Origin of the sequence: Providencia sp. PROV202 (assembly GCF_028479565.1) — a bacterium.
Taxonomy (GTDB): domain Bacteria; phylum Pseudomonadota; class Gammaproteobacteria; order Enterobacterales; family Enterobacteriaceae; genus Providencia; species Providencia zhijiangensis.
In genome coordinates, this window is sequence record NZ_JAMPNV010000005.1 from 1 (window position 1) to 115,343 (window position 115,343).

The following is a 115,343-nucleotide window of genomic DNA, read 5'->3' on the forward strand; positions in this document are numbered from 1 at the left end:
AAGTATGTGACTGGGGTCCGCGAATGAAGCCAACAACGCTGCGGCACGAAAATATGATGGGAGTGAAGCCAACAACGCTACGGCACGAAGTATGAAGGGAATGTATGAAGAAAAGTACTTACTGGAAAAAAAACCTTTATATTGTCTGGTTCGGCTGCTTTCTAACGGGCGCTGCCTTCAGCTTGATCATGCCTTTCCTTCCTCTGTATATCGAAGAACTTGGTGTTACTGACCATGGCTCTTTGAATTTATGGACGGGTGCCGTTTTCAGTATTACGTTTCTCTTTTCCGCTATTGCCGCCCCTTTTTGGGGACGTCTTTCTGACCGCCACGGTCGTAAATTAATGTTGTTGCGCTCTGCCCTTGGTATGGCGATTGTGATGGTGTTGATTGGCTTTGCGCAGAATATTTGGCAACTTTTAGCTTTGCGCGCCCTTTTAGGCTTACTTGGTGGGTTTGTCCCGAATGCCAATGCGCTAATTGCCACCCAAGTCCCCGTGAATAAAAGCGGATGGGCGATGGGTGTTTTGGCAACCGGTGCGGTTAGCGGTGCATTGATTGGTCCACTGATTGGTGGATTACTTGCCGACCAATATGGCTTGCGTCCAGTATTCTTTATTACCGCTAGCGTGTTGTTTATTTGCTTTTTTGTCACACTTTTCTACGTTCGTGAGCGTTTTACTCCTGTTTCACGCAAAGATGCCCTATCCGGAAAACAAGTTTTTGCCTCTTTACGTAATAAAAATTTAGTGATCAGCCTATTTTTCACCACGATGATCATCCAAGCATCAATTGGTTCGATTAACCCGGTGATCACCTTGTATGTTCGTGAGCTTTCAGACTCGATTGATAATCTTGCTTTTATCAGTGGGATTATTGCATCCATTCCCGGCGTTGCCGCGCTGATTAGTGCCCCTATGCTCGGTAAACTGAGTGACCGAATTGGACCTGACCGTGTTTTATTAGCGGTACTTGGCGCCTCAATTTTTGTTCTGTTCCCGATGGGGCTAGTCAGCAGTTATTGGGAATTAGGCGCCCTGCGCTTCTTACTCGGCGCCCTTAACGCCGCGCTATTACCTGCCGTACAAACCTTAATTATTTATAATATTTCTCACCAAATCACTGGACGCATATTTAGCTACAACCAAGCATTACGGGATGTGGGGAATGTCACGGGTCCTTTAATGGGTTCCTTTGTTGCAGCAACATACGGCTTTAGAGCCGTGTTCTTCTTCACAGCCGTATTAGTGTTGGTCAACCTCATTTACTCTTGGCTTATCATTAGAAAACAATCCGATGGTCTAAGAGCATCTCCCTCTAAAGAGTAATGTTAATGTGTCCCTTTTACGCCAAAACATAACTTTTTATTATCTTTTCCACGAAAAGTTTATAAGCGCAAAAAATATTTTGTAACATACTGTTTTTAATCAACTTAATCGATTCAAAAAACATTCTTTTATTGTCAATAAAAATCCGTTATTCTGTGCCCCCTTATCGTAAGAATGAGAGTTACATCGAATTTTCATCTTAAAACTGACTTTCTTACGATAAATTCATTCTGCTTATTAGCAATTTTATAATAATGTATGCCGAAAATATGTTTGCAACACAGCATTAACATATCAATAAAAAACAGTGATGGCGCTTTTGCTCCACATTCACAATTCGGCACAACCTCTTAAGTCACAACGTATTGGAGTTCACAGATGAGTCATTCTGCGACTAAAACTAAAACTTTTTTCGGGCATCCTTACCCGTTGAGTTCGCTTTTCCTCACCGAAATGTGGGAACGTTTTTCTTTCTATGGTGTTCGTCCTCTTTTAATCCTCTTTATGAGTGCAACTTTGTTGCAAGGTGGCATGGGGCTGCCGATTGAACAAGCTTCTGCTATCGTGGGTATCTTCGCGGGTGGTGTTTATATCACATCATTACCGGGCGGCTGGCTCGCGGATAACTGGTTAGGTCAGCGTCGTGCCGTTTGGTATGGTTCTTTGATCATTGCATTGGGTCACTTGTCGATAGCGCTGTCTGCGTTATTTACCAATACCTTCTTCTTCGTGGGACTGCTATTGATCGTATTAGGTACGGGTTTATTTAAAACCTGTATCACCGTCATGGTTGGAACCCTATATAAGAAAGAAGATACACGTCGTGATGGTGGTTTCTCTCTGTTCTATATGGGTATCAATATGGGTTCATTTATTGCCCCATTAATTATCGGCCCATTACATGAAAAATATGGCTGGCATTTAGGCTTCGGTTTAGGTGGTTTGGGTATGTTAGTTGCCCTGCTTATCTTCCGTTTCTACGCTATTCCACAAATGCGTCGTTATGACAAAGAAGTCGGTTTAGATTCCACATGGAATCACCCTACCGTTCAACGTAAAAACGTCGGTAAATGGGTTGCAGTTGCCATGGCTGCACTGGCTGTACTGGTGGTGTTAATCAATAACGGTACCATCCCATTCAACCCTTCAGTCATCGCAAAAAGCTCGGCTTACATTATCTCAACCTGTGTGGGCATCTACTTTATTTTCATGTTCTTCTGTGCAGGTTTGAACAGCAGTGAACGCTCTCGCTTACTGGCATGTTTAATTCTGTTAATTGCTGCGGCGTTCTTCTGGTCTGCCTTTGAACAAAAGCCAACATCATTTAACATTTTTGCGCGTGACTATACCGATCGCCAATGGGGTAACTTCGAAATCCCAACGATTTGGTTCCAGTCAATCAACGCCTTATTCATCATTCTGTTAGCGCCTATTTTCAGCTGGTTCTGGCCTTCTTTGGCTAAGCGTAATCTGAACCCAAGCAGCATGACGAAGTTCGTTATTGGTATCCTGTTCGCCGCGGGTGGCTTTGCGGTCATGATGGTTGCAGCTAACCACGTTCTGGCAACACAAACTGGCGTTTCACCATTCTGGTTAGTCGGCAGTATTTTATTACTGACATTAGGTGAACTGTGCTTAAGCCCAATTGGCCTGGCAACCATGACATTACTTGCACCACAAAAAATGCGCGGTCAGGTGATGGGATTATGGTTCTGTGCAAGTGCGCTGGGTAACTTAGCTGCAGGTATCATGGGTGGTAATATCCGTAAAGACCAACTGGATTCAATGCCAGACCTGTTCTCCCACGTTTCTATCGCACTGGTTATTTGTGCTGTTGTGCTAGCAGCCCTGATTATTCCAGTCAGAAAAATGCTGCAAAACGCAGATAAAAACGAAGCAAAAGCGAAATAATATTATTCGTTATTAGATAGTCGTTGTTGGCGTAATAATCTCAACAATTATTGCGCCAACCTCTCCTCAATACCGCAAATCTCGTGCTACTCTTCCCTCACTTTTCTAATCATAATGAATTATTTCCATTCAAGGATCTTTTACGATGAGCACACTGTCTGTTCCGGTTTATTATGTCGATGCGTTCACTGATACCCTATTTCATGGCAACCCAGCCGCTATCGTTTTACTTGATGAGTGGCTTCCTGATGACAAGCTTATCGCTATCGCCGCCGAAATTAACTTATCTGAAACGGCCTTTCTGGTCGGTGAACATATCCGCTGGTTTACACCCGTAATGGAAGTTAAATTGTGTGGTCATGCGACCCTAGCCGCTTCGTATATTCTAAACAAGTTTAAGCAGCACCCGGCAAACCCTATTGTATTTCAGTCCTTATCTGGAGAACTGACGGTTCATAAAAATCAAGAAGGCTTCACGTTAGACTTCCCTATTTTAGATTGTGAACCTGCCGATATAAGCCAGTATCCACAATTAAGCGAGATCCTCGGTACCCCTATTTCCGAATTGTATTTAGCCAAAGACCGTTATATCTGCTTTGTTGATTCGCCAGAGCAAGTGCAGAATTGCCATCCAGATATGTTACGCCTTGCACAATTACCTTTGCAGGGATTAACCATTACCGCGAAAAGCGCCGATAACCAAGCTCACGACGAACAGTGTGACTTTGTATCTCGCTATTTTGCACCGGCCAAAGGTGTTAATGAAGATCCCGTCACTGGCACCTCTCACTGCGCGATTGCCCCACTTTGGGCTAAACGATTACAGAAAAACCCCGTATTAGGTCACCAGATTTCGGCTCGAGGTGGAAAAATACACTGCTTAATTGAACAAAATCGCGTCAAGATGACCGGAAAAGCAACACTCTTTTTAGCCGGAACGATTCACTTTTGATTAATCACTGTATTTATTTGTGATCGGGATTACACTTATCGGCAACATTAATGATATGTACATTAATGTTCCGGTAAGTAATTATTTTTACCGGTTCAAGTTTTTAAATAGTGAGAATTCAAAGAAAGTAAGGCTTAAATATGCGTTCCGATGTTGATGATGTAATCAAACAAAAAATTGAACAATCTGTTACCCATGTTTCTAAAGTGGTATTCCCAACCACTACTAACCACCATAGCACCCTATTCGGTGGTACTGCATTAGCATGGATGGACGAAGTTTCCTTCATTACCGCGACCCGTTTTTGCCGCAAAAGATTGGTGACCGTCTCCACAGAAAAAATCAATTTTACCCACCCTATCCCATCAGGCACCATCGTTGAATTAGTTGGGGAAGTGATCCGAGTTGGTCGCACTAGCCTTACCGTTAATGTCTCTATCTTTTTAGAAGATATGTACGCTGAGGGACGAGAAGAAGTGATCCACGGGCAGTTTAATTTCGTGGCTATTGATGAAAATGGCAAACCAACCCCGTTATTTGAACAGTAATCACGGCTCTCTATTTACCACCATTCTCATTGGTAAATAAAAAATGTGCGCCCGATCATTAAGATAGAGCGCACATTATTCATATTCTCGACATCAAGCGAATGCTAGGAATGGAGAGATACACAGTAAAATCCCAGTAAAAATAATCAGATATAAAGAGATACCTTTATATTTATGCAACATTGGGACTTTATAGACTAAATACGCTGGAATCAAACAACCTACCATCCCGAAAATTGGGCTACAGATGGATGTGAAACTCAGCACTGGTGCGTTCAGGATAATCGCCCCCCAAGCTAATAACACAGCGAAAATCATAATGCCGTTCTTCACCCAATTTTCGTTAATACGCTCAACCGGCATCATGCGTTGTAATATGTTCATCACAATACCTTGAGTTGCTTCACGGAAACCTAAGTAAACCCCAAAGAACGCGGTCATGACGGCAAAGATATTTAACATGACACTGACGACAGTCACCCAACCACCCGGGAAGAATTTCGCCGCGATGGCTAATGCAGAAATATTTTGCTCATAGGCTTTCACTGCTTCGTCATGACCCATCGCTAACGTAAATGATACTGCGTAGAAAAAGACGGTACAGAATAAAACAATAAACGCAATATTCATTGCACGCAGGGCTTTATAACGTGCTACTTCGCGGTTCACGTTTTGGCTACGGAATGAAATCACCATTGGGCTTAATGTTTGAATAAACAGAATCGATGTTAATGTGAAAGGTAATGTGATGATTGCCTCTTTAAACAAGCGTCCAACTGGCGGCAATGAACCCACATTATATAAGTGCCACATCCCGACCATGGAAATACCCAATGCAGCAACCACAAATAATTTAGTCAGAACCATAAAGCTTGAAAGTTTAAAGAGCAGTTTTTCACCACGAGAAGAAATGGCGACTAAAATACAAATCAGAACTAGGCCATACCAAGGACTTTCAGATAATAACCCATCCGTTACACCGAAAGTTTGCAAATAAGATGCACTGTCATTCGTGATTGCTGTTGAATAAACAAACATCCAAATCACCAGCATAATAAAATAGAGCGCGCCAAGCAGCATACCCCAGTTTTTACCTAAATATCCGCTGATCACACTTGGATAATCTTTACATTCTGGTGATTCCGCCAGCGTGTTAATAAACAGACGCTGAAACAAATACATTGCAGGATAACCGACAACGGATGAGAGCAAAAATACCCATAAGCCCATCAAGCCAACTTGTACAGGGAGAAAAACAATCCCTGCACCAATCGCCATCCCGATACTCATAATCACCCAACCAACATCTGTGCCATCAAACTTAGTGGCAGCACGCCATTGTTCTTGCGTCATACCTGCGCGAGAAGCAGCCGTAGAAGCTTTTCCATCATCGACATTATCTATTGTAGGGATCGTAGCCATAATTACTCACTTAATATTGTTGAACTCTTAAAAGAGAATTTTTTTTGTTTTAGATGCGACTTAAGTGGTTATTTCTTTCAATAACCTTAATTATTTGCAGGCTATTATAATGATTCCATCATAGAGGATATGTGAGAGAAAAATTATCTCTTTATTAACCTATAAAACCCCCAATAAAGAGAATATTTTTCTCTAAAAAGAGCAATCCGACGTAAATATCTCTATCTATCGACGGAAATAATCCCTATTAATTGTTTTTGACCACAATAATTATAACTCTTTGTTTTTAAAGGTGTTAGCCTTTTAATAACCCATTAGTGATTATTAACAATTTCAACAATTATCCTTTTATTTCGTGCTAAACATCACAAGACACCATGATAACCACTACTATTCTTTGCAATAATTCCGTATTTTGTATTTCTCTTGTTAATTTTCGATATAAATAACTAGTTCGCTATTGAGAGTAATATTTAATTTTTACCCATTTATCGCGTCAAAGAGAATCGCTGCAGGCTTATTAATGAAGAAAAACATTTTGAATATTCACTCCTGAAGAGTAAAAAGCTCGTTTACTCTGTATTTTCGATGGAGCGTTGATATTTATAAATTATAGAAGTAGAGTATTTAATGCGTTGATGGTTATATCCTGTAGTTAATAACTGTTAACACCGTTTCGAGTTTATCTTGAAATAAGGATATTCATAGCCAACTTAAGATACGGAAAGCCTTATGTTACGATTATTGACCTTCATTTCTTTATTTATATTTTCAACGAATTTAACTTTCGCTGCCCCTGTTCCTCCCGAAGTTATTAAGCAAATTGAGCAACAAGCACAAAAAGGGGATGTTAAGGCTCAGGTTATGCTGGGCATTGGTTACTATGTCGGTAACGAAATTAAGCAAGATTATCCGAAGGCCAAGAAATGGCTTACGATGGCTGCCAATAAAGGCAATGCGGATGCTCAACTATTTCTAGGTGATATGTATCTTAATGGTAATGGCGTTCAATCTGATTTTGAAACAGCTTATGGTTGGATTGAGAAATCGGCGAATAAGGGAAATCCTGAAGCCATAAACTATATGGGCCAATTCTATTACCAAGGTGCCGGCGTAAAACAAAATTATCTCGTGGCTTTTGAGTGGTTTCAAAAAGCAGCAGATAAAAAGTTCCCACCCGCTGAATATCAATTAGGAAAAATGCTACAAAATGGTGAAGGAACTGAGTTTAATGAAAAACTCGGTGCTGAATATATTGATAAAGCGTGTAAAGGTGGATTAAAACCTGCTTGCCCAGAAAAAGAAACCACAAAACCTAAAGCGCCTAAAAAATAATATTTTCCTTGAAAAGCGGTGATACCCCCCTCATGTATTGCCGTTTTCTATTGTCATTATTTCTATTATCTATTTTTTATTCCCGTCAATTGCGTACTCCCGCTCACATCATTTTTAATCCAACTCAGTTAATATTAATTTATTAACAATCAATATGAAAAATGATTAAAATGTTCTAAACTTATAATATAAAAGAAAAAAGGAGATATTATGTACAATACAATTTTAGTTCCTATTGATGTTACCGAAGACGACCTCACCAAAATGTTAGTTCCGCATGTTAATGCAATGCAGAAACTAAACAATTCTACTGTTCATTTTTTAGCTGTGACTGCACCCATTTCCAATTACTTACGCTATGGCGGCACTATTTTGCCAGGTGACTTTCCAGATGATCAAAAACAAGCTGATATCATTCTGAAAGAGCTGCAAGAGAAAGTTAAACTGTTCTCTATCCCTGCAGATAAAGTGCAAGTAAAAGCGGTTGTAGGTTCAGTTAAAGATGAAATTTTGGCAACAGCTGAAGATATTAAAGCGGATGTTATTCTACTCGGTTCACGTCGCCCAAGTATGTCTACCTACTTATTAGGCTCGAATGCGGCCTCTGTTGTACGTTATGCGAAAACTAGCGTATTAGTGGTTCGCTAATCCACATAAAGGGTTAACAACCACAGAAAACTCTATTTTAACTCGTCGAATGGTTAGGGTTAAAGTTTGTTACACTAAAGGGCAATTCCATACAATTTACAAGCCCATTCATTCGATATTTAAGGTAAATTAGAGGCTCATAAACATTTTCGTGACTATTTCACACCCTGCTCCTCAGAGCAGGGTTTTTTATGCCTCATTCAAGCATTATTAGCCATTGAATATCACTGTTTCAACGCCGATTTCATCACATTTTCAAAATCTTCCCATGAACAATACCCATTTTTATCAATCGGGCAGTTTTTCAATTCAAGGGTAACGTGTTTTGGCGGAGTTGCTAAAGAGAGGTAAGCATTGTCTCGCAACTGATCTGCGGTTTGATACACATACTCAATCTTCACATAGTCCTTTTTCTCTTTTTTATCTGTCCAGCGTTGGAATACTAATTTACCGCCAATCGGTGTGTGCTCATATTGTTGAGGTAATTGGTATGGTTTGAAATCCATCGCGGATAATACTGAAGCAATATTTGAATCATGTCCCACTAAGAAAATGAATTTAGCAGTTTCGCCTTTATTGACAGAAACAAAACCTTTATCCATATAGCTCAAAATTGGATGTGCCACATTTTTTGCGATAATTTTCGGTGAAAATAACGTTTCTTGATAACCATTTTTTAAGGTATTCAGCTTTTGCCATTTTTCATCGCTATTGACCATTCCCCATGCCACATCTTTCTCAGGGAAACCTTCATAATATTGCAGATCAATTGCATCGACGGCAGAGTTAGCCATCTTCAAAGGCCCACTCACACCCGGCTCTTTATCGGCTTCAATGATAAAGCTATTTTTTGGCGTGGCTAAATTACACAGTTTGTCCGTCGCGCACTTCTTCGAATCTTTTATATTGAGAATATTGCCAAGCTCATCGTAACCTGGCTTCAGGTTTAACCCTTTAAGGTGAGACTCCATCGCATCAATTGCTTGCTTTTTAAACTCAGGAGAACTGTTAGTAATAATTGGATTAAATACAGGGTCCATCGTGCCAATTTCTGGCTTGTGATGGATATTCACTTTACACCCAGGGAATGCTCCCGCAGTAAAGAACTGGGCTGTTGCAATGGTTCTTTGTAGGCTGTTGGTGTAAACATAAACATCATCGCTGCTGGTTGGACATAATTCATTAGCAAAGAGCTTATTGCTGTCGAGCCACTCTCTAAAATAGTGTCCCATATACACTTCGAGCGCCCCGCCCTTTGTCGTTAAATAGCCACTTTCTGCATCCCATGCGGGCCACTTTTTATTCGTTATTTCAGTCAGGATCCCTGTATTAACAATAGGAGTACGTAAATTATGACGACTTAGGACTAAAACTTGGTCTAATTCCATATTTTGTGAATTATCTGTACTTGCAAGTGCGGGGGCTATTGGTGCGAATAACGCCGCCGATAAACACACTGTTAGCATTTTATATTTCATCAGCATACTCCTACCATGGTTTTTAAATTGATTAACATAATCAAGCAATAAACACTGCAATAAAATAAAGTATAGTGCTTATATGAATTTAGGGGACATATCCTCTAATAATGAAGCAGTTATCTTTTTTTTCTGAGAGTAATATCCCAAAAACGCCCCTTAACTAAAATAGCCATCAAATATTGACTTTCAAGCCTGACAATCTAAGATAAATTCTCTATATAAGGATAAAATGCAATGAATATTCAAACAGCTACCGCTAATCATTACGATGAAATCATGCGTGTTTGGGAAGCTTCAGTAAGAGCAACCCATGATTTTCTGCCAGAAAAGAACATTGAAATGCTAAAAACACCCATTAGGGAACAATACTTACCTAATTTGTCTGTTTTTGTCGCTTTAAATCCACAAGGTGAAGTCACTGGATTTTTAGGGGCTGGGGAAAATCGACTCGAAATGCTGTTTATTTCCCCGCAAGCGAGAGGAACTGGCATCGGTAAACAGTTGCTGAATTACGCCATTGAGCAGCTAGGTGTTAATGAAGTCGATGTGAATGAACAAAATCCGCAAGCGGTTGGTTTCTATCAACATATGGGATTTGTTCAATATGCGCGTTCTGAACTTGATGGGGAAGGAAATCCATTTCCTTTACTGCATATGCGATTAGCTAAATAGCGACAGATTTATAGATACTGACTATTCATCACTGTATTCACCAGAAAATGGTTAAATACGTCATACTGACTCTGTGTGAAAGGCGTATTTAAGCTTAAAATTTCCAGCTTATGAGGTGAATACTGGGTGTTATAGCATGGGTGATGATGGACATAGTCATTTCTGACAAAACCATTTTTTTCATAGAAATGAAGGCGTTTTTTCGCAACCTCATCAACTAATGGGTCTATCTCTAACACTATCTGTGGGTACAACTGGCACAGTGCGGTCAACGATTTTTGACCGTAACCTGCCCCACGAATGTGTTGGTCAATAGCAAAATGTTCAATGTAGAAAAAGGCATCAATAGCCCACCCCCCGATAAACCCAACAAACTGATTATTATCAGTAATTTTATATAAATAGTATTGTTCTAGCCGAAGTAATGCCGCTCGCCCTGCATAAGAACGTTGTTCGTGGTCAGGGAAGGAAATATCGTATAGCGCATTAATTAATTCATTATCGTGTTTATCATTTGCAGAAATTCTTACCAGTTCAACCATTTTCCCTCCGAAATCACTCAAGATAATCAATCTAAAACATGACATTCTTTAAACATAAAAAAGCCACTGTCATTGTGTAACCTTTTCGGTAACGTCAACAACAGTGGCTTATATTACTTAATTGACAGCCAAATTACTGGCTTTTTTCAGCTTCCGCTTTGGCTTCTTTCGCTTCAACATCACGATACCAACGTGGGTGATGTTTCTTCGCCCAGCGACGGCTCACTTTACCTTCAATCATGCCGTTGATAGATCCTTTAACCCAGAATGCCATATACATATGGATTAAAATTGCGTGGATCAAAATAATCGCGGCTAATGCATGAACCAAAATACTCCAACGCACCATCCAGATTGGGAATAAATGCGCGAAATAAGGACGCCACATAATAATTCCGGTAATCAAAAGTACAAAAATCATACTCATGATACTCCAGAACATCATTTTTTGACCGGCGTTGTATTTGCCCACATCAGCCACTTTATGTTCATTACCTTTGAGAACTTGAACAATATTCAGTAGCCAAGGAATATCTTTTCTATCTGGAATATTGTGTTTTACAAAGCGCACAAACATAAACATCAGCACGACGAAAATAAGCACACCAAAGAAAGGATGCAAAATTCGTCCCATTTGTGGCGTACCGAAAGTTTCAGTCAACCACTTCAAGGTTGGGAAAAACAGTGCAATACCCGACAAGGCGACTAAGAAGAAGCTGATAACCACTGTCCAGTGGCACGCTCGGTCAATAAATTTAGTCCGAACGATCATTTTGCTCTTTTTACTCATGGTCATCTTTCTCCTCTTCATCATCCACTTCTTTGTTTGGACCAATACCCACATAGTGGAAAATCAGCCCTGCAAATGTGGCGATAAAGCCTGCTACCGATAATGGTTTCAGGATGCTTTGCCATAGATTAATTGGTGTATCAATCTGTGGGTCTTTTGGTAATCCGTGATAAAGCTCAGGTTTATCCGCATGATGTAGCACGTACACCACATGGGTTCCCCCAACCCCTTCCGGATCATAAATGCCAGCTTGGGCATAACCACGTTTTTGCAGTTTTTCAACACGCTCAGCGCCGTATTCCAGCATTTCGTTTTTAGTACCAAAACGAATCGCACCTGTTGGGCAGGTTTTCACGCAAGCGGGTTCTTGTCCCACTGCGACACGGTCAACACATAACGTACATTTGTACACTCGATTATCTTTTGGATTTAATCGAGGAATGTTGAACGGACAACCCGCGATACAGTAACCACAACCAATACAGTGTTCCGATTGGAAATCCACAATACCGTTAGCATATTGAATAATCGCACCCGCAGATGGGCATGACTTCAAGCAGCCAGGATCGGCACAGTGCATACAGCCATCCTTACGGATAAGCCATTCCAATTTACCTTGTTCACTGATTTCGCTAAAACGCATCACCGTCCAAGATTTAGCACTTAAATCGGTTGGGTTATCGTAAACCCCAACGCAGTGCCCGACTTCATCACGGATATCGTTCCATTCCGAACATGCCACCTGACAGGCTTTACAACCGATACAGGATGACACGTCAATGAGCTTACAAACTTCAAATTTATCGTCACGCGCCTGTGGTGGAGGCGTAATGCTATTGGTCGCGGAACGTTTAATAATGTCTTGAGATTGCATGGACATAGTTCCCTCCCTTACACCTTCTCAATGTTAACTAAAAACGCTTTATACTCAGGAGTCTGAGAGTTAGCGTCTCCCACAGATGGCGTTAACGTGTTGGTAATAAAGCCTTTTTGTGTAGCACCTTCAAAGCCCCAGTGAATAGGTAGACCCACTGTTTCAATCGGTTTACCGTCTACCATCAGGGTTTGCAGACGTGGTGTTACCACAGCAATCGCTTTAATAAAGCCACGTTTACTGCTGACTTTAACCTTATCACCCAAAGCGATGCCTTTGGATTTCGCTAAGGTTTCACTGATTTCCACAAACTGCTCCGGCTGAGCAATGGCGTTCAAGCGTGCATGCTTCGTCCAAGTGTGGAAATGCTCCGTTAAGCGATAAGTGGTTCCGACATACGGGAATTCTTTATGATCGCCAAGACGTTTCTTGTCATCTTCAAAAATTCGCGCAGCAGGGTTAGAGACCACATTTGGATGCAGAGGGTTAGTTCCCAATGGCGTTTCAAATGGCTCGTAGTGCTCAGGGAATGGACCTTCTGCCATTTTATCAATCGCAAACAGACGACCTAAACCTTCTGGTTGCATAATAAATGGCCCTGTACCAACTTCTGGAGCTGACGCGTTAAAGTCAGGCACATCGTTTCCGACCCACTTCTTACCGTTCCACTCAATCAGAACCAGATCTTTATTCCATGGCTTACCTTTGGTATCACAAGAGGCGCGGTTATAGATAACACGGCGGTTTAATGGCCATGCCCATGCCCAACCCAATGTATTACCAATACCGGATGGGTCGCTGTTATCGCGATTCGCCATCTGGTTACCTTTCTCAGTCCAGCTACCAGTGTAGATCCAGCAAGAAGACGCCGTTGAACCATCAGCGCGTAGCAGTGCGAATGAATTCAGAAGCTCGCCTTTTTTCGCTTGTAAGTTGCCATCAGCATCATATAAGTCGACCAGTGCAACCCCGTTGTTCTCTTTCGCCACTTCTTCCGATTCCGGATGGAATTGACGTTTATAATCCCAACGCATTTGCAGCAATGGCTCGCGACCTTTACCACCTTCTCGTTCATACATCTCACGGATTTTATGCAAAATACCCGTTAAGATCTGACCATCGTTACGTGCTTCACCCGGGGCATCCGCTGCTTTCCAGTGCCACTGTAACCAGCGACCAGAGTTAGCAATGGAGCCGTCTTCTTCCGCAAAGCAGGTTGAAGGTAGACGGAAAACTTCCGTTTGAATGGAAGCAGGGTCAACATCGTTCATTTCGCCGTGGTTCTGCCAGAAATTCGCTGTTTCGGTGGTTAATGGGTCAACCACGATTAGATATTTCAGCTTACTTAAACAGCTAACCACTTTGTTTTTATCTGGGAACGAGGCTACTGGGTTAAAGCCTTGGCAGATGTAGCCGGTGACTTTATCTTTGCTCATCATGTCGAAATACTTCATGACATCATAAGCTTGATCCCATTTAGGTAGCCAATCAAAGCCCCATTGGTTCTCTGGCTGAGCAGCATCACCGTAAAATGACTTCATCAAGCTGACGAAGAATTTCGGATAGTTGCTCCAGTAGTTAACCTGATTAGGTAATGTGGCTTTTGGCGTATTCGCGGCTAAATAGCTATCAACATCTAACTGTTTTTCTGATGGCAGTGTTAAATAGCCCGGAAGGCTCGTCGATAGCAGACCTAAATCCGTTAAACCTTGAATGTTTGAGTGTCCACGCAGCGCATTCACCCCACCACCACAAATCCCCATGTTGCCTAAAAGCAACTGGATCATCGCCATGGTACGAATGTTTTGTGCGCCCACGGTATGCTGAGTCCAACCTAATGCATACAGGAATGTCCCCGCTTTATCTGCGGCGCTCGTGGTTGCCAGAATTTCACACACTTTTAAGAAATCTGCTTGCGATGTACCACAGATCCGTTCAACCATTTCAGGGGTATAGCGGGAAACGTGTTTTCTTAGCAGATTCCAAACACAGCGCGGATCTTGCAGCGTGTCATCACGTAATGCATGACCATTTTCATCAAACTTATAGTTCCAACTGGTTTTGTCATAACGACCTTTTTCAGCGTCATAACCACTGAATAAGCCATCGTTAAAGTCAAAATCATCTCTGACAATCAAAGATGCGTTGGTATAGTTCTGAACGTATTCCGCATTTATCTTATTATTTTCAATTAGATAAAGTAGAACACCAGAAAGGAAGGTAATATCCGTTCCTGAACGAATTGGCACGTAATGATCGGCCACCGATGCGGTACGCGTGAAACGCGGGTCTACCACAATCAGAGTTGCATCATTATTGTTTTTCGCTTCAATCGCCCAACGGAATCCGACAGGGTGAGCTTCAGCGGCATTACCGCCCATCACCATAATCACATTGGCGTTTTTAATATCAACCCAGTGGTTGGTCATCGCACCGCGACCAAATGTTGGAGCAAGACTTGCTACCGTTGGTCCGTGTCAGACGCGCGCTTGGTTGTCGACCGCTAACATACCGAGCGATCGTGCGAATTTTTGGGTTAACATCCCCGTTTCATTGCTAGCCGCAGAGGCGCAAAGCATCCCTGTCGATAACCAGCGATTGACAGTGGCGCCTTGTTCATTTTTTTCAATAAAGTTGGCATCACGGTCATCTTTCATTAAGCGGGCAATACGCGTAAAGGCATCGTCCCAACTAATGCGTTCCCATTTATTCGAGCCTGGTGCACGATATTCAGGATAACGTAAACGACTGTCACTACGAATGTAATCTAGTAACCCTGCCCCTTTCGGACACAGAGCACCGCGATTCACTGGATGATCGGCATCACCCTCGACGTGGAAGATGGCAGAGCGAGCATTCATTGCCCCATCACCCATACTATAAATCAGCAATCCACAACCCACGGAACAATAGGTACAAGTATTACGCGTTTCTTTCGAACGCAATAATTTATTTTCACGTACATTAGCCATTGCCATTCCTGGCATAAAACCTAACGCAGCTACAGTTGTACCTGCCATCCCGCCGGCGCAGATTTTAAAAAACTTTCTGCGACTGACGTTCATTATTAACCTCTTTTTATTTTTGTATATTCGCGGGAGAGAATATCAGTCACTTGTAATTAGATATTGCCTAAAATCAATGAAAGTGAAAATAAAGGTTAATTAATGTCATTTAGGTAGTTAATTAGCCATTAAAAATACTACTTAATGAGTAATTATTGTTAAATTGATTTGGATCAATTAGATAGATTATTTGAATTAAGTAACAAATTAAGTTAAATAAAGATAATGCAAATGAATTTTAATTAGATTAGAAAATGTTTTTTATATTGTGGTTTATACCTACATTAAAATAAATAACCAATCCATATATTAAGCTAGATATTTAAAATTAACTTAATATATGGGTAGTTATTATTTCCAACCGCTAATAATAATACCTGCGCCAAGTAAAACGACCAGCGCACCAATCCAATCTGTAGCAGCAAGAGAAACACCATCAACGACTTTTAGCCAGATCAATGCCGTGACAATATAAATTCCACCGTAAGTGGCATAAATACGTCCGCTGGCTTCCGGGTGTAACGTTAACAACCAAACAAACAGCATTAAGCTGAGTACTGTGGGTACTAACAGCCAAATACTCCCCTGTTTTTTCATCCATAAATAAGGGAAGTAGCAACCTAAAATTTCTGCTAGCGCAGTTAAAAAAAATAATCCAATAATTTTTAATGACATAAAAATGTTTTCTTCTCAATAAAATCACTATTTATGCCACCTAATAAGAGGCGGCATATTGTTTAAGCTTGCTTAACAAATAGCAGTGATACGCGTCTTGCAATAGGCAAAACAAATAATACGGTTGGGAATGCAATCATCCATGAAATAGCCCATGAACTAATCCAAGGCGCATAAATTTCGGAGGTGAATCCCAGTGCACGAAGAGTACTTATTAGTGAAACAATACCGCTCATCACCAAAGATAAAAAGAAAGGCACCAGAAAAAACAGGGCGCGCATAGGAAGTTTAGGAATACCTAAAATATAGTTACGATCTTGAAAGGACATACAGTCTCCATTAATCAGCGGATACACAACAGCATATAACTGTTGGTGCAACAAAGTTATATGCGTTGATTAACGTAAACGCTTACGAGTCATAGAGACCAATTGAGAATCATTCTAATCTTTAATGATATTTTGTCAATACACCTTTTAACATCTTATTTACTCAATTTTATGCAGATTATCCTGATAAGAAATTAAGCACTTCACTATTGCAAATTCTACCTACCTATTTATTATACATCGTATAATAAATTAGAGAGAGAATGCAGTGGTGACTACTGGACATGTTTTTATTGCAACCAGCCTTGATGGCTTTATAGCCCGTGAAAACGGCGATATCAGCTGGTTACTTGAATTAGATTCAACTGGAGAAGATCACGGTTATGATGCATTTATTGCTAATATTGATGTGATTGTTATGGGTAGAGGCACCTACGAGACAATAAAACATATTCAACCTTGGTTTTATAATCGTCCGGTCATTGTGCTATCAAAAATACTCGCTCAAGAAGCTATCCCTGAAGAATTAATAGAAAAAGTACGCTTCGTTGACCTTTCCCCTAAAGAAGTCATGCAGATGCTAAAAGCAGAGGGATATCATCACGCCTATATTGATGGCGGAAAAGTGGTTCAATCTTTTATTTCTGAAGGATTGATCAGTGACCTGATCATCACTCGAGTCCCCATTTTATTGGGTGCTGGTCGCCCATTGTTTGGTAAAATTTCTAACGATATTCACTTATACCATACACAAACTAAAATCTTTGATTCTGGATTTATCCAATCCCACTATGAAATAAAACAGTCCTCTAATGAAGGCCAATAATAATGGATAACGCATTGATAGCAAAAACAAAAACAGTGAGGTCGGTAGGACGCCCAAATAAGAAACAACCAAAAATATCAGCAGAGGCGATTGGCAGTGCGGCAATAATATTTATTGATTCCCATGGATTTTCAGCACTCAGTATGCGAGCGCTCGCCAAAGAAATGGGCATTAACCCTATGACAATTTATTACTATTTTGAAGACAAAGAGTGTTTAGTCAAAACGATTGCCAACCAGGTTTACGCTGAGGTAATGCCTTGTTTATCGGGAACACCCATCGAACAAATAAAGTACCTATTAACTGAATACCGAGAACGTATTGTGCGTTATCCTGAATTAACGTTATCAATATTTAATCACCCAAATTCTTTTCCTGAAGAGGCGCTGCGAATAACCAATACCCTTATCAAGCTTGCGATGGAATTAAAATACTCTCTAGAGCAAGCCACACTTTGGGTACATATTTTGGTTGATTTTACTCATGGTTCTGCACTAGCAGTAGCAAAAAGGAAAACTAATACAGAAGAAAATAGAGAGGAAAATGAGCTGATCTATTATCATCAAGCTATTGATAATTTATTGGTAAGAATAAAAGAATAAAAGAATAAAAATTAAAAGAGAAAGATAAAGAGAAAGAGAAAGAGAAAGAGAAAGAGCGGTTTCCTCTTTCTCTTCATCTCATTAACTTACTTTTTCGTTGCTAAAATCACACTAGACGCTTTCACGATAGCCGTGACTTTACTGCCTGCCGCCAATTTCATCTCAGCAACACTGTTATTTGTTACCACTGCAGATAATTTAGTGCCTGCCCCAGTCGTCAAATGGACAACTGCATTCACACTGCCCGTTTCAATCGCATCAATACGCCCAGTGAACTGGTTACGAGCCGAAAAGAGATACTCGTGATCATCCGAAACTAAGACAACCCATGGCGCTTTAATAATGGCAACAGCCTGCTTGCCTTTTGCCAAACCTAGCAGCTGGGTGCTATTTTTCGTGATCACTGCAGAAATTGTTTCACCATTACCTAAGCTTAAAACCACTTCATCATTAACTGCACCAGCCAAAACTGATTCGACCGTTCCTGTAAGCTGATTACGTGCTGAAATTGACATAGAAAACCTCATTTAATCGAAGACCAGTGAATATTGAAGCGATAGTAAGCTTTTTAAATATTGTTTACAAACAGTCAAAATTCTTGACCCTTACAAATGAGTGGCGAATCACATTTAGGCTTTGAAGCCATAAACTCTATTGTTCTCATGAAAAAAGACTCAATTGTTAAATATTGAATTCTTATTTTTTAATAAATACACTTAAAAAAGCCCCACTGATATGCATTTATCAATGGGGCTTTTTCGTAAAATTAATTTATAAGTATTATATTAGTCCGCGGAGCAGCCTGTCGTAAACGGTGCCTTTGTGGTTAAAGCCGCTATCGCTTCACGATAACAAAGCTCCAGTTTTGCTCTGCTATCCGCCGTAATATCCAGATCCACCAAATAACCATCATTAATACCGTAGATCCAACCGTGAACCATAATATCCTGCCCTCTTTTCCAAGCAGATTGTAATACGGTGGAGTGGCCCAGATTATAAACTTGCTCAATCACGTTCAATTCACATAAACGATTAATACGTTCTGTTGGTTTAAGCTCGCCTAACATTCGGCTATGTTTAAACCAAATATCTCGAATATGCAGCAGCCAATTATCAATTAAACCTAATTCCTTATTGTTAATCGCAGCCTCAACACCACCGCAGCCATAATGCCCACAGACAATAATATGCTCCACTTTAAGCACATCAATAGCATATTGGATAGCAGATAAACAATTGAGATCAGTGTGAACCACGAGATTCGCTATATTTCGATGAACAAACAGGTCGCCGGGGCCAACTTTAATTAATTTTTCAGAAGGTACTCGGCTATCAGAGCAACCAATCCATAAAAACTTAGGTTGTTGGTCTTTTGATAATTGTCGAAAAAAGCCGGGGTCTTGTTCTTTAATCGACGTTGCCCATTCTCTGTTATTCACAAATAGTTCTTTAATTTTATCCATCGCCATGTGGCACGCTCACTTACAAATCTTGCTATATATGATATTTAAAACTTATTTATAAAAACGCAGTTAATTTAATTAATGTCCCTAAATTTACCAGAAGATTACTCTCAATCGGTAAATATGCAAAAAGTAATCTGTAGATAGATTATTTTCTTAATATAGGTGTTTTTTTGACTTCCATCCAATTAGCTGCACTTTCTCAATCCGTTTTTGCTCTTTTTCTTTGTCAAAAATCGTATTGAGTTTTTCATGGGCATTGTCCGTATCACGGCTTAAATCCGCCACATTTTGCTGCTGATTATCCTTGTCACGAATAACAATTTCACCCTCAGACACCGCCGAGTGCGTGGTGTTATGTCCACTTCCCCTAAAATGAGACAGCTATAATTAAACTTTCTGCCCTAACCATTGCAGAGGTCATGATGAAAAAACCCGTTTTACTGAAACTCAAATCATTAATATCTTAAAACTCGCTGATTCTGGTATGAAAGTGGAAGATATATACCGCCAAAATGGGATTAGCAATGCCACCTATTACAATTGGAAATCAAAGTACGGAGGTATGGAAGCTAATGGTGTTAAACGATTAAAAGAACTCGAAGACGAAAATACTAAGCTCAAAAAAATGTTTGCAGAAGTTAGCCTTGAAAATCATGCGATGAAGAAACTTTTTGCAAAAAAGGGTTGGTAGTGGCTGAGAAAAAGTCCTGCGCTCAATCGTTAAAACATGCCGGTTTATCAGTCATTAAGGCTTGCCAGTTAACATCGTTATCCCGAGCAACATTTTACTGTCAACCCGTTGATTGGCTTAAAAAAGACGGCGTGGTGATTGATGCCATACCAACTGTTTTAGCAAAATCACCTCTCACCAGAGGCCTATCGTAAACAGTTAGAAAACTCTAAGTTGGCGTGTCTCAATTAATGGGGAGTGGACAACACCCAAAATACTTAATCATGCAAAATAATTAGATATCAATTACAAAGTCTAAATAAAATCTAAAGAATACCGTTAATCCTATATCCTCTATTGCACTTAAATTGTACGTTGCTTTATCAGTTCAAAAATGAAAGGTTTGTTATGTTTAAAAAATTACTTTTATCCCTTATTTTAAGCGGTACGGTTGTTTCTGGCGCTATGGCTAACTCAACCTGTTTGCCTATAACTAATCAAAGTTTAACGAAAAGTGGTTTGCCAACCCCTAAAAATAGTACCTCTTTTGCAAATTATACCGAGGTCACTAATAGCGTTTTCAGTGCCATAGCTAAAGATATGACCTCAGAAGAGAGAAATGACGTTGTGTGCACCAAAGATGCCTTTAGTTATTCTATTTATATGTCTAATGAGCAGAAAATTGCGAAGATTTGTGAAACAAAAAGCGGCTGTGACGATTTAAAAACCATTTTCCTTGTTATTGCGAATATTGATATTAATGAAGGAACTGAAGCCAAATTAAAAGCAGCAATGGCAAAAGCAGGGATTACAGAAGCCAACATTAGAGATGCCCCAGCAAAACTAGAGCAATTTATTGGTCAATATGAAACGCAGTTTACTCAGCATTTTGGCGATTTAGAGTAAGGTTGCTTTTCAGTCAAACCTAATATCGTCGAGAAATGATAAAAGAACGGTTGCACTGTTTTGATCTAATTTTAACTTTCTGTCGATACAAAAAAGCCCTCAAAATGAGGGCTTTAGTATTTTTATATCAACATTAATGTCAACAACAAACTGTACTTAGAAACGATATAGGCTAAATGCTTTCGGGTTAATGATTGGCTCTTTACCTAACAGAATATCTGCGGTCATTTCAGAGGAAACTGGGCTTTCAGTCATACCCCAACCAGTTGCTGTGTTGATAACCAGACCTGGATATTCCTTAACTTCAGAAATAATTGGGTTTTCATCTGGTGCGATAGCCATCGCCCCACTCCACTGGTCAATTAATTTAGAGTCTTTAAATGCAGGGAACTCAGTTTTCAGTTTTTCCAGAGATGAATTCAGTTCTGGTAAGTCTGGTAATGCCGTCATATCACGGTTTTTCTCGAATGGAGAAACTTCATCTAATTTCCAGCTGGTTTCTTGAGTAAACGAATTAATCAGCTGTTCGTTTAATGAAATATGAACAGGGAAGTCAGGCAATGCTAACAATGGCAGATATTTATAGCCATAAGTGAAGGATTCTTTAACAACAGGAGCCACGATCACGCGAGGAGAAGTTGCATAGGTTCCATCGGCTTGTTCACGGAAGTAGATATTGCCCGGCAGAGCAACGTTTCCGCCCGGTGCATTTGGTGCCGCGCTAATCAATTGTTGTGATTGATAAGCTGGTAATGTTGGAACATCTACACCCAGGTTTTGCATGAACAGACGAGACCAAACGCCGCCCGCAACAACAACTTGAGAAGTTTTGATTGCGCCTTTCTCTGTCACAACATCAGAGATCACACCCGCTTGAGTTTCTAAGCCACGTGCTGCACAGTTGGTATAGATCTTAATACCAATTTTCTTCGCATACTCTGCCATAACGAATGCGGTAACTTCTGCATCGAAACTACCGGAATCTTCTTCGAAACCTGCAATCTTCCAATCAGACTTCGCACCACGAAGACGCTGATTTAACTCGCTTCCTTCGATCATGCGTGTTTTGAATGGAATATCAGAGCCAACGTTTTTATGACGCTCATCCATCCACTGGCGAACATGAACCAGATCTTCTTCATCCAGAGGAACTTCTACACGGCCTTGAGTACGATAAGTAGTATCAACCCCCACTTTCGCATTCATATCACGCCAGCGGTGTTTGCCTAAATGGTGTAATAAGAAGGTTTCATCGGTCATTTTGTATGTAATTGCCTGACCATAGAATCGAGATGATTGCTCTCCCGCAATGTTCCCTTTTTCTACAATCACGACAGATAAGCCACGTTCAGCAAGGTTAATCGCCGTCATTACACCTAAGATACCAGCCCCAATAACAACAACATCAGATTGCTGTGGCAATGCGCCAGGCGTTCCTTCAACAAAACCAACACGTGGCTTACCCGGAACAAATCGCCCTTCACGAGTCAACATCGGAGTTAAAATACCGGCTCCCGCTGCGACAGCGACTACAGAACCACCAATAATAAATTTTCTTCTGGTTATTGCCATTTCGACACTATTCCTTATACACGATCAATATTACTTACCTAATAATTTCCATTTTATATTATTTGTTAATCATTCGTAAACTATTAGTAAATCATGTTTATTTTGTGTATATTGCCGTTTTTTTATCTAATTACTCAGTTCAAAAGAAATAAAAACTTCATTTGTTAATTTTTAGACACCTTATTATCTCATTGAAAACAATCGATTTAATTGCATTTTTTTGGCGGAACTAATAGCCCTTTGATTTTAAAGATAAATACATAAAAATCCATCATTTTTAGATTATTATTCATTAGCAACTAATGCTTATAGCTATGAAATAATCTCACTTAAAGGCTAACATTATGTGATTACATCTAAATCACTCACTATCTTAGTAAGAAATACAGGCTTTATGAGTAGCGTATGGGTAAGCTATATATTGATATTACAGAATAGATGTTGAATTTCGTGAATTATGACTACGGAACCAAAACGTTAGAGGTCGACTTTTCATACCAAGGTATCAATCAATACTTCGAGCCATTTAGCTATAATGTCAATCGAACCATCATTGCGTTATGAAGTAGCACTCCCTTCACAATAACTTCTCGACGTTCAATAATTTCAAATTGATGATTTTTAAAAAATTCTTCAGCTGACAGGCTCACATGTGACCATAGCTTATTGATGCTTTTGGTATTAGCCACTTCAAGAATTTTATTCATAAGTGCAGAGCCAATTCCATAGCGAGGTTTAGCAACAAAAAAATGGTCAATATACCCGTCATCCTGCAGATCTGCATATCCAACAATCTCTTCATCAATATAGGCAATAAACGGCTTTAATGAATCCATTTTATTTTGCCACTGCTCATGCTCATATGAATCTGGCGCCCAAGCTTCAAGCTGTTTTTCAGTATAATATGCAGCTGCAACCCGATGAACTGAGGTATAAAATATTTCATGCAGTTTTTCTGCATTCTGAGGTTGGTAGGGTTTTATTTTTATTTTCATATAAATCAGACTGTTAGTTTTTATCATAGCAATTAATTATCATATTGAGACCTCAATTAGAGATACCATTACACAGAGTATAATGAGATTTAACTATGTCTTAATTAGGTTTGCTTGTAACTAAAATCCAGCGGGTTGATTCGAATTTCCCTGATAATTTGGTGTTAGTTTACGTATAGAGGACTTAATTAATAGGGAATGGACAATGTCTTTTAGCTTGGCGCACTTAATTGCTTTATTGGTTAGTTCCATAAACCACCAGTATTGCATAGCGAAATCGTAGCGATTTAGAAAAGTATCAGTAAACGTCGGTAGAATGAAATTTTGCTAGAGTGCTTGATAAGTTCGGGGATTTATTTGGAATTGAAAGACTTCAGGAGACTTGATTGGAAGTGAAGATGGCGGAGGAGGAGAGATTCGAACTCTCGGATGGTTTCCCATCGGCGGTTTTCAAGACCGCTGCCTTCAGCCGCTCGGCCACCCCTCCGCAATGACGAGCACTATAATCATCTGCGCTTTCAATGTAAACCCCTAATTTGTTCGTTCGCTTTAAAAATAGACGCACATTGATTCAATGGATGAAATTATCAACATTTTTTCCTATTCCAACAGGGTTTACTTGGGTTATTGCTGGTTTTTTGCTAAATTTGCGGTCTACTTTTGTTTGGATAGAAATTAAGTATGTTGGTTTTTAATAATCAAGAAATTGAAACAGACTCGCAAGGCTACCTACTTGATAGCCAACAATGGAGCGAAGATCTTATTCCGCTACTCGCTGCGCAAGAAGAAATTGAACTCACTGATGAGCATCTCGAAATTATCCGTTTCGTTCGTGCATTCTATTTAGAATTTAATACATCGCCAGCGATCAGAATGTTAGTTAAAGCGGTTTCTCAGCAATTTGGGGAAGAAAAAGGCAACAGCCGTTATTTATATCGACTGTTTCCTCAAGGCCCTGCGAAGCAAGCAACAAAACTTGCAGGTCTTCCTAAACCCGTGAAATGCATTTAAGAACACATTAATAGCGGACGGAAAAATCCGCTATTGGTTCCGTATGCCAACTTTCACTAAAGTAGTGATCGATTTTAGCGCCCGGAGGTCCGCCCGCTTTCAGCCAGTCATCGACAAATTCAATATCCTGCTCGGAACCATAAATAGCCAGTTTCACACTGCCATCATCCCGGTTATAAACAAAACCTTTGATCCCATTTTGATTCGCCCAATGATAGGTTTGGTAACGAAACCCAACACCTTGAACTCCTCCATAAATATAGAAATAGCGACCTGTTGCTGTCATATAAGCCTCCGATGTCATTACTTAATCAATTAAAACCCTCTGGCGCAGTTGTTTTTTATTCATTCAGCAGATAATCTGATTATTGAGGCACTGCTTTTCGTTATTACTTAAAGACAGTGTATTGCGTTATGAGTAATTGTCCACACATTGGCTTGAAAACGCACAGCACTGCCCACATGTAGTTTACAGCACAAGCAAGGCTTTTAAGGAGGTCGCTATGATGATCACCAGTAAATATGGAATCGGGCAACAAGTCAGACACAAACTTCTCGGCTACCTTGGGGTAGTTGTTGATGTTGACCCTGAATACTCGCTCGACCAACCACATGATGATGACATTGCATCCAACAGTACATTACGCGATCTGCCTTGGTATCATGTCGTCATGGAAGATGATAATGGGGAAGCGGTTCATACTTATTTAGCAGAAGCACAGATTACTTATGAGATGACTGATGACCATCCGGAACAACCTTCTATGGATGAGTTAGCAGAGTCGATAAGATCCCAATTACAAGCTCCGCGTCTACGTAACTGATCATGAACGCAATCCAGTAAAGCAGCCCACCAGCTGCTTTATTTTTTTACATTACCGTCGATGAACACGCGATACTTATTTTTCCAAACCTAACGCTGGAATTTCTTGTTTAGGGCATTTATCCATCACGCACTGTAACCCCGCATTCACAGCAATTCTTTGCGCCTCTTCACTAATAACCCCTTTTTGCAGCCATAAGACTTTAGCTTTAATAGCGACGGCCTCATGAGCAACACCGACTGCAGCATCAGCATTTCTAAAAACATCAACCATATCAACAGGGTTAGGGATTTCACTCAGTTGGGCATAAACTCGCTGCCCTAATAATGATTGTCCCGCGAGCTTCGGGCTCACCGGAATAACCTGATACCCTTGGTGTAAGAGGTATTCCATGACTTCATAGCTTGGGCGGTCTGTACGGTCACTCGCACCAACTAATGCAATTGTCTTAACGCTCGTTAGAATTTCAGCAATTTCTTGATCTCTCATCAAAATATCTCCCAAAATCAGTAAACTATTCATATGCATTATGATATATGTTGTACATCTTTGTTCACTCAATTTTTAAGATGCGTGACCGCTATCTATTTGTGATGCCAATCTTGTTTAAGGGAACCTCATGGAATCTACCACCCGAAAAATCGCAGCTTCAAAAAATATTGCCTTAGTTGCCCATGACCACTGTAAATCATCCTTACTCGGTTGGGTAACCAAGAATAAAACGAAATTAAGCTCACACAAACTGTTTGCAACAGGTACCACTGGGAGCTTGGTTAATAAAGAAACTGGTTTACCTGTTACCGGTATGTTAAGCGGCCCAATGGGTGGTGACCAACAAATTGGCGCCATGATTGCAGAGCAGAAAATCGACCTACTCATTTTCTTTTGGGATCCGTTAAATGCCGTTCCTCACGATCCTGATGTCAAGGCGCTTCTGCGATTAGCCACTGTTTGGAATATCCCTGTGGCCACCAACCCTGCTACCGCTGATTTTCTGATTACCTCCCCTTTCTTTGATGGGGAAATTGATATTGTGATCCCTGATTATCAAAGCTATTTAAATAAACGCACTAATTAATAGTACGCCGGAAAATAGCCGTAAATGAATAAAAAACTGCGCCATCGGTATACTCAATGGCGCAGTTTTCATTTTTAATGAATTGAATTTTAATACGCGAGTTTTAAGGCTTTTTCTGCCTAGGTACACCCATTTGCCTTAGCTCTTCAACAAATTCAGACGGATTATCAGGGTTATACAATAACCATGCTTGCTGCTTCGCTCTCGTCAACGCCACATAAAATAGTCGTCGTTCTTCCGCATGTTCAAAATGTTCAGGTTGTGGCAATAAAGCGTCTTCAATAATCGACTCCCGAGCAGGCGCTGGGAATCCCTCTTTGCCACCATTTAAACCACAAATAATGACATGATCCGCCTGTTGGCCTTTCGATGCATGCATGGTCATAAATTGAATTTTCAATTTCGGCCAGCGTGTTTCCGCTTTCTTTAGAATTTCCGGCTTTAAATAGTGGTAACGAGCCAAAATTAAGATATTTTCATCATCTAAAACATAACCGCTCATTTTATCCAGCAAACGCTCTAGCGCATCTTCATACAATAAAACGACTGATTTTTTATTACCTTTTATCAGGCTGTTTAATGGCTTATCTAACTGACTTGGGTTCTGTAATATAAAGCGATTCGCGATATCACCAATGCGTTCATTAAACCGGTATGTTGTATCTAATGCGCATAAATCCCCTTCACCAAAATGCGTTTTAAATGACGTCGTCAAATCCAATTCAGCGCCACTAAAGCGATAAATTGCCTGCCAATCATCACCGACTGCAAATAAACAGGTTTGCTTATTTTGTTGGCGTAATGCATGTAATAATTTGGCTCTTAGTGGTGAAATATCTTGGAATTCATCAACTAAAATATGTTTCCACGGGCTAATAAAACGCCCTTTTTCAATAATGTTGACCGCTTGATGGATGAGGCCGGAGAAATCAATCGCACATTCATCTTTGAGAGCACTCTTCCAAGCTTTCAATAGCGGAGCCATTAAACGAATTCGTTTTTGGAATAGCGCACGAATTTCTTCCCGTGTATTGTCAATCATCTCTTTTTGGCTACCGCCATGAGAGCGGATCAAGCTCAACCAGCGCTCTAGTCGAACGACTACTTTGCGACTGATTTTTTCATCATTCCAAAATTCACCGTCAGGAATATTCCATTGCAATTCTTCTGACAGCCACTCTCGCCAACCTTTCGCTTGGGCTTTTTTACTGGAGCACTGCTCTCGCCATTCATTCAACAAGAGAGATTGGCGCTTTTCGGTATCCGACTCTAACGCACTAATTATTGGTGACTTATTGCTACCTTCGCGGATAATCTGCAATGCAAGTGCGTGAAATGTCTTCGCCTCAATCTCTTTTTGTTGTAAACGAGATTGAATCCGCTCATTCATCTCTTCCGCAGCTTTACGTCCAAATGCCAATAATAAGATTTGCTCAGGTTTAGCTAGCTCTCTTAATAGAAGCCAGCCTGCCCTTGCAACCAGCACCGATGTTTTTCCGCTACCCGCTCCTGCTAAAACTAAAACATTATCTTCGCCATTAATGACGGATAATGATTGAGAATAATTTAATGGAGAGGATTCAATATGTTGGAAAAAATCATCATAGCGCGTTAGAACTGACTGACACCAATTCTGGTTATTTTGTTTGCGACATTGTTCACTATTCGTTAGCCACTGCCTGCAAAATTGGTAATGTGCGGCACAGTTTTCAAATAAAGGCATTCGAACGAGGGGTAAAGGAAGTGATGAAAACTGCTGAGTGATCCTTTCTTTTATTGATTGCAAGCTACGTAAACTTAACCACGCATCTTGCTGAGTTTGTTGTAAAATCGACTGAGTTAAAGACGTCAATACTTGAGCACTGACTTCGCTCATTTCAACGCTCCATTGCTGCCATTTTTCATTCAAAAAATGGTAGAAACGCTGAGTTTGTTTCCACTCTGTACCGTGCAAACGAACGACTTGTTCATCTAAAATTTCAAATTCCAATTCCCCCCAGACGATCCCACGCTTACAGCGAATATCGACTAGCTCATTGAAGGGAATCAGGTATTGATGGTTTTCACCACTAACTTCGATGCCTGCATTAAGTAAGCGAACCCGATTATAGGGATGCTGAGCCAGGCGCTGTCCAATCTGTGTCGATTTCAGTTCCATACGTTCTGCACCTGTGTGAATCATTCGTGAAAATAATCAAAGCATAATTGCTAATAGTTTTTTATTCTACGTAAACACGTTATTCTATATAGATAAGGATTTGTCTTACCACTGAGGTACTTTGTGCTAACGCTGCTAACCAGTTATCGTCGTGTGCTTTATAACAGCCATGTTTTATATTATATCCGAATCTTAATTGCGCTGACAGGCACAACCTTGGTTCCATGGCTTTTAGGCTTAGAGCCTAAAGTTACGATCCCTTTAACTCTAGGCGTTGTCGCTGCCGCACTCACTGACTTAGATGATAGATTGACTGGCAGAATAAAAAATTTAATTATCACTTTATTCTGTTTTTTAATTGCCTCAGTCTCTATTGAATTACTTTTTCCTTACCCTGTTTTATTCTTTTTTGGGTTAGCATTCTCAACCTGTGGTTTTATCTTACTTGGCGCATTAGGGCAACGTTATGCCACTATCGCTTTCGGTGCTCTGCTAATTGCAATATACACCATGCTTGGCGTACCTATTTTTGATACGTGGTACATCCAACCTGCGCTCTTATTAACTGGTGCCATTTGGTACAACATTCTCACTCTCATCGGGCATATCCTTTTCCCTGTTCGCCCACTACAAGATGCCATTACGCAATGTTATCAGCAGCTTTCAGCTTATCTTGATGCAAAGGCAAACTTATTTGATCCTGACCTTGAAGATGACTATCAGCAATCAGTCTATGATTTAGCCTTAGTGAACAGTACGTTAGTCAGTACGATGAATCAGGCAAAAATTTCGCTACTCAGCCGATTGAAAGGCGACAGAGGCCAACGGGGCACGCGTAATACATTACAATATTACTTTGTCGCTCAAGACATTCATGAACGAGCTAGTTCATCACATATTCAGTATCAACAGCTTAGCCGTCGTTTGCGCCATTGTGATATTTTATTTCGCTTTCAACGCTTATTAACCATGCAAGCAAGAGCCTGCCAGCAGGTCGCTCAATCCGTGTTATGGCGCAAACAATATCAACATAATCCGCGCTTTGAACGCACATTTACGTATATTGAAAACTCCTTGCAGCTACTCCAGCAACAATCTCCTGAATTACATGAAATCAAAGCATTACGAAACTTGCTAAAAAATCTCAAAGGGATTGATGTGCAACTCAAAGGCTTGAGCCTCGGTCAAGCCTCTTGGCAGCAGAATAATAAGCAAATTGAACAGCTATCTGATGAATCCGTCTCTGGTATTCGCGATGTATTTGCTCGATTCAAACATCATTTAACCCCAAAATCCTCGCTGTTTCGCCATGCCGTGAGAATGTCAGCCTTACTTTGTACTGGGTATTTGATTATTCAACTGTTTGATTTGGAACGCGGTTATTGGATATTACTCACGAGCTTATTTGTTTGCCAACCCAACTATAATGCGACTAAGCGCCGCCTAGCATTGCGTATTACAGGCACTTTGTTAGGGATCGCCATCGGCTTACCTTTACTCAATATCGTGCCATCCATTGAGGGACAACTCACGCTGATCGTGATCACAGGGCTCCTGTTCTTCATGTTCCGTAGCAGTCAATATGCCCAAGCAACGCTGTTTATTACGTTGCTCGTGCTATTTTGCTTTAATTTACTCGGTGAAGGCTTCGAAGTTGCACTACCTCGAATTATCGACACTCTCATTGGCTGTTTTATTGCATTACTTGCCGTCAGTTTTATTTGGCCTGACTGGAAATTTCGACAATTACCGCAAGTGGTGCAGAAAACGATGGATAGCAACTGCCGTTATTTGGATGCTATTTTACAGCAATATTATCAAGGTAAAGATAATAGCTTGGAGTACCGTGTTGCGAGGCGTGACGCCCACAATAATGATGCAGAATTTGCTTCAATTGTTTCAAATATGGCATCGGATCCTAAGTCATACCAAATTACGCAAGAGCAAGCGTTCCGCTTACTGTGTTTAAACCATACATTACTGAGCTATATTTCAGCCCTCGGCGCCCATAGAGAGCAGATGCAAAACGAAGCTAATCTTGCCTTATTAAATGATGCAATCTGCTATATCGAATCGTCTATTCAAATCACATCTTTAGATCCCGCAATAATTGACGAAAAATCAGAGCGTCTAAGGGTGAGCCTACTGAATCGCATTGACCATGCCTCCAGTGATGACGATGAGAAAACCGTACTGATCATGGAACAGACTAAATTGCTGATTGAATTAATTCCTGAAATAAAATCAATGATTAAACAAATTAGCTTGTCATAAAATAAACTGATGAGCGGGCATTAAAACCTATAAATGGCCATGCCCGCTGATTTGAAAGAATAAAAATTAATTCATACTGTTAAACCAGTTAATGAGCTCCTGTCGAGTTCGAGAAGGTAATACTTCACTATGGCAACCCTCGATAGCCGCAGCCAATCCAATCAACTGTTTTACACTTGGTATCAGCTTCCCATGCTGTTTTAGTTTCAAGAAGCACGCTTTAGCGCCTATCATAATGAGATCTTCTGCATGGAAAATCCCAATCTTCCCAAGTGCCCTCTCCATTGCCATATTCATATTTGGCAAGTCCTTGATGCGTACCGCCGCCGACTCTCTTTGTTGAGTTTCTTCCATGGCTGAACGGTATGCTAATTCAATGATGTGACTCAATATTAATGGGTCACACCAAGCCTCTTCCGGAAGTTGGTAGTAGCGCATCTCTAGCGGGATGCCTCTTTTACTATAAACCAACCGCTCAAACCCGACTGATTCAAAGTAACTACGAGAAAACAAGCATCCACGAACATAAAATTGCCCATCCAGTACCAGTCCCACAAGTGCATTATCAATACACAAACAGTATCCACCAAAGTGGTTTTTCTTTTTCAGTGCACCAAACTGACCCAAAATTTGCTGTAAAAGGGAACTTCTTTCATTTTGTAATGACACTTTTCCATCTCCTTATGAATAAAAAAAATACAATCGTCCTTGAGGTTCAAGCAATAAAAAAACAACTGTTTTTACATATAATTATGCTTAATTGATTTTAAAGTTTCAGTTAAAAATGCCAAGTATAACTCGCATAAAAACCACAAAGTTGCGAAGCGCTTTGTAAAAATAGCCTTGATATTGTATAAATATACAGTTACTGTATGTTCATACAGCACTTATCTCCATGAAACATTGTTCTACATGTAAAATTGTAGCGAGGTGAATTATGAGTATTTCTACTTGGAATAGCGCAACAACACATTCTCTTAATCATTTTACTAATGATAGCTTCACGCATGAGCGTCTTACCCATAGCAATTTAAGCACTGCAACCTCAACAGTGAGTTTTGCAAATAGCTCAATGCAACATGGTATGGTGAGCGAGTTAGTTTATAACGAACAACACCCAATTATGGATTACATCTTGCTACCCATGTTGCGCCAGTTTGGTATTCAATCACGTTGGCTATTATGGCTGAGCCCAGATAAAAAACTGAGTAAACACTGGCTAGAACAAGCTGGTTTACCCGTCAATAAAATCATGCAACTTAACCAAGTTAATTCAATTACGACCATTGATGCCATGGAAAAAGCATTAAGAAGTGGTAATTACAGTGTCGTATTAGGATGGTTGCCAGAAATAAACGAGCAAGATTTTGTTCTTTTACAAAATGCAGCAGAAGCAGGTCATTCGATGGGATTCATTATGAGGCCAGAAAAAGCATATAATACAAGCTCAGCGGATATTAGACATCAAAACCTTTTAAAGATTCACGCCAATAACATTCACTAAACAACAATAAGATTTTTCTTACGAAATTTTACATTCATAAAGATAATTATAAATAAAAAATACTTAAACACTTTAAAATCAATGGGATACTTTTATTAACAACAAAATGAGTAATATATTTATCTCTCTGATTTCAACGGCAAAAAAAGACTTTTTTTAACCTTTATTGCTTACCATACTTGTATCTTTTGGAGTTCGTTGTAGACTTTAGCCTGTTAAGCTTATGACATTATTTTTTTACTTTTCGTAAATTTTTGTGGATAATGTCAGCTGAACCTAGCAATTAAATTGAACCAATGGCAAATAATAAGGCTCACGAAGCCAAGCCAATATTGGATGATAACGAGGCGTAAAAATGAAAAAGACAGCTATCGCGGTAGCAGTAGCAGTAGCAGCGTTTGCAACTGTTGCACAAGCAGCTCCAAAAGATAACACTTGGTACACTGGTGGTAAATTAGGTTGGTCTCACTACGAGCACGCTAAATTTACTGATGAAGATGGTGACACCGTTGGTACTGGCAAAAAAACTCGTGACCAATTAGGTGCGGGTCTGTACGCAGGTTACCAATACAACCAGTACATGGGCTTCGAAATGGGCTACGACTGGTTTGGTAAAATGAAGTACAAAGGTGAAAACCCAGGTAGCGTTTCTTCAATGGGTGTTTCTCTGACTACTAAACTGAGCTATCCAATCATGGAAGACTTAGACGTTTATACTCGTCTGGGTGGTATGGTTTACCGTACAGAAGCTAAAGTTAACGCTCTTGGTAAAGAAACTGACACTGGCGTTTCTCCAGTTTACGCACTGGGTCTTGAGTATGCTATCACTCCAGAATTAGCTACTCGTTTAGACTACCAGTGGGTTAGCCGCATGGGTGACAAAGACAACATCGGCGTTAGCCCAGACAACGGCATGCTGAGCGTTGGTCTTGCATACCGTTTCGGTCAAGAAGCAGCTCCAGTTGTTGCTCCAGCAGTAGTTGCTGAGCCAGCAGCTCCAGTTGTTGAAAACAAACGCTTCACTCTGCGTTCAGACGTTCTGTTTAACTTCAACAAAGCAACTCTGAAACCAGAAGGTCAGCAAGCACTGAACGAACTGTACAACGAACTGAGCAACATCGACCCAACTCAAGGTCGCGTGCTGGTAGTTGGTTTCACAGACCGTATCGGTTCACAAAACTACAACCTGCCACTGTCACAAAAACGTGCTCAGTCAGTAGTAGACTACTTAGTATCTAAAGGCGTTCCAGCAAGCGCAATCGCTGCTGAAGGTCGTGGTAAAGAAGATCCAGTAACTGGTAACAAATGTGACGCAGTTAAAGGCCGTGCAGCTCTGATCGAGTGTTTAGCGCCAGACCGTCGCGTTGAAATCGAAATCCAAGGTACAACTGAAGTTGTAACTCAACCAGGCGCTTAATTTATAGCCCTAGTTTGAATTTCGAACTGAACATAAAAAGCCCCAATTTATTGGGGCTTTTTTTTCATCCTCAGAAAGAAAGATCGTCACAATCTTCTATTTGGTCAACTAAAGATCGTTACTCTTTCTCCGACTTACCTAAGATCGCTTGAAGATCGTGCTTCAATAAGCTCATTTGGCTCTCATACTTATCTTTATGTTCCGCATCTTCAATTAGCTGAATAATTGTCTCTGATAAAGTTTTATTCCGTTTTACTGCCAAATTAGATAGTCGCTGCCAAACCGAATAATTTAAATCGATCGACTTTTTTCGAGTATGTGGATGCTCAGCATTAAAGTGTCGTTTGCGACGCGCACGAATACTCTGTTTCATACGGTTATCCAATTGAGGGGACATATGATCTGCAATCCACTTCAATACATCCACTGGCGTATTTTCCAGCTTTAACAGCTGCTCAATTGCCTCTTGCTCCGCACTTCTTTCTATATATCGGGTAATAGGCTCCCCGCTTCTCGCTTTATTGACTAGATATTCCCATTTCCAGCCACATTCAAGATTTTCAAGTTGCTGATATTTCATATTTTTTCCCGAAGAAAATCGTACCTATCATTATATTAGCAATAATATAGGAAAAATGCTCAAGGTGGATTTCATTTAATCGATTATCTATTGATTAACACAAAGAAAATAACAGTAAATAAAAAAATAGTGTACAATTCGCATCCACACGTTAACAAACCACTAAAATCGCATGTCCACTTTTGAACACATACTTCTTATCTATGGGATTGGAGGAGTATGTTCAGCGTTATTCGCCCTGCTAGTAACCAAAGATCCTAGTTTTTGCATGAGACTATTGAGTGCGCTTCTGATTGGCTTTACATGGCCACTGAGTTTACCCGTTGCCCTCATGTTTTCTTTATTCTAACTCGATATTTCGACAAATATTGCTGCAAGATTAGCGCTCAGAGGCTAATATAACACTCTTAAGCCGAAGATATTTTAAGGTAATAAATTAGCCTGAAATTGTATATAAAACAGATAGTACAGAAATAAACTCAGGCACATGCGCCCTGCTGATTAGCAGGCATTTATTGATAACCATACTAATAGCAGATAATTATAGTGATCAGTCAAGAATTAACATGGCAAGGCCTAACTCCTAACTTATCGTCTTTTCAGACAAAATTTGTCTCTTCAGCGACGTTGACTCCATCAACACTGGCTGATATTCAACCAAGATTATTCGATGGGATGCAGCATTTCATTCGTGAATATGCTCAAACGCGCTTTATGTTCATCAAGTCTGACGAAAGTGAAGAGTATCTCAAACTATTTACTGACACTATCACCCCGCTATTGGATAAAACCCAATCTATCAATGGTGATTATCAATTATCTGAAGATAAGCAACGATATCAGTGGCAAAACGATGTTACCGGTCGTTTTTCCTCACATGAAAAAATTGCTTACCGCCACTGGATTGAACCAGAACAGCTGTTTGGCTATATCACGCCAAATCAAAATTTAGTCCCAGGTTTACTACACCAAATTAACGGTGGAGTCCTCATTATTTCTGCAACTGCGTTGGTCACTCAGCCATTAATGTGGACACGTCTAAAAAATATGGTGACTCGCCGTCAATTAGAGTGGCTGCCACATAGTGAAAATCAAACACTACCAATTGAAATTGAGCCTCAGCCGCTTGAACTTAAAGTGATTGTTGTCGGTGATAGACTCATATTAGAAGAATTTGAATTTGCAGCTCCTGAGCTGTTTGATTGTTCAATATATGCAGAATATGAGCCTCTCATGTTTTTCGAAGACGAAGAACAATTAAGCTTATGGATGAATTTCATTAAATTCATAGTGAACAGTAATCAGCTACCTGAAATTGCAGCTGACGGCTGGCCTGAATTTATTTTGCAAGCGACACGTTGCTGCGAAGATAAATACAATTTACCTCTTGATATTAATTGGTTAACTCGTAAATTAACCAATGCAACTCAATACGCTAACGAAGGTCATTTAACGGCGGAATCATTCTCTCAAGCCGAAGAAAATCGTTTATGGCGCCATTCCTTCCTTGTTGAGCGTAATCAAGACGACATTCTGCAAGAGCAAGTTTTGATTAAAACTGAAGGGGAAGTTGTCGGGCAAATTAACGGGTTATCCGTCTTACAGTATCCTGGTTACCCTGACGCAATTGGTGAACCATCACGGATCACCTGCGTAGCACATCTGGGCGATGGTGAGTTTACTGACGTCGAGCGCAAGGCAGAATTAGGTGGCAATATTCATGCAAAAGGCATGATGATTATGCAAGCATACCTTAACTATGAATTAAAATTAGAGCAGCCGCAGCCCTTCTCTGCCTCTATTGTATTTGAACAGTCTTATGGTGAAGTTGATGGTGATAGCGCATCATTAGCTGAACTGTGTGCCTTAATTAGCGCATTATCATTGCAGCCTATCGACCAACAAATTGCCGTCACTGGCGCTGTTGACCAATTTGGCTATGTTCAACCTATTGGCGGCGTTAACGAAAAAATTGAAGGATTTTTTGATATCTGCGATAAGCGTGAGCTAACAGGTAATCAAGGTGTCATCATCCCAATGTCTAATGTGCGCCATCTATGTTTGAAACAAGAAGTTATCGAGGCAGTCAAGGAAGAGAAATTCCATATTTGGCCTGTCGAGCACGTTGCTCAAGCGATTTCTATCTTAACGAAACAACCTTACTTTGAACAACAAGTAGAAGGTGATAACGTACACTTGTTAGCTTTAATTCAAGAACGCATAAACCAAGCAAATTCACCGGATAAGTCTAGATTACCTTGGTTTTTAAAGTGGATGGGCTAAGTAAAGATTGAGTAAATATTAGCTGATCGGAGTTGTTCAGCGTACAAGTGTAAGCTATTCTGTTGACCTACACATAATAAAGGCTATCTGAAGATCATGGTTGATAAACGCGAATCCTATACGAAAGAAGATTTAGAGGCTTCTGGAAGAGGCGAATTATTTGGGGAAAATGGTCCTCCATTGCCATCAGGTAATATGTTGATGATGGATCGCATCATCAAAATGACCGAAGATGGCGGTACATTTGATAAAGGCTATGTTGAAGCTGAACTGGATATCAATCCAGATTTATGGTTCTTTGGTTGCCACTTCACGAATGACCCTGTTATGCCTGGTTGCTTAGGCCTTGATGCTATGTGGCAACTGGTTGGTTTTTACCTCGGTTGGTTAGGCGGCGAAGGTAAAGGTCGTGCGTTAGGTGTTGGTGAAGTGAAATTCACTGGACAAGTATTACCGACTGCAAAAAAAGTCACTTACCGTATTAATTTTAAGCGCGTGATTAACCGTAAGTTAATTATGGGATTAGCGGATGGTGAAGTACTGGTAGACGGCAAACTGATTTATGCTGCAACAGACCTGAAAGTCGGCTTATTTAAGGATACAAGCGCGTTCTAATCGCGGCTTGCCTTAAATGCAAACCTCCGCAAATGCGGAGGTTTCTAATTTTTTGGGGATTATATTAAATTATGCGTTAAATAATTTCCGCAAGTTAATCTAATTATCCTCGTGAATGACCAATTAAACGGCTACTGCCGCTCTGTCCTCCATCGCTTTTCGCCAACCACCTAGCCAATGCGAACGGGCATCTACAGCCTGATAAGGACATAACTCTTTGGAACGTCCAGTTAAACCTGCTTGATAACCTCTGGATAACGCTCTTTCTAAACGGTCTCGCTTCTGTCTTTTCATGCCTTACTTCCCTCATCATTTAAATGGAAAAGAAAACAGCATCTATTTTTGTTAATAGATACACTATACAAATAGCGCCCGTCCATAAGAAATGCAAGTAAAGAATTTCATATTATTGTCATAATTATGATAAATGTGACCTACCTTTCGAGATAATCACAACCTACTGATATTCAAATGATTAAAAATAAATTCATTATTTATCAATTAATTAAGTTTTTTTAATATCCTCTTTTTGAATTGTAAAATAACAAAAAAATGCACTACGTTTTACGGTAGTGCATTCATTTCACAACAAAATCACTATCAGATTATGGTTTGCTTATCTCTTGGGCAATATCTGCAGCGACTTTTTGCCAACCACTCGCTAATGTTCTGACTAATTCAGGATAACCATCTTCATGCTGTTCTAATTGGATATCAAAGTTGCGGCGTACAACTTTGTCGCCACGCATCAATGTCCAAAATCCCTGCACTAAAACTTTCCCATCATAACGACCATTAAATGCCGTTAGAGTGATATCTAACGTTTCAGGTGAGTTCTGCAAAGGTTGTAAAGAGATAAATCTATCTGGTAACGCAGAAGATAGTTCACGCACCATTGATTGCCCCAATTGCTGCTCTAACGGACTAGCCCATAAATGCGCACTTGCGTTCGAATAAGCCACATCGGACGTTTGGTAAGTGATCCCATTTGATGTCAGCACATCTGCCAGCGTAATACGCTGCAGCCAGATTTGGCCTTTATCCATCACAGCCGCAGATTGAACTTCAGGAGCCTTCATAGGTAACTGATAGTACATCTTATCAGGGCTGCTACTACAAGCTGCCAGTAGAAAAACACCTATCGCTAATAGATATCTCATTATTTTTTCACTCCTTTAGGCACAACGTCCTTGCTTGGCTCAGCTTCAAATACGAGTGCATTGCTCTTATTATTCAGCGTACGCAGTAGTGGTTGTACTTCACGCAGTACCTGATCTAACCTCTGCATATCATCAACCATCTTGTTATACGCTGGTGAGCCCGGTTGGAAGCCTTGCATGGTTTTGTTCATCTCTTTCAGTGATTTTTGCATATCAGTCGGCAAGTTTTGGAACTCTTTGCTCGACAACAACTTATTCAACTGCGTGAACATCACATTCGCTTCTTGAACCAGTTTTTGACCTTCAGCCAATGTTTGAGTTGTTTGCTTTAACATAGGCTCAATTGGCATATTGTTGATTTTATCCAGCACGGCGATCACTTTCTGTTGGATCTGCGCTAAACCACCACTGTGTGTTGGAATAATTTTATAGCCTGCAATCACATAAGGGCCTTTATACTCTGGTACATCTGGAATAAAGTCGAGGTCGATATACAGTGCACCCGTTAATAAATTACCGGATTTTAACGAGGCTCTTAGCCCATTTTTCATCGCCAAATTCAGTTCATTTTTCAAGTTAAAGTCTTTACCGACATCCTTAGAAAAACGCTCTGGTTCGATATGAATAAGAACAGGAATGCGGAAGTTATTATCCAGTGATTGATCCAGGCCCGCTGTATAAAATGGCACTTGTGCCACTGTACCTAAGCGAATGCCGCGGAATTCTACTGGCGCCCCCGGCTGTAAACCGCGCACAGAGTCAGAGAAGAACAACACAAAATCTTGATATGTGGTGTATAACGAATCCTGAATGCTTGATTGAGTATCAAACAGTTCAAACTGTGCATTCTCTTTAACTGTTTCTCCAGGTACCCATCCTTCAGGTACATCAAAACTCACGCCACCAGTTAATAATGTCGCCACCGATCCCATTGAAACGTGTACCCCTTGGGAAGACATATCAAAAGCAATACCGCTGTCTTTCCAGAAACGCACGTTGCTACTAATTAATTTGTCATAAGGGGCATTGATAAACAGCTGATAACGCATATCGCGTTTATCCATATCAAAATTACTGGTTTCAACGGAGCCAACACGATAACCACGGAATAATACAGGGTCGCCAGCATTTAACTGCCCTGCTTTGTCGCTGGTTAAAATAATCCGTTTACCTTTAGCATCAGGGGACGCCAAAGGTGGCGTATCTAATAACGTAAACTCAAAATGTTCTTTTGCCGCTAACCCCGGCTGCAGTTCAATATAAGCCCCGGATAACAGAGTACCTAGCCCTGTTACTCCATCACGACCTATCGTGGGTTTCACTATCCAAAAGGCAGAATCCGAGCGTAGCAAATCTTCCATTTCAGGATTCAAGCGCGCTTTAATAATCACGCGGCTAAAATTAGAATCCAGGGTGACGCTTTCAACCACCCCAATATCCACGCTACGACTTTTAATTTTGGTTTTACCTGCTTCAACCCCTTCCGCACTGTAAGTGATTAGCGTCACTTCTGGACCTTGATGGCTGAAATGGTAAAACATGATCCAAGCACCGATGAGTAGAGTCACAATTGGGATCACCCAAACCGGTGACCAGCTCTTTAACTTACTCACTTTAGCATTGGCCTGTGGTGTTTCTTGATCTGTCACCCTGCGGCTCCTTCTTGTTCAACAGTCTTAACTGCATCTCTCTTTTCACAACGATCCCATGTTAAGCGAGGATCAAATGTCATTGCGGCAAACATCGTTAAAATCACCACGACGCCAAAGAAAATAACCCCCTGTGCGGGCACGATGTTCATTAACTGCCCCATTTGAACCAATGCAGTCAAAATGGTAATCACAAACACGTCGATCATTGACCAGCGACCAACATACTCTACCAGCTCATAAATAAAGTGCATTCGATGAGGGTCACGGTTACCAAATCCTTGAGAATCGAGGCATAACCACGCTATACCAATCATTTTCAAGGAAGGCACCATAATACTGGCAATAAAAATAATCATGGCGACGGGGAATGAACCATCTTCCCAAAGAAGGATCACACCATCCATGATAGTAGAAGGCAGCCCACTGCCTAAGGCGTTTGTCGTCATCACCGGCAGAACGTTTGCAGGAATATAAAGCAAAATAGAGGTTAACAATAATGCTAAAGTCCACTGCAAACTTTGCTTTTTACGTACGCTACCATGGGCATGGCAACGCGGGCATTCATGTTGATCTGCTGGCAAAATCGCCGTACAAACTAAACATAAACGCACATCTTGGCTAATCCCTGTTTGCCCAACAACCAGCGGTTTATTGAGTTTGGGTGCCTCTTCAATTCGATTCCATAACCAATGTCGATCTAGGCACTGAAACGCTCGCACTTGCATCATACAAAATGCGCAATAAGGGAGAAAACTCATCCCAATGCCAATATCACCATAAGCAATTAACTTAACAAAACTAACTAATACCCCCGCCAAAAAAATCTCCGCCATACACCACGATTTCATCTGAAAGAGAATTCGGGTTATAAGCACTTTTATTGATTTGGGAAGGTGAACCCGCAGTCCTAACAAGATGATAGTCACCATGCAAAACGCGGGGATAATCAAAGAAAAGAGGAGAAAAAACAGCGCTAAGCCGCTGTAACGCGTCCCCATAATAATCTCGATGATTTGAAACATGGAGATTTCATTTTCAATGCCTGCTGCACTCATTTTTACAAATGGGAAAAGACAGGCAATTACCAGCATAATCAATGCACTAAATGCATATGCTGCGGGTTGCCTGTAAGGATAACGCCATTTGGATATGAGTGTTGTTTCACAACGCGGACATGTGGCTTTACTACCTTGTTCCAATTCAGGAACAGCAACCATCATGTCGCACTGTGGACAGAGCACATGTTCATGGGGCTCATGAGAACACAAGGTGTTTTCTCTCCTTTTGATTCAAGCCGTCATATCAACCGTTTTTCAACAGCTCTAGCTCCTGCCAACGATCAAACGCCTGTTCTAACTCTTGTTCTTTAACGGCAAGTGCAGTTAACGCTTGCTCAGTCACATCATGTGGCTGATTAAAGAAATCTGCATCGCCAATTTGTGCTTGAAGAGTTTCAATTTCCCCTTCAAGTTGCTCTAATTTCGCCGGTAATTGCTCTAATTCACGCAATAAATTATAGCTAAGTTTATTTGCACGCTTAGGGGCTTCTTTTAGCTTAGCCTCTTTTTCTGGCGCAGCTACTTTACTGGTTTGCTCCGATTTCAGACGTACCGTTTGTGCTCTTTGCTGCTGAGCATCTTTATAGCCACCTACAAAACGGTTAATTTCGCCGTTACCTTCGAAAATCCAGCATTCTGTTACGCTGTTATCCACAAATTCCCTATCATGGCTAACGAGTAAAACGGTACCTTGATACCCATCCACCAGCTCTTCCAGTAACTCCAATGTTTCAACATCGAGGTCGTTGGTTGGTTCATCGAGGATCAGCAAGTTACTTGGCTTTAAGAATAAACGCGCTAATAATAAGCGGTTACGCTCACCACCGGATAACGCTCTTACAGGCGTCATAGCGCGTTTTGGCGGGAACATAAAGTCTTGCAGGTAACCCAGTACATGACGAGGTTTACCATTAACCATGACCTCTTGCTTACCTTCCGCAAGGTTATCCATCACGGTTTTGTCTGGGTCAAGTGCAGCGCGGTGCTGGTCAAAATACGCAACTTCAAGTTTAGTCCCACAGTGCACGCGTCCACTATCTGCTTGCAAATCACCGAGCATTAAACGTAACAGTGTGGTTTTACCACAACCGTTAGGTCCCACCAATGCAATTTTATCGCCACGCATCACTTGCGCAGAGAAATCCTTCACTAAAACTTTATTATCAACTTGATAATTAACGTTTTCTAACTCAAATACAATTTTACCGGAACGCGCGGCTTCGCCCACTTGCATACGAGCAGTACCCATCACTTCACGACGCTCTGAACGTTCTACGCGCAATGCTTTCAGCGCGCGAACACGCCCTTCGTTACGAGTACGGCGCGCCTTGATCCCTTGGCGGATCCAAGCTTCTTCCTGCGCTAATTTGCGATCGAATTCCGCGTTTTGCATCTCTTCAACACGTAGCGCTTCTTCTTTATTGATCAGATAATCATCATAATTACCTGGCCAAGAAGCGAGCTGACCACGGTCTAAATCGATAATACGGGTTGCCATATTACGAATGAAAGAACGGTCATGGGAAATAAAGACGATGCTACCTTGGAAATCTTTCAAAAAGGTTTCTAACCATAAAATGGTTTCAATATCTAAGTGGTTCGTCGGCTCATCTAAGAACAGTACGCGAGGATTGCTGACCAAAGCACGTCCTAATGCCGCTTTACGTAACCAACCACCGGATAATGAAGATAACTCTGCATCTGCCGGTAACCCCAACTTTTTGAGCACATCATTAATACGCGAGTCTAATAACCAGAGATTTAAGTTATCCAGAACCTCTTGTAAATCCGCCAGTTTGTTTAAATTTTTCTCACTTGGGTCAGACTCCACCAGCTTGGCAACATGGTGATAATCTTTCAAATATTGAGCTTGTTCAGCAACACCTTCTGCCACAAAGTCAAAAATAGTGCCTTCCACATTACGCGGCGGATCTTGCTGTAAGCGAGCAACGATCAAATCTTGTTCATAAGTTAATGAACCATCATCCAGTGGCTGCTCTTTCGTCAAGACACGCATCAAGGTCGATTTCCCTGCCCCGTTGCGACCCACTAAACAAACGCGTTCATTATCTTCAATATGAATTTCAGTATTGTCTAACAGAGGCGCATCACTAAACGCGAGGTATGCACCCGATAAATTAATCAAAGCCATTAATTCTGTTCCTTACTCTGCGTGGCTAATTAACCAGCAGTTGTGAATTTGACGGTTACGTGCGAAGTCTTCTGACAGTGTCTTAGCGGTGATTTCTTGTGCTTTTAAACCAAGTTCAGTCAGTGCTTCGAGATCCATTTTGAATCCGCGCTTGTTGTTGGAGAACATCACGGTTCCACCGCGACGCAGCATGCGTTTCAAATGGGTGATTAATTGCACATGGTCACGTTGAACGTCAAAGGTTCCATCCATACGTTTCGAGTTTGAGAACGTCGGCGGATCGATGAAAATCAAGTCAAATTGCTCATCGGTATTGGCTAACCAATTCAAACAATCCGCTTGCATTAGACGGTGCTGGCGACCTGTAAGCTGGTTGGCTTGCAAGTTTTTCTCTGCCCACTCTAAATAGGTACGAGACATATCTACAGAGGTTGTGCTCTTAGCGCCACCTAATCCCGCGTGAACGGTGGCAGTACCGGTGTAGCAAAAGAGGTTTAAGAAGTCCTTACCACGGCTCATTTCACCTAACATACGGCGAGCAATACGGTGGTCGAGGAATAACCCAGTATCCAGATAGTCAGTTAAGTTAACTAACAATTTAGCGTTATATTCATTCACTAAGAAGAAATCATCTTTCTGCGCTAATTTTTCGTACTGTTGTTTACCCTTTTGACGCTGACGGGTTTTCAGTACTAATTGATTTGAGGTCAGTTCAAGGACGTTCATCGTCGCGGTGATCACATCAAATAAGCGTTGACGCGCTTTACGCTCATCAACGGTTTTTGGCGGTGCATATTCTTGAATAACCACTTTGTCGCCATAGATATCGACAGCCACGTTGTATTCAGGTAAATCCGCATCATACAGACGGTAGCAATCAACACCTTGCTGCTTCGCCCATTTCGCCAGTTTCTTCTGATTTTTACGTAAACGGTTAGCAAAATCTGGGGAAATTTCCGCAATAGTTTCTGATGGCGTTTCCGCTAACTGATAGTTTTTCTGTACGCAATCTAATGGACCATTTTTCGCTTTAAATTCACGTTCAGAACGTAATTGTAAACAACTTAATAATTCAGGAGATGCGCTGAAAATCGATAAACGCCAGCCGGGAAAACGTGCTTTAACAATACGACCAAATTGGCTATGCAATGCGATTAATGCCGGTTCACTTTCTAGACGCTCACCGTATGGCGGGTTACTGATAATAGTTCCCTTGATATCGGTTTTGACTGGGTTTTCCAGCGCCGCAGCATCACCGTGATTGAAGGTGATTAAATCTTGCAATCCTGCACGACGAGCATTGGCACGCGCCATATCCAGCACACGCTTATCAATATCAAAACCATAGAAACGGGAAGTAGTATCTTTCAAGCCTTGACGGAAACGTACCTGAGCTTCCGTGACAACTTCACGCCATAATTCAGGGTTATGTTTCAACCATGCATTGAATCCCCAATGCTGGCGATATAATCCCGGCGCTCTATCCGCTGCAATCATTGCCGCTTCAATTAATAGTGTCCCAGAACCACACATTGGGTCGACCAGTGGGGTATTTTTCTGCCAACCTGAACGGCTAATAATTGCTGCCGCTAACGTCTCTTTTAATGGCGCTTGCCCCGCAAGGTCACGATAACCACGAATGTGCAGTGAATCACCACTCAAGTCCAGTGCCACGCTTGCGCGTTCTTTATTTAGGTAAACGTTAATGCGAATATCGGCTTCTTGGCGAGCAACATTCGGGCGTTGGTCTAACTTACGCACAAAGCTGTCCACGATGGCATCTTTCACTTTTAATGCACCGTATTGGCTATTACGGATCTCTTCGTTGGTTCCCGTGAAATGCACTACAAATGTATCATTCACATCGAAGATTTCAGACCAATCAATCGCTTGAACACCCAGATATAAATCAAGATCACTATAGACATCAAAATCATTCAGCGGTAATAAAATACGAGATGCCAGTCGACTCCATAGCAGACTTTGATACATCACACGGTCATCAGCCTGAAAATAGACGCCCCCTTGTGCCACTTTGCACTGGCTAGCGCCTAGCGCTTCCAATTCAGTTTTCAGTAGTTCTTCCAGGCCTCGAGCTGTGCTGGCAAACAGAAAATTCATAGTATTTATTACCGATTTCGATGAAAAATTGTTGCGCATTATAGCTAATCTCATGCACTTGTCATAAAGTTGCTGCACAACAATTATAGGATTAAAAAATGATTACGCTTTCGCGCCTGTATACACACCCAGTCAAGTCAATGAGGGGCATTCGTCTATCTCATGGTTACGCTGATATCAGCGGATTGACGTTTGATCGTAACTTTATGGTCACCACATTAGAAGGTAAGTTTATCACTGCGCGTAAATATCCGCAGATGTTATTATTTACCCCGGCTATGCTCAATAATGGGCTTTATCTAAAAGCACCTAATGGTGAAAGCGCCACCGTATTGTATCAGGACTTTAATGAGAAACAGAGTCCTACAGAAGTTTGGGGCAATCATTTTCATGCACTTATTGCACCCGATGAGATAAATAGTTGGTTAAGCAGCTTTTTTGACGAGCCTGTCCAATTGAGATGGTTAAGTCCTGAATTATCTCGCCGAGTCAAAAAGCACCAAGATGTTCCCTTATCTTTCGCCGATGGCTACCCATTTTTACTTATCAATGAAGCCTCCGTGCAAGAGCTGCAACGCCGCTGCCCAGCCAGCGTAAAACTCGAACAATTTCGCGGTAATTTAATCATTACCGGCGCTAAGCCGTTCGAAGAAGATAGCTGGAAACGCATTCAAATTGGTGATGTGGTTTTCACTTTAGATAAACCTTGTAGCCGCTGTATTTTGACCACCGTCAGTCCAGAAAAAGGGATCAAACACCCACACGCAGAACCGCTCGCTACGCTGCAAACTTTCCGTATGGATGACACTGGTGATGTGGACTTTGGGCAAAATGCATTAATTGAAAATACGGGGATCATCCGCGTAGGAGATACTCTCACCGTATTAGAAACTAAGCAGCCAAAACAGTATCCATTACGCGATAGAGAAGCCCCTGTTACCCAGACCACAAAACCGACTCCAGCTGCCGTGAATTTGGTTTTTGAAGAGATAGAATATATCGGAAATACAGAGCATGTGATCCTTGAACAGCTTGAATCTCACGGGCTTTCAATCCCTTATTCATGCCGTGCGGGAATTTGTGGACGTTGCCGAATTTCACTACTTGAAGGGGAAGTCACCCCACTAAAACAAAGTGCTATCAAAGATAATGGGGATATTTTGGCTTGTAGCTGTATTCCTAAAACTGCGCTCAAACTTGCATTTAATCAAGCCGATTAAATAGAAATAAAGCCTCAACTAAGAAAATAATTTTTTAGTTGAGGCTCTTAATTAAACATAAATTCTGCTCATATTCTTCAGCTGTATTTACCGTATAAACTTTATCATGCCTATTTTTTCATTTTATTTATTTTGCATGGAAAACTTTATTTCGCATAAAAGCAATCAAAATACGAATATGATCATCAGTGATCAATTACATGGCATTTCCATATAATAGACGCTTGGTTCTCGATTGATAATGCATCATCCGATCGTTCATGATCTTAATTGGATCACAGAATCGCAAAGTACGATCAGGTAATTCTAATGATGCTTCAGCTAATAAACACAAGCTTGCTGAATGACCCGCTTCTGCAATAATAAATGTTGAATAAACATTGCTATTTTCTAAGCACACTTGAATTAATTGACCACGTTCTGGCGTACTCATAAAATGGAAACTAGAAAAATACCAACTTTTTGGCATTTGGGGCTTTAAAAAGCGGTAAGCAACTAGGCTATTTAAGACTAATTCCGCTCTCTCTTCATAACTAATATTTAATCTCTTGGCTTGCTCATCAAATAAATAAAACTCTGCTGCATCTTCAATACTAAAAGGCATTTCATTTTGTGCAGAAACAGTCAACATTTTAGCTGGAAAACAAGACCGAAATATCATGCCGTTGGCGAGATCTAACATCACTCTGTCATGGTCACGATCAAAATACCAACGCCAATGATCATCAGGTTTAATATTCATAAACGATCCTTTAGCGATGTTATAAGCAAATAAGCTTTGTTTGGATCCTTTATTAAGATCCCTTTAAACATATCTCTGTTATATCCTAAAACTTAAAAGAAAAAGATACACGACTGACTGATCAATATAAGCAAACGTCAATGTCGACTTTTTAATAACGAATTAATCAGATGAGCGAAAACTATATGCCGCAAACCTATAACCATATGCCGCACAACTACACGTATAACTTGTCATTTAATGGATATAATTTATGTTCAATCTTAATATAGGATAAAAGGGGGAATAAATAAACCCCCTTGTATAATTAATCACCATTTTTTTAGATGTGATTAACAATATCCTTTATTAATTTTGGCCCGTGGTAAATAAAACCAGAATAAATTTGGACTAATGATGCCCCTGCTTCCATTTTTTCTCTGGCTGCAGTTAATGAATCAATACCGCCAACACCAATAATTGGTAACTTTCCATTTAATTCACGGGAAATAAGTTTAATGACTTGGGTGCTTTTTAATTGTACCGGACGACCACTTAAACCACCCGCTTCATTACAGTAATTTAAACCTTGAACTAAAGAGCGATCCAATGTGGTGTTCGTCGCAATAACGCCATCAATATTATGTCTCACTAAACTGTCAGCAACTTGCACAATTTCTTCTTCAGTTAAATCCGGTGCAATTTTAACCGCAACAGGAACATATTTCTGATGGAGTGATTGCAGTGCTAATTGCTTCTCTTTAATGCCACTTAATAAATCATCCAGCGCTTCCCCATATTGTAATGTGCGTAATCCAGGGGTGTTTGGTGATGAAATATTAATCGCGATATACCCTGCGTGGGCATACACTTTATCCATACAAATTAAATAATCGTCTTTACCATGCTCAACCGGCGTATCTTTATTTTTACCAATATTAATCCCGATAATCCCGCCGTAAGTTGATTTTTTAACGTTCTCAACCAGGTTATCAACCCCTTTATTGTTGAAACCCATGCGGTTAATAATCCCTTCCGCTTCAACAACTCTGAATAATCTTGGTTTGTCATTTCCATCTTGAGGACGTGGTGTAACGGTTCCAATTTCGACAAAACCAAATCCCATTGCACCAAACGCATCAATGCACTCGCCATTTTTGTCGAGTCCTGCGGCTAAGCCTAATGGATTTTTAAAGGAGAGTCCCATACAGGTAACGGGTTTGGTTGCAATGGATTGACGAAGAAGGAATTGGAGAGGAGAGTGGTTTAAACGCTGAAGCTGACGAAACGTTAATTCATGGGCCTTTTCAGGGTCGAGCTGAAACAGTGCCTTTCGGGCAAGGTGATATAACATAGCTATTAACCTACTTTCTGTCTAAGTACGATTGAATATGCATTTCTCTACACGACACACTCAAACTCAGCGCGTGCAAAAATACCCCCAAACCTGTTTTACCAAATAGGGTTTGTGAGTATACAAGTGAGATTGGCTTGATAAAACGGCACATATGCTACCCCAACTGTGGGGTAATAATCCATGAAAATATCACTAAAAGTGCTAATTGTTTTGATCTTCTACCATAAAAAAGCCCTTAGACTCGAAAATCTAAGGGCTTACATGCATTTATTCTAAGAATTAACTGCCTACTATCCGAAGAATTAGCTTTCTAGCGCTTTGGTTATCTTCTCAAACAGATCTCCAGAAAGATTTTCTAACCCTTTCAGTTTTTCCAGAATCTCACGCATTAAACCTTGGCGCTTCGCATCATAACGTTTAAAGCGGATTAATGGCTCAATTAATCGCGATGCCACTTGCGGGTTGCGAGTATTTAGATCCACTAAGATCTCATACAGGAATTGATAACCGCTGCTATCTTCCGCGTGGAAGTTCACTGGATTACCCGCCGTAAATGAACCCACTAATGCACGCACACGGTTCGGGTTAGTCATGCTAAATGAGCGATGATTTAATAATTCACGGACTTTTGCCAGTGTATTTTTAGCTGGATTGGTACCTTGCAGCGTAAACCATTTGTCCATCACCAAGCCATCACGGTGCCAACGATCGTCAAAATCTGCCATAAGCGTTGCATGACATGGCAAGCCCGCTTCGTTTGCAGCAGTTAATGCCGCGAGTGAATCCGTCATATTATCCGCACTGCGGTATTGCGCTTCCACCAGCTTATTCGCCAACTCACGGTCGTCCGCTGCCGCTAAATATTGCAAGCAAGTATTACGCAGTGAACGCAGCGCAATATCTCCGTGATCAACACGATATCCATCAATATTAATCGAGCGATAGACCGTTAAGAACTCATCGTGCATTTCATTCGCTAGCGTTGAGTGGATAAAATCAATCGCGTTATGGATTGCCACAGGATCAATAACGGTAAACAGCTCCGCAATTTCATTTTCTGAAGGCAGAGTCAAAATTAAAGCGGCTAATGCAGGGTCAATATTGTCACTGAGCAATACAGCGCGAAATGCATCCACAACATGCTCAGGCAGAACCAGCGCTTCCCCTTTATGCAGTTTTTCTACATTAATTTTGGCGTAGTTATTAATCAGTTGCTGCGCCGCATCCCAGCGAGAAAATTCATTGCTCGCATGCTGCATCAAAAATGCTAATTGTGCATCCGTGTATGGATAATCCAATTTTACCGGCGCAGAAAACTCACGTAATAAAGAAGGCACTGGACGAGAAGTCACATGGTCAAATACAAAACTTTGTGACGCTTGAGTGACATTTAAGACTGAATTCACCAAACTGCCATCACGCTTAAGCGGGATCACCGCTCCATCTTCACCATACAGTTCGATATCCAATGGAATATGCAGTGGCTGTTTTTCTGCTTGGTCGGCCGTTGGTGGCGTCATTTGGCTAACGTGTAGCGTATATTGTTGCTTCTCTTGAGAATATTCATCGCGCACAGTCAGAACTGGCGTTCCTGATTGACTATACCAGCGACGGAACAGGGATAAATCCACATTCGATGCGTCTTCCATTGCCTGCACGAAATCATCACACGTTGCTGCGCTGCCATCATGGCGATGAACATATAACTGGATCCCTGCTTGGAACATCTCTTCTCCAAGCAAAGTGTGGATCATGCGGATGACTTCAGATCCTTTTTCATACACTGTCAGCGTATAAAAGTTGTTCATTTCGATCACTTTTTCAGGGCGGATCGGGTGAGCCATCGGGCTTGCATCTTCCGCAAACTGCGCCGCACGCATCACTTTGACATTATTGATACGGTTAACTGAACGTGAGCCTAAATCAGAGCTAAACTCCTGATCACGGAATACGGTCAACCCTTCTTTTAAGCTTAGTTGGAACCAATCGCGGCAAGTAATACGGTTACCTGTCCAATTATGGAAATATTCGTGACCAATCACAGATTCAATATTCAGATAATCTTTATCGGTAGCGGTTTCGCTTTTTGCTAAAACGTACTTCGAGTTAAATACGTTCAGACCTTTATTTTCCATTGCGCCCATGTTGAAGAAATCAACGGCAACAATCATATAGATATCAAGGTCATATTCTAAACCGAAACGCTCTTCATCCCATTTCATTGCATTTTGTAGGGATTTCATTGCCCATGGTGCACGGTCTAAGTTGCCTTTATCAACAAATAACTCTAATGCGACTTTGCGACCAGTACGAGTCACAAACTCATCGCGTAAAACATCAAAATCCCCTGCGACCAATGCAAATAAGTAACTTGGTTTCGGGAATGGGTCTTCCCATTTTACCCAATGGCGACCATCATCCAGTTCACCTTCCGCGATACGGTTACCGTTAGAAAGTAAATAAGGATAGCGGGATTTGTCTGCTGTAATTTTGGTGGTGTAACGCGCTAAAACATCAGGGCGATCTTGGTAATAAGTAATGTGGCGGAAACCTTCAGCCTCGCACTGAGTACACAAAGCTTCACCAGAAACATATAAACCTTCTAATGCACTGTTTTTCTCAGGGCTAATCTCATTAACAATACTCAGTGTAAACGCGTCTGGTAGCGATTCAATGATAAGCTTACCGGATTCTTCTTTATAGTTTGTCCACGCTTTACCATCGACTTCAAGGCTAATAAGAGTTAAATCTTCACCAAATAATTCTAAGGTGGAAGATTGCGGATTAAGGCGTTTCACCTTGCTGATAGCGGTCACTTTGGTTTTGGCGGGATCAAGGTCAAAATCAAGGGATATTTCTGTAATTGTATAATCAGGTGCTTGATAATCTTGACGATATTTCGCTTGTCTTAACTGAGTCATAGGTAACCTTTTTATTCGTTATATCCGTGTCATAGTCTCTTTCTACTGTATACAATACTATAAGATGAACTAATGTGAATCGACTTGAGAAACATTTTCATCACAAATTGCGATGTTTTTCTATTATTCCCCATTAAATTTATGAGAGTAGTATCCAACTTTGTGGGCGAACGGTTTGCCTGTTGGTGCTATAGATCTATTAAATCTAAATTTACATGTTAGTATCATTCAGTGATTATTGTTCTGAGTATGTTATCGAACAGTAAATGAAGATTCGTTTAGAATAATGACCACGTTGAACGCGTTTAACTCAACAGTTAATTGGGTGGATTAAAGTTGAATTATCTTCCAACAACATACAGATAGAATAAAACTTCTATCTTTTGTTAAAGCGGGTATACTTTTTCAACTTTAACGATTTAGCAATTAGTCAGCTCCGCGAGGAACTCTGCGCGCATGAATTTAGACGTAACACCGATTATTACATCACTGCTGGATACCGATGCTTATAAGCTCCACATGCAGCAAGCCGTTTTTCACCGCTACAACCAAGTTCCCGTTGTCGCTGAATTTCGTTGCCGTAGCAGTGATATTTTAGGTGCCTATGCCAATGAGATTGAACAACAGATCCAATTGATGGCACAGCTTTCTCTTTCGGATGATGAATATCAGTACTTACGTACTCTGCCCTTTTTCACCGAAGATTACCTTTCGTGGCTGAAAACATTCCGCTTTAATCCTAAGCAAGTTGTTGTCAGCGTCGCTGATAATGGCCAACTGGCCATGCGCATCAGTGGTCCATGGCGCGAAGTCATTATGTGGGAAGTGCCACTGTTAGCGTTAGTGAGTGAAATTGTTCAACGTGACAGACACCCTACCATTACCGCTGATGATGCCGTTAACCAACTTCACAAGTTACTGGAACTGTTTTATCAAGAGGCCAGCGAACGCCAATTAAATCTATCCGGTTTTAAATTGATGGATTTCGGTACTCGCCGCCGTTTTTCCTATGAAGTGCAAGCGGCTATCGTGGGCATGCTCAAGCAAGAATTCCCTTATTTAGTGGGTACCAGTAACTACAAATTGGCGCGTGAATTGGGGTTAATGCCTGTCGGTACTCAAGCACATGAGTGGTTCCAAGCTCATCAACAGATAAGCCCTGAACTCGCCAATAGCCAACGTGAAGCCCTACAAAGCTGGCTAGATGAGTACCCAAATCATTTGGGTATCGCCCTCACCGACTGTATTACGATGGATGCATTCTTGCGTGATTTTGACCTCGAATTTGCTAATCGTTACCAAGGATTACGTCACGATTCTGGGGATCCTATTGAATGGGGTGAAAAAGCCATCGCCCATTACCAGAAATTGGGCATTGACCCACTGAGTAAAACACTGGTGTTCTCCGATAATTTAGACCTGCAAAAAGCCTTAGAGCTATACCACTATTTCCATAAACGGATAAATTTAGTGTTTGGTATTGGCACAAGACTCACTTGCAACATTCCAAATGTGGTCCCGATGAATATCGTGATCAAGCTGGTGGAATGTAATGGCAAACCCGTTGCTAAATTATCCGATAGCCCTGGAAAAACCATCTGTGAAGATGATGAATTTGTGAATCAGCTACGCAAAGCCTTTGACCTTCCTAAAATGGAAAAAGCCTGCTAAAAACAAATTAATAACCCGATAGCGATTTTTTACTTGTTTCCTGCCAAATGGCAAGTAACATAGCAGATTACCCCTGAAATATGGGATTTCGGAAAAGATGTCGGGTTATCGCTTTTTCTTATCGTGAGTTTTCTTCTTATATAGTGTTTCTTTGTAAACCCTTAAGCAGTCAACCCCAATAACGCATACCCGTCATCTCATATCGTTAATATTATTTAAAAGAGAGTAATTTTTATGATCGTTGCGCCTGTAGTCGATGTACTGCAAGGCCGTGTGGCGGTGGGCTCTGAAGTCACCGTTCAAGGCTGGGTACGTACAAGGAGAGATTCAAAAGCTGGTTTTTCTTTCCTCGCCGTTTATGACGGTTCATGCTTTAACCCATTACAGGCTATCATCAATAATAATTTATCTAATTATAATGACGAAGTCCTGCATTTAACCACAGGCTGCTCTGTGGAAGTCACTGGTATTGTTGCTGAATCTCAAGGTCAAGGTCAGTCTTTTGAATTACAAGCAACGGCAATCAAAGTCGTTGGTTGGGTTGAAGATCCTGACACTTACCCAATGGCAGCAAAACGTCACAGCGTCGAGTTTTTACGTGAAGCCGCTCACTTGCGTCCACGCACTAACTTAATCGGTGCTGTTGCACGTGTTCGCCATACTTTAGCCCAAGCCCTGCATCGCTTCTTCGATGAACAAGGTTTCTTCTGGGTATCGACTCCACTTATCACTGCATCAGATACTGAAGGTGCGGGTGAAATGTTCCGTGTTTCTACACTGGACTACAACAACTTGCCGCGTAATGACAAAGGCGAAGTCGATTTCAGCGAAGATTTCTTCGGTCGCGAAGCCTTCTTAACGGTTTCTGGTCAGTTGAACGGTGAAGCTTATGCAACGGCATTAAGCAAAATCTACACCTTTGGTCCAACTTTCCGTGCTGAAAACTCCAACACTAGCCGCCACTTAGCTGAATTCTGGATGTTAGAGCCTGAAGTCGCATTTGCTAACTTAGATGACATCGCCGGTCTGGCTGAAAAAATGCTGAAATATGCATTCAAAGCGGCATTAACCGAGCGTCGCGATGACCTTGAATTCTTTGCTGAGCGTGTTGATAAAGACGTGATTAACCGTCTGGAACGTTTTGTGAATTCTGATTTTGCACAAGTTGACTATACCGATGCGATCAAAATCCTCGAAACCTGCGGTCAGAAATTCGAAAACCCAGTTTACTGGGGTGTCGATATGTCTTCTGAGCATGAGCGTTACTTAGCTGAGCAACACTTTAAAGCGCCAGTTGTGGTTAAAAACTACCCGAAAGATATTAAAGCTTTCTATATGCGCCTTAATGAAGACGGTAAAACCGTTGCCGCGATGGACGTCTTAGCCCCTGGCATTGGCGAAATCATCGGTGGTTCTCAGCGTGAAGAACGTTTAGATAGACTGGATGCACGTTTAGAAGAAATGGGTATGAATAAAGAAGATTACTGGTGGTATCGTGATCTGCGCCGTTACGGCACTGTACCTCATTCCGGTTTCGGTCTTGGTTTTGAGCGTTTAATTGCTTATGTGACTGGCGTCAGCAACGTACGTGAAGTGATCCCATTCCCACGTACCCCAAGAAACGCGGCATTCTAATGCCTATTGCCCGTCATACGGCTTAAATGGTTATTCATATCGGGTCACTGAGTGGCCCGATGTTTTTATCGCCACAGTTTATCACTCGTTTTTTATCAAAAACGTTCTACCCAAGCAGGTCGCTACTATTGATTTATCGTTAACTATTGGCCCTGACTGAATATTTTGAGAGCACTGTCACAGTTTTTCTTTTATTGCCCTATTTTTTACTTTTTTATTAACGATTCCTATTCCGACTAAGAATAATCTGCTTTAAGCGTGTTACCATTCTTATTTGTCAGTACACTTTTCCCTCATCAATGAATGATATCGTTCGAAAAAAGTTCAATTTGTCTTTCAAAAAAGTTCCCTCTTTTTTGTAAAATTTTTTCAACTGGTAGGATGTGTGGTTGTTTTTTGCTCTATTTTTTACATTTAGAAACACCTTGTTACCATTTGTTTCAGAATCTTCGTTTTTGTAGCATTTTGGGGGTAGATAAATTTATCTACCAATGGAACACTGGACGCCGACTAAAGACGACACTAATCTCTCATAAATAGTTCAAAAGAATTTTATGGATTATTTTTGGCAGTGGCAGGTGTCCGAATAACACCAATGAGGGTAATAATAATGATGAAACGCAATATTCTTGCAATGGTTATCCCAGCTCTGTTAGCTGCTGGTGCAGCAAACGCAGCTGAAATCTACAACAAAGACGGCAACAAATTAGACCTGTACGGTAAAGTTGACGTTCGTCACTACTTCGCTAACTCAGAAAGCGGTGAAGACGGCGACGATTCACGTGTTCGTTTAGGTGTTAAAGGTGACACTCAAATCACTGACCAACTGACTGGTTTTGGTCGTTTCGAGTGGGAAACTAAGACTAACAAAACTGAAGCTAACCCAGAAAACAAAAACCGTTTAGCGTATGCTGGTCTGAAATTTAAAGATTTCGGTTCTGTAGACTACGGCCGTAACTACGGTGTTATCTATGACACGAACGCATGGACCGACGTTTTCCCATTATGGGGCGGCGACACCATGGCTCAGTCTGATACTTTCATGACTTCACGTAACCGTAACCTGGCTACTTACCGTAACAACAACATGTTCGGTTATGTTGATGGCCTGAGCTTCGCGCTGCAATACCAAGGCAAAAACACTGATTCTAACAAATCAGGTACTGGCGTTGGTTATAAAGACAACGGTGACGGTTACGGTTTCTCTACCGCTTATGACTTAGGTTGGGGCGTGACTCTGGGTGGTGGTTACTCTAACTCTGCTCGTACTGAAGCTCAAAAAACTTCAGAAGCTGAAGGTAAACGTGCTCAAGCATGGAACGTTGGTGCGAAATTTGACGCTAACAACGTATACTTAGCAGCTATGTACGGTGAAGCACTGAACACTACTCACTTCGGTGAAGATCACGAAATTGCTAACAAAACTCAAAACGTTGAATTAGTAGCTCAGTACCTGTTCGACTTCGGTCTGAAACCATCTTTAGGTTATAACCAATCTAAAGGTAAAAACATCGCTGGCGGCGACGGTGATATCGTTAAATACATCTCTGTAGGTTCTTACTACTACTTCAACAAAAACATGTCTGCAGTTGTTGATTACAAAATCAACCTGCTGAAAGACAATGACTTCTCTGAAGCTCATGGTCTGATGACTGACAACGTAGTTGGTTTAGGTTTAGTTTACCAATTCTAATTATCCGTTAACGGATAATCTGAAAACAGTAAATCATGTTTTTGAAAGCAGCGCTCCGGCGCTGCTTTTTTATTCTCAGAATTTCGCTCCCTATTCCTATCCCCATCGCTAAGTTCCTTCTCGGGTTTTCCTTTCAAGTTAGCCGCCCTCTTTGGCAATATCTTAACTATCGAATACGCTAAAAATTCAATTAATTAGATAAAGTCACTGGTTTATACTCAATTTTTGGTCAAATTTGATGTAATGGCTATCTAGCTCACAAGATCACACCAATTTTTGGTAAAACAATTGGCAAAAACTTGTTACCAAGTTACTCTGGTGACTCGACATTTTCCGTTATACCTCTTTTTCAGCTAAACCACAGAGTTTTGGAATCGACAATATGTTTGAGAAAATCATTTCTGCCCCAGCTGACCCTATCCTCGGTCTTGCTGATAGTTTCCGTGCTGATCCTCGCGATAACAAAATCAACCTCGGTATCGGTGTCTACAAAGACGAATCAGGTAAAACCCCTGTTCTAGACACCGTCAAAAAAGCAGAGAAATTCCTGCTAGACAACGAGAATACCAAAAACTACCTTGCGATTAGCGGAATGCCGGAGTTTGGTCGTGTCACTCAAGCGCTGCTGTTTGGTGATAACCATGAAATCATCACATCAAAACGCGCTCGTACCGCACAAGCACCGGGTGGCACAGGCGCCCTGCGTATCGCAGCTGATTTCATTGCTAAACAAACTAACGCAAAGCGTGTTTGGATCAGCAACCCAACGTGGCCTAACCATAAGAATATTTTCGAAGCAGCTGGCTTAGAAGTGCTGACTTACAATTACTACGATGCAGCCAACCACGGTATGGACTTTGCTGGCATGCTAAACAGCCTGTCATCTGCGGTTGCTGGTGACGTGATTGTTCTTCATGGCTGCTGCCATAACCCAACGGGTATTGACCCAACGCCAGAGCAATGGACTCAACTGGCTGCTCTGTGTGCTGAAAAAGGGTTATTACCTGTATTCGACTTCGCTTACCAAGGTTTTGCGAAAGGTTTAGATGAAGATGCGGAAGGATTACGCATTTTCACCAAAAACAACCCAGAAATGATTGTTGCCAGCTCATTCTCGAAAAACTTCGGTCTGTACAATGAGCGTGTGGGTGCTTGCACCATCATCGCTAAAGATAGCGATAACGCTGAGCGCGCATTTAGCCAAGCGAAAGCGGTTATTCGTGCTAACTACTCAAACCCACCCGCACACGGTGCGGCGGTGGTTACCACTATCCTGTCTGATGAAACATTAAAAGCTGAGTGGATCCAAGAACTGACTTCAATGCGCGAGCGTATCAAACGTATGCGTCAGTTACTGGTAAAAACATTGGAAGAAAAAGGCGCTAAACAAGACTTTAGCTTCATCATCAACCAAAATGGTATGTTCTCCTTCAGTGGACTGACTAAAGAGCAGGTAGAGCGTCTACGGAGCGAATTTGGCATCTATGCTGTAAGTTCTGGTCGTATTAACGTCGCAGGCTTAACGCTGGAAAACATGGTGCCACTGTGTGATGCCATCGTGAAAGTTTTATAAGTATTTATTCAAACAACTAAATACTTCACAAAAACAGCCAGTCACTTAACTGGCTGTTTTGTTTATAACAAAGGAATTACTTCAAATGGCTCAGGAAACGCTCTGTCATTTGGACGCCTCCCCAGTTATTTCTGACATTATCATGACCAATATTAGGATCAGAACTTCCCTCATAAGCAATACGTTGCTCCGCCAACAACTGTATCAAGCGATCAAGAGTTGATTCCTCATTGTGTTTTGATAATTGCTTGTAATCATTCAAAAAGCTCACCTGCATCACACTAGTCATTGAGGCAGTATGATTATTGTGTTGCAAAATCACTCTCCTTCCGCTCTTTGATTGATATACCGTTTCTGCAAGCGTTGCTGAAAGTTCTTTGTAGCTTACTTCAGTAGAGGAAAAATCAACCAGTACCACTTGATTATGCCCTTCGAGATCATGGATAGTGACATCCCCTTGCCCATGACCACTCACAATATAGATATCATCCCCTTTATCACCAGCTAAATGGTCCTTTCCATCTAAAGAAATTAATACATCCTGTCTCATACCTTGTGCCAATAAAATATCATCGCCTTGACCACCATAAAGGATATTTTCGCCACCTGTTGTTATCAACTTATCATTCCCACTCCCACCTTTAATCACACGGCCATGTTGTGACATATCCATCACCTCATCATGACCGGCGAGCATATCAATAAGCCAATGCTCTCTCGCATAATTCTCGGATAATACAATTCCATCATTTTTCAAGGTTTGTTTTAATGGTTTAGGAACACCATTTAGCATGTCAGCAAGCTCATTAACTGGCTTCCAGATGGCTAACTGCCCTGAATGTTTTGCTTTATCGAGTTTTTCTGATAAGTAATAAGACAACGAAGTCATACTATGCGTCGTCGATGAAATATATTTGTTATCGAGTTGGTTATAATGATGAATATTAAAGCTGCCCCCGCTAGTATCCGTTGGCTGCTTAATCTTGAGAATTTTACCTGATGATGAAACATAGACCTGATAGTCGGGCTCGACTTCTTCAATAGCTTGCTGTTTAAAGTTAACTAAATGGATATGGTTATTACCAAGATTATCTTCAATATAAACGGCGCCTGAGTGGTTGCCATCAATAATATAATGGTCATCTCCACCTTCGCCCATCAAAGTATCTATTCCTTCACCTGATAGCAGTAAATCATCCCCCTCACCACCACTAATAAAGTTCTTTCCTGTCCCGCCATAGAGAACATTATTCCCCACCGTGGCTTTAATATTATCATCACCTTCTCCACCTAATAGCACATAGCTATTTAAGCTCTTATTGATAATAGTATCGTCACCATTTTGACCATCAATAACATGCTTTTCTGATATATAACCCGCAGGTAAAAGAATTTGATCGTCATGATCGCTACTCTTTATAACTGGATTGAGTGGGGAAATATGATTTTTCTGTAAATCCACTTTAAATACATTACTATATTTATCTTGGATCAAAATCACCTCAGAAAGATTATCTCCCACATTTGTAAAATGAACGGTGAGTTTTTTCTGCCCAAACTTATCGAAGTTACCTAATTTGCCCTCATCCATCGATAGAGCAAAACCATTCTCGGTAGGTAATAATAAAATCACCTTATCATGTTCAGTGAAACTGTCTTTTACCTTCGCAAAATCAAAGGTAATTTCGCCATATTCATCTTTTTCTGTAAGAATTTGATAGGTATCAGCCCCGCGAGTGACTTCAATATAATTCCCTAATTTCACCAAAGGCAAAAAGTTATTTTTATCATTACCGCGATATGTTAATTTTTCCGCACGACCTATTGGTGCAAACCATCCCCATTCAGGTGCTACATGTTTTCGGTTCTTGTTTATTATGACGGTATTAGCCGTTTCATCTATTTCGACGGATTTACTGTCGGTAGTCGCGACTTGGTCGGCTTCTTGAATATAACTGAGGCTAAAATATTGCCCTGACTCTTTTTGGCCAATCTGCGTCGTCATCAACCAGCCATCTCGAGTTTGTACTCGATACACATGGTGAGTTTTTTTTAAGTCGCTATTTGGATCAATAACATTCTCTAACCGAATTAAAACTGAACTTTTTACATTGGTAAAATCATGTCCATCCTCCGTGCTACTTGGTAATTTAATGGTCAGAATTAAATCATTACCGCTTAGTTCAACCTGTTCTATTTCATCTAAAGAATATTCGATGCTCACATGACTTTGTGAACGACTCGATTCCTTGATAGCCACCTTAGCCTGATATTCTTTACTATTATTCTTATAGATAGGGTTTAGAAAACGTCTAGTTTTGACGGCTTTTTCTTTCCTTTCCCAATACTGCTCTGAAAGATAGAGATCGTTAACATGCTGCATCCATTCAAAACGGCGAATATGATAACTATCATTGCCATCACCACCCACGGCATCACCTTGAGTTAAAATAAGCTTATCATCACCACCATATCCGACTAATAAATCTTTACCTAATCCACCATCAAGTACATTATCTTTATCATCGCCACGTAAACTATCATTGGTATTTCCTCTGATGATAATATTTTCTATATTTTGTAAATGAGCAACAGAAATAAATGGATGTTTTCCTTCTTTCTTATAATGCAGTGTATTTTTTTCTAAATTAACATAAGCATGATGAGCATCAGGTAATAGATCAATAATCAGCGTATCCTTCCCGCCTTGACCATCAAGATACTTAGTTGGCATTGTGTTATTACGTGACATTAATCCGCTTAAATTATTATCTCGCAAATAAAAGAGATCATCTTTATCTCCACCAGCGAAATATTTTTCGCCAGATAAAACCTGAAATGCATTTTTTCGCTCTTTTGCACCAATAATGACATCATTACCGTTAGCTGTATTCCAACTCGTTCCTCTACTACGAGGGTTATCCAAATACAATGCGATCCTAGGGATATTACCCACTAAATTTTCACTAAATCTCCGCTCATTTTCTCTAAACACCTGCTGCCCTATCACTCCAAATTCAGTTTTCTTCGAATAAAAATTAATTTGAGAGTAGCTCGAATTTAATAACTGATGATGTATTGGTAAGGTCAAGAGACTCTCTGAAATTTTATGGCGAGATTTAAATTCTTCAAATAACGGATTTTTATATTTTGAATTTAAAAAATAAATATCATTAGTAGGTTTAGTACCTGTTTGTTTTATATCAACTATCTCTTTAGCTTCTTTTTTAAGCTCGAAATCACTACGAACCGATAACCCCATTCTTTGATACACATAATTTAAATTTTTAAACCATGCACTTCTTCTAATGATCTTGTTGTTAAAAATAAAATCAATTTCGTTAGCAGTAAAAGAAGGCGCATCTCTTTTCGAAAAATGGGATTTATAATGCCCTGCATCTATACGTCGTTCTTCTAATTTCCCAAGAAAATAATTTCCATATTTATCCACTAAATAGTATTTTTGCTCATCATCATAAACAGGGGCTTCAATAATACCCAAATGATGATCAAAGCCTGCCGCTAGAATATTACTCTCAAATAATGTAAGATCCATTTCCCAATCTTGTTTTTTAAATGCATTGATATACAACTGGGTATTCATCTCCTGTTGAGTGCGCAAAGTAGGCTCTAAACCTAAAGCCCCTCGAATTCCTTCTTCTAATTCCCGATCCCAATCAATATTAATGACCTCTTTAATATTCTCAACTGCACGAATACCATTGTAAACCCATCCTCCCACAAGCAAAACTCCCCCAACAACTAATCCAATAACAGGAACAGTCGAAGCTCCGACTAATACAGCAACCACTGTCACACCATTAACTACAGCACTCGCAATTGATAAAGCAGCATTGACGGTAAGATCTTGGCGTTGCTTAGGATCGGATACTTCATTGAGTTTGGATAAACAATCGTAGGCTTGATAGATATCAATGCCCATCCCGACTAAGTTAAAAATGACAACGGTTCCTGCGGCAAGCCTTGTACGAATAAGGGAGCTAACACCTCTTGCAGAAGAGATATTTAACAACATCGGTTGTATAATCATATCTCCGTAATTAAAAAAAGCGGATGCACAAAGTAAATAAAATTGTTTTTCTAGTTCATTAATCTCTTCTTCTGTAATATCTGGTTTATCAAGTTTATTCAAAATAGCATATGCGCTAATCATGCTTTGAATAACACCAGCAGACCCCATTCCTTGACCAAATTTATTTGCAGTACGTTGGAATAATGGAAGTTTAGTTCCAGCCTGGCGAACTTTTAATAAAGTTGAAGATGGAATAGTTTCTCGCTGTACATCACTATTATTTGCTAGATACTTAAACTGCTTTTTCAGCACTGCCGATTCACTAAAACTAGCTTGGTGATTGACTAATTGATATATATCTACTGAATTTAGCTGCTCATGAAATATTTTAGTAAAAATAACGTCGTCTTTTCCACCTTCCATTAAGGAAAAATACATTGCTAGCTTTTCAGGAGAAAAACGCATTTTTTTATGCAGGTTATCTGAGGTGATATCCGATAAAGTGATGGGTTTCCCCTCTATCGTTGCCCCTAATTGCTGTAATTTAGCGAAAGCGATTTTTTCACCATGAATAGTGACCCAACTATTTTTAGGTGAACTAAATTCAGCTTGCTCGATAATAGATTTACGTTGACTCTGTAGAGATGATAATCCGACTTTTAAGCTCTGCGACTCCAAATCAATTGATTGAATGTTTCCCCTAAAGTCACCATTTTCCATTTTTTGGAAGCCGGCCGACTTCCCTCTATTTATAGATTGCCCATCGGAAAGTTTGATGTCCTCATTAAAATACTGTTTCAGTTGCTGTTGAAATTGCTGTTGCGCTAACTGAAGAGAGTTATTTCTAATGCTAAATTGCACCCCTTGAGGGTCAAATAGGCAAATTTCGTACGCCCCATTACGCCTAACATGAGTTACAGTGTAAGTTGTTGACTTACCATGTAAAAATACGATCCTATTTGACGTATCAGCAACCACTGAAAATAAATCTACGACTGATTGGTCAGAAATAGAGATACTGTTATTCTTGATTAGCGAATCAATATCCTGAGTATATTTTTGCATTTTTTTCAGCAAAGTATCCTCTGCTGAAGTCAGTGTATTTTGGTCTTCAATTAACTCAATTTGAGCCTTTCGCTCAAGAAAATCACGTGCTAACTTACTATCGGTTAGATAATATTCAATGCCATATATACGACCTAATTCTCGGTCTATCCCATTAGAGCCACCATATTGCGATACAATACCATGATTAATCAAACCAATATTTTTTCCTTGGTTTAATTGTTGGTGATATTGTTGCAATCGTTGGGCTTGATAATTTTCATAAGTTTTAAATGCTTCAGTAAAAGAGATGCTTTTAAATATTCCACTATCACCTTCAAAGTTTTTAGCACTGAGCTCACTAAATCCTTTTAAATTCTCACTTAACAAAATGAAATTATTGTTATCAGTCACTAAAGCTAAAATTTTACCTTTATCTATTCCATCACCGGCAGGAAATAGCTGTTTAAGTAATTCTTGGGACTTTTTACTTAAATTATTTAATACTGAGAGATCATTTTTTATTGCCATTAATAAAGTATGGATGCTATCTGCTTGTTGCCGATAACTCATCTCTATTGTTGCCTCTATCAATTGATTTATTGATGCTGAATTGAGTTCATATCTACGGTTTAATGCTTCATTTAACTTTGAATTTACGAGAGGATCACTTAATACAATAATTAGTTTTTTAACATCAATAAGCCCTTCGTTATCCGAAAAGTAATTTAACAAATAAGGATGTTGCATAAAATCAATATCTTGAATAGCAATTTCTTTTAATGCTATTTTTTCCAAAAACGAAATGAGCTGCTGGTTAGGCTGACTTGCGAGTACAGCAGGAGAAACATTACTGCTTACCGTTGTGGGTTTATCCGGAGCTTCATAGGTAAATTTAGATTTAACTTCACGGTTAATACCTTGTACTTTAAGCTCCTTAGATAAACTGCTAAGAAATATCTTATGCTCACCCGCCTCCGTTATCATTGCAGGTCCCACAGAATGAAATAGGATATTTTCTGGACTTATCAGTGGATATTGTTTTTTGAGTGCCGATAACTCAATAGATAATGCATTTGTGGGCTTTCGTAACGTTTCTGCATCGCCAATCATCACCCAATGAGTTATTTTTTGTTGTTCCACTAAAGACATTAGATGTTCTTTACCGTATTCCAAAATATGTTTTTTACTATCAACATCCATTTGAAAAATTAATGTATTTTGAGGACTTCTAGCAGCTAAATTCTCTGCTTGTAATAAACCTTTTTTATCCCCCATCAGCCTAATAATAACCGTTAATTCTTCTGAGTGCTTAATTGTTCTTTCTAATGACTTTTTTTGAATATTCTGGCTATTAACCATCTTCCAAATGGGAGTATCAATGATACCAAGTTCATTTAGCCGTGTAGGGAAAGTTGAATAGAAATCATCAGGTAAAATATTATTATGTTTTTTAAGCTCCTGAATAAATAATTTATAGGCATCTTGATTATAAGCAACTTTCTTTAGTAAATTATTATCAATAGTACGAGTATCGGGGTCCCTAAACATAGACATAGGATCAGGCTCAATATAATCATCTAACTGAGCAAGTGAGAGTTCACCACGACGAAGCTCATTAATAAAATATAATGTGCTAGAGTTATTATTAATCCTGACTTGCTCACTTTCTGAATGGTATTGATAGACAAATTTATAACCTTGGGTATTTACTGAGTCTATTTCAAAATCAACTGGATAGATCAGCTTAGACCCTAAATACATATTTCCAACTTGCCGATTATAAGCGATAACAGGAGCTTGTATATTATTTTCAGCAAGTAAACTAGTCGCTTTTAGTGCAAAGTTTTCATTAACACCGCCTCGACCTAAATTGCAACCTATCATGACGAGTTTATCCGGCGTTGTATTTTTTAAAACTTTTCTGCGCAAATACATTAATGCATCTACATATTGCTGTGCATTTTTTCCCATATAAAGAGTTGGCTGATGATCACCATAATATTCTCCATGACCAATTGTTATCCAACGCACTTTTCCTACATTAATTCTATTTAGGTCTCCATGCAAAATTTTATATTGCTTCGAGCCCATATCATACTGTATAACCATAGAGTCTTCAGGATGTTTAGAAAATGCATTAGCAGTTGCTTTAGCTGAATCTTTATCACCACCATTTTGTATAATAACATTATAGGTATATTTAGTAGGTTTTACCTGTCTATTAGTTTCCGCATCATTAGCTTTGTTCGTACTGTATATCAGCATCGGATCTAGCCAAATATCTAGGTTGCCCGTATTTGGTAAATCGGTTTCCGACAATCGGCTACTTTGATGACTTTCCTGCATGTTTACATAAATATCACCAAAGTCTGTATCTAACTGAACAACAGGTTTTTCTGTGTTCGGATCATTATTGATGATACTTTTTTTCCGTATTATTTCCGTTCGTCCTTCAATAAAACTGTCTGATATTTTACGTTTAGGCTCGAAGTATTGACCATTATCTCCTTCACTCCATTTTTTATTTAATGGGGCTCTATAACCCTGATTTATTAATAACTGCTGAAAATTAGAAAGCTGTTCGACGTTATGAACAATGATTGCACCTTGAGAGTTCATATGAAAATAAGTATCGATGGATTCCGTCGTACCTATAAGGTTATTTTTCCCTTTTAGCCGTTCCGGTAAGAAAAAGGTAATAGGGAAATTTTCGCTCATGACACTTGCAGGGTTAGCGTCATCAGCCCCATGATGGATCAGCTCCATCCCTTCAGCTAGACCAAGTTTTTTATTTAATTTATTTTTTATTTCTTTGATTCTTTTATTTGTAATGCCATTATCTTTGCCTTCTTTTTTATTATACTCAACTTCATTATGATATAATTTTTTCTGCTCTGGCGTTAATTCATCATAAATAACGTTTGATTTCCATTCAGACCAACTTGGCATCTCTGTCATTTTTACATAATGCTCCAATTCAGAGAATGGAAAAATAATCGTAAAAAGATCATAATCGGCAGTCAGTGCTTTTCCTGTTACAGGATCAGCAATAACATGGAATGGTTTAATATTACCTTCATCTTCATGGCATACATGCCAAAAATATTTGCCATCTCGATTTATTTTTTTTAACAAAAAAACTTTTTCTTGCCCATCGAGAAGAGATGTTGTTTTACTATATTCACTACCATTAACTTTCTCTAATGGTGTAATTTCATTATATACAGTTAATTCATTAACTCTCTCTGGTGTTAGTTCAAGAATGGTCGATTTTGCATGTCCATTATCAATCGCCTGTTGTGTATATGAATTATATTTATTTTTATTTTCACGTCCTGATCGTTTAGCGTATTCCTGTAATACAGGAATAAAGCCACTGTGAGGTCCCCAATCTGAACTTTTACTCTTAATATTTAATCCTTTACTACTGTATTCTCCAGATGAAATTAAACTCGCTGATTTTTCATCAACAGGGCGAATACCTATGATAATATTTTCCTCATTTGCAACTTGCGTAATCGCCTTTTGATGAGATTCAGGTATACCAGTAATCATCTTTCTATCATCAGGATCAATTGGGCTTAATTGTAAATTAACACTTTTATAATCAAGTTTAGTATTGTTAAGTTCTAATATTGCCTTAGATTTAATTTTAACATCTTTAATATCAAAATTTTTACTTACCTCGTATACCAAGCCTCCATCAGAAGAGATAAAAATATTCCGCCCTAATTCTGATAAAATTTGGGATTTTCTTTCTATTAAATACTTTAATTCAAAATTATCAATAATATCCGTGTATATGTAAAATGATTTACCATTAATTTCAGCTTTAACTTTAATTATTTTCTCTTCAGGATTAAAATCTTTATAAATAATCCTATCTCTATCATTAATACCTACAGATACCTCTCTTTCTGATAGTAATGCACTTTCCGTAATATTAATTTCAGTTTTATTTAATTTACTTAAGTTAAAATTTACATTTCCATCATAGTTATACTTATAATAACCTATTTTAAAATCATTGTTTTTCAAGGGAATGAAACTATAATCATCTGATTGTTTTAGTACAAAACCCTTTAGAAAATTAAAAAATTCTTCTTGGTTATCATATTTTTTTATTCCTGAGTTTGGATCGAAAAATGTGAACTCCCAAGATTTTGTTGTTGCATTAAAATCTGCTGTTATTGCCATTACATGAGTACTTGAACAGAATTTGTATCTCAGGGGATTACGCCCATGGCTAGTTTCATTACTTAACTTTCTTATGAATTCATTTAATGAAACCTCTTTTTTTAAATGGTCATCATATTTATTTCCTTCATGTGACTGGCTCCTTTTCATTCCTCTCAATATATTTAAAGATTCAACTTTATTATAATTATCCCTTTGAATATCATTAAAAACAATCTTCAAAAAAAATCTTGCATCATGTTTCGTAAAATATTTATCCATTGGATTATTTACATCACTAAAATGCGCCTTTAGCTTCAGAAACAATGGATCTTTTGAAATTTCTAGACCTTCTTTTGATTTAAAAAAATCATCATCAGCAAGAAGTGCACAATGATATTTTTTTGCTTTTATTTTTTGCAGTTCAACAATAGATTCATAATACTCACCTTTAAATTGGCTATCTTCATATGTCGTGTTTATAACGTAATCAATATAGTCTTTGAAACTTCGACCATTAATATCTTCATATGTGGTTTGTTCAAAATAATTATAATTTCTTACGGAGCTTTCATAATTTTCTTGATGCTTAACTGCATTAAAAACAAACTCATTCAAGAGCGCTTCCGTATGCATTTTTAGTGCATCTGAACGTGCTTGACTTAAGGTATCTTGGTTTGTTTTATGATTATTCGCTACATCTAATAGGGCATTTAACTGTTTAATATAATCAATATGTTGATTATTACCCGCATATATTAAATACTCATTAGCTAGGCCGTAACAATAACTAAGGGTCTTAGCCTGACTAATGCCATACTCACTTAATAATTTATTTCTTAAAGCCTCATTTTCAATAGAGTTTGCATATAGATGTAAGTTAACTTGTTCAAAATCCATTTAGAAGTCCTCATATAATTTATAAACATCCAATCTATATTCAACCAAAACATAACCGCACTGAATTTATTTTAAAAATAGATTATAGATATAAAATTAATAATAATAACTAACTAATTAAAATTAATTTGAAGACTAAAAATATCAATATATTTTTAATTTATCCAACTTAATATGAAAATTAAGATTTATTTCAATAAATAAAAAGTTATTAATATTAAATTATTAAATATATCATTACTCTTAATAGCAGCAATGTGAATTAATTATCAGAGGTGGAAATAAAAACGCCCCATAAATGGGGCGACAGACCATTGACAAACCCATCAGGTTTGGAAATGGCTCTTTTGGGTTGTAAAATTAACAAGGAAAATCAATTTATTGATTTTCACCTGATAACACAAAGAGGGAAAAACCACGTTTTTATCCCTCTTTGTCATCAACCTCACGCCCCATAAATGGGGCGCTCTTATTTATTTCATCTTTTTACCAAACAGGTAATTCGTCTTGCAAGAAAGGATTAGAAATGCGCTCATGCCCTAATGTCGACATCGGACCATGGCCCGGAATAAAGTGATAATCATCACCAAGCGGCAGCAGTTTGTTCTTAATCGATGCGATCAGGTCTTGATGGTTACCGCGAGGAAAATCGCTGCGCCCGACGCCACCTTTAAACAACACATCTCCCATGGAAATAAGTTTGTCAGCATGGTTCACAAAAACAATGTGGCCGGGTGTATGACCTGGGCAATGCAGCACATCAAATTTAATGTTTCCACACGTGATGCTATCCCCTTCTTCTAGCCAATGATCTGGTGTGAAATCAGGGCAATCACCAATATAAAACATCGCATTTTGCTCAGCGAGATTTTCAATCCAGAACGCATCTTCTTTCTGTGGACCATAAATCGGTACACCGAAATGTTTTGCTAGGGGGGCTGAGGCGCCAATATGGTCAGAATGACCGTGGGTAAGCAGGATTTTCGTTAATGTTAATCCGCGGCTTTCAATGGCAGTAATCAGCTTTTCAGCCTCACCGCCGGGATCAACAATCACTGCATTCATTGAGGTTTCATCCCAGATAACCTGACAGTTTTGCATAAACGGGGTTACTGGGATAATCGTATATTTCATCGAACAATCACTCCATAATCTGTGTCACCTATGCACAGATTACCATGTTCTGACTGGACCTGTATCGATATGAATGAAATTGCTTTTCGGATAATAGCCCACACCGCCAGCACCCATTTTTAATGCCGCTTTACGGACGTTACTTAGCTGCAAGCCTTCAATATGGAAATCCATCGCTTGCCCACGGGTATGATAGCTTTGTTTCGCTACACCAGAGCTTTTACGACGTAATTCATTATTGGTTTGTAATGAACGATAACCCGAAATCAGCTGAACAGGTTTATTGGTTCCCATCATCATTTGCAGCAAATAAATTTGGTCAAATAATTTAGGATCAATGGTTTTCACTTTATCGCAGCGATAATCACGGAAAAGGTGATTTAAGCGAGCTAATTCAGACTTGTTATAACGGCGACCATCGAAAAACTCGGTCTTTAAAAACTCACCTGTATTTAAGTTTTGAAAACGTAAAATTCTTGGGCGAGGTGTACTCATTGCAGCAAGTACATGATTAGGTAATAGTCCCAGACCGATTGCGGCAGCACCAATTCCCAACCACTTTCTGCGGTTTTGATCAATCATATCCATAGGTGATAACTCAGGCGTTAATTATTCAGTAAATATACATTTCAACTTCATCAGTCTAGCAAAGGATATTTCGCTTTAATGTATAATTATGTAAAGAATTGAGTAAATTAAGGAAAATCCATCACTTTTATGCAAAAAGGTGAGTGGAATCACTTAGTCTAATCCGATTAGGACAGTTCTAATGCCCCATCAGGAATCATATGTAAACACAATGCATTCAATATATAAATATATTAAAACGGAATTGTTAGGAAGATTTAGGAATTAATGCAGAAAATAGCATCGAGGAGCCTAAGCCCCTCGATTAATAATCACTATTTTAAAATCGCTTTGATTGCAGGGAGATATTTTTCAGCGTTATCAATACTGCCATCATATTGATAAATATCCGCCCGATATTGCGGTTGCTGATCTTTATCAACCCACGCGGTTTGATAGTATAGATATACAGGAATACGGTCAGGAATATTCACATAACGCGTTGAGCCTTCTTTTAATGCCCCATCAATACGAGTCTGCGCCCAACCTGCATCACCTAATAAAATCGTTGCTAACTCGCTCGCTTTATTCACACGAACACAACCAGAACTAATGGCCCGAGCATTTTTATTAAACAGGCTATGGTTTGGTGTGTCATGGAGATAAATCGCGTCTGAACTCGGCATATTAAACTTATAACGCCCTAAAGAGTTACTTGAGCCTGGCGCTTGGCGAATGCGATAAGGGAAATTCGCAGGTGTAATATTTTCCCAGTCAATTGAATAAGGGTCAATCTCATAAGCATCTTGCCCCCACCCTGAATAAACCGTATAGCCTTTACGGCTAAAGTAGCTTGGATCCATTTTACCTTTCGGTGCAATATCCTTGCGCGCCAAACTGGTTGGCACACTCCAAGGTGGGTTAATCACCACATTATTCAATGCACTGCTCATAATTGGTGTTTTACGATCTGCACGCCCAACAATCACTTTCGAATCCAAAATGATGTCGTTATTCAGATAAAAATCCAATGTGTACGCAGGGATATTCACCAAAATTCCTGTACCGCTACTTTCAGGAACAATCCGTAAACGCTGAATATTCAGTGCCATCAGCCCCGCTTTTTGTTTTGGCTGCATATTGAGCCAAACGCGCGTGCCTTTACCAATCACACCATCGGCTTCTAAACCATATTGAAGCTGAAATTTTTTCACTGCGTCCACTAAGTCATCGCTATACACACGGGCATTAGCGGTGACTTTATTGATCTCTTCTGGCGGAGCTGATGCATCAACGGCCTCACCTACCGCAGCAGCTTCCAACAATCCATCACGCACTAAAATCTCACGGAGCGTAATGACATCATCGCTGGCTTGACCCGGTTTTAATGCTTTCGTACCCGTAATTTCTAACGTATCTTCTGGCAACGCGAGCTGTTTTAGCATCTCTTTGCGCATCGGTTGATACATCGCGTGTTTCGGTGCTTGAGCCTTCACCCACTCACCCAAACGATGTTCAGATTCAGCCTCTAACCATGGTTTCATTTGTGCCGCGGTCGGAGCGATAATTTTATAAGGGCGGCTGGTGTATAGCCAATATTGCCCCGTCGACTCAACGGAAGACAGATATTGTAAATAACCCAACATAGCGTCGGATAAAATAGCATCTCGCCCCATTTCGCTCAGCTGGCTATTTTCCAATGAAACTAACCATTCGCTAAATTGAGGTTGGAAACCTGCTAAGGCAAGCTCGGCTAATTGCTGTTGAAACTGGCTAATTGCCGTTTCATCTTGCCATAACAATTGCATTTGCCTGTCGGCATAAATTTTCGCCAACTGGTCCGCAAACACCAGTTTAGTTTCTGATGGTAAAGATGCGTTAAGCTTTTCCAAGCTCTCTTTTGTCGTAACTTTACTCACCTCTTCAGCGACAACTGATTGAGGTTGTTGAATTTCCATACTGCTTTGCTGCGTATTTTCTGCTGCGGAAAATGCAGGGAACTGCATCGCCATCAGCCCACATAATACTGAGATCTGCAGAGCTTTCACTCTTCTCTTTGCCATACATCCACCTTAAAGTTACTACATGGATAACATTATTTTTTTATTATAGTGACACTATTTGATTATATTTAACTCTGAGAAGAATGTTATAGGAATTGACTAATTTTGTCTTTATTGATGAAAAAAGTTATTGAGGTAGGTGATCCGAAATAAGTGCTATTTATAAGACAATATGAGAAATAGAATTGTTTGCGTTTTCCACCAAAGCTAAACGATATAACATATCAAATATTGACGTTTTTATTCTTTCAATAGAGTTAATTTAATATAAGTTATATTAAATCGCTGGAATGCGTCATCAATAAATAAACACTATTTTGTTAGTTAAAGGCGAATAAATACCTTTAACTAACTTTTTATCGAATATTAATATTCTGAGTTGATAACGACTTCCTCACCAAAGCGACCCGCTTTTGGCAACGGTTGGTAAGAGGAATTTGATGCACGGAGAATACGAATCCCACGAATATCCAACTCATGAGCCGCAGCAATATCCGCATCTGCGTCACCATAATAGATAGTTAATTTATGGTCACGCATCCAGCTTACTTTATTATTTTTACCTGGCTCATCGCCGGCAAAAATGACTGGATTCATTTTATCCGCAGGAATTCTTAAACCTTCTTGCACATATTGAGTCACAGTTTCAGTTTTAGTCTGTGTACGACCTGTAATAAAGTAAACTTTATCACCACGTTCTAAGTGCATTTTAACTAAATCGATGCCCACTTGTTTTGGCATACTGAATTTGTCCCACTCATTATTCATTTTTTCCCAGAATTGAGGGTTTTTCAGATAGCTAAAATCATTTGGGGAGAATTCAAGTTTTCCACGGTAGAAACCAGGACTTGAGAATAAAACGGTATCATCGATATCAAAGCCCACTGCCATTGGCGCTTTGCCTTCTAAACTCTGTTTAATTTGTTCAACAGAGACCCAATGAACCGGTTGTTGTGCCGCTAATTCCGCAACAGTGACTCCAGTACTGACTGTTTCTGGCATTGGAATTTTGGCTTGAGATGTTGCCGTAAAGCTCAGCGCTAATGCAATTGCACTTAACGTTAGGGTAATTTTCTTCATGTTCGATCCTTATAATAATTCATTTTCGTGACTAACCACTCACGCCCTGCAATGATAAAAGTTTTCATTACATAAAAATGAGATTCAAATCTCATTGCGGTCATCTATTAATGATTCAAAGGGAAATAAAGATAATAGAAATAAAGAAATTAAAAACATAAAGATAATAAAAAAACCGACACAATTTCCTATGTCGGTTTTTTTATCTAAAAACAAAAATCAATTATTGAGGTAATGCTTGCGGAGCAGGATTATCCTGACCAAAACCTTTTAGCCCAACAACATGAACGTGTTCCGTATTACCGGTCACTTTACGCACCAGTTTATATGTGGTTCCTTTCTCTGGGCTGATGTTTTCCGGCGCAGCGATAATAAGCTGCATTTCCAATCGGTCACATAACTCAAATAACGTGGCGATAGACTTCGCATCCAAACGCGCCGCTTCATCCAAGAACAGTAAGCGGCATGGAATGATATCTTTCGCACGCAGTCTGCGAGCCTCTTCTTCCCAGCTCTGAACAACCATCACTAAGATAGACATCCCCGTACCGATTGCCTCACCTGTCGATAACGCACCGCTTTCCGCTTTTAACCAACCATCGGAGCCACGGTTAACTTCAACCTCTAACTCTAAGTAGTTACGGTAATCTAACAGTTCTTCACCAATAGTTTGCGGCAAACGCTGCCCCATATCCATCTGCGGATTCAGGCGTTGATACAGTTTCGCCATCGCTTCAGAGAAGGTTAAACGTTGGCTAGTAAACAGGTCTTGATGCAGTTCGCTCTCTTCAGACAACACGCTCAACAATAAAGCGTGGCTTTCGCGAATGTTCACATTCAGTCTAACCCCTTTAACCTGACCAAATGCCACCGCTTGTAAGCCTTGGTTCAGCATACGAATACGGTTTTGCTCACGCTGGATAGTTTTACGAATGATGTTCGCCACACTCTTCGAGCTAATTGCCAGTTTTTGTTCACGGGCAGTTAACTCTTCGGTCAGACGCGCTAACTCAATTTCCATCTGCTCAATCGCATCGATTGGGTCATCGGTACGAATAATATCTTGGCGAATACGCTCACGCAGATGTTGGTAAACTGCGATAAAGAACTGAATTTTACGTTCAGGATGTTTAGGATCTTCGGACATACGCAGTACATCACGAAGATGTTCGTTATCTGCTACCGCTAAACGCAGCGCTCCTAACGCCTTATCCGACATCGAACGTAAACTATCACCATCGGTATAAGCTAATTCGCGACGATGCAGACGACGCTCAACGCCATTATCTTTCACCAAGCGCATCACCGCACACCAACCCGCTTTCGCCATCACAACTTGCTCACGGATTTGGTAATAATCTTTTTCCAGCTTACGCAGGCGTTTTTGCAGGTTATCCATTTCCGCTTCACATAACGTCAGTTGTTTTTCTAACTGGTTGATGCGGCTACGGTTTGCCATAACGGATTGATGTAATTCATCACGGCGAATGCTGGCACGCTCTTGCGCATCGGGATCCGCTTTCACGCCCATTTCTTGCATTTCTGCTTCAAGTTCTTTCAACATCTCTTGCTTGGTGTCGAATGAACTGCGCAGCGATGCCAGAACTTGGTGATATTGAGTGCTTTGCGCTTGTTGCTGACGTAATAGCTCACGGGCACGAGTTCTATCTGCTTCTGCATGTTCTAAACGCTGACGCAGTTTTTCATTCAAGTCCGCATTTTCATTGACCATCCCCGTCGAATCACTGTAGCTAAAGTGCGCGCGACGTTGAGCCACTTCCACCAAGGCAAATGCTTGTTGCTTCGCACTTTGCTGGGTATGTTTCGCCAATTCATAATCTTTACGCAGTTGATCATGTTGCTCAGGATCACTGAGTAATACCGTCACAATCGGCTCTAACTTCGCCAGATTATTACCGTGTTTATTGATGAAATGAGCCGCTTCTTCAGCTTCTGAAAGCTCTTCGCGGGTCTCTTCAACGCGATCCACCAGCGTTTCATCCATCAACAAATTCACTTGCGGCAATAAACGGTTTAATGCCAGTAAGTTTTCTTTGCCTTGAGCGAACTGTTGGCGCTGTTGCTGGGTCTGCTCTTCAAATTGGTTCAGTCCACGCTCTAATTCAGTACGTTTTTGATTTAATGTACGAATTTCAGCTTCAGGATCCGCTTCAAATGCCACTGAAATATGCTGACCAATAAAGCGGCTAAATGCTTGGTGAGCACGCTGAATTTTTTGCACGTCAAATGACAAGGTCGCATAACGCTCCGCCAATTCATCACGCTCAGCACTCAGTGACTCTAAATGGCTCTCACGGGCAGCTCGACCAAATAACGGTAATTCTGGATAGCGAGAATAACGCCACTGACGCTCTGATGAACGGACTAATACTGCATTTTCAAACTCTTGAGCATCAAAAACGCTGTCATCAAATGAGGATGGATCCCCCTCGATAAAATACACATCATCAGGGCAATCTTGTAAATTTTCTAGCTGCTCGCGAACCACGGCCAAGTCTTGTACCACGATACCGTGACGGGCTGGGCCATAAAGCGCCGAGAAATACGCCGCATCTTCAATAGTAATATCGTCGTAGATTTCAGATAACAGCACACCATTAAAACGCTCTGCCAGTGCCAGCATGCGCCCATCTTCGGCACCACTTGGTTGGCTTAAACGTTCGATTTGCTTATCGAGATCACGGCGCTGCGCTGCAACTTCATCACGCTCAACCGTAATTTCCCTTTCTTGCTCCAGAAGTTGCTGCATAAACTCAGTCACTTCAGTGCTATTTTCGAAAGTTTCACCCGATTGTTCGTTAAGCTGAGTTAGTGCTTCTTGTGCCATAATCCACGCAGGCGCTTTCGCGGAAAGCTGGCTGATACGCTGGCGAATTTGTTCCAACTCTTGGCGCATTTGCATGCGTTTTTCGCCGCTTTCATTAACGCCAGTACTTAACTCTTCTTGCAGAATTTCTAACTCGGCCATCAAGGCGTCAAGCTCATCGGGCTCAACACTTTGGCCATAACGTTTACAGAATTCGCTCAGTAATTTTTCGGCATTACGCTGGCTATCTAAACGCTGTTGCAATTCAGATAATTGCATACGCAGTGGCTGAACACGCTCAGCTAAATGTTGTTGCGATGACCAGTCACGCAGTAACGAACGCGCTTGTGTATACGCATCCCCACGGCTTACGTCGCCTAACATAGTTTTAACTAGCTGATACGCTTGCTCAAACTGGCTATGAGCTGCATCCGCCACGCTCATTTTTTGCTCTAACGCGAGTAAGGCTTCAGTGGCTTGCTGCTCTTTGGCCTCAAAGGTTTCCAGCCATTCATCGATGTTTTCAATGGTAAGATCAGGCAGTTGGCAGAGTTCGCGAGCACGGTTTAAGGCATGAAGTGCTTGCTGATATTGAATCGCACGAGTTTGCTGTACATCAAGCGCTTGCTGGTAATCTGCCAGCTGGTTTTTCAGCTCATCCACTTCAATTTCAGCGGCTTGCGCACGAGCATCAAGCTCTTCGTGTTTTTCTGTGGCTTCCGCGACGACTTCGCTCTGTTCTTCAAGGCGATAAGTGAGCTCTTCAATATCGGCTTGATAGCGGTCAATTTTTTCTTGATGACGTAATGCAGCTTGCACCAGATTTAAGTGGTCACTTGCCGCTTGGTAGTCCGCTTCGATTTCTGTCGATGCTTCGTTTTGTTCATTTAATTCACGCGCCATTTCCACACTACGAACTTGTTCAACGCGCAGTTGTTTGCGATTACTATACAGTTCGTTACGGGCGGCTAATGCTGCATCTAAGTGAATTCGGCGTTCATTTGAGTGGCGCATATAGTCCGCAGATACATAATCTGTGGCTTCACTGATCAAATGTTTAAATAAATCACGGTCAGATTGTGTAACGCGGATGGCTTCCAGTGTTAAACGGTTTTCACGTAATGCCGCTTCCATATCTTGGAATGCTTTACGTACGCCACTGTTTTCTGGTAATAAATAGTCACGCAGTGAGCGGGTGATCGCACTGGAAATACCACCATATAAGGAGGCTTCAATCAAACGGTAATATTTACTACGATCTCCTGCTGAACGTAGACGTTTTGGCAGCACACCCAATTCGAATAATACTGAATGGTAGTCCGTGATCGAGTTAAACTGCTTAAATTGGATGCCTTCTTGTTTTTCTACGCGCTCTTTCAGGTCATTCAACGGAATAACCTTAGCTTGGCGCCCTTCAAACACTTCCGTTAATACTTCCGTTGGCACTGTTGCTAATGGCACGCCTTGGATCATAAACGGTTTGATATCGACTTTTTTATCGCGTCCCGCTACTTGCTGTAAGCGAACACCGACCATAACACGTTGATGTTTAGAGTTTAAAACATCCAGCACGGCATAACAGACACCGGGACGTAGCTTTCCGTGTAGACCTTTATCACGGGACCCCGAAGTCGCCCCGGCTTCTGTGGTATTACGGAAATGCAGTAACGTTAAGTCAGGGATCATAGCGGTAATAAAGGCCGCCATGGTGGTGGATTTACCCGCACCATTTCCCCCAGACAGGGTGGTGACTAATTCATCAAGGTCAAAAGTACGAGCAAAAAAGCCGTTCCAGTTCACCAGCGTCAGTGAGCGAAATTTTCCGCGTTCAATCATTCTTGTTCATCCTCTTCACTGTCAGCCAGATCTTGACTCTCATCCGTTTCGTCTTCATCGCTGTCTTTTAGCGATAATTCCCCTTCAAGAGAGACCGCTTCACCATCACGGATCATGCGTAATTGTGCTTCTTGTGGGTTATCGCCACTACGCACATCCGCACCAAAGCGGAACACAGACTCATTAATAATAAATTTGCTGGAGTCATTTTGCAGGAAATAGACCATACCTAAACGACGTAAGCGGTTTAAGGAGGTTCTCAGTTTTTCCTGTAATTTTTGTTTATCAAGGTCTGAACCTGTGGAGCGTTGATTAACAAATTTCAGTAATTTGCTTTCGTCGGCCAGCGACAATAACTCTTCAAACAGCTCTTGAGAGGTAAAGACCCCTTGGTTGGTTAGACGCTCAGGACTCAAATAGAGGTAGCACAGAATTTTACCCACCATCATGTCCAATTCAGACAAAACAGAACGAGGAATTAAGGTGCTAGAACGGGGACGCAAATAGAAGAAGCCTTCTGGTGCCCGGATCAGCTCAACATTATAGCGAGCATAAAATTGCTCTAACGGTTCCTGAAAATCCATTAAAAATGCATGATTATCAAGGTCATCAATACTGATATGGCGACCTGCACGCAGTTGGCTATCGAGCTCAGGAAAAATCGGGTTAGCTAGTGCTTGAGCCAGTTTAACTGGCATAAATTGTTCAATATTTGTCGATGACATGTGCCTGTACCTTGGCTCCGTGATCATTAATAGCGCGCCATTCTGCCGGTAATCCCGCCAGATCAGCCTCTGCGATACCTAGTTTTACAGCCTGATCGATAATAATACGCGCAACGTCAAAATGGCGTTTCTGCGGGTATTGCGTCAGATAACTCTGTAATACGTGACCGACATCCAGCGGTTTGTTATCCGTTTTATAGAACGCAAGTTGCGCTTCGATTAACGCCGCTAATTGGTCATTAAGTTCACTGAATTCTTCAAATTCTAGATCAGGTGGAAGTTCCCCCATCACCTCTTGATCATGAAGTGCCAGCTCCTCATCACGCATATCAAAAAGCCTATCCGCATTGGCATAGGTGAGTGCCCAAGGGCTATCGAGGTACTGCTGTACAGATTGACGTAAACGTTGGGAAAATATACGGTTTTTATCCATATCAATCGCTGTACGGATAAATTTATGAACATGTCGGTCGTAACCAATCCATAAATCAATGGATTGCTGCCCCCAGCTCACAATACGGTCTAGCTTGTTTTGCAAATCAAAGATTAGTCGGTCGACCATTTCCGAGAACTGCGGCGCATTCATGTTAGCTTCTTGAATACGTAGTAAGTTTGCCTGTAGCTTATCGCCAGCCGCTTCTAAAGTATCTTGCAATTCTCTTAATGTGCCGGACGTTTCAGAAAGTAGCTGCTCACAGTTAGCAATTGCCGCCTGCCAGTCTTGGTTTAACAGTGCAGCAATATCATCTTTAACGCTGTTTTGTTGCTCATCCATAATTCGCTGTGACAGGTCAATACTGTCAAAAATTTCAGCGACTGAATATTTTAATGGCGCAAAAACATGACGGTGCCAATAAAATTCATCACCACCTTCTTCGGCTGATTCCGCTGCACGTTGTAGCTCTCCCGCCACAATCGATAACTGCATCGATAATCTTAATGTCGAAAATTCGCGTTGACGAATATAGTAATCACTAATGCCAATACCGAGTGGCGTTAGACGATAAATCGCATTTCCTTCGACAATGTCGCTGGCAAAGCGGTTAAATATTTTTTGGCGAACCATGTCATTAATGGCGTTGTTCGCTCTGACTGCCAGTGATTCGGTGGTTTGTTCGAAGCCTTTGCACACTTCTCGAAACGCATCCACCAGCTCCCCTTCACTCATTTCACCGTTAACCCGCTCACTGTTCAGCACTGCGACGGCCAGCAAAAACGCTAAGCGTTCTGCGGGTAGGGAAATCGCAAAATCATTTTTTCGTGCCCAAGACACGAGTTCAGGGACGGTCTGGGAAAAATCACTCATAAATCGTCCTTTTGGGTTTGTTTGCGTGCCATAACATGAATATATCGCCCCATACTGATATAGGGTTCTTCACGACAATATTGTTGTTCAAGCGCCAATAACGCTGGAAAGTCTTTTTGTTGTAATTGTCTACTTTGCAAATAATCATGGAACACTCTGACGCCACTTTTGCCTAAAATATCCATACCACAACCAATAAGCCACTCATCAACCTGTTGAGGGAAAAGCGGGTTCTGTGGCGATAATGAACGTTTGCGACGACGCTGGATATGAGGAGTTGCGAGATGAAAATTACCTAAAATTGCATTACGCATCACCAAGCCATTTGCATTATAGAACATGACAGAAAATATGCCTTCCGGTCTGATAATCTCTGCCAGTTGCTCTAATGCATATTTTTGGTCGCTAATCCATTCAAGTACTGCATGAAACAAGACAAAATCAACTGGTTCATCAAGGTGTTGAGCGATATCTTGAACTGCGCAGTGAACAAAGCTGATATTCTCGCTAATTCCTTGTTCATCAGCAAGCACCGATGCCCGTTCTAACATTTCTTCGGATAAATCGCAAAGAATAACCTGATGACCCATTGCGGCTAATTGACGAGAAAAATGCCCTTCTCCGCCGCCCGCATCTAATATACGTAATGTTTGGCCTGGGAAATGCGTTTCCAGTAACTGGGTAAGATCTTGCCAAACTACCGCTTCGCGAATTTTTCCTTTTGTCGTTCCATAAATATTTTTTGCAAATTTATCGACAATATCATCAAAGTTGCGGTCTGCCATCTGCGTTCCAGTTACCTATCATGAGTTATTTACAGCATATCAAAACCAAGAATTATAACAGATAATCTAGCTGTTTTTGCATAGTACTTTATTTTGTATCCGATTTATTTTGCATAGCATTTTATTGCTGATGCAGCTACATTTGACCCTATTCGCTTACATTATCTTCATGACAGGCTTTCTATGTTATTTCTGCTAAAAAAATACCTTGGCTCACTGTTAATGCCGCTGCCCTTATTATTGATCATTGGGGGAATTGGGCTGATTTTATTATGGTTTACCCGCTGGCAAAAAAGTGGAAAATCCTTGGTGACATTAAGCCTTATTATCATCGCATTATTGGGGCTACAACCTATTTCAGATCGGTTACTCGCGCCCGTTGAAGGCCCTTATGATAAGCGTTATGAGCTTATCACCACCAATCCGCCTGAAGAGATAAAGTATATTGTGGTTTTGGGAGGTGGATTTACCTATAACCCAGATTGGAGTCCTAGCTCGAATTTGCTCAGTAATAGCTTGCCTAGAGTCACTGAAGGGGTACGTCTTTATCTGCAACATCCAGGTAGCAAATTGATTTTTACTGGCGGTAAAGCCAGTAGCCCAATAAGTAGCGCTGAAGTCGCATCTATGGTCGCTCAATCTTTAGGAGTTCCAGCGACAGATACAATCCCGCTAACCGAACCGAAAGATACGCAAGAAGAGGCGTATGAAGTGGAAAAAATTATTGGTAAGCAGCCGTTCTTGTTAGTGACCTCAGCGAACCATTTACCCCGCGCGGTGAAAATGTTTACGAGTCGTGGGATGCAGCCTTATCCAGCCCCGGCTAATCAGTTGGTGATCACCAGCGACCTGAATCCTTGGGAGCGTTACATTCCTTCAGCATTCTATTTTAGCCACAGCGAACGAGCATGGTATGAGCTCATTGGCTCAATTTGGTGGCACTTAAAGCCGGAAAATACCCAACCAATTGAAGATAATCAGACCGAGTGAAATACAAAGGGGAAACTTATTCAGTTTCCCCTTCACTTATCTGGCCATATTCACTCTGGAAATTATGGCTGAAACGCTTGTCTAACCAACTCGAGATCTTCCGGTGTATCCACTCCTGCGCCTGGTGCTTTTTCAGCAACCGCCACATGAATTTTTTCACCATACCAAAGCACGCGAAGCTGCTCTAGCATCTCGATTTTCTCTAATGGGCTGGCATCCCAAGCGATATAACGACGAATAAAACCCGCGCGATAAGCGTAGATACCAATGTGACGCAAGAACGTATCGCCAATGGTCTCTTTACTCTTAGCAAACTGGTCTCTATCCCACGGAATTGTCGCTCGAGAAAAATAGAGCGCATAACCGTCTTTGTCCATCACGACCTTCACTGCATTCGGATTAAAGGCTTCTTGTGCACTATGAATGGGGACGGCGAGTGTTCCCATATTTGCCTGACTACCTTGCAAATTATGAGCGACTTGGCGAATGATTTCAGGTGGGATCAGCGGTTCATCACCTTGTACATTGACAATAATTTCATCATCGGAAAAGCCATAAGTGTCAATCACTTCAGCCAAACGTTCCGTACCAGATTGATGATCGGGGTTAGTCATACAAGCTTCCCCACCCGCTGCGATGACCGCGGCAGCGACATCTGGATGGTCAGTTGCAATAATGACTCGGCTAGCACCTGATTTAATCGCTTGCTCCATGACTCGAACAACCATCGGTTTACCGTGAATATCTGCTAAAGGCTTACCCGGTAATCGTGTTGAAGCGTAACGCGCAGGAATAATGACGGTAAACATAGGATTACAGTCCTTCGTCTAAAGCAACTTTACGCGCTTCGTTCTCAAGTAAAACGGGGATGCCATCGCGAACAGGAAAGGCGAGATGATCAAACTTGCAGATTAATTCGAGGTTTTCTTTGTTGTAACTTAGTTTGCCGTGACAGGATGGGCAAGCAACAATTTCAAGTAAACGGTGATCCATGTTTTCTCCCAAATGGATTTAAACTCACTTGGCGTCAGGATATCACATGCAGGTATCACCGTTAACTCTATTCTTGCTTATTAAGATCTCCTGCGAAGAATGAGAGGATAGTGCAGGAGAAATATTTCTGTTAAGAATTCAATTAGTAAGCGATAACGTCTCTTGCCGTTATGCCATCTGAATTACGAGTAACAGAGAACTCGACGTTTTGACCTTCAGATAAAGATTTGATTTTTTTATTCGCAATTGATTTAGTTGTTACGAAGATATCATCACCGCCATTACGAGGTGAAATAAAACCGTAACCTTCTTTTGCGTCAAACCATTTAACTTGGCCCATATGTAATTGAAAATTCATATTGAAACTCCTTCTTGTTCCGAGAACAATTTTTTATATTTGTATCATTACTCTCTACACGTTATTCCATTTATTTTGCTGAACTATTTATTTCGATCAGTTCATTCTGACCTATCTATTCAAGCCAATCTATTAACATCATTAAGAGTAATTAACTTAACCAATTTATGCATCAAATGTTTATGCATATCTTATAACGACCCAAGTGTAGGTTTCAGGCACCACACATTTACCGTGAACTTAACAGTCTATTTTGACACTATGATGACAACACGAAATAGTAGAGTAAGTAGTGTATTGCGAGGATAAGTGACTAACTCAAGAACGGGTCGTAAAATTAAAGCTAGCAAATAATCCACTTATTAATGTATTGCAACTTGGTACATAATAAGTAGATCTGCATCACATTGCAGGTATTATTATCTGAAATTAATCCTAAAAGCAAGCAATTTTATTTTAGATAAGTGATTTTATTTCACTTAAGATTCGTTTTTCGCCTATTTTATCAAACTGCGCTTCCACAGGAAGATACCACCAATTGGTCTGTGCGAAGGAATGACATTTAACAGCATCCTTTTCAGTCATCAGTAAATTTTGATTTTTTTCTGCTAAAGAAACGAGTTGCTGCTGGCTATAAGCTTGATGATCGGAAAACGCATGGGTATTAACAAGTGTTAATCCTTTGCTTTCTAAAGAAGAGAAAAAACGAGGTGGATGACCAATTCCCGCCATCGCAACTACATTGTTAAGCTCGGTAACCGAGTTTTTTTCGCCTGTAGCTAGGTTCACGGCCATATCCCCCTCTAGGGACATCAGTGTTTCATTTGAGTTAGGAACACCACCATTTACAATCAAGGCATTGACTGTTTTTAATCGCCCTGCACGTTCACGCATTGGCCCCGCAGGTAACCACCAGCCATTGCCAAAACGACGCTGCCCATCAATGACGACAATTTCATAGTCACGTTGCAATGCGTAATGCTGTAAACCATCGTCTGTAACAATAATATCTAATTGAAAATTATCGAGTAATGCTTTAATTGCATCACTACGTTTTGGTGCCACAGCAACAGGTGCATGAGTACGATGATAAATCAAAACTGGCTCATCGCCTGCAACTGCCGTGGTTGTCGTCTGGTCTAACACTAACGGATAATGGTCAGACTGCCCGCCATATCCACGAGATACAACACCCACACGAACACCTTGTTTCATAAGCGATTCAACTAGCCAAATAACCACAGGGGTTTTTCCATTTCCCCCTGCCGTTAAATTCCCTACAACCACAACAGGCACAGGGGCTTTCCATGAGCGAAGAAGTCCAGTTTTATAGCCGATATGACGTACTAACGTTATCAATCCATACAAAAAGGATAACGGAAGCAACAAAATATAGAGCCATGATTTACCGGACCAAATTCGCTCAATCATTCTTAAATTGGATCCTATGTAATTGCGCGTATGCCCCATTTTGGGCTAGTAGCGTTGCGTGGTCACCACGTTCAATGATATGCCCATCTTGTACAACCAAGATTTGATCCGCATTTTCAATAGTGGATAAACGGTGAGCAATCACAAGCGAAGTTCTATTCTTCTGCAATTCGTCTAACGCGGCTTGAATTGCACGCTCTGATTCCGTATCTAATGCTGATGTCGCTTCATCTAAAATCAAGATTGGCGCATCACGCAATAAAGCTCGAGCAATCGCAATACGTTGGCGCTGACCACCAGAAAGCATCACACCATTTTCGCCAATCATCGTATCTAACCCATTATCCAGCTTTTGAATAAAGTCCATGGCATAGGCCATTTCAGCGGCTTTTTCAATTTCTGCTCTGCTATAGCGCCCATCTGTCGCATAGGCAATATTATTTGCAACAGTATCATTGAATAAATAAACATGCTGAGATACGAGAGCGACTTGGCTACGTAAAGATTCCAGGGTGTAATCACGAATATCATGCCCATCAATACGAATACTACCCTTATCAATGTCATAGAAGCGGGTAATTAAGTTAGCGATAGTGGATTTACCTGAACCTGAACGCCCCACTAAAGCCACTGATTTACCGGCTGGTAGCGTAAAAGAAACATTCTCTAGTGCAGGGTGCTCTTTGGTTTGATAAGTGAACGTGACGGAATCGAACTCAATATCACCTTTCACTTGAGTCAGAACTTTCGTTCCTTCATCTTTCTCTTTTTCAGTATCTAAAATCGCAAATAACGTTTGGCATGCTGCCATTCCGCGCTGGAATTGCGCATTCACGTTAGTCAGTGATTTAAGTGGGCGCATTAACGCAAACATGGATGAGAAAACGACACCGATTGTACCTGGTGATAATTGTTCTTTGATCTCAGGGAAACTTGCTGCGTACAAAACAAATGCTAATGCAAAAGAGGCAATCATCTGAACAATAGGATCAGAAATCGCTGAGGCGCTAACCATCTTCATATTTTGACGGCGCATATTATTACTGACTTTATCAAAACGTTCTGTTTCGACTTTCTGACCACCAAAAATAAGGACTTCTTTATGCCCTTTAAGCATCTGCTCAGCGCTCGTCGTCACATGCCCCATACCCGTTTGCATGTTTTTGCTGATTTTACGAAAACGCTTAGAAACAACCCGAATAGTGATAGACACGACTGGCGCAATAGCGATCAAAATTAATGATAATTGCCAGCTGTTATAAAACATAATACCAAATAACGCGATGATATAAGTGCCTTCGCGAATAATGGTAATGAGAGCACCGGAAGCCGAAGATGCGACCTGCTCTGAATCATAGGTAATACGTGATAATAAAGTCCCTGTGGATTGCTGGTCAAAATAGCTCACCGGCATGCCCATCATATGACCAAATAATTTGCGGCGCATACTCATCACTACTTTTCCTGACACCCAAGAAACGCAGTATGTAGAGACAAAACTTGAAGATCCACGCACGACCATCAAGCCCAAAATTGCCAGCGGTAACCACTTCAGTGTGTCATTATCCGCTTTACCAAACCCGTCATCTAATAATGGTTTAAGTAAAGAAATCATAAACGCATCACCTGCGGCGTTGATGATAAGAGCAATTGCTGCAACAACTAACCCAATTTTAAAAGGCGCAATGGTTGGCCATAGACGCTTAAATGTTTGCTTTGTCGATAGGTCTTGATCATTCATGCTTTTATTACCAGACTTAATGTAAGCGCACTATTCTACAAGGGAAATTGGCTAACACCAAACCACAGATGATACCAACGTGGATTAATTTCTTTCCTGTAACGTAAGATTTCCATTTTTTCTTTATTAAAACATATTGTTACCTGACCTTCCTCCGCCGTATTTAACCACTGAATATTCTTTTTAGCATAGCGCAAATAGACTTTATCTGATGGAATTTTCCATGGGCTATATCTCGCAGAGGAAACTAGCGCCAACGTTGGCTGTACTTTTCGTATAAATAACGGTGTTGAAGATGTATTACTCCCATGGTGAGGAACAAATAAAATATCCGCTTTGAGCTGCCCATCATTTTGTAATGCTAGCCTTTTTTCGCCTTGTTTTTCCAAATCTCCAGTAAACAATAGTCGCCGATGCCCATCACTAACCTGAATCACGCAAAAATCATTATTATGTGATATTTCAGCTAGTTTCTCTGGCCACAATACTTCGAATCTTAACATCCCCCATTGCCAGCGTTGTCCTTGATAACAAGGAAGATGATTGGGTTGCCCAAAGCTACTACGTAGGCTTAGCCATGGATATGCTTCAATTAAATCAGAGATACCACCAGTATGGTCAAGGTGATTATGACTTAAGATTGCGTTGATAGGAGTGACTTGATGATGCTTTAAGAAAGGAATAATTTGCCGTTTAGCGTTGCTTCCATCACCCCAGCGGTTTCCCGTGTCATATAAAACTCCTTGTTTATTTTGCACCATAACCACAGCAAGCCCATGTCCAATATCCAACATGGTTAAGCACCAGTCATGCTCTTCGTGCTGGCTTTGACTCTTAGTGAAAAATAATAAAATAGCAATACAACTTAATAATCCAAAATAATTTTTATACCAACCAAATAAGATAATAAAAGCAAATGCCCAACAAAAAAACACGCTATAAATAGGCATTGTGTTAATTTCAGTCCAAAAGCCGCTTAAATATGTCAGTGGTCCTAGCCCAAACTCGAGGATACTATCAATTAACCCGAAAGCTACATTATGCCAAGCGCTTATAGGTAACAATAGCGTGCTAAAAATAACGGGTACCACTCCCCAAGTAATAAGCGGTACAAACCATAAATTTGCAAATAAACTCATAATATTAATACCGTTAAACAACAATACTTGAATAGGTATTAGTAGAATCAATAAACCAATTTGCAGATGAATTAGCGGCGTTATTTTTCCCATAATTGGATGACAACTCAACGTAGACGAAATGGGAAAAACACGAAACCAATACAGAATAGCTAATACAGCAAAGCTAGATAACCAAAAGCTATCGGAAAGGATAGCAAGCGGATCAAACAATAAAATCCCAGCAATACTCCATAACGCCCATTGCCACGGAAAACAGAAAAATGGCTGCTTACGGACATAAATCCAAAGTAGCAATGCAAATACAGCTCGAGTTGCAGGGATCGCAAAATTCGACAACCAAGCATAGAGAATGGCAAATATAACGCCTGAAAATAATGGTAAATTCTCACCTATCCATTTAACGGGTAGGAAAAATTGCAATAAGCGAGCGCATAAGTAACCAATTAAATAGGCAATGCCAATGTGTAATCCAGAAATTGCGATCAAGTGTGTCAATCCTGTTGATTGCAATAACTGTGTATGTTCCGTAGAAAGCCGTCCTCTCTCCCCAAACATTAACGCATAAATAATTCCATGATTTTGTCGTGTCGAAAGTGTTTCGCCGAACTGCTCAATAATTTTTTGTCGTATAGAACATTGCTGGCCTACTTGTACTGCTTGTTTGATTTTTAGTGTGCCGACAACTCGTTGAGCAATGAAATGCCTTTGCAGATCAAATCCGCCTTCATTCAAAGAAGCATGAACTGGATTTAATTTACCAACGACCCGCCATTGCTGCCCTGCACACACTTTTTCATGCTTATTTTGTTTTAAATTCCATGATGCATAGAGCGGAGGAAAAATTCGTACCCCATCGACTTTGTCTATCCTTACTCTCTTTTTAACATCATCCTGATTGAGTGGGATGCTAACAATCGTAATATCCCATTGCCGATGAGTACCACTTAGAAAATCAATTTTTTTCTGTACCTCAACACCATGCCAACAAGCCCAAAGCCAGCTCATTCCCATTAATGCCAAAAATCGAATGCGCTTATTGCGCCAAATAACCATCAGAATGACTAACAGAATAATACCAGCCACTAAGTAGTGACTAGAACTAGGAAGATTCGGCAAGAAAAGCAACGGAAGCGTACCGATAATCAATGCAATAGCGACTTCTGTATAAGAGAGTTTATCTTGATAGTGGCGGCTAAATTTTCCCATCGACCTTAAACCTACCTACGATTATTTCTGTGCAGATAAGTTAAAGGTATTCAGAGTGATTCAATAACCTTGTAATTAGAAAATTTAAAGCGTTATTCCAAAACTATATGCAATGCAAAAGAGTTAAAAAATTGAGCTGCGAAGCGCTTCGCAAAAATAGCCTTAAGTGATGCATTTAATAAGATATTAGAAGGTAATTTAAGAAAAGCAGAATGGGGAATTATAGACATAAAAAAACAGCGCTATATCAATATAGGCGCTGTTTTAGAGTAATAATTAAGATTTACAGTCGATTATTGACCGTAAATATTTACACGATCGCGTAACTCTTTACCTGGTTTGAAGTGGGGAACGTATTTACCTTCCAGTTCCACTTTATCACCTGTTTTTGGGTTACGGCCAACGCGTGGAGCACGGTAGTGAAGAGAAAAACTGCCGAATCCACGGACTTCAATACGCTCGCCTTCAGCTAACGTATCAGCCATATGCTCAAGTATTTCCTTTACAGCTTCCTCAACGGTTTTCGCTGAAAGATGAGACTGCTGGCTAGCCAGTCTTTCAATTAATTCAGACTTGGTCATAGTACCTCCCTAAACTACCGATACAAAGGGGTAACCGAAGTTACCCCCACTTAATTATTCGCCTTTAGCTGCTTTGAAAGCTTCAGCCATTGCATTGTTACCGAATGCAGTATCTTCTTGCTTGTTCACAGCTGCGACAGCATCTTTCTCATCAGCTTCGTCTTTAGCGCGAACAGACAGGTTGATTACACGGTTTTTACGGTCAACACCAGTGTATTTAGCTTCAACATCATCACCAACGTTCAGAACCAGAGTTGCATCTTCAACACGGTCACGTGAAGCTTCTGATGCACGCAGGTAACCTTCAACGCCCAGAGTCAGCTCTACAGTTGCACCTTTAGCATCAACTGCGATTACTTTACCAGTAACAATTGCGCCTTTCTTGGTTGCTGCCAGGTAGTTGTTGAATGGATCTTCAGCTAACTGTTTAACGCCCAGAGAGATACGCTCACGCTCTGCGTCGACTTGCAGAACAACAGCTGCGATTTCATCGCCTTTTTTGTAGTCACGAACTGCTTCTTCGCCTGCAACGTTCCAGGAGATGTCAGACAGGTGAACCAGGCCATCGATGCCGCCGTCCAGACCAATGAAGATACCGAAGTCAGTGATTGACTTGATCTTACCTTCAACACGGTCGCCTTTGTTGTGAGTCTCAGCAAATTGCTGCCATGGGTTAGATTTGCATTGTTTCAGGCCTAAGGAGATACGACGACGTTCTTCATCGATATCCAGAACCATAACTTCAACAACATCACCAACGTTAACAACTTTAGATGGGTGGATGTTTTTGTTAGTCCAATCCATTTCTGAAACGTGAACCAGACCTTCAACGCCTTCTTCGATTTCTACGAAGCAACCGTAGTCAGTCAGGTTAGTAACGCGACCAGTCAGTTTAGTACCTTCTGGGTAACGTTTAGCGATTGCGACCCAAGGATCTTCGCCCAGTTGTTTCAGACCCAGAGAAACACGAGTGCGTTCACGGTCGAATTTCAGAACTTTAACATTGATTTCATCACCAACGTTGACGATTTCGCTTGGGTGTTTAACACGTTTCCAAGCCATGTCAGTGATGTGCAGCAGGCCGTCAACACCGCCCAGATCAACGAATGCACCGTAGTCAGTAAGGTTCTTAACGATACCTTTAACTTCCATGCCTTCTTGCAGATTTTCCAGCAGTTGATCGCGCTCAGCGCTGCTTTCAGATTCAATTACAGCACGACGAGAAACAACAACGTTGTTGCGTTTCTGATCCAGCTTGATTACTTTGAACTCAAGCTCTTTGCCTTCCAAGTGAGTAGTATCACGAACTGGGCGTACATCTACCAGTGAACCTGGTAAGAACGCACGAATGCCGTTCAGTTCTACAGTGAAACCACCTTTAACTTTACCGTTGATAACACCAGTTACAGTTTCAGCTTCTTCGTAAGCTTTTTCCAGCATCAGCCATGCTTCATGACGTTTAGCTTTCTCACGAGACAGAATAGTTTCACCGAAACCATCTTCTACTGCATCCAGAGCTACATCGATTTCGTCGCCAACTTGGATTTCCAGCTCACCCTGAGCATTTTTGAACTGTTCTACTGGGATAGCAGATTCTGATTTAAGACCTGCGTCTACCAGGACTACGTCTTTATCGATAGCAACTACTGTACCGCGTACAATAGAACCAGGACGAGTTTCAATATTCTGCAGGGATTCTTCAAAGAGTTGAGCAAAAGATTCAGTCATATTAATGATCTTCAAGTGTCTTATATTAACGTCCATCTAGCATCCCGCCAAATGGGGTTGTTTCACATACCCCACAACATTCCTTGTCGCAAGGTTTTAACCATGCTAGAAAATAACCAGCATGGAGGTAATTGCGTATATTATCTAATTATAAGCTAAAATAAAGCCTATTATCACGATAATTGTAGAATTTTTTTCGCGTAGGTGCGTGCTTTTTCAATAACTTCCTCAATAGACATACTTGTGGAATCCAGCACTAACGCATCTTTAGCGGCAATAAGAGGAGCAACCGGACGGTTACGATCCCGATAATCGCGCTCTTGAATTTCGGTCAAAAGTCGTTCAAAGTTAACATCAAACCCTTTCTCCTGCAACTGCTTCATCCGACGATGAGCTCGCTCCTCGGCGGAGGCATCCAGAAAAATTTTCACTGGCGCATCAGGAAAAACGACTGTTCCCATATCGCGACCATCTGCGATTAAGCCGGGCATCATTCTAAATGCTCGCTGACGTCTTAATAGGGCTTCACGCACTCGCGGGAACGTGGCTGTTTGGGATGCGGTGTTCCCGACGGTTTCTTGCCTAATTTCATTAGACACATCTTCACCTTCGAGAATAACTTTCAAACGATTTTCTTCAGGTACAAAACGCACATCTAAATTTGCAGCTAAAGGCACTAAAGCATCTTCAGATTGAATATCGACGTGGTGATGCAGAGCCGCTAGCGCTAATACGCGGTAAATTGCACCAGAGTCTAATAATTGCCATCCAAATTCATTTGCTAATGCTTGGCAAAGAGTACCTTTACCCGCTCCGCTTGGTCCATCAACGGTGATTACAGGGGCGATAGCCACCATAAAAAATCTCCTTTCCTGCAAATAGCCTCAGCTACCCGCAATTAAAATCTGTGGGGATATTATACCTACTCAACAATTTTGTGAAACACGCAGGTGGGTTTGTCAGAAATAAAAATAGGTGAAAATAAGGAAAATGAAAGGGAAAGATTGGTTGATAACACATTAATGTTAATCAACCAATCTAATTCGGTTAGTGGCTTAATCGTGCGAGTTGTTGGAAATAATCTGGGAAAGTTTTTGCTGTACAGCCTGGATCTAAAATCGTCACAGGGGTATCGGAGAGAGCCACCAATGAGAAGCACATCGCGATGCGATGGTCATTGTAGGTTTCGATTTCAGCATGTTTTAGCTGGGCTGGTGGCACGACTCGGATAAAATCATGCCCTTCTTCAACTTCTGCACCCACTTTACGTAGCTCAGTTGCCATCGCAAATAAGCGATCAGTTTCTTTCACTCGCCAGTTATAGATATTACGAATGACTGTTTCACCCTTTGCAAACAGAGCGACCGTTCCGATAGTCATCGCTGCGTCGGGAATAGCATTCATATCCATGTCAATGCCGTTCAGAGTTCCACGCTCACATTCAACGTAATCATCTCCCCAACGGATAATTGCCCCCATTTTCTCCAAAACGTTAGCGAATTTCGTATCACCCTGTAAGCTATTGCGGCCAATCCCGGTGACTCGAACGACGCCACCTTTAATCGCTGCGGCGGCTAGGAAATAGGAAGCGGAAGACGCATCCCCTTCGACAAGGTATTCACCCGGAGATACGTACTGTTGCTGACCTTTGATCACAAATTTTTGGTATTGATGATTTTCAACATCCACACCGAAGGTTTTCATTAGTGCCAGCGTAATGTCGATATAAGGTTTGGAAACCAGCTCGCCTGCAATCGTAATCACTGTGTCCTGAGAAGCCAAAGGCGCAGCCATTAATAATGCCGTTAAGAATTGGCTAGAAACCGAACCATCCACCGAAATATTGCCACCAACAAAGCCGCCATTTAAGCGCATCGGTGGGTAATTTTCTTGTTCAAGATAGTCAATCTTAGCGCCGCCTTCCCTTAAGGCATCCACTAAATGACCAATCGGGCGCTCTTTCATGCGCGGTTCGCCCGTTAATACAATATTATTTGCGCATAATGACAGTGCGGCCGTTAGTGGGCGCATTGCGGTGCCCGCATTACCTAAAAAGATCTCAAGTTCGCCTTGATAAGATAAACAGCCATTTATCCCTTCAACTTGGCAACGAGTTTTATCTTCAGATAATTGATATTTAACACCTAGCTGGCTTAATGCATTCAGCATATGGCGAATATCATCGCTGTCTAATAAGTTAGTGAGTACCGTAGTGCCTTTTGCCATAGCGGCTAAGAGAAGTGCGCGGTTGGAGACACTTTTTGACCCCGGCAGATTAATGGTGCCATTAATTGAAGAAATTGGTTGTAATGTCAGGGATTGCATGAAAAGTGATTTCTCCGATGTGATTTGCTACTTTTTTATCGTTATTTAAATGAATGAGCCGACTCGCTCTTCCTGAGCAAATCGGCCTAACAACTAGTACATCATAAATTAGGCATGATGACGTTCAAAATCAGCCATAAAGTCGACTAACGCCTGAACGCCCGCCAGCGGCATCGCATTGTAAATAGATGCGCGCATTCCACCTGAAACCTTATGGCCTTTTAGTGATAATAATCCTTGATTTTTAGCATCTTCGATAAATGTTGCATCCAATGCAGGGTTTTGCATTTGGAATGGTACGTTCATCCAAGAGCGATTTTCCACCGCGACGCGGTTAATATAAAATTCACTGTCATCGATTGCGCTATACAGCAATTGTGATTTTTCATAGTTACGTTTTGCGATTTCCTGCAATCCACCTTGCTCTTTTAACCATTTGAAAACCATACCCGCTAAATACCAAGCAAAAGTTGGCGGAGTATTGAACATGGACTCATATTGCGCAAGTACAGTGTAATCAAAAACAGATGGCGTTTGAGGTGAAGCTTTGCCGAGCAGATCTTCACGAATGATAACCAGCGTTAAGCCTGCTGGACCAATATTTTTCTGTGCGCCAGCATAAATCACGCCATAGCGGCTTACATCGATAGGTTTAGATAAAATCGCAGATGAATAATCAGCAACAATAATTTTGTCTGCTGGGAAATCAGGCTCTTCATGGATAGCTAAGCCACCAATGGTTTCATTCGGGCAATAATGAACATAGGCAGCATCTTTACTTAATGGCCATTCACTCATTGGTTTGATGCTAACAACGCCGTTATTTTCTTGAACGACATCAATCACGTTTGGGGTGCAATATTTTTGAGCTTCTTTAGCAGCTGATTCAGACCAATAGCCACTGACAATGTAGTCTGCGGTCGTTTTATCACCTAACAGGTTCATTGGCAGTGTGGCAAAATGAGCACGAGCACCACCATGACAGAATAAAACTTTATAGTTATCAGGGATATTTAATAAGTCGCGTAAATCTTGTTCTGCTTCTTTCGCAACGTCAATAAAATCTTTCCCGCGATGGCTCACTTCCATCACAGAAACCCCTAAACCTTTCCAGTTACAAAATTCTTGCTCTGCACGGCGCATGACTTCAACGGGTAACATTGCCGGCCCTGCGCTGAAATTATAAACCTGACTCATTGACCTTACCTACCTTCAATATTGTTAGTTAACATCACTCAGATACCTAAAGTTGTATCATTCCGAGCCACTAGCTGCAACGGTTATTACGTATCGATAGCAAAAACAAAAGGTCAAATTCGAAGAGTAAAAAAAGAAAACAATTTTGTTAATAGCGTCACAGAATCAGCTACCACAATTTTATGAAGTAATGTGTACTAAAAAGGAGATAAAATCTCGAATCTGCTTTATTTTGCAGTCGGGGATTTAATGATGAAAAGCGGGCAATAACCACCCGCTTTAAAGACAAAAACTAACTAATCACTTTACTGACGATTTCAATCGCTTCTTTCTCAATCAAGTGAAGATGTTCTTCACCACGGAAACTTTCACAGTAAATTTTGTACGCTTCTTCAGTGCCTGATGGGCGAGCAGCAAACCAACCATAGTCAGTCATGATTTTTAACCCCCCAATTGATGCGCCATTGCCCGGAGCCGCCGTTAAACGCTGAGTAATTTTATCACCCGCTAATGTATCTGCTGATACCATTTCTGGCGACAACTTGCTTAACTTAGCTTTCTGCTCGTGGGTTGCTTTCGCTTGGATACGACTGTAGATTGGTGCGCCAAATTTTTCAGCGAGTTTATTATAACGCTGCTGAGGGTTTTCCCCTGTTACTGCTGTAATTTCTGCAGCAAGCAGACATAAAATAATGCCGTCTTTATCTGTCGACCATGGCGTGCCATCAAATTTCAAAAATGAAGCGCCAGCACTCTCTTCGCCACCAAAACCAAGGCTGCCATTAAATAAGCCATCCACAAACCATTTAAAGCCAACAGGCACTTCAATGAGTTCACGGCCAATATCATTAACAACACGGTCAATCATGGCGCTGGAAACTAACGTTTTACCTACAGCAACTTCTTTGCCCCACTGAGGGCGATGTTGAAATAGATAGTCAATCGCAACAGCAAGGTAGTGGTTAGGGTTCATTAACCCACTTGGGGTAACAATGCCGTGGCGATCATAATCCGGATCGTTCGCAAATGCTAAATCAAACTTTTCTTTCATTCCCAGCAAGCCAGCCATCGCCCAACGGGATGAACAGTCCATGCGGATCACACCATCGTGGTCTAATGGCATAAAACGGAATGTTTGGTCAAGCTGGTCATTAACAATTTCAATATCTAATTGATAATACTCTGCAATTTTTTTCCAGTATTCAATACCGGAACCACCCAGAGGGTCGACGCCGATTTTTAATCCTGATTTTTGGATAGCTTGCATATCCACAACTTCGCCGAGTGCGCGAACGTATGGCATCACCAGATCTTGCTCTGTCACAAAACCACTCGCCATTGCATCGGCAAAATCTAAGCACTTCACACCATCAAGATCTGCTGCAAGTAATTGATTAGCATTCTGTTCAATAACCGATGTTAAATCTGTATCCGCAGGACCACCGTTAGCAGGATTATATTTAATTCCACCATCTTCCGGTGGATTATGGGATGGAGTGATTACGATGCCGTCAGCAACATCTTGATGCGCTTTGTTGTAACTTAAAATTGCGTGGGAGACAGCCGGAGTTGGGGTGAAACCGTTATCTTCTTGAACAATAACATGAACTTGGTTAGCTGCTAATACTTCGATCACCGATATAAAAGCGGCTTCTGACAGCGCATGGGTATCTTTACCCACATAACAAGGTCCTGTTACCCCTTGCTGCTTACGCAGATCAGCTATCGCTTGAGCGATTGCCAGAATGTGGTTTTCATTAAAGTTTTTACGCAGCGAACTACCACGATGCCCAGAAGTCCCAAACTTGACGGCCTGAGAAGACACATCGGGATCTGGCTGTTGGGTATAATATTGAGCCGTTAACTGAGCAACGTTAATCAAATCACTTTGAAATGGAAGCTGCCCTGCTCGTTCATGAATTGCCACTTGTTATCTCCCAAAGCACTGATGCTTAGCGTGAAACACCAGTGACTTCACAATGTTTAGATGACTATCAAAGTTAGATAGCATTACTAAGATTAGATAGTATTTACCAAAGCTAAATCGTATTGCCGACTTTTTCGATGACATTCGCTGGGAAGTTCATCTCTTGCATAATCGCATCAATCATACTGCGCTTGCGATTAGTATTGGTGTTCGTGATCACCCAATACGGCGTGCCCGGTATATGGCGAGGTTTTGATTGCTTGCCCGCAGCCAGTAGTGTTTGCTCATCACCAGCAAAATAAACACGGGTACGGCCATGCATGGACTCTGTTGCGCTCTCAAAACTTTTCGCATCTAAGCTATATAGCGTTGAAAGAATTAGCATAAAGCGATCAATCGCCTTATTTTTTTCTGCATAAGCATCAGATAATAATAATTCTCTGATCACTCTCACAGGGTTTTGAGCAACCAATTTGGTATTCATCACCGGCACATCTTGTGACGCTAACGGTGCTACACTCACTTCTTTTGCGGGTACTGGCTGCTGCGCGGATTTGAAATTTAGCATGCGGCGTAAAATATCCGATGCACTTTCACCGATATGCTGTGTGTGACTTGCAATATAGCGGTAAAGCTCTTCATCAACTTCTATCGTTTTCATTTTTTCCCAGTACTTTCTTAAACTAAAATTCGCGCCAGATTATAAGCCAGAATTAAAAAAAACAAAACAATTAAAATTTCAATAACTTAAAACAAACAATGAGTTAAGTTTCATGGAATTTCAGTAGGTTACCTTGTTCTGATTATACAGATTTGGTTTTTTGGTATCACCATGCCATGATAAGCCTTCAATCTGACAAACAACATCAATCGTAGTCCAAATATGACCGAATTACTCAATTATACAATCCATAAACCTGAAAATCCGATCACCGTCACCCCTGTCGTTTTGATCCATGGACTGTTTGGTGACCTGAATAATTTAGGCGTTTTAGGTCGTGATTTACAAAATTATTTCGATACTATTCAAGTCGATGTGCGCAATCATGGTGACTCATTTCGTTCTGACGAAATGGAATACCAACAGATGGCCGAAGATGTGATTGCGCTCGTAAAATCCCTTGGTTACCACAATGCTATTCTTATTGGGCACTCCATGGGGGGCAAAATTGCCATGGCTGCCAGTGAGATAGCACCTGATTTCATCGAAAAAATTGTGGCCATCGATATCGCACCTGTCGCTTACAACGTTCGCCGCCATGACGAAATTATTGCAGCGCTAGAAGCAACAACTCAAGCGCACGCTAAAACCCGCCAAGAGGCTAGTGGCATCATGCGCGAATTCATTCCCGAAGAAGGTGTCATTCAATTCTTACTAAAATCCTTTAAACAAGGTGAGTGGAAATTCAATCTTTCGGCAATCAAAGCTAACTATGAAAAGATCATCGGATGGAAAACGGTGCCTGCATGGAATAAACCCGTGTTACTGATCCCCGGCGGAAATTCGCCCTATGTGCAAGCCGAATACCGCGACGACATTGCTGCACAGTTTCCTCAAGCCAAAGCTTGGGTGGTTGCCGATGCCGGACATTGGGTTCATGCCGAAAAACCAGAGCATGTATTACGAGCGATTCACCGCTTTTTAGCTATTCCTGACTGATCTAACCGCATTGACTCCCGCAATCCTGATATTGAATATTCAACTCTTCAATATCAGGATGAAACATATCCATTAAATATATTCACATCCAAATAATAAGACGAACTTCAATACACTTGTAATTATGATGACTGTATTATCTACCTCGATTAAATAACTATATTTTTCAAATCGATATATACACAGAAATTATTAAATATACAGGATGATGAATATACACAATGGAAAGTGTCAAAACACAATCAACATTATATTTTATTGGCGTTATTGTAAAACTTTCTGGCGAAATTGATTACGATGATTTCAAACAGAAAACAGAGAATATAAATCAATTTCAAGATTATATTAAAACAATAAAAGATAATTATCAGATTAAATGCAAGAATAAGCATCAGCGCGATAAAGGCATCGCAAAACTACCGTCACCCGCCATTCTTTATGATAATGATGGTCACGCTTTTCTGCTGGCTAATCATAATCAAGAACAAGTGCTCATTCAGCGTTTTGGTCATCCTACACCTGAAATATGGAGCCATGAAGAGCTACAAAAAAATTGGAATGGGGATTGGCTTCACGTCAAAGTGAAACAAGGGAAATTCGATATTTCATGGTTCCAAGCGGAATTTATGAAATACCGTAAAATCATCGCTTGGGTATTGGTTTTCTCTTTTATTTTACAAATATTAGCGCTAGCCTCCCCCATTGTGATGCAAGTTATTATGGATAAAGTGCTTATTCATAATAGTTTATCCACCTTGGATGTTTTAATTTTCGGTTTAATCGTCGCTGCGATTATTGAGGTTATATTAAAAGGGCTACGGGAATATATTTATAATCATACCGTTAATCGTATCGATATGACGTTAGGATTAAAGTTAGTTAATCACTTATTGCACCTACCTATTTCATTTTTTAAAAATCGACAAATTGGTGCCATTGTTACTCGAGTTAAAGAATTGGAAACTATCCGAGAATTCTTGACCAGTAGCTTTTTCACGTTATGTGTCGATGTTCTGTTTTTGTTCGTCTTCATCTATGTAATGAACTTGCTTTCCAGCACCCTCACCTTACTTTTCCTCTGTTCTATTCCTTGTTATTTATTAGTCGCTTGGTGGCTCACGCCGAAAATTGAAGCAGCCGCTCAACAACAGTTTGCCAATATTGCGGTGAATACCTCATTCTTAACAGAAAGCGTTAATGGGATTGAAACAGCCAAGAGCTTATCCATTGAACCGAGCTTTACCCGTCGTTGGGATAAACAAACGGCAGATATGAGCCAAACCAATTTTGTATCTGGGCAAATCAGTTCACGCTCTGAACATATTGTGATGGTCATTGAAAAGATGACGAGCGCCATCATTCTATGGGTTGGCGCATCTGAAGTTCTGGCTCTGCAATTGACTATTGGGCAATTTATTGCCTTTCATATGATGGTCAATCATGCAAACCAGCCTCTCGTAAAACTGGTCAAATTATGGGGAGATTATATTCGAACCAAAGTGGCAGTAGAAAAGCTGTCACAAATCATTAATCTTCCGCAAGAACAGAGCAAGAAAGGAAACGAATCTCGGCTGAGTGGTAATATTCAATTACATAACATTAGCTTCCGTTATCAACCCAATATGCCGACCGTCCTCAATAACTTTAACCTTTCAATAAAAGCCGGAGAAACTATTGGTATTGTAGGCACATCGGGCTCAGGAAAAAGCACTCTAGCTCGGCTAATTTTGCGTTTATACACCCCAGAACAAGGAGGAATCTATCTTGATGGAATACCGATTACAACGCTTAGCCTTTCTGCTCTAAGGCAGCAGATTGGCATTGTTTTGCAAGAGAATTTCTTATTTCACCAATCTGTTTTCGACAATATTGCTCAAACTCGCCCTAATGCCTCGATGGATGAGGTTGTCAATGCCGCAAAAATGGCAGGTGCCCACGATTTCATCCTTAAATTGCCGATGGGCTATGACACGATTTTAGCCGAAGGCGGCTCCTCTCTTTCTGGAGGACAGCGCCAACGCATCGCCATTGCCAGAACACTTCTATCGGATCCGAAGATCATTATTTTCGATGAGGCCACCAGCGCCTTAGATGATGAATCCCAAGCTATCATTCAAGAAAATATGCAAGAAATAGCCAAAGGTCGCACCGTAATTACGATTGCCCACCGTCTTTCGACAATCCGTAACCACCAGAAAATTATCGTAATGCAACAAGGGCAAATTGTTGAGCAAGGTAGCCATCAACAATTAATCGAGAACAATCAATTTTATACACATTTATGGACGCTTCAGCAGTCTCTTAAATAATGACACGGATGTTACCCATGAAAAAAAAATCAGCGCTCTCTCGCTATAACAGCTTTTTACCTGCCCATTTGGCTATTTTAAAAACGCCGCCTTCTTATTTGGCATTTACCATGGCCATCAGTATTAGTCTGGGTATTTTTATCGCTATCGCTTGGTCTTATTTTGGCAAGCTAGATGTTCAAGCGACTACTCAAGGAAAACTTATTGTTTCGGGGCGCACCCAAACCATTCAAGCTTTTGAGCTAAGCCGCTTACAGCAAATTCACGTTGAAGATGGGCAACAGGTCAAGCAAGGCGATCCATTACTGAGTGTTAAAGTATTAGGTGTAGACCAAGATATCCTTAGCCAACACTACCAAAAAAACTTTCACGCCAGTGAAGAAATGATCCACCATGCCCTACTCAACCAGCAATCCATTGAAATTTCTGCTTATTACAGCCAACTATCAGCTACCGAGCAAGCTCAAGCACAACTCAGCTATCAAACCATTAAAAAAGAGTATGAAACCTTACTCAACGAAATAACCAATGAAATTCAGCTTAATCGCGTTAACTTTCAAGCGAGAGAACGAGAATTAAAAGACATCAATGTCTTAATGAATAACATTAAAAAACGACTCGATGCACATACCGCGCTGAGTCAAAAACAGTTAATCAGTCAAAAAGAGTTTTTAGAACAAGAACGTGAATTGCTACTCGCAAGAAAAGAAAAAACCACCAAACAATCCGAACTCTCTATATTAAATAGCCAGCATCACGCTTTGCTCGAAAAGCAAGATAGGATTAATGCGCAAAAACACCAAGAATGGCATGAGAAATATCAGCAAGCTAAATTCAAATTTGTTTCTCTTGAACAGGAATTAATTAAAAACCAAGAAAGAAATCAGCTTGAAATTATTCGCGCGCCAGTGGATGGAACCGTACAACAAATTGCGGTGTATACCCTTGGGGCTGTATTACAACCAGCACAACAATTGATGGTTATTGTACCCAATAATCACGTGCAATTAGCTGAAGTCAAAATACTCAATAAAGATATCGGTTTTATCCAAGAAGGTTTAAAAGCGGATGTCAAAATTGATGCCTTCCCTTATACCCGCTACGGGACTATCGAAGGTGAGGTATTGTCCATTTCCCGTGATAGCACACAAGATGACAATCTAGGCCTCGTCTATTTAGCGCAAATTGGTTTAAGCAGCAAACAGCTATTAGTGGAAGGCGAACAAATTGAATTGACGCCAGGTTTGTCCATTGTTGCTGAAATAAAAACAGATAAACGGCGATTAATTGATTACCTATTAAGCCCAATTAACGAATATACCGCCACAGCTATGAGAGAGAAGTAATCGATGGAACAGCAAAGTAATAATGGCTTGGAAGCCTTAGTATGGATTGCTAATCACTTTCAAAAAAATGTCACTCAAGGGCAATTAATGCATGCCATTGGTATGCAGAATGATTCCCCCACAGATTTTGAAATCAGACAATGTGCACAGATTATTGGTTATGAAACAGAGCTCATCTCTCTCACTCGACAACAGATGCAGGATATCCCATTACCTGCTTTGGTGTTAATTAATCAACGCTGGCATATTATCACCCAAAATTCACCGCTCACCGTACTCTCACCAAAAGAGGGCGGTGAGGAACCATGGAATGAATCCTCCGATTACAATTACTCCGTCATTTTAATTAAAGAGCAATTGGAGAAAGAACAAAAAAGAGCATTTGGCATCAGTTGGTTTATTCCATCCATTATTCGCCAACGTTTTAAACTCAAAAATGTCTTTATTCTTGCAGCAATTGTGCAACTTTTTGCACTGGTAAGCCCTCTACTATTTCAAAACTTAATTGATAAAGTACTTGTCGGGCGCAGCCTGCCTAATTTACATGTTCTTGCCTTAGGAATATTAGCTATTGCTATTGCAGAGCCTGTTTACAGTTTTATTCGTAATAAAGTTTTTAGCCATACCAGCACACAAATTAGCGCTGAACTTTCGGGAAAAATTTATCGTCATTTAATGGCGCTGCCGCTTAATTACTTTAAATTAAGACCCACAGGGAAAATTATTGCCCGTGTCCGTGAATTAGCTCATATCCGCCAGTTTTTGACTGGCTCAACACTGATGCTGTTTATTGACTTTATCTTTGTGCTCCTTTTTATCGCTGTCTTATTTTCGTATAGCAGCCTAATGACATGGACGCTGGTAGGCTCTATGGGCGTCTTTTTTGTTTTGTGGATGATATTAGGTCCAATCATTCGTCAGCAGACGGAAAAATCCTACCAAGCCGATGAAAACGGGCTTACATTTTTAACTGAATCAATAACTGGTATCGAAACCGTAAAAACCACCGCCACTGAAAGATACTTTTTCCAACGTTGGCAAAAATTACTCAGTCAGCAATTGAGTCAAGGTTTCAAAGTTTCCATGCGCAGTGTGGTGGCAACACAGTTAATGACGTTAGTCAGTAAAGTGACTACCGCTATTCTACTCTGGCTTGGCGTTAATGAGGTTTTGGCAGGAAATATCACGCCAGGAGAACTTGTCGCTTTCAATATGTTAAGCGCCCACGTTACTCAGCCCGTTCTACGATTTGCTCAAATCTGGCAGGATTTCCAACATACGATTATTTCTCTGCGCCGTGTCGGTGACATCCTTGATAAACCTATTGAAAATGAACGCCAAGGCATTGCCAGTTCAAGCACCATTCAAGGAGAAATTGAGTTTCAAAATATTCGTTTTCGTTATCAACCTGAAACCCCTGAGGTGCTAAGTAACCTGACTTTATCCATCAAAGCCGGAGAATTTATTGGTATCACTGGGCCATCAGGATCAGGAAAAAGCACTCTCACCAAATTGTTACAACGGCTATATATCCCTCAACATGGGCAAGTTATTGTAGATGGAATGGATTTAGCGGTAACAGATACCGTCGCGTTACGGCGTCGAATGAGTGTCGTTCTTCAAGAAAGCACTCTTTTTGTAGGAACAATTGCAGAAAATATCCGATTAAGTTACCCACAAGCGAGCGAACAGCAATTAATCCATGCGGCAAAACTGGCGGGAGCCTATGAGTTTATTATGTCCCTGCCTGAAAACTTTAATTATCATTTATCTGAAAAAGGATTAAATCTCTCTGGCGGTCAACGCCAGCGTATTGCACTTGCTCGAGCCTTAATTACTGAACCTGATATTTTAATTCTCGATGAGGCCACCTCTGCGCTGGATTACGAATCGGAATCCGCCATCATGAAAAATATGCCGTTGATCACACAAGGCAGAACGGTGATTAGCATTGCCCATCGCCTCAATACCATTATGAACGCCGATAAAATTTACGTGATACGAAATGGAGAAGTCGCCGAAGCCGAAACTCATCAAAACCTTCTGAAACTGAAAGGTCTTTATGCCAATCTATGGCAACAACAGACTCATTAATCTGAATAAAAAAGCATCACCTACTCTTTGGGTGATGCTTTTTTCTTAAAAGTGCTTTTTTTTTAATCTATTAGATGAATTAGCGAGGTATGCACCTATGGTACTAGGGGTTCAGCTAGGGTATCATTACCCGCTGAATTACTGGCACACCCCTTCCGTTAGCAATAGTAGATATGGCAAAAGAACAAACTGACCGCACCACACTGGATTTGTTCGCAGAAGAACGCAGGCCTGGGCGACCAAAAACTAGCCCGTTGTCGCGGGATGAACAATTACGAATCAATAAGCGAAATCAGCTAAAACGAGACAAAGTCAAAGGGCTACGTCGAGTTGAGCTGAAACTAAATGAAGACGCTGTCGCGGTCTTAAACCAATTAGCTGAAGAGAAAAACATAAGCCGAAGTGAGCTAATTGAAGAAATTTTGATGGCTCAACTTGAGCAGGTTAGTGAGACAATTGATCGCTAGCCGTATCTGGGTAAATCACACAAATTTGACAGACTAACACTGTTTTTTTCGCCAAAATAAGGCGCAAAATTTTACCTATTTTCGTTCTATATTTTAGTTCTAGCAGAATCGGTAATTATACTCTCTACTAGAAAAACAAGAGGTTAATCACTTTATGGCAGTTATAGGCATTTTCTTCGGAAGTGACACAGGTAACACAGAAAATATTGCCAAAATGATCCAAGAAAGATTAGGCAAAGATGTTGCAGAAGTTCATGATATTGCTAAATGCAGCAAAGAAGATATCGAAGCGTTTGATATCCTACTTCTTGGCATCCCTACGTGGTACTACGGTGAAGCTCAGTGTGATTGGGATGACTTTTTCCCAACATTAGAAGAAATTGATTTTGACGGCAAGCTTGTCGCACTGTTTGGTTGTGGAGACCAAGAAGACTACGCAGAGTATTTCTGTGATGCGATGGGAACTATCCGTGACATCATTGAGCCACGTGGTGCAGTGATCGTGGGTCATTGGCCAACTGAAGGCTACCACTTTGAAGTCTCTAAAGGTATGGCAGACGATAATCACTTTATCGGCCTTGCTATCGATGAAGATCGTCAACCAGAACTGACCGAAGAACGTGTTGACGCTTGGGTTAAACAGATCTCTGAAGAGATGTCTCTGGCTGAAATCCTTGGCTAATAATGACATAGATTGTCAATTAAAAGCGGGGGCCATTCGATATGATGGATCATTCCTTCCATCTAATGGACTCGCTTTTAAGAACGAATCAAAATAATGAGACAATGCATGGTTTCTATTTTTATTTTCCATGCCTATAATTGTAAATCAGTTTAGAAGACAACTGGATTTTTGTTAAAAACGTCTCATTATTGTTAAATTTATGATTTAAAATACAGGACAAGCCCGCATGACAGACAATAATAAAGCATTGAAAAATGCAGGACTCAAAGTCACTCTTCCAAGATTGAAGATTTTGGAAGTACTTCAGGAGCCTGAGTGCCATCACGTCAGTGCGGAAGATCTCTACAAAAAGCTGATTGATATTGGTGAAGAAATCGGGTTAGCCACTGTCTACCGCGTATTAAACCAATTTGATGATGCAGGTATTGTGACTCGTCACAATTTCGAAGGTGGAAAATCCGTATTTGAATTGACTCAGCAGCATCACCATGACCACTTAATCTGTTTAGATTGTGGCAAAGTTATCGAATTTACTGACGAATCAATCGAAGAACGTCAGCATGACATCGCCAAGCGCCACGGCATTAAACTGTCTAACCACAGTTTATATCTATATGGTCACTGTGCTGAAGGTGACTGTCGTGAAAATGAAAGCGTCCACGAAGCTAAATAATCACATTCATAAATTGTCTCATTAAAAATGAGGCGATTTAATTAATCAGTGATTTCGTATTGATGATACCCACTTAATGTTTATTAGTGGGTATTTTTATTTATATATTCTTAACATTTCCCTATTTTTGCTCTTTAGCTGAAAATTAGCGACTATTTTTTAAAAATACATAGCTTTATTTCTTCAGATAAAACTAAAATTATCCTCTATTCTTTAATTTGCCTTGCGTTATTTTAATTTATACTCATGATCAAATTTATGCGTAAGAGATTAAAGGATGAAAAAAACATATCTGTTTTTGAACATAAGTTTTTTCTTCTGGTTTCTTACTTTGATAGCGTGGTTTTTTAGATATACCTTTGTGGCATCCGTTGCCTTTATATCTTCAATCATTTGTTTGGTTCTATACTTCAATTACAAAAAGGTTAGTCACATGTTCAATAAAAAACAAAACAAACCAGAGCCCACTCCCACTATCAATAAAGAAGAAATCACTCAACAAATTGCTGAGGAAAAAATGCAAACATCTACAGCAGTCGTTAGCGAAGAAAAAACCAATACCATTATCGCCAAAGATGTCGTGTTTGAGGGCAATATTACGTCCAATGAACAAGTTCATATTTATGGTACTGTGGTTGGCAATATCACCGGTAAAAACAACACCGTCAAAATCATGCAAAATGGACATGTTACCGGCAATATAACCAGTAATGAGCTATGGGTAAACGGCAAAGTGGAAGGTGAATGCATCACCGAAACTATTAGCATTGATACCAATGGTGAAATTTATGGCATCATCCGCTATTCCAGTTTATCCATTAAAAAAGGCGGGATATTTTCTGGTCATGCTGAGGTTAAATCTGCAACGAAATCGACGGGAAACGTAGCGGTATTTAAAGAAAAAACCAAACAAGAAAATTCAGAACCACACACACCTGAAGCGGGTGCTCTGTAATTAAATTTGTTAAATAAATGATATTGAATTGCTCGATAATAATTTTATTACCTTATTTATAGGTATTTATTGTCGAGTTATTTTGATTATATAAATTCGCTTATCACAAAAAGAACACATTTTATACGTAATAAAAATAGAATAAAGGCGGCATTTCTGCCGCCTATTATTAAATATTAATATTGTTCAAACATCTCTTGGATTTTTTTCGGGTCTTTCGTTTGTGTTAATGCTAATTGCAGTAATACACGAGATTTTTGTGGGTTCAATCTTTCAGATGCTACAAACCCATATTCATTATCATTCACTTCCGCATTTCGCGTTGTATAGCCTGTCGGTACGCGGCTGGAACGCACCACGACAACATCCTCTTTCGCTGCATTGGCTAATGCATCAAAAATAGTTTTATACATATTCCCGTTACCAACACCGGCACTCACAATACCTTTAACGCCTTCTTCGCGCAGTGCTTTCACTGGTGCTGAAGATGCATTCGCATAGTTATAGACAATACCCACTTCCGGTAATTTATCTAACTTACTGACATCAAAAACAGGTTTATCACCACGAGGCTCCGGTGTTTTATAGTAAGTCACTTTACCATCATGAATATAACCTTCTGCCCCCGCATTCACGGCATCAAAGGCTTGAACTTCTGTTGTGCTCATTTTCATGACATTGCGACCTTGGATCACTTTGTCATTCATCGCCATCAACACGCCACGCTCTCCAGCTGATTTGTCAGATGCTAATACAACGGCATTATATAAGTTCAATGGTCCATCAGCGCCCAAAGCTGTGGAAGGACGCATTGCCCCCACCATCACAATTGGTTTTTTGCAGGCAGTGGTTAAATCAAGGAAAAAGGCCGTTTCCTCCATGGTGTCAGTACCATGAGTGATAACAAAACCATCAGTTTTATTACAATCTTGATTAATTTTTTTGGCGAGAGTTAACCAAACTTGGTCATTCATATCTTGAGAACCGATATTCACCAGCTGCTCACCACTCAGGTTAGCAATTTTTTTAGTCTCTGGTACTGCATTAAGTAAAGAGTCAATTCCTACTTTCCCTGCTTGGTAGCTTGAACCTGTTGCAGATTCTCCACCACCCGCAATGGTTCCACCCGTTGCCAACACCGTAATATTCGGCTGTGCGAATGCGGATGCAGCAAACAGTGAAACCAGTGTGGCTAACAGCGCTTTATTTCGGTTTTTCATCCTATTTTCCTTTAACTAAAATTAACGAGCATGATATTAAAAATAAACTCACGTTATTATGTGGATTTAATCTGAGAGTTTTGTGATCGACTTTGTCATTTTAGTAAATTTTAATTTTTCGCTATTTTTCTGTCTTGAATAAAAAGCGTGAGCCCTAGGCAAAAAGTCCGTATCATAGCCGCTATCTGAAACAAGCCATTTACAAGTGACTGACAATGAGCCAAACATTTATTCCCGGCAAAGATGCCGCACTCGAAGACTCCATTGATGCATTCCAAACCAAACTGAAAAATTTAGGATTCGATATCGAAGAAGCCTCTTGGCTGAATCCGGTTCCAAATGTTTGGTCCGTTCATATTCGTGACAAAGAGTGCCCGCTGTGCTTTACCAATGGTAAAGGCGCAAGTAAAAAAGCGGCTTTAGCCTCAGCTCTCGGTGAATATTTCGAGCGTTTATCCACCAACTATTTCTTCGCGGATTTCTATTTAGGTAAATCCATCGCTGAAGGGGATTTCGTTCATTACCCTAATGAGAAATGGTTCCCGTTAACTGAAGATGATAGCCTACCAGCCGGTTTGCTGGATGAGCGTTTGATTGCTTTTTATGATCCCGACAATGCACTCGCAGGCAGCCAACTGATTGACCTGCAATCAGGAAATGAAGAACGCGGTATTTGTGCCCTGCCATTTACACGTCAATCTGATAACAGCACCGTCTATATTCCAATGAATATCGTCGGTAACTTATATGTGTCTAATGGGATGTCCGCAGGAAACACGGCAAATGAAGCCCGTGTGCAAGGATTATCTGAAGTATTCGAACGCTTTGTAAAAAACAAAATTATTGCCGAAAGCATTAGTTTACCAACGATCCCTGCCAATGTGATGGCCCGCTATCCTGGTGTAGTCGCCGCGATTGAAACACTGGAAAACGAAGGCTTCCCTATCTTCTGTTACGACGCCTCTTTGGGTGGTCAATTCCCTGTTATCTGTGTTGTGCTGTTTAACCCACAGAACGGAACTTGTTTTGCTTCTTTCGGCGCGCACCCTGATTTTGGTGTTGCCTTAGAGCGTACAGTCACTGAATTACTACAAGGTCGTGGACTGAAAGATTTGGATGTGTTTAACGCCCCAACCTTTGACGATGAAGAAGTCGGTGAGCACACAAACTTAGAAACCCACTTTATCGATTCCAGCGGTTTAATTAGCTGGGATATGTTTAAAGACGATGCGGATTATCCATTTGCAGATTGGAGCTTTAAAGGCACCACGACAGAAGAATTTGCAACGTTGATGGCTATCTTCAACAAACTTGACGCAGAAGTATATATCGCAGATTACAGCCATTTAGGTGTATATGCCTGCCGTATTTTGGTGCCAGGTATGTCAGATATCTATCCAGTGGAAGATTTGCATATTGCCAATAATGCGATGGGCGCTTACCTGCGTGACACCATCATGTCCCTTCCAGATAGTCAGTGGGAAAAAGAAGATTATCTTGCTCTCATTGAACAGCTAGATGACGACGGATTAGATGACTTTACTCGTGTTCGCGAACTGTTAGGTTTAGCTGTCGGTAAAGATAATGGCTGGAGCAACCTGCGTATTGGTGAATTGAAATCAATGCTAGCCTTAGCGGGAGGTGATCTTGAACAAGCGCTGGCTTGGGTTGAATGGACACAAGACTTCAACAGTTCCGTCTTCACGCCAGAACGCGCTAACTACTACCGCTGCTTGCACACTCTGCTGCTGCTTTCCCAAGAAGAAGAGAGAGAGCCTGCTCAGTATTATCAAGCATTTGTTCGTATGTATGGGCAAGAGGCAGTAGATGCAGCGTCGGCAGCAATTGCGGGTGAATCAAGCTTCTACGGATTATGGTCAATTGATGAAGAGCTCAAAGCTTTACCTGCTCATCAAGGGCTTTTAGCGGCTTACGAAAAGCTGCAAAAAGCTAAGCGCGCTAATGCTTAATTAAGTTGATAAAGATAAAAGCCTCTGGGCTTTTATCTTTACTTAAGCAATATTTAATTTCAATCACATAATAATTATCGAAATTCATTAACAATCATCTGTAACATTTTACTTATCGAGACCGTTTTGAGTCGTTTTATAAAATTTTTTTATAAAATTTAAAAAATATTTTTTACATTCAAATCAAATGGTTATATTGAATTTTGACATTTTTTGCGCTGTTTTCACCCCGTTCTCTCAACACTTCATGATCCACATCAAATTTATCGTCACACCCGTTTGTTACTATAATTGCGTGCTATAATTAATCAACTTTGTAAGAGAGTGTTAGTATGAAAGCTGACAACCCTTTTAATTTATTATCCCCTGCTGTCATGGCGCAAGTTGCTGATGATGTAGGTGTTTATAAAACGAACAAACACCCAGCTATTACCTACTTGTCAGCATTCACTGCTGGTATCTTTATCTCTATCGCTTTCGTTTTCTATATTACTGCAACAACAGGCGCAGCAAGTGCTCCTTACGGTTTTACTAAACTGATTGGCGGTATCTGCTTCTCCCTTGGGCTCATGTTAGTTGTTGTATGCGGTGCTGATTTATTTACATCCACTGTTCTGACCATCGTATCTAAAGCAACAGGCAAAATTACTTGGGGAAAAATGTTCCTCAATTGGTTCAACGTTTATATTGGCAACTTAATTGGCGCACTGTTTTTTGTCGCTATTATTTGGTTTGCAGGCCAATATGCTGCGGCGAATGGACAATGGGGATTAAACGTTCTCCAAACAGCTAACTACAAATTGCACCATACTTTTGTTGAAGCCGTCTTTTTAGGTATTTTAGCTAACTTAATGGTTTGTTTAGCCGTTTGGATGAGCTATGCCGGTCGTAGCCTAACTGACAAACTGGTAGTATTAGTTCTACCAATCGCAATGTTTGTCGCAAGTGGCTTTGAGCATAGTATTGCAAATATGTTTATGATCCCTCTTGCTATCATGATTAAAGAATTCGCCCCTGTTGAATTTTGGTCAAATATCAACATGGCACCAGAACAATTTTCTAACTTAACCGTTGGAAACTTTATTACCGAAAATTTAATACCAGTAACTATCGGAAATATTATTGGCGGCGCGGTGTTAGTCGGCCTGATTTACTGGTTAATGCATCTACGTAATAGCGAAAAACATTAATCGAAATTGGCTAATACAATCGTTATTACAAGTACACAAAGATTTATTAAGATCCCTCAAAGATCCATTGTTAAAAGGTAAAAGTATCATGTCCGAATTAAATGAAAAATTCGCTTTAGCATGGCAAGGTTTTAGCCAAGGTGACTGGCAGAATAACGTCAACGTCCGTGACTTTATTCAGAAAAACTATACTCCGTATGAAGGTGATGAATCTTTCTTAGCAGGCTCTACTCCAGCGACTGATAAGCTGTGGGAAAAAGTCATGGAAGGGATCAAAATCGAAAACCGCACTCACGCGCCAGTTGATTTTGATACAGACGTTGCTTCAACAATCACTTCCCATGATGCGGGTTACATTAGCAAAGACTTAGAAACTATCGTTGGTTTACAAACTGACGCACCTCTGAAACGTGGTCTTATCCCGTTCGGTGGTATCAAAATGGTTGAAGGTTCATGTAAAGCTTACGATCGTACTTTAGATCCTAGCCTGAAAAAAATCTTCACTGAGTACCGTAAAACCCATAACCAAGGTGTTTTCGATGTTTATACTCCAGACATCTTAAAATGCCGTAAATCAGGTATCTTAACCGGTTTACCAGATGCTTATGGTCGTGGTCGTATCATCGGTGACTACCGTCGCGTTGCGCTGTACGGTATTGATTTCCTGATGAAAGACAAGTTCAACCAATTCACTTCTCTGCAAGAAAGATTAGAGAAAGGTGAAGACCTGCAAATGACTATCCAACTGCGCGAAGAAATTGCTGAACAGCACCGTGCACTGGGTCAAATCAAAGAGATGGCTGCTAAATATGGCTACGACATCTCGGGTCCTGCAACTAACGCACAAGAAGCAGTTCAATGGACTTACTTCGGTTACTTAGCCGCTGTTAAATCTCAAAACGGTGCAGCAATGTCATTTGGTCGTGTATCTACGTTCTTAGACGTGTACATCCAACGTGACTTAGAAGCAGGTAAAATCACAGAAGAACAAGCGCAAGAACTGATTGACCACTTAGTCATGAAACTGCGTATGGTTCGTTTCTTACGTACTCCTGAATACGATGAGCTGTTCTCTGGTGACCCAATCTGGGCAACAGAATCACTGGCTGGTATGGGCCTTGATGGCCGTACTATGGTGACTAAAAACACCTTCCGTTTCCTGAACACACTGTATACCATGGGCCCATCTCCAGAGCCTAACATGACTATCCTGTGGTCAGAAAAACTGCCAATGAACTTCAAAAAGTTCGCAGCAAAAGTGTCTATCGATACTTCATCTGTACAGTATGAAAACGATGACTTAATGCGCCCTGACTTCAACAATGATGACTACGCAATCGCATGTTGCGTGAGCCCAATGATTGTTGGTAAACAAATGCAGTTCTTCGGTGCTCGTGCAAACTTAGCGAAAACTATGCTGTACACCATCAACGGTGGTGTAGACGAAAAACTGAAAATGCAAGTCGGTCCTAAACATTCTCCAATCATGGACGAAGTTCTTGATTTCGATACCGTGATGGACAAAATGGACCACTTCATGGATTGGTTAGCAACTCAGTATGTCACTGCGCTGAACTGCATCCACTTCATGCACGATAAATACAGCTATGAAGCAGCACTGATGGCACTTCATGACCGTGATGTTTACCGTACAATGGCATGTGGTATCGCGGGTCTGTCTGTTGCAGCAGACTCACTGTCTGCAATCAAATACGCCAAAGTTAAACCAATTCGTGACGAAGATGGTATTGCTATCGACTTCGAAATCGAAGGTGAATACCCACAATTCGGTAACAACGACCCACGTGTTGATGACATCGCTTGTGACTTAGTAGAACGTTTCATGAAGAAAATCCAGAAACTGCCTACTTACCGTAACGCGGTACCAACTCAGTCAGTTCTGACCATCACTTCTAACGTTGTGTATGGTAAGAAAACAGGTAACACCCCAGATGGTCGTCGTGCTGGCGCACCATTCGGACCGGGTGCTAACCCAATGCACGGTCGTGACCAAAAAGGTGCGGTTGCATCACTGACTTCAGTCGCTAAACTGCCATTTGCTTACGCGAAAGACGGTATTTCTTATACCTTCTCTATCGTTCCAAATGCATTAGGTAAAGACGACGAAGTGCGTAAAACTAACTTAGCGGGTCTGATGGATGGTTACTTCCACCATGAATCCTCTATCGAAGGTGGCCAGCACTTAAACGTGAACGTCATGAACCGCGAAATGCTGCTAGACGCGATGGAAAACCCAGAGAAATATCCGCAATTGACTATCCGTGTATCAGGATACGCAGTGCGCTTTAACTCTCTGACTAAAGAACAGCAGCAAGACGTTATTACTCGTACTTTCACCAGTACTCTGTAAGACTTTGCTAAGATTCTATAACGTAAAATAAATAAAAGGCCCCTCCCATTGGGGCCTTTCTATCTTAGTCAAAGATAACAAATTATAATTCTACATTCTGTGAGTTCCTGCTATGTCAACAACGCAAAAGACTATTCCAACGACTGAAATTTCGACCACCTCGCCACCTGCGACGTTTGGACGAATTCACTCCTTCGAATCCTGTGGTACCGTCGATGGACCAGGGATCCGCTTTATTGTCTTCTTCCAAGGCTGCCTAATGCGCTGCCTGTATTGCCATAACCGTGATACGTGGGATACCCATACCGGTAACATGGTCACCGTTGATGAGCTAATGAAAGAAGCCGTCACTTATCGCCACTTTATGAATGCAACGGGCGGTGGCGTAACCGCATCTGGCGGTGAAGCTATTTTACAGGCTGATTTTGTCCGTGATTGGTTCCGCGCTTGTAAGAAAGAAAACATCCATACCTGTTTAGACACTAACGGGTTTGTTCGTCGTTATGATCCCGTCATTGATGAGCTGATGGAAGTCACTGATCTTGTCATGCTTGACTTAAAACAGCTTGATGATGAGATCCACCAAAAACTCGTTGGCGTTTCCAATCATCGCACCTTAGAGTTTGCTCGCTACCTCGCTAAGCGCAATCAAAAGACCTGGATCCGCTATGTCGTCGTCCCAGGCTGGAGTGACGATGACCACTCAGTCCATATGCTCGGTGAATTTGTCAAAGATATGGATAACATCGAAAAAATTGAATTGCTCCCTTACCATGAACTCGGCAAACACAAATGGGAAACCATGGGTGAAGAATACAAACTTGATGGCGTGAGACCACCGTCAAAAGAGGTAATGGAAAGAGTAAAAAGCATCCTCGAAAGCTACGGCAAAAAAGTCATGTACTAATTTAAAATGGGGCTTCCTTCGGGGAGCCTCTTTATTATCCCTTCTTCTACACCATCCTACCGGCTTTCATAATCCTACCGACTTTCACGCAACCAGATTACTCTGCTTTGATAATGTTGAGTTTTTAGGCATAATCCACAAGTTAAATTTAATTTATAAATCAATAGCAGCATAACACTATAATAAACATTGCTGATTCATCACTACGAATAGGTCATTTACCATGAATAATGAACACGATCATGTCGATAACGACATATCACCTGTAACGCCAGCACCTGAAACACCATCACCTCAAGAGCCCGTTGATAGTTTTGTATTTACGCCTGAACCTCGCGCCGTTCAAGCAGGAGAAGGCGTTGAATGGATCAGCCAAGCGTGGGCGCTGGTCAAAGAAAAATTAGGCATGTGGATCCTGATTAACGTTGTCTTTTTCCTGATTATCTTTGCCATGGCTTTTCTGCCCATTGTTAGCATGTTTGTCAGTTTTGTTACTCCTGTTTTCGTCGGGGGGATCATTGCGATTTGTGAAAACCAACGCAAAACTGGCGAAGCGGATATCGGCTTACTTTTCTCAGGGTTTCAAAAGAAATTTGGTGAACTATTTGCCATCGGTGCCATAAACTTTGCTGCCAATATGGTCGGAATGTTAATTGCATTTCTGATTGCTGGCTCAGCCATTTTTAGCTTAGTGATGCAAGCTGACCAATACGATGGTATTTCAGACGCAGCCTTGTTTGCATCAACGGGAACATTTGTATTTGCAGGCATTATCATGGCATTAGCCAGCTTATTTGGCACAGCACTAACGTGGTTTGCCCCTGCGCTTATCATGAATCATGATTTCAAAATTGGCACCTCTATCTCCGCCAGCTTACAGGCAGTGAAGAAAAACCTATTACCCGGTTTCTTATTCTTCCTGATTGCCATGGTGCTAATGTTTGTTTCTATTATTCCATTCGGCTTAGGATTATTTATCTCAATGCCAATTATGTACGCAACTTACTACAGCACGTACCGCAGTATCTTTTTTACCGATACTAAACAGTCACAGACCAGTTCATTGATTATGTAAGTAAGACAGATATGGCGCCATTTTTTCTTTGAAAAT

At 40.7% G+C, this 115,343-nt stretch carries 87 protein-coding genes, 1 tRNA gene and 2 pseudogenes; 39 read left to right on the top strand and 51 right to left on the bottom strand.

All coding sequences use genetic code 11. From position 1 onward, the window contains the following. Positions 1 to 104: 104 nt before the first annotated feature. The 4 genes from mdtG (at position 105) to PR799_RS02935 (ending at position 4,739) form a co-directional block, all read left to right on the top strand. Positions 105 to 1,328 carry a multidrug efflux MFS transporter MdtG gene (mdtG, locus tag PR799_RS02920; RefSeq protein WP_272521216.1) on the top strand — a complete coding sequence of 408 codons (1,224 nt, stop codon included), beginning with the start codon at positions 105 to 107 and terminating at the stop codon, positions 1,326 to 1,328. A 378-nt stretch (positions 1,329 to 1,706) separates the two neighbouring features. Then, positions 1,707 to 3,239 (top strand): peptide MFS transporter, encoded by a 1,533-nt coding sequence (locus PR799_RS02925; RefSeq protein WP_036951563.1) that lies wholly within the window; start codon positions 1,707 to 1,709, stop codon positions 3,237 to 3,239. A gap of 145 nt (positions 3,240 to 3,384) precedes the next feature. After that, entirely contained in the window at positions 3,385 to 4,191 is an 807-nt protein-coding gene (locus PR799_RS02930) for a PhzF family phenazine biosynthesis protein (RefSeq protein WP_272521217.1), read from the top strand. A gap of 140 nt (positions 4,192 to 4,331) precedes the next feature. Then, positions 4,332 to 4,739: an acyl-CoA thioesterase gene (locus tag PR799_RS02935; RefSeq protein ID WP_036951567.1), complete on the top strand. Its 408-nt coding sequence runs from the start codon at positions 4,332 to 4,334 to the stop codon at positions 4,737 to 4,739. A gap of 93 nt (positions 4,740 to 4,832) precedes the next feature. Here the strand turns inward: PR799_RS02935 and PR799_RS02940 are convergent, their stop codons facing one another. Further along, positions 4,833 to 6,161, bottom strand: a complete 1,329-nt coding sequence (locus tag PR799_RS02940) for a hypothetical protein (RefSeq protein ID WP_272521218.1) — start codon at positions 6,159 to 6,161, stop codon at positions 4,833 to 4,835. Positions 6,162 to 6,893: 732 nt separating this feature from the next. Here PR799_RS02940 and PR799_RS02945 point away from each other — a divergent pair. Both PR799_RS02945 and PR799_RS02950 read left to right on the top strand, forming a co-directional pair. Beyond that, complete coding sequence (locus PR799_RS02945; RefSeq protein ID WP_154604205.1) at positions 6,894 to 7,496, top strand: tetratricopeptide repeat protein; 603 nt, start codon at positions 6,894 to 6,896, stop codon at positions 7,494 to 7,496. Positions 7,497 to 7,706: 210 nt separating this feature from the next. Then, complete coding sequence (locus PR799_RS02950; RefSeq protein WP_036951577.1) at positions 7,707 to 8,144, top strand: universal stress protein; 438 nt, start codon at positions 7,707 to 7,709, stop codon at positions 8,142 to 8,144. A 224-nt stretch (positions 8,145 to 8,368) separates the two neighbouring features. Here PR799_RS02950 and agp read toward each other — a convergent pair whose 3' ends face one another. Continuing rightward, positions 8,369 to 9,622 (bottom strand): bifunctional glucose-1-phosphatase/inositol phosphatase, encoded by a 1,254-nt coding sequence (gene agp, locus PR799_RS02955; protein ID WP_272521219.1) that lies wholly within the window; start codon positions 9,620 to 9,622, stop codon positions 8,369 to 8,371. Between the two features lie 237 nt (positions 9,623 to 9,859). Between agp and PR799_RS02960 the strand changes: the two genes are divergently transcribed. Then, a complete protein-coding gene (locus PR799_RS02960) occupies positions 9,860 to 10,297 on the top strand; it encodes a GNAT family N-acetyltransferase (protein ID WP_272521220.1) in 438 nt (145 codons plus the stop codon). Positions 10,298 to 10,305: 8 nt separating this feature from the next. On the opposite strand, the gene PR799_RS02965 is transcribed toward PR799_RS02960, so the two are convergent. The 6 genes from PR799_RS02965 to PR799_RS02990 form a co-directional block, all read right to left on the bottom strand. Continuing rightward, positions 10,306 to 10,839 carry a GNAT family N-acetyltransferase gene (locus tag PR799_RS02965; protein ID WP_272521221.1) on the bottom strand — a complete coding sequence of 178 codons (534 nt, stop codon included), beginning with the start codon at positions 10,837 to 10,839 and terminating at the stop codon, positions 10,306 to 10,308. Positions 10,840 to 10,972: 133 nt separating this feature from the next. After that, positions 10,973 to 11,629 carry a formate dehydrogenase-N subunit gamma gene (gene fdnI / locus PR799_RS02970; protein WP_272521222.1) on the bottom strand — a complete coding sequence of 219 codons (657 nt, stop codon included), beginning with the start codon at positions 11,627 to 11,629 and terminating at the stop codon, positions 10,973 to 10,975. Then, positions 11,622 to 12,509 (bottom strand): formate dehydrogenase subunit beta, encoded by an 888-nt coding sequence (fdxH, locus tag PR799_RS02975; RefSeq protein ID WP_195848254.1) that lies wholly within the window; start codon positions 12,507 to 12,509, stop codon positions 11,622 to 11,624. Before fdxH ends, fdnI begins: the two co-directional genes overlap by 8 nt. An 11-nt stretch (positions 12,510 to 12,520) precedes the next feature. Next, positions 12,521 to 15,568 carry a formate dehydrogenase-N subunit alpha gene (gene fdnG / locus PR799_RS02980; protein WP_272521223.1) on the bottom strand — a complete coding sequence of 1,016 codons (3,048 nt, stop codon included), beginning with the start codon at positions 15,566 to 15,568 and terminating at the stop codon, positions 12,521 to 12,523. A 351-nt stretch (positions 15,569 to 15,919) separates the two neighbouring features. After that, positions 15,920 to 16,243, bottom strand: a complete 324-nt coding sequence (locus PR799_RS02985; protein WP_154604211.1) for a YnfA family protein — start codon at positions 16,241 to 16,243, stop codon at positions 15,920 to 15,922. A 62-nt stretch (positions 16,244 to 16,305) separates the two neighbouring features. Then, entirely contained in the window at positions 16,306 to 16,572 is a 267-nt protein-coding gene (locus PR799_RS02990; protein ID WP_154604212.1) for a DUF2798 domain-containing protein, read from the bottom strand. 271 nt (positions 16,573 to 16,843) lie between these two features. Here PR799_RS02990 and PR799_RS02995 point away from each other — a divergent pair, with 271 nt between their 5' ends. Both PR799_RS02995 and PR799_RS03000 read left to right on the top strand, forming a co-directional pair. After that, positions 16,844 to 17,398, top strand: coding sequence for a dihydrofolate reductase family protein (locus PR799_RS02995; protein ID WP_272521224.1), 555 nt, complete (start codon positions 16,844 to 16,846; stop codon positions 17,396 to 17,398). 2 nt (positions 17,399 to 17,400) lie between these two features. Then, positions 17,401 to 18,000 (top strand): TetR/AcrR family transcriptional regulator, encoded by a 600-nt coding sequence (locus PR799_RS03000; protein ID WP_272521225.1) that lies wholly within the window; start codon positions 17,401 to 17,403, stop codon positions 17,998 to 18,000. Positions 18,001 to 18,086: 86 nt separating this feature from the next. On the opposite strand, the gene PR799_RS03005 is transcribed toward PR799_RS03000, so the two are convergent. The 3 genes and pseudogenes from PR799_RS03005 to PR799_RS03015 form a co-directional block, all read right to left on the bottom strand. Further along, entirely contained in the window at positions 18,087 to 18,515 is a 429-nt protein-coding gene (locus PR799_RS03005) for a TOBE domain-containing protein (protein WP_272521226.1), read from the bottom strand. A 270-nt stretch (positions 18,516 to 18,785) separates the two neighbouring features. Next, positions 18,786 to 19,469: a carbonate dehydratase gene (gene can, locus PR799_RS03010; RefSeq protein ID WP_154604216.1), complete on the bottom strand. Its 684-nt coding sequence runs from the start codon at positions 19,467 to 19,469 to the stop codon at positions 18,786 to 18,788. 177 nt (positions 19,470 to 19,646) lie between these two features. Then, positions 19,647 to 19,832 (bottom strand): annotated as a pseudogene (locus PR799_RS03015) (hemolysin); the annotation flags it as partial. Positions 19,833 to 19,917: 85 nt separating this feature from the next. On the opposite strand from PR799_RS03015, the pseudogene PR799_RS03020 reads away from it, so the two are divergent. Together PR799_RS03020 and PR799_RS03025 are read left to right on the top strand one after the other, a co-directional pair. Beyond that, positions 19,918 to 20,330: pseudogene (locus tag PR799_RS03020) on the top strand (transposase); the annotation flags it as partial. Positions 20,331 to 20,544: 214 nt separating this feature from the next. Continuing rightward, positions 20,545 to 21,042, top strand: a complete 498-nt coding sequence (locus tag PR799_RS03025) for a hypothetical protein (RefSeq protein ID WP_272521228.1) — start codon at positions 20,545 to 20,547, stop codon at positions 21,040 to 21,042. A 156-nt stretch (positions 21,043 to 21,198) separates the two neighbouring features. Here PR799_RS03025 and PR799_RS03030 read toward each other — a convergent pair whose 3' ends face one another. The 3 genes from PR799_RS03030 to PR799_RS03040 form a co-directional block, all read right to left on the bottom strand. After that, the gene (locus PR799_RS03030; protein ID WP_036951608.1) at positions 21,199 to 22,614 is read right to left on the bottom strand and encodes an NAD(P)/FAD-dependent oxidoreductase; all 1,416 of its coding nucleotides are present in this window, start codon (positions 22,612 to 22,614) and stop codon (positions 21,199 to 21,201) included. A 530-nt stretch (positions 22,615 to 23,144) separates the two neighbouring features. After that, positions 23,145 to 23,609: a GNAT family N-acetyltransferase gene (locus tag PR799_RS03035; RefSeq protein WP_272521229.1), complete on the bottom strand. Its 465-nt coding sequence runs from the start codon at positions 23,607 to 23,609 to the stop codon at positions 23,145 to 23,147. A gap of 399 nt (positions 23,610 to 24,008) precedes the next feature. Continuing rightward, positions 24,009 to 24,096, bottom strand: a tRNA-Ser gene (locus tag PR799_RS03040). Positions 24,097 to 24,290: 194 nt separating this feature from the next. On the opposite strand from PR799_RS03040, the gene PR799_RS03045 reads away from it, so the two are divergent. After that, entirely contained in the window at positions 24,291 to 24,620 is a 330-nt protein-coding gene (locus tag PR799_RS03045) for a TusE/DsrC/DsvC family sulfur relay protein (protein WP_036951672.1), read from the top strand. A 7-nt stretch (positions 24,621 to 24,627) separates the two neighbouring features. On the opposite strand, the gene PR799_RS03050 is transcribed toward PR799_RS03045, so the two are convergent. After that, positions 24,628 to 24,906, bottom strand: coding sequence for an acylphosphatase (locus PR799_RS03050; protein WP_272521230.1), 279 nt, complete (start codon positions 24,904 to 24,906; stop codon positions 24,628 to 24,630). 217 nt (positions 24,907 to 25,123) lie between these two features. Between PR799_RS03050 and hspQ the strand changes: the two genes are divergently transcribed. Further along, the gene (hspQ, locus tag PR799_RS03055) at positions 25,124 to 25,444 is read left to right on the top strand and encodes a heat shock protein HspQ (protein WP_006813539.1); all 321 of its coding nucleotides are present in this window, start codon (positions 25,124 to 25,126) and stop codon (positions 25,442 to 25,444) included. A 75-nt stretch (positions 25,445 to 25,519) separates the two neighbouring features. Here hspQ and PR799_RS03060 read toward each other — a convergent pair whose 3' ends face one another. After that, complete coding sequence (locus PR799_RS03060) at positions 25,520 to 25,933, bottom strand: CoA-binding protein (RefSeq protein ID WP_154628385.1); 414 nt, start codon at positions 25,931 to 25,933, stop codon at positions 25,520 to 25,522. Positions 25,934 to 26,063: 130 nt separating this feature from the next. Between PR799_RS03060 and PR799_RS03065 the strand changes: the two genes are divergently transcribed. Then, positions 26,064 to 26,522, top strand: coding sequence for a methylglyoxal synthase (locus tag PR799_RS03065; protein ID WP_132494534.1), 459 nt, complete (start codon positions 26,064 to 26,066; stop codon positions 26,520 to 26,522). A gap of 103 nt (positions 26,523 to 26,625) precedes the next feature. Here the strand turns inward: PR799_RS03065 and helD are convergent, their stop codons facing one another. After that, positions 26,626 to 28,680 (bottom strand): DNA helicase IV, encoded by a 2,055-nt coding sequence (gene helD, locus PR799_RS03070; RefSeq protein ID WP_272521231.1) that lies wholly within the window; start codon positions 28,678 to 28,680, stop codon positions 26,626 to 26,628. A gap of 123 nt (positions 28,681 to 28,803) precedes the next feature. Between helD and yccS the strand changes: the two genes are divergently transcribed. Continuing rightward, positions 28,804 to 30,954, top strand: coding sequence for a YccS family putative transporter (gene yccS, locus PR799_RS03075; RefSeq protein ID WP_272521232.1), 2,151 nt, complete (start codon positions 28,804 to 28,806; stop codon positions 30,952 to 30,954). Between the two features lie 66 nt (positions 30,955 to 31,020). Here yccS and PR799_RS03080 read toward each other — a convergent pair whose 3' ends face one another. Then, a complete protein-coding gene (locus PR799_RS03080) occupies positions 31,021 to 31,623 on the bottom strand; it encodes a TfoX/Sxy family DNA transformation protein (RefSeq protein ID WP_181478311.1) in 603 nt (200 codons plus the stop codon). Between the two features lie 268 nt (positions 31,624 to 31,891). Between PR799_RS03080 and sulA the strand changes: the two genes are divergently transcribed. After that, the gene (gene sulA / locus PR799_RS03085; RefSeq protein WP_272521233.1) at positions 31,892 to 32,458 is read left to right on the top strand and encodes an SOS-induced cell division inhibitor SulA; all 567 of its coding nucleotides are present in this window, start codon (positions 31,892 to 31,894) and stop codon (positions 32,456 to 32,458) included. A gap of 355 nt (positions 32,459 to 32,813) precedes the next feature. Beyond that, positions 32,814 to 33,875 (top strand): porin OmpA, encoded by a 1,062-nt coding sequence (ompA, locus tag PR799_RS03090; protein ID WP_211885155.1) that lies wholly within the window; start codon positions 32,814 to 32,816, stop codon positions 33,873 to 33,875. Between the two features lie 118 nt (positions 33,876 to 33,993). On the opposite strand, the gene matP is transcribed toward ompA, so the two are convergent. Continuing rightward, positions 33,994 to 34,455 (bottom strand): macrodomain Ter protein MatP, encoded by a 462-nt coding sequence (matP, locus tag PR799_RS03095; RefSeq protein WP_154604226.1) that lies wholly within the window; start codon positions 34,453 to 34,455, stop codon positions 33,994 to 33,996. A 172-nt stretch (positions 34,456 to 34,627) separates the two neighbouring features. Between matP and PR799_RS03100 the strand changes: the two genes are divergently transcribed. The 3 genes from PR799_RS03100 (at position 34,628) to fabA (ending at position 37,353) form a co-directional block, all read left to right on the top strand. Further along, positions 34,628 to 34,804 (top strand): GhoT/OrtT family toxin, encoded by a 177-nt coding sequence (locus tag PR799_RS03100; protein ID WP_071992149.1) that lies wholly within the window; start codon positions 34,628 to 34,630, stop codon positions 34,802 to 34,804. Positions 34,805 to 35,001: 197 nt separating this feature from the next. Continuing rightward, positions 35,002 to 36,738, top strand: coding sequence for a Lon protease family protein (locus tag PR799_RS03105; protein ID WP_272521234.1), 1,737 nt, complete (start codon positions 35,002 to 35,004; stop codon positions 36,736 to 36,738). A 96-nt stretch (positions 36,739 to 36,834) separates the two neighbouring features. Further along, on the top strand, positions 36,835 to 37,353 hold the full coding sequence (fabA, locus tag PR799_RS03110; RefSeq protein ID WP_036951692.1) for a bifunctional 3-hydroxydecanoyl-ACP dehydratase/trans-2-decenoyl-ACP isomerase: 519 nt from the start codon (positions 36,835 to 36,837) through the stop codon (positions 37,351 to 37,353). A 123-nt stretch (positions 37,354 to 37,476) separates the two neighbouring features. Here fabA and rmf read toward each other — a convergent pair whose 3' ends face one another. The 6 genes from rmf to rlmKL all read right to left on the bottom strand — a co-directional run bounded on the left by rmf (position 37,477) and on the right by rlmKL (position 45,496). Beyond that, a complete protein-coding gene (rmf, locus tag PR799_RS03115) occupies positions 37,477 to 37,647 on the bottom strand; it encodes a ribosome modulation factor (RefSeq protein ID WP_036951696.1) in 171 nt (56 codons plus the stop codon). A 311-nt stretch (positions 37,648 to 37,958) separates the two neighbouring features. Continuing rightward, the gene (gene pqiC, locus PR799_RS03120) at positions 37,959 to 38,513 is read right to left on the bottom strand and encodes a membrane integrity-associated transporter subunit PqiC (protein WP_154628381.1); all 555 of its coding nucleotides are present in this window, start codon (positions 38,511 to 38,513) and stop codon (positions 37,959 to 37,961) included. Continuing rightward, positions 38,513 to 40,162, bottom strand: a complete 1,650-nt coding sequence (pqiB, locus tag PR799_RS03125) for an intermembrane transport protein PqiB (RefSeq protein WP_272521235.1) — start codon at positions 40,160 to 40,162, stop codon at positions 38,513 to 38,515. The genes pqiC and pqiB overlap by 1 nt, the downstream gene beginning before the upstream one ends. Further along, positions 40,159 to 41,433: a membrane integrity-associated transporter subunit PqiA gene (gene pqiA / locus PR799_RS03130; RefSeq protein ID WP_336298630.1), complete on the bottom strand. Its 1,275-nt coding sequence runs from the start codon at positions 41,431 to 41,433 to the stop codon at positions 40,159 to 40,161. Before pqiA ends, pqiB begins: the two co-directional genes overlap by 4 nt. A 34-nt stretch (positions 41,434 to 41,467) precedes the next feature. After that, entirely contained in the window at positions 41,468 to 43,375 is a 1,908-nt protein-coding gene (locus PR799_RS03135) for an ABC transporter ATP-binding protein (RefSeq protein WP_272521236.1), read from the bottom strand. Between the two features lie 12 nt (positions 43,376 to 43,387). Further along, positions 43,388 to 45,496, bottom strand: a complete 2,109-nt coding sequence (rlmKL, locus tag PR799_RS03140; RefSeq protein ID WP_272521237.1) for a bifunctional 23S rRNA (guanine(2069)-N(7))-methyltransferase RlmK/23S rRNA (guanine(2445)-N(2))-methyltransferase RlmL — start codon at positions 45,494 to 45,496, stop codon at positions 43,388 to 43,390. Between the two features lie 98 nt (positions 45,497 to 45,594). Between rlmKL and PR799_RS03145 the strand changes: the two genes are divergently transcribed. Then, complete coding sequence (locus PR799_RS03145; protein ID WP_272521238.1) at positions 45,595 to 46,716, top strand: YcbX family protein; 1,122 nt, start codon at positions 45,595 to 45,597, stop codon at positions 46,714 to 46,716. A gap of 196 nt (positions 46,717 to 46,912) precedes the next feature. Here PR799_RS03145 and PR799_RS03150 read toward each other — a convergent pair whose 3' ends face one another. The 3 genes from PR799_RS03150 to pepN all read right to left on the bottom strand — a co-directional run bounded on the left by PR799_RS03150 (position 46,913) and on the right by pepN (position 51,715). After that, the gene (locus PR799_RS03150) at positions 46,913 to 47,458 is read right to left on the bottom strand and encodes a cell division protein ZapC (RefSeq protein ID WP_154628376.1); all 546 of its coding nucleotides are present in this window, start codon (positions 47,456 to 47,458) and stop codon (positions 46,913 to 46,915) included. Between the two features lie 322 nt (positions 47,459 to 47,780). After that, positions 47,781 to 48,791 (bottom strand): quinone-dependent dihydroorotate dehydrogenase, encoded by a 1,011-nt coding sequence (gene pyrD, locus PR799_RS03155; RefSeq protein ID WP_154604233.1) that lies wholly within the window; start codon positions 48,789 to 48,791, stop codon positions 47,781 to 47,783. Between the two features lie 305 nt (positions 48,792 to 49,096). Further along, positions 49,097 to 51,715 (bottom strand): aminopeptidase N, encoded by a 2,619-nt coding sequence (gene pepN / locus PR799_RS03160; protein WP_272521239.1) that lies wholly within the window; start codon positions 51,713 to 51,715, stop codon positions 49,097 to 49,099. A gap of 456 nt (positions 51,716 to 52,171) precedes the next feature. On the opposite strand from pepN, the gene pncB reads away from it, so the two are divergent. The 4 genes from pncB to PR799_RS03180 all read left to right on the top strand — a co-directional run bounded on the left by pncB (position 52,172) and on the right by PR799_RS03180 (position 58,287). Next, the gene (gene pncB / locus PR799_RS03165; protein ID WP_272521240.1) at positions 52,172 to 53,386 is read left to right on the top strand and encodes a nicotinate phosphoribosyltransferase; all 1,215 of its coding nucleotides are present in this window, start codon (positions 52,172 to 52,174) and stop codon (positions 53,384 to 53,386) included. A 234-nt stretch (positions 53,387 to 53,620) separates the two neighbouring features. Then, positions 53,621 to 55,021, top strand: coding sequence for an asparagine--tRNA ligase (asnS, locus tag PR799_RS03170; RefSeq protein WP_036960395.1), 1,401 nt, complete (start codon positions 53,621 to 53,623; stop codon positions 55,019 to 55,021). Positions 55,022 to 55,631: 610 nt separating this feature from the next. Then, on the top strand, positions 55,632 to 56,714 hold the full coding sequence (locus tag PR799_RS03175; RefSeq protein WP_272521241.1) for a porin: 1,083 nt from the start codon (positions 55,632 to 55,634) through the stop codon (positions 56,712 to 56,714). A gap of 382 nt (positions 56,715 to 57,096) precedes the next feature. After that, complete coding sequence (locus PR799_RS03180) at positions 57,097 to 58,287, top strand: amino acid aminotransferase (RefSeq protein WP_272521242.1); 1,191 nt, start codon at positions 57,097 to 57,099, stop codon at positions 58,285 to 58,287. A 76-nt stretch (positions 58,288 to 58,363) separates the two neighbouring features. On the opposite strand, the gene PR799_RS03185 is transcribed toward PR799_RS03180, so the two are convergent. The 9 genes from PR799_RS03185 to cmoM form a co-directional block, all read right to left on the bottom strand. Then, on the bottom strand, positions 58,364 to 68,443 hold the full coding sequence (locus PR799_RS03185; protein ID WP_272521243.1) for an anthrax toxin-like adenylyl cyclase domain-containing protein: 10,080 nt from the start codon (positions 68,441 to 68,443) through the stop codon (positions 58,364 to 58,366). A gap of 486 nt (positions 68,444 to 68,929) precedes the next feature. Continuing rightward, complete coding sequence (locus PR799_RS03190) at positions 68,930 to 69,577, bottom strand: MBL fold metallo-hydrolase (protein ID WP_272521244.1); 648 nt, start codon at positions 69,575 to 69,577, stop codon at positions 68,930 to 68,932. Positions 69,578 to 69,616: 39 nt separating this feature from the next. Further along, positions 69,617 to 70,165, bottom strand: coding sequence for a YcbK family protein (locus PR799_RS03195; RefSeq protein WP_006657827.1), 549 nt, complete (start codon positions 70,163 to 70,165; stop codon positions 69,617 to 69,619). Positions 70,166 to 70,479: 314 nt separating this feature from the next. Continuing rightward, on the bottom strand, positions 70,480 to 72,207 hold the full coding sequence (ldtD, locus tag PR799_RS03200) for a L,D-transpeptidase (RefSeq protein ID WP_272521245.1): 1,728 nt from the start codon (positions 72,205 to 72,207) through the stop codon (positions 70,480 to 70,482). A gap of 366 nt (positions 72,208 to 72,573) precedes the next feature. Then, on the bottom strand, positions 72,574 to 73,287 hold the full coding sequence (gene aphA / locus PR799_RS03205; RefSeq protein WP_154604241.1) for an acid phosphatase AphA: 714 nt from the start codon (positions 73,285 to 73,287) through the stop codon (positions 72,574 to 72,576). Positions 73,288 to 73,510: 223 nt separating this feature from the next. Further along, complete coding sequence (gene mukB, locus PR799_RS03210; RefSeq protein WP_272521246.1) at positions 73,511 to 77,950, bottom strand: chromosome partition protein MukB; 4,440 nt, start codon at positions 77,948 to 77,950, stop codon at positions 73,511 to 73,513. Then, positions 77,947 to 78,675, bottom strand: a complete 729-nt coding sequence (mukE, locus tag PR799_RS03215) for a chromosome partition protein MukE (RefSeq protein ID WP_272521247.1) — start codon at positions 78,673 to 78,675, stop codon at positions 77,947 to 77,949. Before mukE ends, mukB begins: the two co-directional genes overlap by 4 nt. After that, entirely contained in the window at positions 78,656 to 79,981 is a 1,326-nt protein-coding gene (gene mukF, locus PR799_RS03220; RefSeq protein WP_132494492.1) for a chromosome partition protein MukF, read from the bottom strand. Before mukF ends, mukE begins: the two co-directional genes overlap by 20 nt. Next, the gene (gene cmoM, locus PR799_RS03225; RefSeq protein WP_154628536.1) at positions 79,978 to 80,766 is read right to left on the bottom strand and encodes a tRNA uridine 5-oxyacetic acid(34) methyltransferase CmoM; all 789 of its coding nucleotides are present in this window, start codon (positions 80,764 to 80,766) and stop codon (positions 79,978 to 79,980) included. Before cmoM ends, mukF begins: the two co-directional genes overlap by 4 nt. A 183-nt stretch (positions 80,767 to 80,949) precedes the next feature. On the opposite strand from cmoM, the gene elyC reads away from it, so the two are divergent. Beyond that, complete coding sequence (elyC, locus tag PR799_RS03230; RefSeq protein ID WP_154628537.1) at positions 80,950 to 81,756, top strand: envelope biogenesis factor ElyC; 807 nt, start codon at positions 80,950 to 80,952, stop codon at positions 81,754 to 81,756. Between the two features lie 62 nt (positions 81,757 to 81,818). On the opposite strand, the gene kdsB is transcribed toward elyC, so the two are convergent. The 13 genes from kdsB to seqA form a co-directional block, all read right to left on the bottom strand. Further along, positions 81,819 to 82,565, bottom strand: coding sequence for a 3-deoxy-manno-octulosonate cytidylyltransferase (gene kdsB, locus PR799_RS03235; protein ID WP_154604247.1), 747 nt, complete (start codon positions 82,563 to 82,565; stop codon positions 81,819 to 81,821). Between the two features lie 4 nt (positions 82,566 to 82,569). Further along, positions 82,570 to 82,749: a Trm112 family protein gene (locus PR799_RS03240; RefSeq protein WP_036951756.1), complete on the bottom strand. Its 180-nt coding sequence runs from the start codon at positions 82,747 to 82,749 to the stop codon at positions 82,570 to 82,572. Positions 82,750 to 82,891: 142 nt separating this feature from the next. Continuing rightward, the gene (locus PR799_RS03245) at positions 82,892 to 83,107 is read right to left on the bottom strand and encodes a cold-shock protein (protein WP_036951758.1); all 216 of its coding nucleotides are present in this window, start codon (positions 83,105 to 83,107) and stop codon (positions 82,892 to 82,894) included. A 456-nt stretch (positions 83,108 to 83,563) separates the two neighbouring features. Then, positions 83,564 to 84,538, bottom strand: coding sequence for a tetraacyldisaccharide 4'-kinase (gene lpxK / locus PR799_RS03250; RefSeq protein WP_154628538.1), 975 nt, complete (start codon positions 84,536 to 84,538; stop codon positions 83,564 to 83,566). After that, positions 84,531 to 86,279 carry a lipid A ABC transporter ATP-binding protein/permease MsbA gene (gene msbA, locus PR799_RS03255; protein ID WP_272521248.1) on the bottom strand — a complete coding sequence of 583 codons (1,749 nt, stop codon included), beginning with the start codon at positions 86,277 to 86,279 and terminating at the stop codon, positions 84,531 to 84,533. The genes lpxK and msbA overlap by 8 nt, the downstream gene beginning before the upstream one ends. 35 nt (positions 86,280 to 86,314) lie before the next feature. Then, positions 86,315 to 88,627, bottom strand: coding sequence for a DNA internalization-related competence protein ComEC/Rec2 (locus PR799_RS03260; RefSeq protein ID WP_272521249.1), 2,313 nt, complete (start codon positions 88,625 to 88,627; stop codon positions 86,315 to 86,317). 293 nt (positions 88,628 to 88,920) lie between these two features. Then, complete coding sequence (gene ihfB, locus PR799_RS03265; protein ID WP_006657810.1) at positions 88,921 to 89,208, bottom strand: integration host factor subunit beta; 288 nt, start codon at positions 89,206 to 89,208, stop codon at positions 88,921 to 88,923. A gap of 54 nt (positions 89,209 to 89,262) precedes the next feature. After that, positions 89,263 to 90,936: a 30S ribosomal protein S1 gene (gene rpsA / locus PR799_RS03270; protein WP_006662163.1), complete on the bottom strand. Its 1,674-nt coding sequence runs from the start codon at positions 90,934 to 90,936 to the stop codon at positions 89,263 to 89,265. A gap of 173 nt (positions 90,937 to 91,109) precedes the next feature. Then, positions 91,110 to 91,793: a (d)CMP kinase gene (gene cmk / locus PR799_RS03275; RefSeq protein ID WP_036951769.1), complete on the bottom strand. Its 684-nt coding sequence runs from the start codon at positions 91,791 to 91,793 to the stop codon at positions 91,110 to 91,112. A 190-nt stretch (positions 91,794 to 91,983) separates the two neighbouring features. After that, positions 91,984 to 93,261, bottom strand: a complete 1,278-nt coding sequence (gene aroA, locus PR799_RS03280; protein WP_154628541.1) for a 3-phosphoshikimate 1-carboxyvinyltransferase — start codon at positions 93,259 to 93,261, stop codon at positions 91,984 to 91,986. A 108-nt stretch (positions 93,262 to 93,369) separates the two neighbouring features. Then, entirely contained in the window at positions 93,370 to 94,458 is a 1,089-nt protein-coding gene (gene serC / locus PR799_RS03285) for a 3-phosphoserine/phosphohydroxythreonine transaminase (RefSeq protein ID WP_272521250.1), read from the bottom strand. A 292-nt stretch (positions 94,459 to 94,750) separates the two neighbouring features. After that, a complete protein-coding gene (gene pgm / locus PR799_RS03290; protein WP_272521251.1) occupies positions 94,751 to 96,385 on the bottom strand; it encodes a phosphoglucomutase (alpha-D-glucose-1,6-bisphosphate-dependent) in 1,635 nt (544 codons plus the stop codon). 112 nt (positions 96,386 to 96,497) lie between these two features. Further along, positions 96,498 to 97,046, bottom strand: a complete 549-nt coding sequence (seqA, locus tag PR799_RS03295; RefSeq protein WP_154628543.1) for a replication initiation negative regulator SeqA — start codon at positions 97,044 to 97,046, stop codon at positions 96,498 to 96,500. Positions 97,047 to 97,268: 222 nt separating this feature from the next. On the opposite strand from seqA, the gene ybfF reads away from it, so the two are divergent. The 8 genes from ybfF (at position 97,269) to PR799_RS03335 (ending at position 106,574) form a co-directional block, all read left to right on the top strand. After that, entirely contained in the window at positions 97,269 to 98,045 is a 777-nt protein-coding gene (ybfF, locus tag PR799_RS03300) for an esterase (protein WP_272521252.1), read from the top strand. A 221-nt stretch (positions 98,046 to 98,266) separates the two neighbouring features. After that, positions 98,267 to 100,354: a peptidase domain-containing ABC transporter gene (locus PR799_RS03305; RefSeq protein WP_272521253.1), complete on the top strand. Its 2,088-nt coding sequence runs from the start codon at positions 98,267 to 98,269 to the stop codon at positions 100,352 to 100,354. A 17-nt stretch (positions 100,355 to 100,371) separates the two neighbouring features. Continuing rightward, positions 100,372 to 101,700 carry an HlyD family type I secretion periplasmic adaptor subunit gene (locus PR799_RS03310; protein ID WP_154628546.1) on the top strand — a complete coding sequence of 443 codons (1,329 nt, stop codon included), beginning with the start codon at positions 100,372 to 100,374 and terminating at the stop codon, positions 101,698 to 101,700. A gap of 3 nt (positions 101,701 to 101,703) precedes the next feature. After that, positions 101,704 to 103,794 carry a type I secretion system permease/ATPase gene (locus PR799_RS03315; protein WP_272521254.1) on the top strand — a complete coding sequence of 697 codons (2,091 nt, stop codon included), beginning with the start codon at positions 101,704 to 101,706 and terminating at the stop codon, positions 103,792 to 103,794. Positions 103,795 to 103,967: 173 nt separating this feature from the next. After that, positions 103,968 to 104,261, top strand: coding sequence for a LexA regulated protein (gene ybfE, locus PR799_RS03320; RefSeq protein ID WP_036951793.1), 294 nt, complete (start codon positions 103,968 to 103,970; stop codon positions 104,259 to 104,261). 154 nt (positions 104,262 to 104,415) lie between these two features. Beyond that, positions 104,416 to 104,943: a flavodoxin FldA gene (gene fldA, locus PR799_RS03325; protein ID WP_036951795.1), complete on the top strand. Its 528-nt coding sequence runs from the start codon at positions 104,416 to 104,418 to the stop codon at positions 104,941 to 104,943. A gap of 229 nt (positions 104,944 to 105,172) precedes the next feature. Then, positions 105,173 to 105,619 carry a ferric iron uptake transcriptional regulator gene (fur, locus tag PR799_RS03330; RefSeq protein WP_154604258.1) on the top strand — a complete coding sequence of 149 codons (447 nt, stop codon included), beginning with the start codon at positions 105,173 to 105,175 and terminating at the stop codon, positions 105,617 to 105,619. Positions 105,620 to 106,052: 433 nt separating this feature from the next. Continuing rightward, on the top strand, positions 106,053 to 106,574 hold the full coding sequence (locus PR799_RS03335) for a bactofilin family protein (protein ID WP_272521255.1): 522 nt from the start codon (positions 106,053 to 106,055) through the stop codon (positions 106,572 to 106,574). Positions 106,575 to 106,750: 176 nt separating this feature from the next. Here PR799_RS03335 and ansB read toward each other — a convergent pair whose 3' ends face one another. Further along, positions 106,751 to 107,794: an L-asparaginase 2 gene (ansB, locus tag PR799_RS03340; protein WP_272521256.1), complete on the bottom strand. Its 1,044-nt coding sequence runs from the start codon at positions 107,792 to 107,794 to the stop codon at positions 106,751 to 106,753. A 215-nt stretch (positions 107,795 to 108,009) separates the two neighbouring features. Between ansB and ycaO the strand changes: the two genes are divergently transcribed. From ycaO to PR799_RS03365, 5 genes are all read left to right on the top strand, one after another. Beyond that, positions 108,010 to 109,764 (top strand): 30S ribosomal protein S12 methylthiotransferase accessory factor YcaO, encoded by a 1,755-nt coding sequence (gene ycaO, locus PR799_RS03345; RefSeq protein ID WP_154604261.1) that lies wholly within the window; start codon positions 108,010 to 108,012, stop codon positions 109,762 to 109,764. Positions 109,765 to 110,096: 332 nt separating this feature from the next. Next, positions 110,097 to 110,954, top strand: a complete 858-nt coding sequence (gene focA / locus PR799_RS03350) for a formate transporter FocA (RefSeq protein WP_154604262.1) — start codon at positions 110,097 to 110,099, stop codon at positions 110,952 to 110,954. 88 nt (positions 110,955 to 111,042) lie between these two features. Next, positions 111,043 to 113,325 carry a formate C-acetyltransferase gene (gene pflB, locus PR799_RS03355; protein ID WP_272521257.1) on the top strand — a complete coding sequence of 761 codons (2,283 nt, stop codon included), beginning with the start codon at positions 111,043 to 111,045 and terminating at the stop codon, positions 113,323 to 113,325. A gap of 112 nt (positions 113,326 to 113,437) precedes the next feature. Further along, the gene (gene pflA / locus PR799_RS03360) at positions 113,438 to 114,232 is read left to right on the top strand and encodes a pyruvate formate lyase 1-activating protein (protein ID WP_154628552.1); all 795 of its coding nucleotides are present in this window, start codon (positions 113,438 to 113,440) and stop codon (positions 114,230 to 114,232) included. 223 nt (positions 114,233 to 114,455) lie between these two features. Beyond that, positions 114,456 to 115,307 (top strand): BPSS1780 family membrane protein, encoded by an 852-nt coding sequence (locus tag PR799_RS03365; protein ID WP_154628553.1) that lies wholly within the window; start codon positions 114,456 to 114,458, stop codon positions 115,305 to 115,307. Positions 115,308 to 115,343: the final 36 nt, after the last annotated feature.

What these genes read in the sequence shown, in the direction of transcription:
- fdxH (WP_195848254.1), bottom strand. Translation starts at nt 12,509, where the DNA reads ATGTCCATGCAATCTCAAGACATTATTAAACGTTCCGCGACCAATAGC.
- focA (WP_154604262.1), top strand. Translation starts at nt 110,097, where the DNA reads ATGAAAGCTGACAACCCTTTTAATTTATTATCCCCTGCTGTCATGGCG.
- PR799_RS03060 (WP_154628385.1), bottom strand. Translation starts at nt 25,933, where the DNA reads ATGAGAGATCAAGAAATTGCTGAAATTCTAACGAGCGTTAAGACAATT.
- serC (WP_272521250.1), bottom strand. Translation starts at nt 94,458, where the DNA reads ATGAGTCAGGTTTATAATTTCAGCGCAGGGCCGGCAATGTTACCCGTT.
- ybfE (WP_036951793.1), top strand. Translation starts at nt 103,968, where the DNA reads ATGGCAAAAGAACAAACTGACCGCACCACACTGGATTTGTTCGCAGAA.
- PR799_RS03065 (WP_132494534.1), top strand. Translation starts at nt 26,064, where the DNA reads ATGGAATCTACCACCCGAAAAATCGCAGCTTCAAAAAATATTGCCTTA.
- elyC (WP_154628537.1), top strand. Translation starts at nt 80,950, where the DNA reads ATGTTATTTCTGCTAAAAAAATACCTTGGCTCACTGTTAATGCCGCTG.
- hspQ (WP_006813539.1), top strand. Translation starts at nt 25,124, where the DNA reads ATGATGATCACCAGTAAATATGGAATCGGGCAACAAGTCAGACACAAA.
- PR799_RS03180 (WP_272521242.1), top strand. Translation starts at nt 57,097, where the DNA reads ATGTTTGAGAAAATCATTTCTGCCCCAGCTGACCCTATCCTCGGTCTT.
- lpxK (WP_154628538.1), bottom strand. Translation starts at nt 84,538, where the DNA reads ATGATTGAGCGAATTTGGTCCGGTAAATCATGGCTCTATATTTTGTTG.
- mukB (WP_272521246.1), bottom strand. Translation starts at nt 77,950, where the DNA reads ATGATTGAACGCGGAAAATTTCGCTCACTGACGCTGGTGAACTGGAAC.
- PR799_RS03100 (WP_071992149.1), top strand. Translation starts at nt 34,628, where the DNA reads ATGTCCACTTTTGAACACATACTTCTTATCTATGGGATTGGAGGAGTA.
- PR799_RS03190 (WP_272521244.1), bottom strand. Translation starts at nt 69,577, where the DNA reads ATGAAATATACGATTATCCCAGTAACCCCGTTTATGCAAAACTGTCAG.
- PR799_RS03025 (WP_272521228.1), top strand. Translation starts at nt 20,545, where the DNA reads ATGTTTAAAAAATTACTTTTATCCCTTATTTTAAGCGGTACGGTTGTT.
- PR799_RS02990 (WP_154604212.1), bottom strand. Translation starts at nt 16,572, where the DNA reads ATGTCCTTTCAAGATCGTAACTATATTTTAGGTATTCCTAAACTTCCT.
- PR799_RS03035 (WP_272521229.1), bottom strand. Translation starts at nt 23,609, where the DNA reads ATGAAAATAAAAATAAAACCCTACCAACCTCAGAATGCAGAAAAACTG.
- aroA (WP_154628541.1), bottom strand. Translation starts at nt 93,261, where the DNA reads ATGCAATCCCTGACATTACAACCAATTTCTTCAATTAATGGCACCATT.
- rlmKL (WP_272521237.1), bottom strand. Translation starts at nt 45,496, where the DNA reads ATGAATTTTCTGTTTGCCAGCACAGCTCGAGGCCTGGAAGAACTACTG.
- can (WP_154604216.1), bottom strand. Translation starts at nt 19,469, where the DNA reads ATGGCGATGGATAAAATTAAAGAACTATTTGTGAATAACAGAGAATGG.
- PR799_RS03315 (WP_272521254.1), top strand. Translation starts at nt 101,704, where the DNA reads ATGGAACAGCAAAGTAATAATGGCTTGGAAGCCTTAGTATGGATTGCT.
- PR799_RS03310 (WP_154628546.1), top strand. Translation starts at nt 100,372, where the DNA reads ATGAAAAAAAAATCAGCGCTCTCTCGCTATAACAGCTTTTTACCTGCC.
- fldA (WP_036951795.1), top strand. Translation starts at nt 104,416, where the DNA reads ATGGCAGTTATAGGCATTTTCTTCGGAAGTGACACAGGTAACACAGAA.
- PR799_RS03150 (WP_154628376.1), bottom strand. Translation starts at nt 47,458, where the DNA reads ATGAATATTAAACCTGATGATCATTGGCGTTGGTATTTTGATCGTGAC.
- PR799_RS03185 (WP_272521243.1), bottom strand. Translation starts at nt 68,443, where the DNA reads ATGGATTTTGAACAAGTTAACTTACATCTATATGCAAACTCTATTGAA.
- matP (WP_154604226.1), bottom strand. Translation starts at nt 34,455, where the DNA reads ATGAAATATCAGCAACTTGAAAATCTTGAATGTGGCTGGAAATGGGAA.
- PR799_RS03175 (WP_272521241.1), top strand. Translation starts at nt 55,632, where the DNA reads ATGATGAAACGCAATATTCTTGCAATGGTTATCCCAGCTCTGTTAGCT.
- PR799_RS02950 (WP_036951577.1), top strand. Translation starts at nt 7,707, where the DNA reads ATGTACAATACAATTTTAGTTCCTATTGATGTTACCGAAGACGACCTC.
- pepN (WP_272521239.1), bottom strand. Translation starts at nt 51,715, where the DNA reads ATGACTCAGTTAAGACAAGCGAAATATCGTCAAGATTATCAAGCACCT.
- PR799_RS03005 (WP_272521226.1), bottom strand. Translation starts at nt 18,515, where the DNA reads ATGTCAATTTCAGCACGTAATCAGCTTACAGGAACGGTCGAATCAGTT.
- ompA (WP_211885155.1), top strand. Translation starts at nt 32,814, where the DNA reads ATGAAAAAGACAGCTATCGCGGTAGCAGTAGCAGTAGCAGCGTTTGCA.
- PR799_RS02985 (WP_154604211.1), bottom strand. Translation starts at nt 16,243, where the DNA reads ATGTCATTAAAAATTATTGGATTATTTTTTTTAACTGCGCTAGCAGAA.
- cmoM (WP_154628536.1), bottom strand. Translation starts at nt 80,766, where the DNA reads ATGGCAGACCGCAACTTTGATGATATTGTCGATAAATTTGCAAAAAAT.
- PR799_RS02965 (WP_272521221.1), bottom strand. Translation starts at nt 10,839, where the DNA reads ATGGTTGAACTGGTAAGAATTTCTGCAAATGATAAACACGATAATGAA.
- PR799_RS03305 (WP_272521253.1), top strand. Translation starts at nt 98,267, where the DNA reads ATGGAAAGTGTCAAAACACAATCAACATTATATTTTATTGGCGTTATT.
- pflA (WP_154628552.1), top strand. Translation starts at nt 113,438, where the DNA reads ATGTCAACAACGCAAAAGACTATTCCAACGACTGAAATTTCGACCACC.
- pqiC (WP_154628381.1), bottom strand. Translation starts at nt 38,513, where the DNA reads ATGAGATATCTATTAGCGATAGGTGTTTTTCTACTGGCAGCTTGTAGT.
- ansB (WP_272521256.1), bottom strand. Translation starts at nt 107,794, where the DNA reads ATGAAAAACCGAAATAAAGCGCTGTTAGCCACACTGGTTTCACTGTTT.
- agp (WP_272521219.1), bottom strand. Translation starts at nt 9,622, where the DNA reads ATGAAATATAAAATGCTAACAGTGTGTTTATCGGCGGCGTTATTCGCA.
- fabA (WP_036951692.1), top strand. Translation starts at nt 36,835, where the DNA reads ATGGTTGATAAACGCGAATCCTATACGAAAGAAGATTTAGAGGCTTCT.
- ybfF (WP_272521252.1), top strand. Translation starts at nt 97,269, where the DNA reads ATGACCGAATTACTCAATTATACAATCCATAAACCTGAAAATCCGATC.
- ycaO (WP_154604261.1), top strand. Translation starts at nt 108,010, where the DNA reads ATGAGCCAAACATTTATTCCCGGCAAAGATGCCGCACTCGAAGACTCC.
- rpsA (WP_006662163.1), bottom strand. Translation starts at nt 90,936, where the DNA reads ATGACTGAATCTTTTGCTCAACTCTTTGAAGAATCCCTGCAGAATATT.
- kdsB (WP_154604247.1), bottom strand. Translation starts at nt 82,565, where the DNA reads ATGTTTACCGTCATTATTCCTGCGCGTTACGCTTCAACACGATTACCG.
- pyrD (WP_154604233.1), bottom strand. Translation starts at nt 48,791, where the DNA reads ATGTTATATCACCTTGCCCGAAAGGCACTGTTTCAGCTCGACCCTGAA.
- fdnI (WP_272521222.1), bottom strand. Translation starts at nt 11,629, where the DNA reads ATGAGTAAAAAGAGCAAAATGATCGTTCGGACTAAATTTATTGACCGA.
- seqA (WP_154628543.1), bottom strand. Translation starts at nt 97,046, where the DNA reads ATGAAAACGATAGAAGTTGATGAAGAGCTTTACCGCTATATTGCAAGT.
- ldtD (WP_272521245.1), bottom strand. Translation starts at nt 72,207, where the DNA reads ATGGCAAAGAGAAGAGTGAAAGCTCTGCAGATCTCAGTATTATGTGGG.
- mukE (WP_272521247.1), bottom strand. Translation starts at nt 78,675, where the DNA reads ATGTCATCGACAAATATTGAACAATTTATGCCAGTTAAACTGGCTCAA.
- fur (WP_154604258.1), top strand. Translation starts at nt 105,173, where the DNA reads ATGACAGACAATAATAAAGCATTGAAAAATGCAGGACTCAAAGTCACT.
- PR799_RS02940 (WP_272521218.1), bottom strand. Translation starts at nt 6,161, where the DNA reads ATGGCTACGATCCCTACAATAGATAATGTCGATGATGGAAAAGCTTCT.
- PR799_RS02925 (WP_036951563.1), top strand. Translation starts at nt 1,707, where the DNA reads ATGAGTCATTCTGCGACTAAAACTAAAACTTTTTTCGGGCATCCTTAC.
- PR799_RS02930 (WP_272521217.1), top strand. Translation starts at nt 3,385, where the DNA reads ATGAGCACACTGTCTGTTCCGGTTTATTATGTCGATGCGTTCACTGAT.
- helD (WP_272521231.1), bottom strand. Translation starts at nt 28,680, where the DNA reads ATGGAACTGAAATCGACACAGATTGGACAGCGCCTGGCTCAGCATCCC.
- PR799_RS03365 (WP_154628553.1), top strand. Translation starts at nt 114,456, where the DNA reads ATGAATAATGAACACGATCATGTCGATAACGACATATCACCTGTAACG.
- sulA (WP_272521233.1), top strand. Translation starts at nt 31,892, where the DNA reads ATGAGTATTTCTACTTGGAATAGCGCAACAACACATTCTCTTAATCAT.
- PR799_RS03050 (WP_272521230.1), bottom strand. Translation starts at nt 24,906, where the DNA reads ATGACAGCAACAGGTCGCTATTTCTATATTTATGGAGGAGTTCAAGGT.
- PR799_RS03135 (WP_272521236.1), bottom strand. Translation starts at nt 43,375, where the DNA reads ATGGCTTTGATTAATTTATCGGGTGCATACCTCGCGTTTAGTGATGCG.
- mukF (WP_132494492.1), bottom strand. Translation starts at nt 79,981, where the DNA reads ATGAGTGATTTTTCCCAGACCGTCCCTGAACTCGTGTCTTGGGCACGA.
- asnS (WP_036960395.1), top strand. Translation starts at nt 53,621, where the DNA reads ATGATCGTTGCGCCTGTAGTCGATGTACTGCAAGGCCGTGTGGCGGTG.
- PR799_RS03045 (WP_036951672.1), top strand. Translation starts at nt 24,291, where the DNA reads ATGTTGGTTTTTAATAATCAAGAAATTGAAACAGACTCGCAAGGCTAC.
- PR799_RS03145 (WP_272521238.1), top strand. Translation starts at nt 45,595, where the DNA reads ATGATTACGCTTTCGCGCCTGTATACACACCCAGTCAAGTCAATGAGG.
- PR799_RS02960 (WP_272521220.1), top strand. Translation starts at nt 9,860, where the DNA reads ATGAATATTCAAACAGCTACCGCTAATCATTACGATGAAATCATGCGT.
- PR799_RS03260 (WP_272521249.1), bottom strand. Translation starts at nt 88,627, where the DNA reads ATGGGAAAATTTAGCCGCCACTATCAAGATAAACTCTCTTATACAGAA.
- msbA (WP_272521248.1), bottom strand. Translation starts at nt 86,279, where the DNA reads ATGAATGATCAAGACCTATCGACAAAGCAAACATTTAAGCGTCTATGG.
- cmk (WP_036951769.1), bottom strand. Translation starts at nt 91,793, where the DNA reads ATGGTGGCTATCGCCCCTGTAATCACCGTTGATGGACCAAGCGGAGCG.
- PR799_RS03000 (WP_272521225.1), top strand. Translation starts at nt 17,401, where the DNA reads ATGGATAACGCATTGATAGCAAAAACAAAAACAGTGAGGTCGGTAGGA.
- PR799_RS02945 (WP_154604205.1), top strand. Translation starts at nt 6,894, where the DNA reads ATGTTACGATTATTGACCTTCATTTCTTTATTTATATTTTCAACGAAT.
- PR799_RS03030 (WP_036951608.1), bottom strand. Translation starts at nt 22,614, where the DNA reads ATGGCAATAACCAGAAGAAAATTTATTATTGGTGGTTCTGTAGTCGCT.
- PR799_RS03195 (WP_006657827.1), bottom strand. Translation starts at nt 70,165, where the DNA reads ATGGATATGATTGATCAAAACCGCAGAAAGTGGTTGGGAATTGGTGCT.
- aphA (WP_154604241.1), bottom strand. Translation starts at nt 73,287, where the DNA reads ATGAAGAAAATTACCCTAACGTTAAGTGCAATTGCATTAGCGCTGAGC.
- PR799_RS03245 (WP_036951758.1), bottom strand. Translation starts at nt 83,107, where the DNA reads ATGAATTTTCAATTACATATGGGCCAAGTTAAATGGTTTGACGCAAAA.
- PR799_RS03240 (WP_036951756.1), bottom strand. Translation starts at nt 82,749, where the DNA reads ATGGATCACCGTTTACTTGAAATTGTTGCTTGCCCATCCTGTCACGGC.
- pflB (WP_272521257.1), top strand. Translation starts at nt 111,043, where the DNA reads ATGTCCGAATTAAATGAAAAATTCGCTTTAGCATGGCAAGGTTTTAGC.
- ihfB (WP_006657810.1), bottom strand. Translation starts at nt 89,208, where the DNA reads ATGACCAAGTCTGAATTAATTGAAAGACTGGCTAGCCAGCAGTCTCAT.
- rmf (WP_036951696.1), bottom strand. Translation starts at nt 37,647, where the DNA reads ATGAAAAGACAGAAGCGAGACCGTTTAGAAAGAGCGTTATCCAGAGGT.
- PR799_RS03335 (WP_272521255.1), top strand. Translation starts at nt 106,053, where the DNA reads ATGTTCAATAAAAAACAAAACAAACCAGAGCCCACTCCCACTATCAAT.
- pncB (WP_272521240.1), top strand. Translation starts at nt 52,172, where the DNA reads ATGAATTTAGACGTAACACCGATTATTACATCACTGCTGGATACCGAT.
- PR799_RS02935 (WP_036951567.1), top strand. Translation starts at nt 4,332, where the DNA reads ATGCGTTCCGATGTTGATGATGTAATCAAACAAAAAATTGAACAATCT.
- mdtG (WP_272521216.1), top strand. Translation starts at nt 105, where the DNA reads ATGAAGAAAAGTACTTACTGGAAAAAAAACCTTTATATTGTCTGGTTC.